The organism is Limibacter armeniacum (assembly GCF_036880985.1).
In the GTDB taxonomy this organism is placed as follows: domain Bacteria; phylum Bacteroidota; class Bacteroidia; order Cytophagales; family Flammeovirgaceae; genus Limibacter; species Limibacter armeniacum.
On the sequence record NZ_JBAJNO010000008.1, the window covers coordinates 1 to 115,343 of the forward strand.

112 protein-coding genes (1 of these 112 running past the window's edge) are annotated in these 115,343 nt (G+C 42.7%); 37 read left to right on the top strand and 75 right to left on the bottom strand.

Translation table 11 applies throughout. The features are described from left to right. Positions 1–414: 414 nt before the first annotated feature. Together V6R21_RS05880 and V6R21_RS05885 are read left to right on the top strand one after the other, a co-directional pair. Positions 415–1,575 carry a site-specific integrase gene (locus V6R21_RS05880; protein WP_334241681.1) on the top strand — a complete coding sequence of 387 codons (1,161 nt, stop codon included), beginning with the start codon at positions 415–417 and terminating at the stop codon, positions 1,573–1,575. A 132-nt stretch (positions 1,576–1,707) separates the two neighbouring features. Beyond that, positions 1,708–2,289, top strand: coding sequence for a hypothetical protein (locus tag V6R21_RS05885; RefSeq protein ID WP_334241683.1), 582 nt, complete (start codon positions 1,708–1,710; stop codon positions 2,287–2,289). Positions 2,290–2,345: 56 nt separating this feature from the next. Here the strand turns inward: V6R21_RS05885 and V6R21_RS05890 are convergent, their stop codons facing one another. The 36 genes from V6R21_RS05890 to V6R21_RS06065 all read right to left on the bottom strand — a co-directional run bounded on the left by V6R21_RS05890 (position 2,346) and on the right by V6R21_RS06065 (position 32,660). Further along, positions 2,346–4,259 carry a hypothetical protein gene (locus V6R21_RS05890; RefSeq protein WP_334241686.1) on the bottom strand — a complete coding sequence of 638 codons (1,914 nt, stop codon included), beginning with the start codon at positions 4,257–4,259 and terminating at the stop codon, positions 2,346–2,348. Then, positions 4,256–5,329, bottom strand: a complete 1,074-nt coding sequence (locus V6R21_RS05895) for a hypothetical protein (RefSeq protein ID WP_334241688.1) — start codon at positions 5,327–5,329, stop codon at positions 4,256–4,258. The genes V6R21_RS05890 and V6R21_RS05895 overlap by 4 nt, the downstream gene beginning before the upstream one ends. Further along, entirely contained in the window at positions 5,326–7,830 is a 2,505-nt protein-coding gene (locus V6R21_RS05900; protein WP_334241690.1) for a phage tail tape measure protein, read from the bottom strand. Before V6R21_RS05900 ends, V6R21_RS05895 begins: the two co-directional genes overlap by 4 nt. Beyond that, the gene (locus tag V6R21_RS05905; protein WP_334241692.1) at positions 7,820–8,032 is read right to left on the bottom strand and encodes a hypothetical protein; all 213 of its coding nucleotides are present in this window, start codon (positions 8,030–8,032) and stop codon (positions 7,820–7,822) included. Before V6R21_RS05905 ends, V6R21_RS05900 begins: the two co-directional genes overlap by 11 nt. Then, a complete protein-coding gene (locus V6R21_RS05910) occupies positions 8,032–8,514 on the bottom strand; it encodes a hypothetical protein (protein ID WP_334241694.1) in 483 nt (160 codons plus the stop codon). The genes V6R21_RS05905 and V6R21_RS05910 overlap by 1 nt, the downstream gene beginning before the upstream one ends. Further along, positions 8,507–9,022, bottom strand: a complete 516-nt coding sequence (locus tag V6R21_RS05915) for a hypothetical protein (RefSeq protein ID WP_334241696.1) — start codon at positions 9,020–9,022, stop codon at positions 8,507–8,509. Before V6R21_RS05915 ends, V6R21_RS05910 begins: the two co-directional genes overlap by 8 nt. Then, on the bottom strand, positions 9,019–9,792 hold the full coding sequence (locus V6R21_RS05920; protein ID WP_334241698.1) for a hypothetical protein: 774 nt from the start codon (positions 9,790–9,792) through the stop codon (positions 9,019–9,021). The genes V6R21_RS05915 and V6R21_RS05920 overlap by 4 nt, the downstream gene beginning before the upstream one ends. Positions 9,793–9,838: 46 nt before the next feature. Beyond that, on the bottom strand, positions 9,839–10,282 hold the full coding sequence (locus V6R21_RS05925; protein WP_334241700.1) for a DUF5675 family protein: 444 nt from the start codon (positions 10,280–10,282) through the stop codon (positions 9,839–9,841). A gap of 230 nt (positions 10,283–10,512) precedes the next feature. Further along, the gene (locus V6R21_RS05930; RefSeq protein WP_334241701.1) at positions 10,513–10,818 is read right to left on the bottom strand and encodes a hypothetical protein; all 306 of its coding nucleotides are present in this window, start codon (positions 10,816–10,818) and stop codon (positions 10,513–10,515) included. A 1-nt stretch (position 10,819) separates the two neighbouring features. Continuing rightward, on the bottom strand, positions 10,820–11,797 hold the full coding sequence (locus V6R21_RS05935; protein ID WP_334241703.1) for a DUF6712 family protein: 978 nt from the start codon (positions 11,795–11,797) through the stop codon (positions 10,820–10,822). A gap of 1 nt (position 11,798) precedes the next feature. Then, on the bottom strand, positions 11,799–13,103 hold the full coding sequence (locus tag V6R21_RS05940) for a hypothetical protein (RefSeq protein WP_334241705.1): 1,305 nt from the start codon (positions 13,101–13,103) through the stop codon (positions 11,799–11,801). After that, positions 13,103–13,357 carry a hypothetical protein gene (locus V6R21_RS05945; RefSeq protein WP_334241707.1) on the bottom strand — a complete coding sequence of 85 codons (255 nt, stop codon included), beginning with the start codon at positions 13,355–13,357 and terminating at the stop codon, positions 13,103–13,105. Before V6R21_RS05945 ends, V6R21_RS05940 begins: the two co-directional genes overlap by 1 nt. A gap of 173 nt (positions 13,358–13,530) precedes the next feature. After that, positions 13,531–15,186, bottom strand: a complete 1,656-nt coding sequence (locus V6R21_RS05950; protein ID WP_334241710.1) for a hypothetical protein — start codon at positions 15,184–15,186, stop codon at positions 13,531–13,533. Further along, entirely contained in the window at positions 15,161–15,778 is a 618-nt protein-coding gene (locus V6R21_RS05955; protein WP_334241712.1) for a hypothetical protein, read from the bottom strand. The genes V6R21_RS05950 and V6R21_RS05955 overlap by 26 nt, the downstream gene beginning before the upstream one ends. Then, the gene (locus tag V6R21_RS05960; RefSeq protein WP_334241714.1) at positions 15,775–16,515 is read right to left on the bottom strand and encodes a hypothetical protein; all 741 of its coding nucleotides are present in this window, start codon (positions 16,513–16,515) and stop codon (positions 15,775–15,777) included. The genes V6R21_RS05955 and V6R21_RS05960 overlap by 4 nt, the downstream gene beginning before the upstream one ends. After that, positions 16,515–17,087 carry a hypothetical protein gene (locus V6R21_RS05965; RefSeq protein WP_334241717.1) on the bottom strand — a complete coding sequence of 191 codons (573 nt, stop codon included), beginning with the start codon at positions 17,085–17,087 and terminating at the stop codon, positions 16,515–16,517. Before V6R21_RS05965 ends, V6R21_RS05960 begins: the two co-directional genes overlap by 1 nt. A gap of 84 nt (positions 17,088–17,171) precedes the next feature. Continuing rightward, positions 17,172–18,158: a hypothetical protein gene (locus tag V6R21_RS05970; RefSeq protein ID WP_334241718.1), complete on the bottom strand. Its 987-nt coding sequence runs from the start codon at positions 18,156–18,158 to the stop codon at positions 17,172–17,174. Between the two features lie 27 nt (positions 18,159–18,185). Next, positions 18,186–19,466 carry a S49 family peptidase gene (locus V6R21_RS05975; RefSeq protein WP_334241721.1) on the bottom strand — a complete coding sequence of 427 codons (1,281 nt, stop codon included), beginning with the start codon at positions 19,464–19,466 and terminating at the stop codon, positions 18,186–18,188. A 121-nt stretch (positions 19,467–19,587) separates the two neighbouring features. Continuing rightward, positions 19,588–22,422: a hypothetical protein gene (locus V6R21_RS05980; protein WP_334241723.1), complete on the bottom strand. Its 2,835-nt coding sequence runs from the start codon at positions 22,420–22,422 to the stop codon at positions 19,588–19,590. A gap of 11 nt (positions 22,423–22,433) precedes the next feature. After that, the gene (locus V6R21_RS05985) at positions 22,434–22,895 is read right to left on the bottom strand and encodes a hypothetical protein (protein ID WP_334241724.1); all 462 of its coding nucleotides are present in this window, start codon (positions 22,893–22,895) and stop codon (positions 22,434–22,436) included. Positions 22,896–23,561: 666 nt separating this feature from the next. Next, complete coding sequence (locus tag V6R21_RS05990) at positions 23,562–23,759, bottom strand: hypothetical protein (protein WP_334241726.1); 198 nt, start codon at positions 23,757–23,759, stop codon at positions 23,562–23,564. Beyond that, on the bottom strand, positions 23,744–24,421 hold the full coding sequence (locus V6R21_RS05995) for a hypothetical protein (RefSeq protein ID WP_334241729.1): 678 nt from the start codon (positions 24,419–24,421) through the stop codon (positions 23,744–23,746). Before V6R21_RS05995 ends, V6R21_RS05990 begins: the two co-directional genes overlap by 16 nt. A 64-nt stretch (positions 24,422–24,485) precedes the next feature. Then, positions 24,486–24,647 (bottom strand): hypothetical protein, encoded by a 162-nt coding sequence (locus V6R21_RS06000; RefSeq protein WP_334241731.1) that lies wholly within the window; start codon positions 24,645–24,647, stop codon positions 24,486–24,488. A gap of 18 nt (positions 24,648–24,665) precedes the next feature. Next, positions 24,666–25,004 (bottom strand): hypothetical protein, encoded by a 339-nt coding sequence (locus V6R21_RS06005; RefSeq protein ID WP_334241733.1) that lies wholly within the window; start codon positions 25,002–25,004, stop codon positions 24,666–24,668. Beyond that, the gene (locus tag V6R21_RS06010; protein WP_334241735.1) at positions 24,997–25,491 is read right to left on the bottom strand and encodes a hypothetical protein; all 495 of its coding nucleotides are present in this window, start codon (positions 25,489–25,491) and stop codon (positions 24,997–24,999) included. The genes V6R21_RS06005 and V6R21_RS06010 overlap by 8 nt, the downstream gene beginning before the upstream one ends. A 2-nt stretch (positions 25,492–25,493) precedes the next feature. Beyond that, a complete protein-coding gene (locus V6R21_RS06015) occupies positions 25,494–26,090 on the bottom strand; it encodes a hypothetical protein (RefSeq protein ID WP_334241737.1) in 597 nt (198 codons plus the stop codon). Continuing rightward, on the bottom strand, positions 26,090–26,467 hold the full coding sequence (locus V6R21_RS06020) for a hypothetical protein (protein WP_334241738.1): 378 nt from the start codon (positions 26,465–26,467) through the stop codon (positions 26,090–26,092). Before V6R21_RS06020 ends, V6R21_RS06015 begins: the two co-directional genes overlap by 1 nt. Continuing rightward, positions 26,458–26,793 carry a hypothetical protein gene (locus V6R21_RS06025; protein ID WP_334241741.1) on the bottom strand — a complete coding sequence of 112 codons (336 nt, stop codon included), beginning with the start codon at positions 26,791–26,793 and terminating at the stop codon, positions 26,458–26,460. The genes V6R21_RS06020 and V6R21_RS06025 overlap by 10 nt, the downstream gene beginning before the upstream one ends. 1 nt (position 26,794) lies before the next feature. After that, a complete protein-coding gene (locus tag V6R21_RS06030) occupies positions 26,795–29,194 on the bottom strand; it encodes a primase-helicase family protein (protein ID WP_334241743.1) in 2,400 nt (799 codons plus the stop codon). After that, on the bottom strand, positions 29,191–29,700 hold the full coding sequence (locus V6R21_RS06035) for a hypothetical protein (RefSeq protein ID WP_334241745.1): 510 nt from the start codon (positions 29,698–29,700) through the stop codon (positions 29,191–29,193). The genes V6R21_RS06030 and V6R21_RS06035 overlap by 4 nt, the downstream gene beginning before the upstream one ends. 57 nt (positions 29,701–29,757) lie before the next feature. After that, positions 29,758–30,453 (bottom strand): hypothetical protein, encoded by a 696-nt coding sequence (locus V6R21_RS06040; RefSeq protein WP_334241747.1) that lies wholly within the window; start codon positions 30,451–30,453, stop codon positions 29,758–29,760. Then, the gene (locus V6R21_RS06045; protein ID WP_334241748.1) at positions 30,450–31,067 is read right to left on the bottom strand and encodes a hypothetical protein; all 618 of its coding nucleotides are present in this window, start codon (positions 31,065–31,067) and stop codon (positions 30,450–30,452) included. Before V6R21_RS06045 ends, V6R21_RS06040 begins: the two co-directional genes overlap by 4 nt. Continuing rightward, entirely contained in the window at positions 31,057–31,554 is a 498-nt protein-coding gene (locus V6R21_RS06050) for a hypothetical protein (protein ID WP_334241750.1), read from the bottom strand. Before V6R21_RS06050 ends, V6R21_RS06045 begins: the two co-directional genes overlap by 11 nt. 69 nt (positions 31,555–31,623) lie before the next feature. Beyond that, entirely contained in the window at positions 31,624–31,977 is a 354-nt protein-coding gene (locus V6R21_RS06055) for a DUF2528 family protein (protein WP_334241752.1), read from the bottom strand. 4 nt (positions 31,978–31,981) lie between these two features. After that, entirely contained in the window at positions 31,982–32,422 is a 441-nt protein-coding gene (locus V6R21_RS06060; RefSeq protein ID WP_334241754.1) for a hypothetical protein, read from the bottom strand. Between the two features lie 4 nt (positions 32,423–32,426). Next, positions 32,427–32,660 (bottom strand): hypothetical protein, encoded by a 234-nt coding sequence (locus V6R21_RS06065; RefSeq protein WP_334241756.1) that lies wholly within the window; start codon positions 32,658–32,660, stop codon positions 32,427–32,429. Positions 32,661–32,999: 339 nt separating this feature from the next. On the opposite strand from V6R21_RS06065, the gene V6R21_RS06070 reads away from it, so the two are divergent. Then, positions 33,000–33,365 (top strand): hypothetical protein, encoded by a 366-nt coding sequence (locus tag V6R21_RS06070; protein WP_334241758.1) that lies wholly within the window; start codon positions 33,000–33,002, stop codon positions 33,363–33,365. Here the strand turns inward: V6R21_RS06070 and V6R21_RS06075 are convergent. Both V6R21_RS06075 and V6R21_RS06080 read right to left on the bottom strand, forming a co-directional pair. Further along, entirely contained in the window at positions 33,312–33,806 is a 495-nt protein-coding gene (locus V6R21_RS06075) for a hypothetical protein (RefSeq protein WP_334241759.1), read from the bottom strand. The two genes, V6R21_RS06070 and V6R21_RS06075, sit on opposite strands and share 54 nt — an antisense overlap. A gap of 40 nt (positions 33,807–33,846) precedes the next feature. Next, positions 33,847–34,161, bottom strand: a complete 315-nt coding sequence (locus V6R21_RS06080; RefSeq protein WP_334241761.1) for a hypothetical protein — start codon at positions 34,159–34,161, stop codon at positions 33,847–33,849. Between the two features lie 169 nt (positions 34,162–34,330). Between V6R21_RS06080 and V6R21_RS06085 the strand changes: the two genes are divergently transcribed. Next, complete coding sequence (locus V6R21_RS06085; protein ID WP_334241764.1) at positions 34,331–34,858, top strand: helix-turn-helix domain-containing protein; 528 nt, start codon at positions 34,331–34,333, stop codon at positions 34,856–34,858. A gap of 466 nt (positions 34,859–35,324) precedes the next feature. On the opposite strand, the gene V6R21_RS06090 is transcribed toward V6R21_RS06085, so the two are convergent. Further along, the gene (locus V6R21_RS06090; RefSeq protein WP_334241766.1) at positions 35,325–36,464 is read right to left on the bottom strand and encodes an aspartate aminotransferase family protein; all 1,140 of its coding nucleotides are present in this window, start codon (positions 36,462–36,464) and stop codon (positions 35,325–35,327) included. Between the two features lie 219 nt (positions 36,465–36,683). Between V6R21_RS06090 and V6R21_RS06095 the strand changes: the two genes are divergently transcribed. From V6R21_RS06095 to V6R21_RS06110, 4 genes are all read left to right on the top strand, one after another. Then, entirely contained in the window at positions 36,684–38,852 is a 2,169-nt protein-coding gene (locus V6R21_RS06095; RefSeq protein WP_334241768.1) for a prolyl oligopeptidase family serine peptidase, read from the top strand. Between the two features lie 299 nt (positions 38,853–39,151). Then, positions 39,152–39,934, top strand: a complete 783-nt coding sequence (locus tag V6R21_RS06100; protein ID WP_334241770.1) for a response regulator — start codon at positions 39,152–39,154, stop codon at positions 39,932–39,934. A 51-nt stretch (positions 39,935–39,985) separates the two neighbouring features. Then, the gene (locus tag V6R21_RS06105) at positions 39,986–42,391 is read left to right on the top strand and encodes a PAS domain-containing sensor histidine kinase (RefSeq protein WP_334241773.1); all 2,406 of its coding nucleotides are present in this window, start codon (positions 39,986–39,988) and stop codon (positions 42,389–42,391) included. A gap of 39 nt (positions 42,392–42,430) precedes the next feature. After that, a complete protein-coding gene (locus tag V6R21_RS06110) occupies positions 42,431–45,358 on the top strand; it encodes a CheR family methyltransferase (RefSeq protein ID WP_334241774.1) in 2,928 nt (975 codons plus the stop codon). A 35-nt stretch (positions 45,359–45,393) separates the two neighbouring features. Here V6R21_RS06110 and V6R21_RS06115 read toward each other — a convergent pair whose 3' ends face one another. Together V6R21_RS06115 and V6R21_RS06120 are read right to left on the bottom strand one after the other, a co-directional pair. Further along, the gene (locus V6R21_RS06115) at positions 45,394–45,969 is read right to left on the bottom strand and encodes a hypothetical protein (RefSeq protein WP_334241776.1); all 576 of its coding nucleotides are present in this window, start codon (positions 45,967–45,969) and stop codon (positions 45,394–45,396) included. Between the two features lie 174 nt (positions 45,970–46,143). Further along, complete coding sequence (locus V6R21_RS06120) at positions 46,144–47,103, bottom strand: PAS domain S-box protein (protein WP_334241778.1); 960 nt, start codon at positions 47,101–47,103, stop codon at positions 46,144–46,146. A gap of 293 nt (positions 47,104–47,396) precedes the next feature. On the opposite strand from V6R21_RS06120, the gene V6R21_RS06125 reads away from it, so the two are divergent. Then, positions 47,397–51,419 (top strand): CheR family methyltransferase, encoded by a 4,023-nt coding sequence (locus V6R21_RS06125; RefSeq protein WP_334241780.1) that lies wholly within the window; start codon positions 47,397–47,399, stop codon positions 51,417–51,419. 307 nt (positions 51,420–51,726) lie between these two features. After that, positions 51,727–52,131: a response regulator gene (locus V6R21_RS06130; RefSeq protein ID WP_334241782.1), complete on the top strand. Its 405-nt coding sequence runs from the start codon at positions 51,727–51,729 to the stop codon at positions 52,129–52,131. 60 nt (positions 52,132–52,191) lie between these two features. Here V6R21_RS06130 and V6R21_RS06135 read toward each other — a convergent pair whose 3' ends face one another. From V6R21_RS06135 to V6R21_RS06145, 3 genes are read right to left on the bottom strand one after another with little or no spacing between them, the layout of a single operon-like run. Further along, complete coding sequence (locus tag V6R21_RS06135) at positions 52,192–53,559, bottom strand: aldehyde dehydrogenase family protein (RefSeq protein WP_334241784.1); 1,368 nt, start codon at positions 53,557–53,559, stop codon at positions 52,192–52,194. A gap of 13 nt (positions 53,560–53,572) precedes the next feature. Beyond that, positions 53,573–54,724, bottom strand: a complete 1,152-nt coding sequence (locus tag V6R21_RS06140) for an iron-containing alcohol dehydrogenase (RefSeq protein WP_334241786.1) — start codon at positions 54,722–54,724, stop codon at positions 53,573–53,575. Positions 54,725–54,751: 27 nt separating this feature from the next. After that, a complete protein-coding gene (locus tag V6R21_RS06145; RefSeq protein ID WP_334241788.1) occupies positions 54,752–56,125 on the bottom strand; it encodes a glutamine synthetase family protein in 1,374 nt (457 codons plus the stop codon). A 157-nt stretch (positions 56,126–56,282) separates the two neighbouring features. Here V6R21_RS06145 and V6R21_RS06150 point away from each other — a divergent pair, with 157 nt between their 5' ends. From V6R21_RS06150 to arsB, 9 genes are all read left to right on the top strand, one after another. Beyond that, positions 56,283–57,362 carry an ADP-ribosylglycohydrolase family protein gene (locus V6R21_RS06150; RefSeq protein ID WP_334241789.1) on the top strand — a complete coding sequence of 360 codons (1,080 nt, stop codon included), beginning with the start codon at positions 56,283–56,285 and terminating at the stop codon, positions 57,360–57,362. A 212-nt stretch (positions 57,363–57,574) separates the two neighbouring features. After that, complete coding sequence (locus tag V6R21_RS06155; protein WP_334241791.1) at positions 57,575–57,979, top strand: hypothetical protein; 405 nt, start codon at positions 57,575–57,577, stop codon at positions 57,977–57,979. A gap of 434 nt (positions 57,980–58,413) precedes the next feature. Next, positions 58,414–59,475, top strand: coding sequence for a PorP/SprF family type IX secretion system membrane protein (locus V6R21_RS06160; protein WP_334241793.1), 1,062 nt, complete (start codon positions 58,414–58,416; stop codon positions 59,473–59,475). Between the two features lie 67 nt (positions 59,476–59,542). After that, positions 59,543–70,057: a PKD domain-containing protein gene (locus V6R21_RS06165; RefSeq protein ID WP_334241795.1), complete on the top strand. Its 10,515-nt coding sequence runs from the start codon at positions 59,543–59,545 to the stop codon at positions 70,055–70,057. A 190-nt stretch (positions 70,058–70,247) separates the two neighbouring features. After that, a complete protein-coding gene (locus V6R21_RS06170; RefSeq protein ID WP_334241796.1) occupies positions 70,248–71,039 on the top strand; it encodes a DUF4382 domain-containing protein in 792 nt (263 codons plus the stop codon). 135 nt (positions 71,040–71,174) lie between these two features. Continuing rightward, positions 71,175–71,501: an ArsR/SmtB family transcription factor gene (locus V6R21_RS06175; protein WP_334241798.1), complete on the top strand. Its 327-nt coding sequence runs from the start codon at positions 71,175–71,177 to the stop codon at positions 71,499–71,501. 50 nt (positions 71,502–71,551) lie between these two features. Beyond that, a complete protein-coding gene (locus V6R21_RS06180; protein WP_334241800.1) occupies positions 71,552–72,442 on the top strand; it encodes an arsenite methyltransferase in 891 nt (296 codons plus the stop codon). A gap of 69 nt (positions 72,443–72,511) precedes the next feature. Then, entirely contained in the window at positions 72,512–73,129 is a 618-nt protein-coding gene (locus tag V6R21_RS06185) for a low molecular weight phosphatase family protein (RefSeq protein WP_334241802.1), read from the top strand. Between the two features lie 24 nt (positions 73,130–73,153). After that, positions 73,154–74,236 (top strand): ACR3 family arsenite efflux transporter, encoded by a 1,083-nt coding sequence (arsB, locus tag V6R21_RS06190; protein ID WP_334241804.1) that lies wholly within the window; start codon positions 73,154–73,156, stop codon positions 74,234–74,236. A 65-nt stretch (positions 74,237–74,301) separates the two neighbouring features. On the opposite strand, the gene V6R21_RS06195 is transcribed toward arsB, so the two are convergent. Next, positions 74,302–75,345, bottom strand: coding sequence for a metal-dependent hydrolase (locus tag V6R21_RS06195; RefSeq protein WP_334241806.1), 1,044 nt, complete (start codon positions 75,343–75,345; stop codon positions 74,302–74,304). 187 nt (positions 75,346–75,532) lie between these two features. Between V6R21_RS06195 and V6R21_RS06200 the strand changes: the two genes are divergently transcribed. Then, a complete protein-coding gene (locus V6R21_RS06200; protein WP_334241809.1) occupies positions 75,533–76,540 on the top strand; it encodes a sugar phosphate nucleotidyltransferase in 1,008 nt (335 codons plus the stop codon). A gap of 87 nt (positions 76,541–76,627) precedes the next feature. Here the strand turns inward: V6R21_RS06200 and V6R21_RS06205 are convergent, their stop codons facing one another. Beyond that, the gene (locus V6R21_RS06205; RefSeq protein ID WP_334241811.1) at positions 76,628–77,467 is read right to left on the bottom strand and encodes a M57 family metalloprotease; all 840 of its coding nucleotides are present in this window, start codon (positions 77,465–77,467) and stop codon (positions 76,628–76,630) included. Between the two features lie 88 nt (positions 77,468–77,555). Here V6R21_RS06205 and V6R21_RS06210 point away from each other — a divergent pair, with 88 nt between their 5' ends. The 5 genes from V6R21_RS06210 to V6R21_RS06230 all read left to right on the top strand — a co-directional run bounded on the left by V6R21_RS06210 (position 77,556) and on the right by V6R21_RS06230 (position 86,155). Beyond that, entirely contained in the window at positions 77,556–78,476 is a 921-nt protein-coding gene (locus V6R21_RS06210; protein ID WP_334239830.1) for a transposase family protein, read from the top strand. Positions 78,477–79,396: 920 nt separating this feature from the next. Then, the gene (locus V6R21_RS06215; RefSeq protein ID WP_334241813.1) at positions 79,397–80,473 is read left to right on the top strand and encodes a tyrosine-type recombinase/integrase; all 1,077 of its coding nucleotides are present in this window, start codon (positions 79,397–79,399) and stop codon (positions 80,471–80,473) included. A gap of 1,114 nt (positions 80,474–81,587) precedes the next feature. Next, on the top strand, positions 81,588–82,070 hold the full coding sequence (locus V6R21_RS06220; RefSeq protein ID WP_334241815.1) for a hypothetical protein: 483 nt from the start codon (positions 81,588–81,590) through the stop codon (positions 82,068–82,070). A 630-nt stretch (positions 82,071–82,700) separates the two neighbouring features. Beyond that, a complete protein-coding gene (locus tag V6R21_RS06225) occupies positions 82,701–83,174 on the top strand; it encodes a hypothetical protein (RefSeq protein ID WP_334241817.1) in 474 nt (157 codons plus the stop codon). Beyond that, complete coding sequence (locus V6R21_RS06230) at positions 83,171–86,155, top strand: hypothetical protein (RefSeq protein ID WP_334241820.1); 2,985 nt, start codon at positions 83,171–83,173, stop codon at positions 86,153–86,155. Before V6R21_RS06225 ends, V6R21_RS06230 begins: the two co-directional genes overlap by 4 nt. Before the next feature lie 34 nt (positions 86,156–86,189). Here the strand turns inward: V6R21_RS06230 and V6R21_RS06235 are convergent, their stop codons facing one another. From V6R21_RS06235 to V6R21_RS06275, 9 genes are all read right to left on the bottom strand, one after another. Continuing rightward, positions 86,190–87,845 (bottom strand): hypothetical protein, encoded by a 1,656-nt coding sequence (locus V6R21_RS06235; RefSeq protein WP_334241821.1) that lies wholly within the window; start codon positions 87,843–87,845, stop codon positions 86,190–86,192. Beyond that, positions 87,727–88,350, bottom strand: coding sequence for an AAA family ATPase (locus V6R21_RS06240; RefSeq protein WP_334241824.1), 624 nt, complete (start codon positions 88,348–88,350; stop codon positions 87,727–87,729). The genes V6R21_RS06235 and V6R21_RS06240 overlap by 119 nt, the downstream gene beginning before the upstream one ends. Next, on the bottom strand, positions 88,325–88,930 hold the full coding sequence (locus tag V6R21_RS06245) for a hypothetical protein (protein WP_334241826.1): 606 nt from the start codon (positions 88,928–88,930) through the stop codon (positions 88,325–88,327). Before V6R21_RS06245 ends, V6R21_RS06240 begins: the two co-directional genes overlap by 26 nt. Beyond that, positions 88,911–89,567, bottom strand: a complete 657-nt coding sequence (locus V6R21_RS06250) for a hypothetical protein (RefSeq protein ID WP_334241828.1) — start codon at positions 89,565–89,567, stop codon at positions 88,911–88,913. The genes V6R21_RS06245 and V6R21_RS06250 overlap by 20 nt, the downstream gene beginning before the upstream one ends. Before the next feature lie 77 nt (positions 89,568–89,644). Next, positions 89,645–90,199: a hypothetical protein gene (locus V6R21_RS06255; protein ID WP_334241830.1), complete on the bottom strand. Its 555-nt coding sequence runs from the start codon at positions 90,197–90,199 to the stop codon at positions 89,645–89,647. Between the two features lie 21 nt (positions 90,200–90,220). Next, on the bottom strand, positions 90,221–90,619 hold the full coding sequence (locus tag V6R21_RS06260) for a hypothetical protein (RefSeq protein WP_334241831.1): 399 nt from the start codon (positions 90,617–90,619) through the stop codon (positions 90,221–90,223). A gap of 50 nt (positions 90,620–90,669) precedes the next feature. Continuing rightward, positions 90,670–91,638, bottom strand: coding sequence for a hypothetical protein (locus V6R21_RS06265; protein ID WP_334241832.1), 969 nt, complete (start codon positions 91,636–91,638; stop codon positions 90,670–90,672). A gap of 23 nt (positions 91,639–91,661) precedes the next feature. Beyond that, positions 91,662–92,975 carry a S49 family peptidase gene (locus tag V6R21_RS06270; protein WP_334241834.1) on the bottom strand — a complete coding sequence of 438 codons (1,314 nt, stop codon included), beginning with the start codon at positions 92,973–92,975 and terminating at the stop codon, positions 91,662–91,664. Positions 92,976–93,133: 158 nt separating this feature from the next. Next, complete coding sequence (locus tag V6R21_RS06275; RefSeq protein ID WP_334241836.1) at positions 93,134–93,529, bottom strand: hypothetical protein; 396 nt, start codon at positions 93,527–93,529, stop codon at positions 93,134–93,136. Between the two features lie 341 nt (positions 93,530–93,870). Between V6R21_RS06275 and V6R21_RS06280 the strand changes: the two genes are divergently transcribed. The 3 genes from V6R21_RS06280 to V6R21_RS06290 are packed head-to-tail and all read left to right on the top strand — an operon-like array spanning position 93,871 to position 96,466. Beyond that, a complete protein-coding gene (locus V6R21_RS06280; protein WP_334241837.1) occupies positions 93,871–94,188 on the top strand; it encodes a hypothetical protein in 318 nt (105 codons plus the stop codon). Next, a complete protein-coding gene (locus V6R21_RS06285) occupies positions 94,188–95,528 on the top strand; it encodes a hypothetical protein (RefSeq protein WP_334241839.1) in 1,341 nt (446 codons plus the stop codon). Before V6R21_RS06280 ends, V6R21_RS06285 begins: the two co-directional genes overlap by 1 nt. After that, on the top strand, positions 95,525–96,466 hold the full coding sequence (locus tag V6R21_RS06290; protein ID WP_334241841.1) for a DUF6712 family protein: 942 nt from the start codon (positions 95,525–95,527) through the stop codon (positions 96,464–96,466). Before V6R21_RS06285 ends, V6R21_RS06290 begins: the two co-directional genes overlap by 4 nt. Positions 96,467–96,560: 94 nt before the next feature. Here V6R21_RS06290 and V6R21_RS06295 read toward each other — a convergent pair whose 3' ends face one another. Then, positions 96,561–96,764, bottom strand: a complete 204-nt coding sequence (locus V6R21_RS06295; protein ID WP_334241843.1) for a hypothetical protein — start codon at positions 96,762–96,764, stop codon at positions 96,561–96,563. Between the two features lie 144 nt (positions 96,765–96,908). Between V6R21_RS06295 and V6R21_RS06300 the strand changes: the two genes are divergently transcribed. From V6R21_RS06300 to V6R21_RS06340, 9 genes are all read left to right on the top strand, one after another. Next, complete coding sequence (locus V6R21_RS06300; protein ID WP_334241845.1) at positions 96,909–97,754, top strand: hypothetical protein; 846 nt, start codon at positions 96,909–96,911, stop codon at positions 97,752–97,754. Further along, a complete protein-coding gene (locus V6R21_RS06305; protein WP_334241847.1) occupies positions 97,751–98,248 on the top strand; it encodes a hypothetical protein in 498 nt (165 codons plus the stop codon). Before V6R21_RS06300 ends, V6R21_RS06305 begins: the two co-directional genes overlap by 4 nt. 11 nt (positions 98,249–98,259) lie before the next feature. Next, complete coding sequence (locus tag V6R21_RS06310) at positions 98,260–98,562, top strand: hypothetical protein (RefSeq protein WP_334241849.1); 303 nt, start codon at positions 98,260–98,262, stop codon at positions 98,560–98,562. Beyond that, the gene (locus V6R21_RS06315) at positions 98,559–99,212 is read left to right on the top strand and encodes a DUF6549 family protein (protein ID WP_334241851.1); all 654 of its coding nucleotides are present in this window, start codon (positions 98,559–98,561) and stop codon (positions 99,210–99,212) included. Before V6R21_RS06310 ends, V6R21_RS06315 begins: the two co-directional genes overlap by 4 nt. Positions 99,213–99,226: 14 nt before the next feature. Further along, a complete protein-coding gene (locus tag V6R21_RS06320) occupies positions 99,227–99,700 on the top strand; it encodes a peptidoglycan recognition protein family protein (RefSeq protein ID WP_334241852.1) in 474 nt (157 codons plus the stop codon). A gap of 96 nt (positions 99,701–99,796) precedes the next feature. Beyond that, positions 99,797–100,225, top strand: a complete 429-nt coding sequence (locus V6R21_RS06325; protein ID WP_334241854.1) for a hypothetical protein — start codon at positions 99,797–99,799, stop codon at positions 100,223–100,225. Continuing rightward, positions 100,209–103,202, top strand: coding sequence for a phage tail tape measure protein (locus V6R21_RS06330; protein WP_334241856.1), 2,994 nt, complete (start codon positions 100,209–100,211; stop codon positions 103,200–103,202). The genes V6R21_RS06325 and V6R21_RS06330 overlap by 17 nt, the downstream gene beginning before the upstream one ends. Beyond that, the gene (locus V6R21_RS06335; RefSeq protein WP_334241857.1) at positions 103,199–104,275 is read left to right on the top strand and encodes a hypothetical protein; all 1,077 of its coding nucleotides are present in this window, start codon (positions 103,199–103,201) and stop codon (positions 104,273–104,275) included. Before V6R21_RS06330 ends, V6R21_RS06335 begins: the two co-directional genes overlap by 4 nt. Then, positions 104,272–106,149 carry a hypothetical protein gene (locus tag V6R21_RS06340; protein WP_334241858.1) on the top strand — a complete coding sequence of 626 codons (1,878 nt, stop codon included), beginning with the start codon at positions 104,272–104,274 and terminating at the stop codon, positions 106,147–106,149. The genes V6R21_RS06335 and V6R21_RS06340 overlap by 4 nt, the downstream gene beginning before the upstream one ends. Here V6R21_RS06340 and V6R21_RS06345 read toward each other — a convergent pair. The 19 genes from V6R21_RS06345 to V6R21_RS06435 form a co-directional block, all read right to left on the bottom strand. After that, positions 106,146–106,514, bottom strand: coding sequence for a DUF3307 domain-containing protein (locus tag V6R21_RS06345; protein WP_334241860.1), 369 nt, complete (start codon positions 106,512–106,514; stop codon positions 106,146–106,148). The genes V6R21_RS06340 and V6R21_RS06345 overlap by 4 nt on opposite strands. Positions 106,515–106,518: 4 nt before the next feature. Continuing rightward, positions 106,519–106,755, bottom strand: a complete 237-nt coding sequence (locus V6R21_RS06350) for a hypothetical protein (protein WP_334241862.1) — start codon at positions 106,753–106,755, stop codon at positions 106,519–106,521. Between the two features lie 488 nt (positions 106,756–107,243). Then, entirely contained in the window at positions 107,244–107,471 is a 228-nt protein-coding gene (locus tag V6R21_RS06355) for a hypothetical protein (protein ID WP_334241864.1), read from the bottom strand. A 45-nt stretch (positions 107,472–107,516) separates the two neighbouring features. Next, positions 107,517–107,807, bottom strand: coding sequence for a hypothetical protein (locus tag V6R21_RS06360; protein ID WP_334241866.1), 291 nt, complete (start codon positions 107,805–107,807; stop codon positions 107,517–107,519). Positions 107,808–107,820: 13 nt separating this feature from the next. Continuing rightward, a complete protein-coding gene (locus tag V6R21_RS06365; RefSeq protein ID WP_334241868.1) occupies positions 107,821–108,267 on the bottom strand; it encodes an ASCH/PUA domain-containing protein in 447 nt (148 codons plus the stop codon). Then, positions 108,264–108,791, bottom strand: coding sequence for a hypothetical protein (locus tag V6R21_RS06370; protein ID WP_334241870.1), 528 nt, complete (start codon positions 108,789–108,791; stop codon positions 108,264–108,266). Before V6R21_RS06370 ends, V6R21_RS06365 begins: the two co-directional genes overlap by 4 nt. A 120-nt stretch (positions 108,792–108,911) precedes the next feature. Then, positions 108,912–109,226 (bottom strand): hypothetical protein, encoded by a 315-nt coding sequence (locus tag V6R21_RS06375; protein WP_334241871.1) that lies wholly within the window; start codon positions 109,224–109,226, stop codon positions 108,912–108,914. A gap of 15 nt (positions 109,227–109,241) precedes the next feature. Then, positions 109,242–109,496, bottom strand: coding sequence for a hypothetical protein (locus V6R21_RS06380; RefSeq protein WP_334241873.1), 255 nt, complete (start codon positions 109,494–109,496; stop codon positions 109,242–109,244). 11 nt (positions 109,497–109,507) lie between these two features. Further along, positions 109,508–110,005 carry a hypothetical protein gene (locus tag V6R21_RS06385; RefSeq protein ID WP_334241875.1) on the bottom strand — a complete coding sequence of 166 codons (498 nt, stop codon included), beginning with the start codon at positions 110,003–110,005 and terminating at the stop codon, positions 109,508–109,510. Between the two features lie 25 nt (positions 110,006–110,030). Beyond that, the gene (locus V6R21_RS06390) at positions 110,031–110,324 is read right to left on the bottom strand and encodes a hypothetical protein (RefSeq protein WP_334241876.1); all 294 of its coding nucleotides are present in this window, start codon (positions 110,322–110,324) and stop codon (positions 110,031–110,033) included. A gap of 3 nt (positions 110,325–110,327) precedes the next feature. Further along, positions 110,328–110,624, bottom strand: a complete 297-nt coding sequence (locus tag V6R21_RS06395) for a hypothetical protein (RefSeq protein WP_334241879.1) — start codon at positions 110,622–110,624, stop codon at positions 110,328–110,330. Next, positions 110,621–111,013, bottom strand: coding sequence for a hypothetical protein (locus tag V6R21_RS06400; protein WP_334241881.1), 393 nt, complete (start codon positions 111,011–111,013; stop codon positions 110,621–110,623). Before V6R21_RS06400 ends, V6R21_RS06395 begins: the two co-directional genes overlap by 4 nt. A gap of 25 nt (positions 111,014–111,038) precedes the next feature. Beyond that, the gene (locus V6R21_RS06405; protein WP_334241883.1) at positions 111,039–111,539 is read right to left on the bottom strand and encodes a hypothetical protein; all 501 of its coding nucleotides are present in this window, start codon (positions 111,537–111,539) and stop codon (positions 111,039–111,041) included. Between the two features lie 115 nt (positions 111,540–111,654). Then, positions 111,655–111,834, bottom strand: a complete 180-nt coding sequence (locus V6R21_RS06410; protein ID WP_334241885.1) for a hypothetical protein — start codon at positions 111,832–111,834, stop codon at positions 111,655–111,657. A gap of 207 nt (positions 111,835–112,041) precedes the next feature. Continuing rightward, the gene (locus V6R21_RS06415) at positions 112,042–112,710 is read right to left on the bottom strand and encodes a winged helix-turn-helix domain-containing protein (protein ID WP_334241887.1); all 669 of its coding nucleotides are present in this window, start codon (positions 112,708–112,710) and stop codon (positions 112,042–112,044) included. Positions 112,711–112,772: 62 nt separating this feature from the next. Further along, positions 112,773–113,045, bottom strand: a complete 273-nt coding sequence (locus tag V6R21_RS06420; protein WP_334241889.1) for a hypothetical protein — start codon at positions 113,043–113,045, stop codon at positions 112,773–112,775. 18 nt (positions 113,046–113,063) lie between these two features. Next, a complete protein-coding gene (locus V6R21_RS06425; RefSeq protein WP_334241891.1) occupies positions 113,064–113,936 on the bottom strand; it encodes a hypothetical protein in 873 nt (290 codons plus the stop codon). A gap of 584 nt (positions 113,937–114,520) precedes the next feature. Next, the gene (locus V6R21_RS06430) at positions 114,521–114,769 is read right to left on the bottom strand and encodes a hypothetical protein (protein WP_334241893.1); all 249 of its coding nucleotides are present in this window, start codon (positions 114,767–114,769) and stop codon (positions 114,521–114,523) included. Positions 114,770–115,035: 266 nt separating this feature from the next. After that, a protein-coding gene (locus tag V6R21_RS06435; RefSeq protein WP_334241894.1) for a nucleoid-associated protein crosses the window boundary here: on the bottom strand, positions 115,036–115,343 show its 3' portion. Its footprint extends 739 nt past the window's final position; only the last 308 of its 1,047 coding nucleotides appear in the window; its start codon lies beyond the right edge, outside the window; the stop codon is at positions 115,036–115,038.

Consider the following 115,343-nt stretch of genomic DNA (forward strand, 5'->3'; position numbering starts at 1 on the left):
TTTTGAAAGGAAAGATTTAAGTAGCGGTATAATTGAAATCGGAAGTTTTAAACGCTTGAATGATTTAAAGGTTCAACTCCTTTGGAGTTGGATAAATGTGATTTACTTATACCGCAGGCTTTTGCCTACGGCTACTATTGTTCAATCCCTTCGGGATTAATTAAAAAACGCAATATTACTGATGATCAGGGAGTTACCGTAAAACGCAAGTACAGTGTTTTACGGTTTTTTTATTCCCATGTTTTTGATATTCAATGCCTTACAATTTTGGTAACACTAGTGGTAACAGGGATTTATTGCATGTTTTGGTAACACTCCCGGTAACACTTGAGGTAGTCTTGGTAACACTTGCGATTTCATTTTAGGATAGATTGAGATTTATTTTTTTAATAACTCAATTTTTTTGTTTCAATCATGATTAAAAACAATTCAAGATCCATGAGTGTGCAGTACCTGGCACGCAAAGCATCAAATGGTTATGTTACGATCTATGCCCGTATCGAAGTGAATGGTGATCGGGGTACACCGTTCAGTACAGGTATCCGCTGTTTGGAAAAGCATTGGAATGGGGATATGATCAACCACAAACACGCCAGTGCAGACAACGAGGAACTTGCTATTATCCGAAATGAGGTCAAGATGGTGTATCTGGAGATGCGCAAATTTAGAATGTCTATCACGCCTGTAACATTGCGTGAACGTTGGGAGAAGTTTGTAGAGATAAAGTCCATAAGTCTGCTAGGTGTCTGGAAAGAATGGATCAAGATGAAGGGCAAGGTGCTTAAGGCGAACACCCTCTACAATATTGAACGGAGGTGCTTGCGGTTTCAGGAGTTTTTGAAGGAAACTGGCGCATCTGATATGGATGTGAACAAGGTAACAAGGCCTTGGGCTGATACCTTTATCAACTGGATGCGAAAGCATAAGTATAGTGTCAACTATATAGCAAAGTTGGTGGAGGAGCTGAAAGCGGTAGTTGCCTTTTCGGTGGATAAGGGGTACTTGTATGTTAATCCACTTCTGGGGCTTAAGTATTCCAGAACTACAGACGCTGAACGGGTGTACATAAGCAGCGATGAGCTGGAGGCGATTACGAAGATGAAGTTTTTCAGGAAGCGATTGCAGCGAACTGCCGACCTGCTGGTATTTTCTTGCCGTACGGGGCTGAGCTATGCGGACCTGATGGACTTTGACTATGAGAAGCATCTGCACTATATCGGCAATCAGGCTTGCATCAAGAAGAAGCGTGTCAAGTCAAAGGTTGAGTTTATCGTCCCGATTGATTCGGTTGCGATGAAAATCCTGAACAGCTACGATTACAAGCTCCCTAAGATTGGTAATAGTGGCTATAATATGAACCTTAAGATTCTGGCTGAGGTAATGGGTATTCGAAAGAATTTGACTACCCATGTGGGAAGGCGTACTTTCTCCATGGTACAATACCAGCAAGGGGTAAGAAGGCAGACCATTGCCCGCATGCTTGGCCACAAGTCTGAACGAACAACTGATACCTATTACCTAGACATGCTACAGATCAGTATCGAGGCTGAACTTGATTTGATCTTGAGTGCCTAAACTATAATCCTACCTGCAAGAATATCAACAAGACCAACGTAATAATTGAACACAAAAAAGTTCGGTTGCTAGCCGAACTTTTTATATTTTCCCTCCTGTTTAATTTCGTTTAACATATAGCCCAATTTTTTTATGAGAACTATATTGATTCTAACCATCACCCTAATCTTTTCAACCTGTCTTTATGCTCAAAAAGGAACCACTTTGATTGGGGACTTTAAGGCTGGTATGAGTAAAAAAGAGTATAGGAGTGCAATAAAGGAAGTGCCTGTATCTGCTTTTTTCCATAGAATGAAATTCAATGGGATTGAGTTTATTGTTAATGGAACTAACAAAGCCTATGGTGCGGGAGAAAAAGAGCTTAAAACATTTACTATGTATTCAGCATTAGATCACGATGCAACAGAGGCGGCCTTATTCAAACTAATGTCCTTATTTAAAAATGAGCTTAAATATGAGGTAGTCTACGAAAAAGAATATGCCAAGTCACCAGCACTTAGTAAAGGGGATTTGATGGCATGCTATAATGATATTAATGGAAATCGTGTTTTTACCATTACTATGGGAGGTACTTCTTATACATCAGGTGTTCTATTTTACTATATGTATTTAGACATTGAGTCAAAGAAAGACTTTGATTTGAAGCTAAAAGACTCAAAAGTGGATCATAACAAGGATGTTAATGATGCAAAGAAGATGCTTAGTGGTAATTGATATACCCTACTGTTTGAAAAGCCCTGGTCAATCTAGCTTTGACCAGGGCTTTTTTATTACTCCAGAACTGCTCCCTCTTTTGGCACCCTTGCTTCCATCTTGACATCCTTAATCCCGTCATGGGTTAACTTATATGTTAACTTTTTTGGGAGGTAATGGAAGTTGTTTGTTTGGTACCAGCTAAATGGCTGGTAGCTGATAATGTCTGCAATGGTCATTTTGGGCTTGATCTTGATCAGTTTGCAGTTGGCTAGAAACAGCATGGCCCTTTTGTGGAAAGTCTCGTATAGTCCTTCCTCATCGTCCCAAATCAGGGAGTACTGTATTTGGTTGTCTTGCCTGTTGGATAGCCTGATTTGTGGGTTACTGGTTTGGTAGTTGGTAGCCGTAACATAGTTGTAGTTGTTCCCTTCGTAATCATCTATTGGCTGATAGTCGGGAAAGTTGCTATGGTTAAGGTGTCCAATCCTGCCAGACTTATCGCCTGTTATTTCGGGAAAGTAGCGGAACCCATAGGTGAACTCAAATTCAAACTCCCCGTCCAATTCTTCCTGTATAGGAAATGTCAATGGAATATTGGTGCCTATATTCAGGAAATGCTCTTCACCTTGTGAGTGTGTACGTGCATGGGATGTGATAAGCCCTCTTCTGCGTACTTCTACATTATTGTCTTTGTAATAGATCTCCACTTCCATTAGGTCTTCGATATCAGGCAACGGCTCGTTGTTTGGGTCGGTATCATCGTATCGAATTTGTACACCTAAATACCCAGGGGTGTTAGTGGGTTCTATTGGCCTGACCAAATCAAAGCTGCTTTGTTTGATTATCTTTCCTCTATTGACCATATAAACAGGGTCAACGCCTGTGTTGATCTCCATCTTCTGGTCTCCTTCCCGAAAGACTACTTCTTTTGGATATCGGTTAAATCCTAATATTGGTTGCCAAAGCAGGTCGATTGACTTGTACCAGCTGGTGTTGGCTCTTACATAGTAGGTCTCGCCACTGGCAAAGTTTACAGGTGGCAAATCCTGATAGGTGTCCACCGTTCCGTTCAGGGTTGGTTTTGGGTCTCCCTGTTTGGTATTGTGTGAAAATGAGACCTTGTCTATATGCCCTTTTTCGGAACTCTCGATGGATAGGACATCCAAGTACTTGAACCCGTAGTTATTCTCATAGTATAGGTAGCCCGGCAATGAGTGGATATCCATCAGGGTTACTTTGTTTTGGACGGTATCAAAGTATGTGAAGATGCCGAAATTTCTAGCCAGGGCATTCAGGAATGTAGAAACTGTTAGGCTTGGTGGTGCGATATCGTAGGCGGTATCCCAATACAGCCCATTGTTAGGGTGGTCTGTAAACCACATTACGGATTTGTACTGCTCTGCCGGAAACCTGAGAATCATTTCCATCTCATAGCCAAGTGCTGCAAATAGCTGCTCCAATAGGTAGGTAGTTGAGATGCAGAATACGGAATCGTCAAACACGACCGAATCCTCATTTGTTCGGGTGAGGATCTGCTGAAAGTCATCTGAAGCAAACAGGTCTGCTACGGGTGTGTAGCCTTCCTGTACCAGTTGGGTGTTGCGGTCTAAGTAACCGATTATCTTGATGCTGAATAGCTCAGGCAAAGTAACCTCTTTGATTTCTGCGAGTATGGAGGTGTTGGAGGTGACAAATACCTCATAGCCTTTGCTGGTACAGCGTTGCAGGATGAGCTTACCGGATATAAGGGTAAATCCTTTGAAGCTGATTTGGCAGTCGTAGGTGTTGATAAAGTTGTTCTTGTACACTTCGGGCATATGCTCAAAGCCGAACACTTTTTTTGAGGCACCGGTATAGGGGATCACAAACGAGTAGGTATGTGTTCCGGAAAGGTATTCGAGGTTGAAATAGTCTGAGTCCACCACAAAGTTGATGCTGGTGTCTTTGTCTACTGGCAGTACTTCACCGCTGACGGTTATGCTGATCATCTGTTTGGGATATCGATTGAAAACTCAAAACTGTAAAGGGTGTCTCCATCTTGTGGGCCTTTGATTTTCTTGTCGGTGATGGCTACCTCTACATACTTGTCTGACAGTTTGGCCAGTACCCTTTCGGCCGACATGATATTGAGTGCTGACTGGAACTCGCTTTTGGATTTGAAATAGCCTGTACGAAGTTTCATCATCATCTTTTCTTCCACTTTCTGCACCATGCCATTGTCTACCAGTGTGGTGCTGTAGCTTGGCCCATAGATGGAATAGTCGTTTCGCTGGAACTCGCTTTCGCTGCTGCTTTGCCCTTTGGCGATCAGGGTTTCGAAGTTGCCGGAATAGCGGTCCCAATACAGGAGTTCCACTTCGTAGATACTCTTTTTGCTGGATGGGTAAAGTGTCAAGGTCTCGTTGTTGAAGGTGATGACCACCCGGCTGATCACTTTCCCTGGTTGCTTGTCTGCATAACCTTGCTGAGGAAAACCCACGGGTACCAGATAGGCTCTTTGCTTGATGGCCGAAAACACGACATCGTTGTAAGTGGGCGATGGCAATAGCTGTGTTTCGGTATGGGTAGTGCCGTCATCGTAGATGATCTTGAACTCTACCGGATCATTGGGATAGCCTGCCACTGTTACAAAGTAGTTGGCGGTTTCGCTTACGGTTCGGCTTGTCAGTGCGGCAAATAGGCTACTGCTGTATTGCTGGTTGATGTTGGCGAACTGGATCTTTGATTTGATGGCTGACCATTCCACTACATCCGTATAGGTGACACCGTCGGTGCTTTCCTGTAGCTTGAAGTACTTTAGGTGAAATGGCAGAAACTGGATGCTGACACTTTCCGGATTGGGGGAAATAAATTCGAGCTGTGAATCTGTCAGTTCGGATAAGTCAAAGAGAAATTCTTCCTGGTTGTTTCTGACCAGCTTTTGAATGATGGACATTTCGCCATATTCGAGGTCTTCCACCTTGACAAAAAGGAAGTCGTCTTCCGTATCAGAAAAGTGCATCAGTATGCGGTTGAGGCTTGGCAAAAGCCCTACTGGTTGCTGGATATAAGTCCTCATATTTTTACGAAGTTTTCAATTGTTTCTTGCTTCTCAACTTCTTCCCGGCTATTGGTGGTGTCATCATTTGTCCAGATGATCTTTGCATATTTCGGTTGCTCCCTTTGGGTTTGTAGCTCTTGAACTACCGCTCCTAATAGCATGGTCTGTTTTTCGAACATGCTTGTATCCAATGGTGGTGGGGTTGCGGCTTGTGTGCTGCCTCCTGCTGCAAACTTGTTGGCTCGGATCATCTCCAGCATGCCAATGATTGGTCCATAACTTGGAGAGTCTACCATCCAGTTAGGTGCTACCCATTCGGCTCCACGTTCGCCAATGATGCCATAGTGTGCACTTCCTACATGGCCACCACCTGCAAAGGTTCCGGCACTTCGGATAGGGGACCATCTGCCTTGGTCATAGAAGGTGGCTCCACCTGCTGCATATGTGGTACCGCCTGATACGGTTGCACCTCCTCCCGAATTGTATTTAGGTGCTTCCGGTGGCTTGGATTTGTTGACAGCTTTTAGGGCTTGTCCTATACCTGTGATTGCTGCTGAAATACCTGTAGCGATATAGGCCCCAACTACATATGGGAATGCGGGTCCTTTATCTTTTGCGGCCTTGATAGCACCTGCTGTCGCATTGGCAATGGCAGAACCTTGTTGGGCAAAGATTTCAGCAACCGCAACCGCTTTGCCAAACTTGGAGTACTCATCAATGTATTCGGCCACACTTGAAAGTGAGTTGGCTATCAGGTTGGTGCCTGTCATGATATTGTCAAACATCATCTGATCATACGCCTTTTGAGCGGCCATCCTCTTTTTATGTTTGTCGAGTGTTTGGTCCCGTAAGATATTGATCAGGTTTTGTTTTTGAACTTCAAGATCAATGCTCTTGGCTGCCAGTTGTTCTTCAATGCCAATCAGCTCAAGGTTTTGGTCATAAACCTCTTCTGTATTTACTTCCTTGGCTTCCTCTGCTGCGATACGTTCATCAGCAGCGGCTTCCTGCTTTGCTTTTTCTTCTGCCAGTCTTTGTGCTTCGAGTTGCTTGTCTCTGTCAGCAGCCCATTCAGCGTCATTGGCTTGCTTGGCTCTGAGTGCTTCTTCTGCTCTAAGGTCTACCAGCTTTTGTTTGAGCGTATCTACCTGCAAGGTGGTTTCCCTTAATTTTCTGAGCAGACTTTCATAGGATGCGTCGGACATGGCACCGGGACCACCGTCAATCAATGAATTAAGGTCTTCCTGTTTTTTGACCAGCTTTGTGAGTTCTTTTTCACTGTCTGAAATCATCTGAGGTAAGTCCTCAGTGGTGGCATCCTTGATGTTTTTCAGGTTCTTGGCGATCCTTTCATCGAGTGTATCATAACTCTCAATGATGCGGTTTAGCAGTGAAAGCGATTCAGCCAGTACGACATTGAAAAAGTTCTTTGTCCCTTCTACCAGGTCTTTGGTGTTGGCTGACAGTCGAGCGTATTCGGTGTTGATCTTTTCGGCATAATCGACCTGTTCCTTTTGCTTTTCTCCTAGGTCATCCAATGTGTCGAGGTTGGATTTCATGGCCGCATCAATGTTGTTGAATGCGTTCTCCAATCCTCCCAAGTCTTCCAGCGGGCCACCTCCCAAATCTGCAATCAGGGTTTGGGTTTGTTGGGCATTGAGTCCCATCTCACGAGCCTTCCGGATAATGTCCTGGAATATGTCGATCATGGATTCTTTGCCGCTGTTGATCCTTTGGATTACATCCTCATTGAATGCGTCGCCCAATGGTGCCAATGCTGCTTTTGCTGCTGGTGTTAATTCTCTTATCTGTTCAGCAAATGTTTTGACCGCATCAATTAGCTTGTCGTCGAATATGGTACCTTTTTCTTCCTGTACCATCAGCTTTACAAAGTCCTCCGCTTGAATATTCGCCTGTTTCATTACAGGAGTATATTCGTTGATTTTGCTGAGGAAATCCCCGCTTGCGTCTGCTCCTTGGAGGTAGCCTTTCTTGATCATCTCCAAAGAGTCCTGAAAGGTCATGCCATAGGTTTTTGCAAGGGTGTTGGATGCCCTTAGTACCTCGTTTACATCAGCGTCAAAGGTATCAGCCAAGGCTTTCGCCTGACCTGTAGCCTGATGTAGGGCATCACCTTGCAGCTCGGAATAACGTTGGGTTACTCGGTTGAGCTTTGCGTATTCGGCTATGATTCTCTGAAGCTCGGAGGCTGCCAAACCGATACCTGCCGCCACTGCCGCCCATCCAGCTTTTGCCATGCTGAAAATCTGCGGTTGGGCTTTGGCCATCATGGACATGTTTTGGTTGTTGGAGCGTGCTTCCTTGCTTACTTCACCGAGCCGGGTCCTTACCTTTTTGAGTTCCTTTGATTTATCAGCGAACTCTTTGGTATTGGTCGGCATCTTTTCGAGTTGCTTATTCAGAACAGCAGCAGCGGCTTTCATCTCTTTCATGCTAGCCTCGGCTTTTTTGCCGTTCATGATAATCTCGACGGTCCGTTTATCTGTATTAGATGCCATTGTCTTTGATATGCTTTAGAAGTAATGAAGCTGCTTTAATCCTTTCTTTTTTATGGTGGAACTCGCTTGAACCTATAGGTAGTTTTGCTAAATCATGCTTAGCTACAACTAGGCTCTTTTCAGCTCTAAGTATTTTAGATGCCAAGGTTCCAAGCATTGGCGGTGCTCCAACAATTAGCACTTTCCTTATTTTCTTTTCCATTACAGTTCGATCATTCGTGGAATTGCTTCCAGCAGTTCTTCAATAGCTCTGTCGCTTGAGTTTTCGAGTGTGCGTTCCATCAGCCTTCTATAGAACCAAGCTGTATGTGTTGTGAACCATGGTTTTGGTTTCCTTAGCTGCGTCTGTTTGTTTGCAGCTTGCATCATTCTTCTGCGTTTGTAATAAGACTTTCCGGTATTGATCTTCTTTTTGCCAAACCGCTTTCTTTTCCAGTTTGCGGCTGCTCCTTCGCTGAACTTCAGTCCCCGTCCTGTTCCCTGATCGACATACATACCCCGTCTGAGGTATGATATCTTGATGCTTTTGACCATCTGAGGGTTGGCCAGAATGTGGCGGTTAATGGATCGGGCTAACTCTCCAGTGTCGCCAATGTTGAGGTTCCGGAACTCAAGACGGTACTTGTCAAAAAGCTCATCGAGTAGGAGTGCGACCAGCTTGACGTTGGATAGTGCTTTAGCCATTGGCTGTGAATTTTTCTGGTTTGTACTTCAGGTCAGTGGTGCTGTTGGTTCGGAACAGGAAGCTGACGTATACGCCATAGTATTGGCTGGCGAGGTTGCCTATCTTTTCGATCCGCAAATCCTGAATGCTCATAAAGTACTTTGCTCGGTTGTCGAGCAGGTGTTTTTTGATATATCCGATACAATCCTCTGCAATGACTTCTGCTATTGAAATGGCCTCATCTTTTTCGTCGTCAGTGGTGGCTTTATCCAGGATAAAAAAACCTGCTGCACTGTCCCGTAGGTGGTTGTCTGCTCCGTTGTCGAGGTATCCCGTTTCGGTGGTTTCGACCATCAGCAGTGGGAGCTGTTGACTTTGCCGCTTTTTGCCTTTGGCTACCAAGAAACTTTCAATGTCCATGGCGGATTGGATGGGGTCGGCTCCTGTGATGATGCGGGCATAACCTTTTAAGTCAATATGGGCTTCCTGCATTTGCTTCATCATGGTGATATAGTCTCCGTGTCTCATTTCTTCAGGTTCTTTTGGTTTCGCATATCAATATCCAAGCTGATAAAAGCGGTATGCAATAGGGTGTTGCAGGTGGCTTGCCAGTCTCCAAACTTATCGCCAGCCATGCCGTTGATCAGTTCCAGCCATCCGTATGACTTTCCTTTGATTTTTTCACCGCCTTCAAATACATTCTTGTACCTGCCATTGAGCATCTTTCGGCAACCGTAGTAAAATATCCTGATAGCGGTCAGCTGGTCGGGCTTGATGTGTTTGCGGATCAGGTCGGCTCTCTGCTGGACACTTGGTTCTGAAAAGGGTATCCGCTTGTCTGTTTCGGTTGGCGTTGCGGTTGCGGGTCGCCAAAGGACGGCTACCATCTTGTATAAGAAGCTGATGTACTTGTCGGGGTTTTCGCAAAACTTGATATAGTAGCTGTCTGCTGCTGCAAATTCGAGCAGGTTGATATTGTTCAGCTTGTCATTTGGTCCGATCAGTTTGGTGCCTCTTAGGGTACCGAGTGAAAGTTCAGGATAGGGGTTTTGTGTTAGCCGGGTTTCATTGAATATGAAATCTGTACAGTCCCAAATGTTGATGATTTGGACATTGGTCAGCAGCTTGAAGGTGCTGAAAGGAACGTCCAAAAGTATTCTGAGCATCTTGACTTTTGCCTCCTTATGGCTTTTGGCTGAATGGAATACGTTGGCGATTTGGCGTACCTGCTTTGGGGTAAGCTCGTTCCAGTTTTCAGCTATGTTCCTTTTGTACTTTCCTATTGTTGCCTCGATCATAAGCGAAAGAAAGCCGCACGCCCAATGGCGAGCGGCTTTTTGGTTATTAGTTGACTGTCAAATCAAAAGATTCCATGCCATAGGTGATGGCCAGTTTTACCAGTAGCTCAATGGCTGCGGCTGAGTAGGTAACATCGAGTTGCCCGTCAGCATTGAGGTCTGAGGATAGATCCAGTCCCAGCAAGACGCAACCCTTTGTATGGCTGTTGTAGGTGCCGGAATGGATCAGTATTCCTGATCTCCCTTTCACTTCCTGACCGTTTTTCTCTGTGACATGAAAGGCTCTGTTCTTGTATTTGCCCGTAGTCCTGAGTGTACAGTGGTAAGTCCCAGTCGGGATGCAGGATATGTTCTGCTGATTGTTGAGCCATGGTAATTCTAAACTGCGGCATTCGAACAGTTTCTGCCTGTTGTTGTAGAGCGAAAAGATGCCCTCGGTCTGTTTGGAATTGCCCTTGATCCTTGTCAGGGTGGCTTTGTAGTTGCTCATAGATCATTGCGATTGTGTCGATTTCGACGGGTTCCTGATAATTAGCTGGCGTGTCTGGAATGTTCTTGATGATCTCCTGACCAGCGCCTACGATAGGGCCTGTGTATTTGGTGATCCCAAAGAAGGTTCCTGCCAAGGTCAATAATGATAAGATGGTGATAGCGATACTTTTGCGCTTTTTCCGTTTTTGGATGATGTCTGACATTAGTCAATGGTTTTTAGGTGAAGAATTATTTTTGACCTATAAGCAGGTCGAGCTTTTTATTGATTACTTGAAACTCCCGATTCATTCCATCCTCCATATCCTGTTGATCTTCCTTGCTTGAGTCGGTAATTGTTTTCATAGCGGCTGTGTTCTGCTCGATCGCAATGACGCTACGAATGGCGATTTCCTTGAAGTCATTGAACTGAATCCAGTTGACGAAATAGGAGATAAAAAGTATTGCTATGAGCAGCACTACAATGAATGGCTGCTGCTTGGCTTTTTGAATAAAAGTGCTTCCTGCTTCGGTTGCGAGTTTGGCTTCTTCAATCATATCAGTAGTACATTTTGGTGTGTGGGTCCCGACATTCTTTTTCATTGCTGTATTTATCTGAATTAAAGAAGGTGGCATACAGGGTGTCTGATGCTTTCTCCTTTAAATAATCGATAGCCTTTTTGAGGTATGCTCCCCCGTCGTTTTCAAGGTTCTGGCTGGTCATGTCAATGTCGCTCATGCTTGCCATTTTCTCTTTTTCGGCTGCTCCCTCGTAGCTGTCAAATGATCGGATGCCATTGTCTGTGATGATGACCACAAACTCACGGATGGCTGTTGCTGATGACAGCAGTACTACTGCCGGAACCAGCATGTCAATCAGCGTCTGGTTGTCGGCTGAGACGTTGCCTGTTTTGATTTCGGCTTTTAGCTCATCGTAGAAGTCCTTGCCTAATTCGGCTTGGATGTTGAAGTCTTCCACCTTGCGGATAACGGAAGACATACTACGGAATGTAGTCCGTGAACCGTGTAGGTTATAGTATAGCTGGAACTGGTCGATAGTATTGACAAAGTGCTCCTTGTTGATGGTGTAGGCATTTGAGGCTACCCATTCCGGAAAGTCTGCCTTGTTTGTTTCGAGAAACTCCAGTAACATATCGATCCCTTCAAAACCTGTTTGCAACAACTGTTTCTTGAGGTTGGCAATCTGCCAAGGCCATGCAGTTTTTTGCGTCTCGCTTTGGTTGATATGGAAACCAGACTCTGAGATATCCAATTGGCCACTTGTCATGTAACTGGCAAATGCCAGGTTAGCGAGTGCTGACTGGATCTCGTCCAATAGCTCCTGCTCAATATCTGTCAGTGTAGCAGGGTCGGCTTCGTACTTGTCATTGATGCGGTCATACAATGCCTTGCTGATCACTGGAATGATATGCTTGCGCTCTGTCCTGCGGATGGCAGGTTTTATCAGGTCGATATCAAAGTCATCCTTGACGTTGTCAAGATTGTTGGCCAGTTCTTCAGGTGTAGAGATTAACATATTAGCTATTGGTTTTCTCGGTTACTTCAGCGCCTGAGTCAAGCTTGTTAATCAGGCTGTTTTTGAATTTCACTTCATACTCCCACCCATTGTAGTCGAATATGAACTGCACCGGCTCCAAGATGATATCCTGGTCAGGCTGAGAAGTGAGGATGTAGTTGTTGAAAGCTACTCGTTGCTCCGAGCCGCCAGCGTTACCCATCTGCTTTCCTGGTGTACTACCAATAAGCGTTGGGTGAACTCCTGCTGCGAATAGGGTGTGTGAGCTGGCTTCCTGCGAATCCTCGATATAGGCACCGTCTTTCAGCTTATTGTCAATTGGGGTAATGGTCCAACCCTTTCGGATGTTACCCATTCCGTCATCATCTGTAGCAGTCATGATGGCTTTCATGGCATTATCAGTACCAGTCATGGTTTCAGTAAACCATTCCATTTCTTTCTTTACTGTAGCTACCTTTTCACTGGTTGACATGGTGCCCCATTCTTCGTACTTGTCCTCCCACCACCATTTAGCTATTTCTATATGGAATGCGGGTGTTAGCTGATTCTTGAGTGCAGCTTTCTTGAACTCAGGAATACCCATGGCTACTTCGTACCAACCGGACTTACGGACGGTATCCCATGCAGGGAGCGGATAGTATTCCTCATCGATTGCCGGGAATGATAGGGGATAGATCAGCTTATCTGCTTTACTATCTTTTACCGATTGTATAGGGTCATACTCTACATTGATGACATCAACAATGGTCTGGTCTTCTTCCTTGGCTGCTTTCCAGTCCGGATTGATATAGCATTTCTTGAGTGGGCCACTCTTTATCAGGCCCCATCTGCACCATGCTGCTTTGATGCGGTTGATGTTGGCTATCTTATTACGGCCATTACCCATGATCAATTCAGGGAACACTGTATGGTAATAGAAGTAGTCCAGGCAAGCAGGGAACAGGTACATACGCTTGAAGTTGGTTCTCTTGAGCCATTCCTCCACTTCCTTGTCCTGCTTGCGGATAAACGTCTCGTTGCCCTTATCATCTATCTCAGTGACACCGTACACCATACCGCCAGCATATAGGGCCTTGGCTTTCCACTCCAATGTCCGTTTGAGTATTGTTGAGCGGCTTACATCCTCGTACATCTCTTGTGGTCTGAGGTTGTTCTTTCCCCAGTGTGCTATCTCTGTATTACCTGATGAACTGCTGCTGGAAGTCTTGGAGGTTGGACCAATGTTGGTCTTGACCAATGCATTGACACCACCACCGATGTAAGCAGCAGCTCCGTTCTCACTGATATATATGCTCTGTGCGCTCATTAGCTAGGGATTACTCGGTGATCATTAAAATGTGTCATCAGGAAAATGCAGAACTCTCGGATCTTCCCGGCTTTGGTCTTCACCCTGCGATTCCCATGTACATGGCTGATACCCTGCAACTGGCAATCCGAAAGGTGAACTATTTCACCCCCACGGTTACGGTTGCTGTCAGCAGTGACAAATGTGATGGAAAAGACTGCTCCTTCTTTCCTCATCATCTCTATTGCGTGCGTTCTAGTGATTGTATTTTCCATAGGGTGAACTGTCATATACCATATTTTTCACCTTTAGGGTGAAGTTTTTGCAACAGTGCGCGGCGGGGTCAACTTTGTCTTTAAATAGAATTTTAAAGGTTTTAGAAATTGAAAAACCGCCTTATTGATATTGTTAGAGTAGATATTTCGAAAATCCCAGTACAGAATTTTTTTTAGCCATTCGGCACGAAAGAACTACCTGGTGTGATCTTTCCTTTATTGACGGCCACTGCCTGCAAATCCCATGAGTCTGAAAAGTGGGTAGTGGTTCGTTGGTCAACACTTGCGTTCCGCTCCCTGCTCTTGTCCTTCTGTATTTCGCCTTTGCGTCCTTCCTTGACTTTGGCCTGCATCATAGATAGCAATAGCCATTTACAGTTTTCACGGTTGAAGGTCCAGCGGTCAATACGCTCATGGTTGCCTGCAAAAATCTTGTGAGCAATCTGATACTTCTCTGATTGTAGTGCAGGTCTGCCAAGATTGATTCGTTTTATTCGCCAGCCTCTTTTTCTCAGTTGCGCTACAAAGTCATCATTCATAGTCGTCTTTGATCCTGGCGATTTTGTATTGCCCCAATGATCTTCAATGAATGTCACTTCCTTTTTGAGGTGCGCGAGGTAATAGTCTCCAAAATCATTAGCCAGGTCATAGGTCAGTTTCGGATGCTTCACATACAAAGCATTGACTGTTCGCATCTCCCGTCCATGCTGCTGTGACACTGGTAGTGTTGATACTATAGAACCCCAGTCCACTGAAATGATCAGCGGTTTGTTTGGGTCTACATCCGTATCAAATCGGCTATCTCGTTTGCTGAGTGCTTCAAGGTTGTAGCCCAGTTTTTCCAGATAACTGAAGTTGGACTCTGCTACATAGGTGTGTAACCTGTCACTCAGCATAGGATAGAAGCCACCCTCAACTTTCCCTGGTCTTTTATTCAGCATTTCAATCATGAAAATGAATAGCGGTAAATCCCTGAATTGCTGCTCTATATATTTAAAGCCAAGGTTCTGGATATTGTCAAACGCTGAAGCTTCAGAATAGAACATCCCTTTTTTGGAAGGGAAGTACTTTAGTAGCTTGTTAAGCTTCTTGATATCCTCCCAAATCAGCAGCCTTTGTTCCTGCTCTTTTGATTGCAGGAAGTCTATCTGTAGATCAACAATTTCATTTCTGATGTCGATGATATCCGTCTGATAATCATCCTTGTAATAACTTCCATATTCCAGCAACCAATCCGCTTGGTTCATATAAGGCATGGAGCTAAAAATGAAAACACCATGGTGTAAAGGGATATGCTTAAAATAGTCAAGGTTACCACGGTTGGTGGCTGAGACTTCCTTATCAAACTTATCCTTGTCAAGCTCCAACCCTTCATCGGCTATAATTCCATCAGAGTTGACACCCCTTGCAGAACTACTATTGCCATCTTGAGATACAAATTGAAAGATTGTCCCGGTATAGAAATAAATACAGTTGTCATACTTGGCTGGCGGTTCGTAAGGCTCATCCCAGTCCCAAAGCTTTGGAGCCTTCCGGCCAATGAAAAAATGATAGTCCTTGATATAGCCAATCCGTTCCAGTGAAGCTACCGTAGAGGGAAGTGTCTTACTTAAAATGGCACTGTAGGTCCTGCCAACAAGCATCCACTTTGAGCGAGGCATAAGCTGTACAATCAAGTGCATCAGCCATGCAATCAATGAAGACTTACCTGTTCCCCTTCCCCAAATAGATATTGAAGAAGCAAACTTGTGAATCATGTATCGAAGCTGAGGTTTATTGAATTTCAGCTGCTTTATTACAAGATCATTCTTCTTCTTTTTCTTTGCCATCGAGTATCATTTTCATTTCTTCCCTACTTACTTCCATTTCCTCCATTGCATCAACCACCATTTGATGTTTTTGCTTAGGAAGGCTGGAAAGGTCCTCAAAGTCAATATCGATTACCTCACCATTTGAAATTAGCTGGATCAAGTATTGATGTGTTGGCAAATCAGGTACAGCACCGTCAGCCTGTTCAAGCCTTGAGAGCTTAATCATCTGCTCATTGGCTCGGAGCATAAACTCTACATCCTTTGCTTTAGCCGCTATCCTGAAAGCATCCATGGCCAATTCATAATGAATAGCCCTTAGACCTTCCTTCTCAGCTATATTCAAATTTCCATAAAGCCTATATGCTGCCTTGCAGTCCTTGTATGCCTGACTTTCACAGATACCGAACTCATCCATTAAGGAGATTACTACATTGGATTTTTTCTGTCCAGACAATAACATCGACCATGCAGCACGTATCCGGATTGAAGCAGCCTGTTCTTTGGCGCTCAATTCTACAGACTCATCAATGCTGTTGGCTTTGATCCTGTCCAACAGGTTGCCTTTATCATTCAGCAGTTTTTTGTAGTAACCTCCTAATTTTCTTTTCACGCGATGGATGCTTTCAGTTCAGCAAGGGTATCTTCCCACTTCTCAACTAAATGGGCCTTGCTATCATCTTTTCTGTATTTGCTAATCATCTTCTGAGCATGCACGATTTTCTTTTTAACCTCTTCCTGCTCTTCCTCAGATAGAGTTGTAGGCTCAGGCGTTGGCACTACCTTTTCCCCGTTCTTGGCTGCATCAAGTTTGTTATGCACTTCAGGAAGTATCTTGATAGCAATCTCCTTGCACCTGAGAGCGGCTTCCTTTCGTTCCTCGATATGAGTCTGAGCGTTTAGCTTGTTATGGAACAGGAAATTGAACTCATCATACAAAGCCCTTCTTTCCTTGTACAGCGGTTCCAAGCTTGCCTCATCCACCCGGTCATCAGGTTCGGTCAGCTCGGTTAAGCCTTCCTTGAAATCAACTTCCTCAGCTTCCTGCTCAGCTGGAGCTTCAGTATCTTCAGCTTCCTGCTCTGCTGTAGTTTCTTCAGCAGCTTCAAGTTTAATAGGCTGGTTTTCCTGCTTTACCTTTTCTTCCTGAGCCTTTTTACTGTTTGTGTCCTGCTCATACTTCAGGTACATGTACTTCAGTACAGAGTTAAGCTTCCGGACATTGTAGTCTGTCTTTCCTCTTTGGAATAGGGCTACAAGGTTACGGTTCTTGCCGTACTTCAGGTATAGTCTGACACCCGCCTCATAGGAGGGTGTCTTTTGTTCCAAATACTTTTTGATGTCTTTCATTATACGCCAGGAGTGATTACGCCCGTGAATGGATCTTGCACGCTGTCATCAGACAACTTTACAGTACCCATAAAAATAGGTGCAGGACCTTTTCGAGCTGATTGGAAATTGAATGTATTACCTCTTCGATCTGCTGAAGCAGCACCAGTTGTAGCAACTCCACCAGATACACGCTTGGCCGGATAGCCACGATGTCCAAGCATACGTGTTTGGCCATCCATTTCACGCACAAGGATAATGAAGTTGCCATTCTGCGTGTACTGGTCAAAACCAAGCATTTCCCCTTTGGAACCCGGATGCAAAAACTCTATGGAGTTCAATTTTGACATGCCGTCAAACTCACCCTGAGATTCCCCATCAAGCTTCAATGTCTCAATGGTTCCATAGACACGCGTGAACCCTACAGTATTGGCGAATACAATATCTCCCGTGATCGTCACCAAATCTGACAGCAGGTTATCTACATAAGCAGGTTCGTCAGATACAGGAACAGGAAGCGTTACAATATCTTCAAGTTTGGCAATGGCAAGGATCTGTTCCAGTCCCCAGGGTTTGGCTCGCCATCGTTCCATAAAACATCTTCTAACATGATTGATATGATTTGTAAGAAGTGAGAGAATAGGTCTGATTGGCGTTATCAATCAGACCTTTATTGGTTAGGCTTGGTCGTTGATCCAAACCGCATCTAGGGTGGCAAACTGAACACCAAAGGCAAGCGCAAGGAAGATGGCCAACGTTTTAGGGTTGGTCTTCATTACCTCGATTTTCTCCTGGTCAGATTCACCGTCAATACCCACACACATATTCCATTCAGGAGAAATGATCACACGTTGAGAGGTACCCATTCCAGCCAAAGGAACAATCTCACACATACCCGCTGAGCCTTCCAAGTAGGTTTGCTCATACTTGGTATTGTATGGATTTGCACCAGTCTCGGCTTTGTAATCGTCACAATATTTATCGTAAACATTGTAACTCATGTACATCTTAACAGGTCTGCTTCTGAAGGCATCGTCAATTTGACGGTACATGTCTTTAAGCTTCGTTAGTGCATCCGCTGAAGTGATTGCACCTGTAGCAATGACGTTACCTCTTGTAAGGTCAAAACCTTCTGTTGCATCACCAGCATTGTCTATCGCTGATTGCGCGCCAATGGCAAGCTCATCCGTGATGATCTTAAAGAAGCCATTATTCACATCCACCGCATCGGTACCAGCACTGTTATAGATGCCATTAAACAGGACATCCATATTCAGTTCATGACCTACAGTAGCGAGAATCTGCTCAAAAAATTCTTTCTCAAAAGGATGGTCACTTGCATCGACACCCTTTTTCATAAGCATGGCTAACCATGACTTACGGTATTCCAATGGGTTTTCTTCCAAGTTGACCTCACCAATCTGTACCTGCAAGGTCCTTGGCTTGATGGCACCCACATTGGCTTTTTTAGACCAATCCTTACCGTAAGGTTTTAGGAGCTTTTCAAGTTGCAGCGTGGAAAGAACATAACGGTCCTTGATTCCTGGCAAGACATTAAAGTGATTGAAAATGTCATCCATGGAAGTGGTGGGGATGGTAATCAGCTCTCGCTGAAATTCCTCACAGTATTGCTGTAATGCTTCAATATTAATAGCGTCAGGCATTTCTATGAAATGTTAGAAGGTGAAGGATTATTTTCTCATTCTGGCGATACGCTCCTGTCTTTGTTTTCCGACAGTAGAAAAGTGAGCGGCTTCAGCGTCAGTAGATGGGCTGCTGTCGTTGTCGCTATTGCCAGTAGCTGGTTGCGTACTGCTTGCGGACGGACTCTTTTCCAGCTCCTGGATACGAGCCTCAAGCGTAGCTATATTTTCGTTAGCTGCTGAAAGATCAGAGTTGGCTGTTTCCAAATTGGCATTGGCAGTTTCAAGCTGCGTTTGTACCGCTTCTGATGCAGCCAAAGACTGCTCGATGGTATCCATCTGTTCGTTGTTAAGCACAACGCCCTCTTCTGTAGCGTCAAGCTCAGTAGCGTTTAAAGCTGCAAAAGTGCGTGCCCATTTGTTGGTGGTGATATTTGACATTTTGGTATTGGTCTTTTTTGAAGAATTTGATTTATCTGTAAGTGCGGATAACCTTTTGAGTGCAAAGTTTTCATCTCCAATGGCATCGATCAGACCAACTTCCAATGCTTCGCTGCTGGTGAAAATGGCTCCTTTGAACAAGGTCTTATGATTTAGCTTCAACTTTCCACGTCGGTTTTTCTTGATACCGTTCACAAAGGCATTGTTAAGTGGGTTCAGGATTTTTTGCTTATATGGTTCAGTGTTACCTTCCATCAATGCCCTGTACTCACTGTTTTTTTCTGAGGCATCATCAGCGTAAATACTATTGAACTTTACGCCCAAACTTTCCCAATACTCACGGTCATCTACATAATTCATCATTGCACCAATAGAGCCGATCAGGTTGGTATCATGTGAGCTAATAATCTCATCTGCTGCACTGGCAATCCACATAGCAGCAGAAGCGGCCATTCCATCACTGACAAAAGCAGCAACAGGTTTACGGGTATTTCGGATTGTATCTACCAATGTTTGTGTACCATCAGCCTGACCACCTGGAGAGTCAATATCCAACAGGATAGCGTCAATATCCGGATCATTATCAAAGGCAATAATTTGTTTTGATTTGGTAATGGTCCCCTCAGGGCCACACTGTTGGTCATTCTTCATGACAACACCATGGATCTTGACAACCCCGAATCTTCTCTGCTTACTTACTCCACTGGAGGCAACAGTATAATTCATCGTGTTGGAGCGGTGCGCTTCCCGAAGCTGAGCAAGGTCTTTTCCTTCCCAGAAACTACGTCCGGACAATATGGAGTTGATCAGTGGTACAAATCCTTTGACAGAGTCTTGATTAATAGCCCAGACGCTATTAAGTATGGTAGAAATAAGTGCTGTATTCATTGCGCTTCAGTTCGGTGATTCGATTTTGAAGCAATAACAGGATAGGAGATGTTTTCCCGTAGGACAAAAAGTTGTTCAATAGAAAGGTGAAAAAGCCTCCCGGTGATGGGAGGCTTTCTTGTTATATAGTGGCCAGTGTTGTTCCACTTACATTCTTGACAGTAAAGGTACCGCCACTGTTTTTGATTACGGTAAAGTCATCGGCAACAACATCGCTGGTATCTGCTACCGTTATTTCCAAATCCCCTTCCGTAATGATATAGTTTGCATTGGAGTTCCCATCATCGTTATAGCGGGACACCCACTGACAACCCGACCAATCCAAGACACCACTCATACCATTTCCCCTGTAGTTGAGTCTTCTCAGTTCTCCATTCACATTAAGCATGTTCCTTATTTTACCCTCTATATTGAAAAAGAAATTGTAACTCCTGAAGCCGAACTCGACATTGGCAAAATCATAATCAAAGTTATCAGGCATGGAGTCCATATTCCTGAACAGGATCTGAGACCTTACTGAGTAACTACCTGCCTTGAATGGTGTTACGCCAGTCACCAATGGCAATTCAAAAAGATAGAGGTACCCATTACCAAACTCGTTATGTATCCTGACGTTTGACAGGTCCAGTACCCCTGTAAGGTTAGGCAAATAAGAAATCACAAAGTCACCTTTACCCAAGTTGGTAGTGTTAGAGAATAGCAAAGTATCACAAGCCATTTGCGACAGGCTAAACTGAGGGTATCCAGTATCCGAAGGATCACTGATATCCACATCAAAATCAAGCCCACTAAAGTCAGCCGTACCAACTGTATTACCAATGGTTGCCAGTAATGGATTGTTGGATACAATACATACACCATTGTTGTTTTGGTACCCACCTGCATAGGTAGTTTGTATTGATTTCACCTTCTCCAGTAATGGGTGGTTGTTGATTCTCAGCTCTATAGTACGATCATCTGTGTAATTGATAGGCATATCAATCTCCTGCAATATATCATTGTCCCTTGCATAGAACCTTACCAGTGCTGTATCTGCAAATGAGATCCTTTCCAGTTTAGGATTGTACCATAACCTGAAATAGGCATTGCCCTGAAGTACAGATAACTTTGAGTCACTACCGTCTATCAGGCGTAAATTCGCATTATTGTTGGCTATAAACTGTCTTCCGCCATTTACCTCATCTCCAATAATTGACTCCTTGAAGATGATTTCCTCCAGATTTGTTTGATCATTGATAGTGAAAAAGTCTCCAAACCTTGCATACAATGCTTTAAATGTCCCCTTGATGGCATCATTGCCAAATTCTGAATTGTTGATGCTTATATCCTGATAGTTATTAGGATCATCATTTACACTGGCTACCGCCAATACCATCATATCACCATCATCATTAATAGCATATCGGGTAATACTGCTTGATGCCCCTTGGTCGCTTTGATATCCGCTATCCTTTTCAAAAAAGACATTGGCACATTGCAGCCTTTCCCGCAGTGGGTTTTTCAGTACCTGCTCTATATAGTTGTCATCCCCAAAGAAGCTCAGGTAAAACCAGTGGCTCCATAGCTTGATGGTCATCTGACTGCCAGCTTCCTGCAACAGCTCATTGAACACGTCCAGATAGACAGCTGCAATACGGTTAAGTGAAAGGTCATAGGTGGCTGTAGAAGCATTTGCCGCATCAGTAAAATCTACATTATAGATGCTTAGCTTTTTCATATCAAGCTCTATCAGGCTATCAGGTTCCGTATGGTAAAATTCCACAATCGATCCCTCCAAACCATAGTACGATTCCATACCAGTGGCATTGATAAACACATTGTTGTATGGTCCCCGGACAATGATCAGCCCTTCTCCTGAATTCTGAGAAAAACGGTTACGCAGATCAAAATACCCTTTCTTCATCTTCACTTTCACAAGGCCAAAAGTAGCGGTCGTAAATGTCCAGCCTTCCCCGTTGCCGTCAAAGTTCTCTCCGCCCAGCTTTTCCATCAGGTCAATACATGATTGGTCTGGTTCCTCTCCAGGAATAAGCGGAAACCCTTGTGCTGAAGACTCAAACCCAAACTCATCTACCAGTACGCCAATCTTAAAGGTACGTCCTGTAAAGGTCTGATTACTGCCAATGTTATCGACCTGTTCCAGTATTGACAAAAGCTTATCCTTTTGGAGTATGGCATTGGTAACATCTACCGTAACATCTTGCTGCTTAATCCAATCACCCAAAGTCAGGTTCAGGTTATTGGCATTCTTCAAACATAAGTAAACAAGGTTGGTCCATCCGGCATCGCTCAGGTCTACATCACCCGAAATCAGTGCATCACAAAACTGAAATCCTGATACGGAGCTTTTACCATCTTCCAAATACAGATAGGAAAGTCCTGCATCCGGATCATGTACCCATTCATAATTGTTGGTGCCCTGTACCAGTAGTGCTTCAGGGTTGCCACTCTCTACAATAAGGTCTGGTATCTTGACTTCTGTTTCGGTGGCTCCCTCATAGAATGGAATATCACAAGCTGACTGATAACGGCAAGATAGGCGGTACCCGTTTTTGTCAGCAGTTTGAGCGCCTGATCCGTCATCATAGGTGATCCGGGCTGGAAGCTCCTTGGTGCCAACGGCTCTTACGTCTCCGTTCTGATACTCACAAAGCAGGATCAACTCTTTCCCTATTATCTCGCTTAGCTCGGTGGTTACAATCTCCCGCACCTTTGGGAGCTGGAAAGAAAGTGCCGTATCAAAGTATTCTCCCTGGCTACTTTGGTTTTCCTTAACTGTCAGTGAGCCGCTTTCCTGCGTGAAGTAGATTTCCTTCCACACCTTGGTAGGATACAGCTCTATATCACCATCCAGCTTGGCACCTATTTGTTCGGGAAAGGAGGCTATTTCCTCTTCCAGTACGTACTGGATCTTGGCCAGTCCGCCAATATTGGTTTGTCCTGAGTAGGTTGTCATGTTGTTATCAATTAGAAAAGTATATCATCATTTGTATTGGTGGCGAGAAAATGATCCAGCTCTTTTTTGTGGTTTGAGCGTTGCCAAGTCTTGTAGGCTGTTTCACGCTGGAGGTCATCTTCAGAGATTTGGTGAAGCTCCAAAAACTCACTGATGATCAAAAGCACATTATGGCCATGGTTACGCTTGGCATTGTAGAGCACAAAGTCCAGCATTTCTTTGCAAAACCATTCCTTGATCAGTCGTTGGAGGCGGTACCGTCTGGATAGTGTAGGGTTGTGCATCAGTACATGCACACGGTTGTACTTCTCTGCTTGCTCCAGCATATGGAGCATACGTTTACGGTCAGGTCCTTTCTGACCGATACATAAATTAGGATTGATGCGAAGCCGTTTCTGCTTGTTGCGCTTCTTCAAAAACTTGTACAGGTAATTATCCAGCAAAAGTACTGTAGGGCTTAACCTCATTGACATAGGTCATGGATTTGATTTCCACAAAAAAATAAGCTGGATAATGGGTAGTGTAAGAGGGGTTGATTGGGATATACATTTGTCCGTTATAGACCTTTCTAATAGGACAAATGTACATAAAATAGGACAAATGTACATGGTCAAAATCTTGGATATGTCAGATTTTGTACTATTCCCATAATTCTGACCAAATACGAAATTTCAGTGATTTAGTGGCTCCGTGGAGAGTTGGGAAAAAGTGTTGATTTTGTTGATTTGTTGATAGTCTATGTTAAGTGTTAGTTTATCAATGAGTTATAAGATCAACATTTTTGGTAAATCTGATCAACAGCATGTTGTTTGTTGATCGGTTTTTGACCCTTTTTGGTGTGTTTTGTTAAAATACTTTAAAAAACCTGACTAATTCTCTCCTTAGCTGATCAACACTTTTGTTGATTATCAACATTTTTAAAAATTTTGTTGATTGTGTAAGTTATTGATAGTTAGTTTTTTATATACCATTATCAACAAATCAACAAAATCAACACTATTTTCAACTTCGCTGAGTTTTACTGAGAACTAAATCTTTAGTTATTGTATTATCCCTATTTTTTTTTCGATTCGTTTTTTTTCAGGCATAAAAAAGCCTTTGGGAATCCAAAGGCTGTTGATCTGTTGTTTTGTTGATAATCAATCCAGACTATCCAATGCATATTCTTCCTGCCATTTATAAGATTTTCCTGCAACCGTATCTTTTATGTCTTTATTGAAGTCGATAATAGCCGGGAGTAGGAGCAGCACCATCACACATATCAGACAGATAAAACCAATAATGGCGGTGTAATTAATATTTCTTTCCATCATAAACAGGTTTAGTTGTCCATACATTTAGGGCACGTCTTACCATCCACGTATAGTTTGTCTTCACAATACCAACATTGCATGGTTTTTTTTGGTCTATCAACTGGTCTAGTTCGATTAAATGCCAATCTCCATCCTGCATGAAGAAACAAGTCCACGCCTTTGTAGTTGGCCACTTGCATAATTGCGGCTAACGCTGCACCTGCCTGATATTCTCGTGTTGTTCCTGGTCCTTCCGGATCAAGTGCTAGTACCTTTTTTTCGGCATATACCAGGGCATGTTCTATACTTTTGAATGTAGGTTGTTTTCCTGCCAGGTTCTTTTCATACACATAGCCAATGGTACTGATCATTAGCTTCCCTTCATTGTTGCTAATCCAATCACAAATCCAAAGAAAAGAACTTGCTAATTTATCCTCAAAAGTGTCTTTGATAAAGATTGGGTAAAATGTCTGAATATGGAAGTTGAACGTTTCTGGATTTACAAAATTCACAAGAGTTAAACTGTTAATGTAATGTTTGATATATGCTTTTTTGTTGAGGTTTGCAGCTTCAGCTGCTTTTCCCAGGTCAGAGCTTGCCCTTAGTATATTGTGATATTGACAATGTTCTTCTTCTTTAAAGTCTTTTGATTTTACTCTGATATAGGCATTGTGTATAAACTGAGTAAGCCGAGTTGATTTTGCCATTGATTTTTGTAGTTAAAATGGGAGGGGTGAGAAGTCCCTCCCGTTAGGTGAAAAATGCACGAGTTTATTCAGAATCATCATCATCACTGTCATAGTAATAATCGTCATCATCATCATCGTATGACCATATATTTTGACTTCCTTTCTTCTTGTCTAATAAGCTTCCCAGTAGTGAGACGAAAGCCAAGACAATAAAGTAGAGTAGCATTACTTTTATAAGGGCCATGGTTTTAGGGGTTATTGATTAATAATAAGATGTGGGAGTCCCTGATCCATCTCTTTGATCACGTTTAAACTCAGCATTGACTTTTGCTTCTATAGCTTCATCCATATCATAAAAAACACCAACCTCTTTATAGTAATGAGTATGACCTTTTGGCTTTTTCATAAGCTTTATGATATTATTTTCGAAGATTTCAAGTTTGAATTTTTCTTGATCGATATGGTTTCTTATTTCTCGATGATGTTTTTTAGACTCTTTTAGTTTTTTAGCATCATCTATATTTAGAAAAATGACCAAGGCTATCAACATGAAAAGAAAGCCTAACTCAATGCTTAGAATTATTCCATTAGAACTACTCATTATTATTAATGAAAAGGTGTTTGTACTCAGTGAATGTGATTTCTTTACAGTCTTTTGGAGGGTCAAACTTAAATGTATCGCTGACCATAAAACCATAGTATTTTTTATTTCTAAATGAGTATCCTATATGATTAGGAAAGCCTTTATAACCGACGCATTGATTCAGCTCTTTTCTACCTATTAGAAGACATTCATCCATTTCTTTTTGTATCGTCTTACCTAATTTGGTGTTCAGTTTTGGCATCCATTCATGACTAGAATTATAGACGTTCTTCCAAACCTTGGTATCCACCTCAACATCCTTATCAAAGGTTACAGAGGAAAAACCTCCTTGAGCTGCAAAGTCATCAGGACGGTAATGTTTAATGTTGTACTTAAAACAGAAATCAATTTGATCATCATAAGCTTGTTCCATTCTTCTTTCCAGTTCCTGAAACTTCTTACCTGTCTCGGTTTTCTTTTCTGTGATATAATAAATCGTTGCCATGGTTATACTTCGGGTTCAAGTTCTACAATGATGTTATTGTCCATATAGCGTCTGACGCTTTTGATCTGCTCAGGAAGGTCTAAGCTGATTTTTTGCATCATGCGAGAGAAAGTGGAAAGTCCCAGACCTGCATTTGAAATGTCCTGCTTCATCTGCTTTTCCATCTTGCGTTTAGCTTGTCTATTGATTGCTCGTTTGATTCGTTTTTCCCATTCTTCTTTGGTTATGGCTCGGGCATTTTGAAACATCACGTTTTTGTATTCCTCAAAATAGCTGCTGGCCACTGATACCATAAGTCTGAAGTGATACTCATCGCTGCCGGAAAGCGATTCGACGTATGGGAATATCTCATCGGTCTTTTTGTCCAGCAGGTCAAACTCAGGGCTGTTAGGCATTTCATACAGCGTGATAAAGCTTTCGGCTTTCCTCTCGAAGTTTTTGTACTTGAGCTTCATTGCTTGGTTGCCACTGGCAAAGCTGCGGTAATAAGCCAGCGCGATATATAAGGCTGTCTCGAAGCGGTGAACCTTGTTGATTATTGCTTCGGTTACACCTTCAGGTTTTTTGAACTTAGGTTCGTAATAGTCTAGGATATGCATCAGAATAAGTTTAGTTGGTTAGGATCTTTTTTCTCATGTTTCGTCAATGGCTCAAATGCTTTGCATGTATCGTTTAGGTTTTGAGCAATGCCCATCATTTCAGCCACTTCAATGGGGATAGTATCCTGGTAAAAGATGATTTCAAGTGCCAGTTTCCCGATACACTCCTGACCTGTTTTCACCAGTTGGATACTCTCTTTCAGCAATGGCAGCTCATATTTCGGGTGGTGAGCTGATAGGCATTTTCGGCATTTCAGACAGTTCTGATCTTTCCATTCCGTTACCTGCCAAGCATGGTCAAATGGGTTGATGGTATCTGTCCGTTTATGCCCTTCAGCCAGTTGCTGTATATGGTTGAGGTTTTTGTTTAGGTCCATGCTACTCCTTCTTTGTTTAGATAGCTGATAATGTTTCTTATCCTCATATATTCCTGGTGCATCAGCTGGTATTCCAGTTGCTTATCCTCATATACTTTTGGATCGGTTTCTCCCATCATCTGAGCAAGTCTGATTTGTTCAGATTTCTTTGACTTTTGATCCTGTAACATATCATGGTACCAGTTCAAGCAATCACTGAAGCAGTCGAAGTCTGGCTTTAATTCATCCGGATAATTATTGAGTTTACCTAGGTTGGCTCTGTACTCCAGTGCTGCTTTTGTAGCCTTGAATATTAGTTCGAGGTCTTCACTTTGAATCGTTATCATATTAGAAAGGAGGTTTAAATTGAATCTTGTCGTAATTGTCTGAGATCACTACTGTTCTGTCTTTCTCGCTCCAGTCGTGAAAGCTCTGTATATGCTTGCGCCATTGATCCTGTTTGATTGGGTTATCTACCTTTCGGTTAAACCTTTCCATCAAGTCTTCCATTTCTATCCACCTGCTGTTAATTGGCTGAGCTTTGAGGTATTCAAATACCAGGTCTTCAGCGTTGCCGTTCAGGTGAATTTTGGCGGTTTCAACCAAGTAGTTTTCCTCATCAATGTTCAGGTCGTCGATTGTCTTACCCTTGATTCTTTCAAATTCTTCAGGTGTTAACCAATCTTCAGCTTGAAGCTCGTAATAGCGGTTTTTGGGAATCCTGTACTCGCTGGTGTTCTTGATTTTCTCTCTGTAATAGATGTACTGAAGGTTGCCTTTATGGTCTTTTTCCACATCCAAAGGGATGTAGATAAATGACACACTTGTACTTAGGGTTTTGTATCCTTTTTCTGCAAACACTCGCTTGATGTCATCAGGGCTGTACTTAAACTTGGCGGTGTCTTTCATCAGGTCACAAAGTACCTTTGGGTGTATCCTGACCGTTTGCACATTGAAGTTGAGGAAAAGGTCTCTCATAAAGGTTTCGACCTCTTTCATGGCCATTGGCTTTGAATGCTTGATCACATTGAAAAACTCTTCCGTTTGAATGTGCTTTACATTGAACCAAAGACGGCCCATCTTCATTTCGGCAATGCTGTTGTTTCGGGCATTGGGGTTTACATGGTGGATAGGAGTCTGGACTAACATGCTCAGGAATGCAGGGACTTCTTCCTTCATCATCTGCAGCATGTTTGGTTTTGTCTCTTGTAGTACTGGCGGTTTCAGCATAAAGAAACGGTCCTCATCATCAGAGTCAATCTTCATGATATTATCCTCATGGTTTGAGGTGGCTATGAAGTGAGCAAAGTTGGATACTTCAGACTTGATCACACCTTTTGGTTCCATCAATCTTGTGTGTCCTGTGATCAAATCCTTTAGCATGTTCATCGCCTGGTCTCTTTCACTTTCTACCTTAATTTCTTCCAGACCTATATATGTCTTGTAAGCGTTGTGTGAGTTGAACCTGCCTAACAGGTCGTTGATATCAGTAACCATGGCATTGGCTCCAAAGATGTATCGCATCAGGTTGAGTAAGGTTGACTTACCTGTTCCACGCTCGCGGCTCATCAGGATGACCATAGGGAGTCTGGCTTTTGGATAGCGATAGGCAATCCGGAACCAGTCAAGCAATACCGTTAATCTGTCTCCCAATATTGGTGCATCCCATTCCGCATTCCCTTGTGAGATATGGTGGAAATAGCTTAGGATATTGGGACATGCTTCTGCTGCTTCTTCAGCAGTTTTGAAATTGCCAGGATAAACATTCAGCGGTTCGTAGACATTGTAATAGTCAAACTCCAACCTGCCTTTGCTGGTGGTAAACCTCCGTTGGTAGTTCTTGGTGTTGTCCGGCTCAAGCGCCAGCCCATCATAAGCGGGGATGTCTTTGATAAAATCCGCTCCATATTTCCTTTTTACCGATTCGTAGGAAGTTGGCTGCATGCCTCGTACAAACAGGTCAGCATTTTCGCCCAAATACTGGACTGACATCAGTACAATCTTATCCAAGATTTGAATATACTTGTCTGCATCTACGTGCTTGATCTTTTTGATCTCACCCCTGATCAGTTGGTAAATGCAAGACTTATAGATAAACTCAGACTTGTCAATATCTCCAAACCTGTTATAGATATTATAGAAGTCTTGTACCGTGTGATCCTGAAAGTCGATACCAAAGTAGCGGTACAGGTGTTCCATTTCTCCATCAGCCAGCTTGACATGATCAAACCATTTGTTTTCATGTTCGCTGCTTAGGGATTTAATGATTTCTTCTTCGTGATCCGGAAATTCGAACAGCATCCTATCCAGTGTTCGGGCTTGCTGCCAGTAGTCCGCCTTGATTACTTTCAGTACGATTCTTTTGGTTGCAATACCTTTCCGTTTGGTTAGGTAGTTAAAAGCCTTGTGGAATGACTTGATCTGTTTTGTCAAACCTGCGGGCTTTTTATAGAGGTCTTTGTTTGGGTGGTATTTGTTGACTCTTGTATCAGATGGGTAGAGTATTGTCAGTACTTCAGGAGTTAGTTTGTCCAGGATATCGGTCAGCTCTTTTACTGGCTCCATTGAATCGTAATTGAACAAGTCGTAAAACTTTTGAACCAATACGATGTCATCCCCTTGTAAACTTCCTTCAATTCCTTCGGTTTCTGACCCTAGCACAATGATTACATTTTTGGAAAGGTTCTTTCCATCCATGGTCATCTTAGCTTCAATTGCCTGTGAAAAAAGTATCGTTGAGGTATTCATAATATTTTACTGATTGCGTCTTCTGCGGTTAATGTCTTTTCTGTTTCCTCGTAGGGAATTTCTTCTTCCATAAATCTGATCAGGGCATAGAGCCTTACAATGCTTCGGCTCTTTGCTTGGATCGTGTCTTGGTCTGTCTCCTGCTGGATGGCAAACCAAAACTTGAACATCATCACCTTAAACTCTGCTATGCGGTGCTTATCGATCAGGTCGGATGACTCTAGCATATGCGCTGATTCCATGCGTCCTTTTTCCAATTGCACTTTCATTGAATTGCGGCTAACGAAAGCGTTGTGCCGCTGTACCAAGTCCTGTTTTACACCATTATAAATGGAGGTGGTGGTTTGCATGATCTTCTTATAGAAGGTCAGCTCTTCGGTGATATACTTGCGGCTCTTCTCGTTGCACCAACTTTGCTGTAGTGTCCATTCCTTTTTTTGGATGGCCTTTTGCAGGTCGTTGGTCAGGAACTGGAAGTGCTTCTGATGTGTGGGTGTTGCGCTCATCTGTTATCCTCCTTTTTTATCCCAAATTGGTGTCCAGCTATTCAATCAGGTAGGACATTATTCTGCTTCCTGTTCCCTTCTTTTTTGCTGACCTTTCAGCGCATTTAAGCGATTTTGAGCGGATCGGTATTTGGTGTTAAGCTCTTCCTTTTGCTCGTTCAGTTCGCTGATCTGCTCCCGCTGGATGGCCAGTGTTCGGTCTGCATCTTCCAAGTTTTCTTCCAGTTCGGCTACCTTGTTTTTGAAGTCATTCAAGCGACTGTTGAGCGAAGTATTAGCGGATTGTAGCGACTGTTCTGACTCGCCCATATTGTTGAGCTGTCGTCTCATTTCGGAGTTGGCTTTTTCCTGCTCGATACATGACTGGTGTATTTCGTTGTAGCGAGACTTGAGCGACGTGTGAGCGGATTTCTCCAACTTCAAATCCTGTTCGAGCGAGTCTTTTTCAGCCTTCAGGTTTCGCTCTGAGTTCGCTACCGAAACAGCGATTTGTTGTGCCTCTTCGAGAGCGGTTTTGAGCGAATCCACTTGTTTTTGATAGTCTGAGACTATTTCAAGCTTGTTTTTAAGGGTGTTGTAAGTGGCCTTCAGAAGGGTAGTGGCGATATACGCCACTGCCGAAAATGTGAAAGCTATTGTGTTGTCCAGCTCAAAGGCTTGCTTTACTACCTGACCAGCCAAAATGACCACTGCCATGGTGAATAGAAAGCGGAACATCGTACTGGTGCGAAGGATATATTCTAGTGTTTTCATGCCTGTCTATTGATTTTGGATTTCAAGATTTCAAACTGTGAATTGGTGGATGCTTCCGGTACCTTTTTGGGTGTTGGTTCGGTCGCTTCCGGTTCGCTCTCTTGTCGCTTGTACTTGCTCATCATTTGCTCAAAGTTTTCTTTCTCCACTCGCTTGGCTAGCTCGTGGCTGGCGATCATAATAAAGAGTGAAGGGAAGAAACCGAGCACCCCAATTCCGAAGATTAGCAGCTCATTGATTTGCTCGCTGTACAAAATGGCGTGGTAACTGGCGATGGATAAGCAGCCGCTGACAAACGCTGAAAAGTAGCTGCTCTTTTGCATGCCGTTGATGGCGAAAAAGAAGGAACCCGCCTCGATAACCAGACCTGCACAAAGTCCCAAAAGGATGGAAAGTGTGTGCATCAGCATAGAGCTGTTATCCATTCCCATGGCTTCCAGTTGTGAACTGATTTTGCTCTCGAAAATGGAGGCAAAAAAGATGGCGATGCTTATAGCCTGGACAAATGCCATTAGGCCGATCATCAGCGCAAAGCCACTTGTTTGACGGAGCATAAAGAGTAGTAGGTCCGTTCTGTTCTTTAGTTCGAATACCCAGTGTGTTTTATGCTTCATTGTATATCTGAATAGGTTCTTTGAATAAGTATAATGCGTAAGAGATCATCCGTTCTCTCTCCAACTGGTTAGCGTTGTGGAATAAGTGGCAGATTGATTTTGCCGAAAACGGATCATGTGTAGGAAGTCTGTATTTCACCAGTTGGGCATGTCTGCCAAACACTAGATCAAACATCTCTACAGGCTTGAGGTTGTAGGTAAAAAAACACCAGTCCTTTATATGTTTCTTGACTGAGTCAATTGGCAGTAGGCTGTTTATTTCCTTGCTGATATACTCAGCGAAAAGCTGCTCAGCCTCTGAGTCCACCATCAGGATAAACTCAGGAAGGCTGAAACGTGTAGATTCGTATTTCTTGTGAAGGTGCTCAGGGTTGGTGTGATCCCCGAAAATCTTTCTAAAATCAGGATAGTATAAGTGCCTCTCTGAGTACTTGCAAACCATTCTGATGATGTTGTGAATCTGTTCGTAATTCGGTATCTTTATCATTCGAAATTTTAGTTTAAAAGGCTGCATCAGGCGTTAAGTGATGTGGCCTTTTTTTGTTTATGGATTTAATTAATGTTGTGGGTTTATGTCTACCGTTAGCCAATCCTCTCGTAACTCAAATGGACTGAAGTTGACAACTTTTACACCTATTGATCCGTCCAGTTTGGGCCATTCCGGTTTTGAGTCAAATACATCAATAAGCTGATCAGCATTATCAATCCTTCTGGACATCGCTTCACGAAAACATTCAAGTGACCACTTTCTAATTGCCTCTTCGATTTCGTCAGCTTCTTCGTCATAGTCCCAGTCCCAATATTCAAGCAGTACATTTGCTGATTCAGTAGTAAAAACATCAGTATCGACTTCGAATGTGACCTCGGCATAGGATGAGTCGTATTGACATCTATATTCTTTTATTGGCATGGCTTTAAGGTTTTGGAGCGATGGTTAATGACATTTCCTGATCTGGAGTGTAAGTTTTCCCATCATCAATCCAACCGATTTTACCAACCTTCACCATCTCATTCATCATCTCATCAGTTACGTTTTGGCCTGAAGCTTTGAGTAATATACTGGCGTTATTTTTCACCTGAATAATCATGTTTAGTGACTCCTTAAAGTCAGCTATGAAATCATCTAGGTTTTCGGCAGTGACCACATTACAGATATCCTGAATGGTTTCGAGGTCGTACTCCTTATTGGTTGGTGTTCTTGTCGGTTGACTTGGAGTAGGTTCAAGTTCTTTCGACTGGACCCATTCACTGTAGGTTTTTGACTTGTTGGTTCCGTCTCCATGATGTATTTCATTTAGATATGCTTCTGCTGCATTACACCTTTTCTTCCAGTAATCTTGTTCTGCTTTTGTCATCGTTTTACTTGTTTTGTGATTCTTGTGCTTCGCATTCAGCTTTCCTTACTTCGAGGTTTGCCATTTGAATAGTATAAAGTGTGTTCTCCCATTCTTCGGCTTCATCATCTTGATAGTTCTCTTCTGCAAGGTCTTTCATATCACCTGCATAAGTTTCCATCTCATCAAGGATGTTGCTTGATAGGGCTGTAAGTGGTGTCTCTCCATCGTACAGTTCATTAAATTCTTGTGTAGTCATCAGTGATAGCTTTTACGGTTATACATAATTTTCAAAACCCAAAAGGGCATAGTTTACCTGTTGCACCGTCAGCATATGTTTTTTGCTTATGGCGTACAGGAGGGGTAAGAACCCGATATATATAATGTTATGAGTATGCAATTGGATGTGGGAAGAAATCCCAATCAGGTAAAAGGCAATGCCTTTTACTTGACCCCTCTGTTTAACCCATTATCAATCAAAAATTTTATGCCTTAAATGGAGCAGGACATTCGCCCCGCTCCGTGTTTCCGATTACCTTGAAATTGTGTAATTTAATAGCGCTTAAACCTTATTTTTCACCACAAAAACAGATAACCTATGAATGAAAATGAACAAGTACTTTATAATGATGGAATGACTTATCAGGTATATATGACCAGGGCATTCCGAAAACACTACGATGGCTCTAATCTAAAACTTCACTCTTCTGCTATGAGTAACCTTGTCTTGTCTGAGAGCGGAAGTAGCAACGTCAAGCATCTTGGTAAGACTGAGAAACTCTTTGCTAAAGTCAAGAAAGATGTCTTGCAAGCCGCTGACAAATTTCTCAAGTTCAAACTGACAGATGTTGAGCGAGCCATTATTGAACAGGAGCGGTCGAATCTGTCCAATGCCTTTAACTCTTATAGCCTAAGAACTTCTATTAGGCGTATAGTGGAAGTTACTGACCGCTTCAAATTCTAAGGTTTCTTTAGCCAATCCAATCAGGAACTCTTGGTGTTGATTTGGCAAATCCTTCTTTTGGTAACATGAAAGCATGTTAGATACCCTTTCATTGTTTGCCAATATGAAGTCTGCCAGTTCCTGGTTTGACATACTACTGAAATCAAGGTTTGTGATAAAGCTGGATAGCTCATTGCTGAAATGCTCCATCACGAAATAGTTATTCTTCAGTAGTGAGATAACCTCTTTGGCATGACTGATCTTTTGCGACCTGAACAGCGTTATGGTAGCGCCTATTGGCGTTTCAATGTTAGCTTGCATCAGGTTGTCTCCCGTAAAACCACAAGTGATATTGAGCTTGTAGTTTTCTTTATTATATACCTGACATACTATGACTTCGCTATAGGTAATTGTAGTGTCAGGTGCTAATGCGTAAAGAATTTGTTCTAGTGCTGCTTTCATTTCAATTTTTTTTAAAACCTCTCTCCAATAGCGGGAATAATTAAGAACAATCAGGTACAGTGCAAGGCTCTGTACTTGAAGCATCCACTTCATTGATGTGAGGATATGAACTACTTTCGGCAGTAGCGGGGTCTAAAACATCGTAACCAAGTAAACCGCTTTCCAGTGCTTCCTTAAAATTCTTTTGAGCAAAAGGCTGATCCTTATTTTTTACTAGGTCCTGTTTGAGGAGATACTTTAAAACATCACCCATATTTGATTTCCCGTAAACTTTTTTGAGAGTTACAAGGTGTTTCCTTAATGGAATTTCAAGTTTCACCCCAGTATATATCGTTTGTATTTGTGGTTCAGTCATGATAAAACGGTTCTAGGTATTTAATTCTTAGCCTTTTTTGCTACTTTTGTTAAACGCTGTTTAATACGGTTAAACCATATTTACTATCATTTAACATTACAATTATATACGGATTAAGTTTAAAACACAAGGAATAATCCCAATCCATTAAAGATAAAGTTACAATATTATGAGTATTTCAAATCGCATAACACAGTTTATGATTGAAAAAGAATTAACTGTTGATCAATTAGCGCGTGAGTTAAATTGCTCACTAACAACAATATACGATTGGAGGAAAGGAAGAAGCGCTCCAAAGCTGAATAACATAATTCAACTTTTTGAGATTTATCCCGATTTGAATGTTGATTGGTTAGTTACTGGACGTGGGGAAATGCTTATTACTGAAGAAGGAATCAGATCTTCGGAAAGTAAACCTAAAGTTGAAGAAATAGATTCAAGGTTTGAGAAAATTGAAAAACAACTGGAAAGCCTTAAATCAAATACAGACCCTTTTTTGGCCATGTTCCAGATGTTAAATCAGATGGCGAAGAATAATGGAATGAAATTGACCATGAATGCGGATGACCAGCCTGCTAATAGGCAGTCGGGAAAGTTGGCGGGTGATACTGAAATGTCAGAGGCTGAAAAAGAGATAGAATCCTTGAACTATTGGGTAGAAGAATACCCAAAGCGTAACCACAATGTTGCTGCTTAACCCCAGGTTCAGGATACTAAAACTTGGTCCAAAAAGTTCGGGATGTGTTACACAATCCGGCGGGATTGTGTAATTCTAGGGTTATTTAATCACTTTTTGGTAACAGTCCTGGTATCACCCCAGTTAAGCGCTCGCTTAACTTTCTGACATCTAGTAATTTAAAATTTGGAAAATAATCCCTTCGGGATTATTTTCTCTTACAACAAACACCGTTTCCGAAGGAAACAAACCATATTAGCTCCGGATGGTAATCCGGATTTGACAGCATTTATTATCTTATAACCCTGAAAGGGTTGAACAGGATAACGTCATCATTTAGTACTTCATAATAGGTGAAAGGATTAGCGTAGAAAATCTTTATTCCAATTTAGTTCTTGCTTAAATAACCAAAGGGAGCTAAGGAGGGGCATATAAAAAGGCAGCTTTTTAGGGCTGCCTTTCAGGTTTATATAGATAATGTAACGGTTTACAATTGTACAGAAGCCTTGTTCACCACTTTTGAGAAAGCTTCAATAAACTGGTCAGCTTCTTCTTTTGTTAGGTTCAGTGGAGGCAATAACCTGATGGTTTGTACTCCTCCTGATACACCCGTGAAGATATGGTGGTCGAACAGTAACTTTTTACGAATCTCGTTGAATTCAGGTAACTCTATACCGATCATCAGACCATAACCTCTCAGGTCTTTGATTTGTGGAAATTGCTTGAGCTGTTCCAACAAGTAGTCACCAACTTCTTGAGCGTTCTTCAGGAGGTTTTCCTGCTCCATTACTTCCAGTACAGCAATACCTGCCGCACATGCCAAGTGATTACCACCGAAAGTAGTACCAAGCATGCCATGTTTGGCCTCAAACTTAGGGCTGATAAGCACACCTCCAATCGGGAAACCATTGCCCATGCCTTTGGCTACGGTAATAAGGTCTGGCTTTATGCTGGTATGTTGGTGTGCAAAGAATTTTCCGGTACGACCGTATCCTGACTGTATCTCATCAGCAATCATCACAGCTCCATGCTGGTCACATAGTTGACGGATCTGTTGCATAAAGCTGTCAGTAGGCATTTGTACACCGCCAACGCCTTGTAGTCCTTCAACGATGACTGCTGCAATCTCATCACTGAATGCTTTTGCAAGTGCCTGTTCGTCATTGAATGGCAAAAACACAACATTGTCAGTTTCATTGATAGGCGCAATGATGGACGGGTTGTCAGTTGCTGAAACCGCAGCAGAGGTACGCCCATGAAAAGCTTTGCTAAAAGCAATTACTTTTTTGCGCCCTGTATGGAAGGAGGCTAGCTTGAAGGCATTCTCATTGGCCTCTGCCCCTGAATTACAAAGGAAAAGACTGTAGTCAGTATAACCTGACAGCTCTCCCAGCTTTTGGGCAAGTGTCTCCTGTAAAGGAATTTTTACGGAGTTGGAATAGAAGCCAATTTTCTCCAGTTGTTGGGTAATCGTTTGTACGTAATGTGGGTGTGAATGACCAATTGAAATTACAGCATGCCCGCCATACAGGTCAAGGTACTGATTGCCATCACTGTCCCATACATTTGTCCCTTGGGCTTTTACTGGCTCAATATTAAAAATCGGATATACGTCAAACAGGTTCATCGATACTTTCTAATTAAATGATTAAGCAATTTAACACCTTTTGCTGTCACTTTGCTATGCTTGAAAGGGTGAAAAATTGCAGGGGCAAAAGTGTTTCAATTCTTTTTTCAAATCAAAGTTTGCGTGTTTTTAAACATCATTGGGGGCTTTTGTTCAAAATTTAATTCTTTTTCTATTTTTGTTTATATCCAAATTCTATTCTAACCAATTCAATTACTTATGCTGTTTAAATCAAAATGGACTGCTGGAGTTACTGCGGCACTTATGTGTGCTTGTACAGCTCCTCAAAATGATGAAGTCAAACTAGGCAAGATCGACGTGAATTATCCTGAAACAAACAAGACAGAAGTAGTAGACAACTACTTTGGTAAAGAGGTGAATGATCCATACAGGTGGCTGGAGGATGACCGCTCTGAAGAAACCGGAAAATGGGTGGAAGAACAGAATAAGGTGACGTTTGATTACCTGTCCAAGATTCCTTTCCGAGATAAGGTAAGGGAACGCCTTGAGCAGGTATGGAACTACCCAAAGCACTCAGCGCCATTCAAGCGAGGAGGACGCTATTATTTCTATAAAAACGATGGTTTGCAAAACCAAAGCGTGTTGTATGTCAAAGAGACATTGGACGGAGAGGCTCAAGCATTTTTTGACCCTAACAAGCTTTCAGAGGATGGTACAGTGGCTTTGTCTAGCTCAGCATTCTCAAAAGACGGGAAATATTTTGCCTATGCGATTTCTCGTTCAGGATCTGACTGGAAAGAAATCTATGTAAAGAATGTAGAGACTGGAGAGCAATTGAAGGATGAGGTAAAATGGGTAAAGTTTTCAGGCATTTCTTGGCAGGGCGATGGCTTCTATTACAGCGCCTATGATGCACCGGAAGAAGGGACTGAATACTCTGGAAAGAACGAGTTCCATAAGGTGTATTTCCATAAGTTAGGGACAGAGCAGTCAGCAGATGAATTAGTATGGGAAGATAAAGCGCATGCATTGCGTAACTTCTATGCCTACACAACAGATGATGAGCAATTGTTGGTAGTTTCGGGTTCTGAGGGAACAAGTGGAAATATGTTGATGGTTAAGCCGGCAGGGGCGTCATCATTTATCACTGTAGTAGATGGTTTTGACAGTGACCATCATGTGGTAGACAATGTAGAAGGTGGCTTCCTATTGCAAACCAACTATGAAGCACCAAACAACAGGCTGGTTAAAGTTAGTTTCGAAAATCCTGCACCGGATCAGTGGGTAGATGTAATTGCAGAAAGTGACAGGCTACTGCAAGGTACAAGTGTGATAGGTGCGTACTTGTTTGCTAACTACCTGGAAGATGCCTACTCAAAAGTATATCGCTACGCTTTGGAAGGTACAGAGGAGACTCCAGTTGAGTTGCCTGGCATCGGGTCAGTAGGTGGCTTTGGTGGTGACAAGGAAGATACAGAGTTGTTCTATACCTATACTTCTTTTATAAATCCATCCACGATTTACCGTTATGATGTGACTGCCAACAAGTCGGAAGTTTATAAAGCTTCAGAAATTGATTTTGATGTCACTCAGTTTGAGACCAAACAGGTATTCTACGAAAGCAAGGACGGAACAAAGGTGCCTATGTTTATCACCTTTAAAAAAGGTACAGAGCTAGATGGTACAAACCCTACTTACCTGTACAGCTATGGCGGGTTTGATATCAGCATGACGCCAAGGTTCAGTACTGCCATGTTGGTATGGCTGGAGCAAGGAGGTATCTATGCACAACCAAGTATTCGTGGAGGTGGAGAGTATGGTCAGAAATGGCACGAGGGCGGTATGCTGCACAATAAGCAAAATGTATTTGATGACTTTATTGCTGCTGCTGAGTACCTGATCGATGAAGGTTATACGAGCAAGGGAAAGCTGGCGATTGCCGGTGGTTCCAATGGAGGATTGCTGGTTGGCGCTTGTATGACACAGCGACCTGACCTGTATCAGGTATGTTTCCCTGCGGTAGGCGTAATGGACATGCTACGTTACCACAAGTTCACTATCGGATGGGCTTGGGCAGTGGAGTATGGTTCTAGTGAGGACTCTACGCATTTTGATAACCTTTACAGTTACTCACCATTGCATAACCTGAAGAAAGACACGTGTTATCCTGCTACGATGGTAACTACGGCAGACCATGATGACCGTGTGGTACCAGCCCATTCATTTAAGTTTGCAGCTACTTTGCAAGACGCTCAAGGTTGTGAAAAACCAACACTGATTCGTATTGAAACCAAAGCTGGACATGGAGCAGGGAAGCCAACAAGTAAAGTGATTCAGGAGTACGCTGATAAGTTTGCGTTTGCATGGTACAATATGGGAGTTGAACCAGTTTATCAAGCAGAAGAGGCTGTGTCAGCTGTAAAATAATTATCCCAATGCCGGTGCTGGAAATAGCACCGGCATTTTTTTTTGTAGATGAAAATATAATTTAAAGCCTTTTTGAGGTGGCATGATATCTATGGAATAATACCTCTTATTCACTGCTTAATAAGCATTAAGTATTATATTTAGTGGTGGTATTAAGATTCATTTGCATATTGAGGATTAAAAGTGATTTTTATAAATATGTATAGAAGAGAACCGGTTAAGCTTTTTGATAGCGTGTATTTTTAGGTTGCTCTATAGCTTGATTTACCTTGATATATTTGATTTAAACTCAAGAACTAGTGAATAGAATCATTTTATATTATTTAGAGAATGAGAATATATTGGAAGCCTTGGAAAAAACAGTTTCTGAGGTTTTGGGAGGGCAGTGTAGTTTGGTACAATTAGGTTCATTGGATGAGGTACAGAATTATACCAAGTCTTCAATTATACTGCTGGTAGTTGATGGTACGAAGAAGAACCTTATAAATGATTCAACGGTTGCGTTTTTTGAAAACTATAAGCAGTCAAGGCTAAAAAATGTACCAATAGCAGCCTGTATTACCCCTGAAGCTTCCAATTCTGCGAGCTTGCTTATCAATATAGGATTTACCGATTACCTGTTCTGGAGTATAGATAGGGAAGACATTTTTGTGGAAGAACTAGGGAACCTGATTAAGAGTAAAGAGGATTTGAGTGCCTCATTTGGGAAGGTGTCTATTTCTGTGATTGATGACAATCCTGTAGAAACTGATTTGTTGAAGCAGGTTCTGAATATTTATGGTTGTAAAGATGTCAGTGTACATTATAGTGTAGAGGAATTCAAAACAGCTCCTACACATGCAGATATTTACTTGATCGACTTGGTGTTTTACCAAGGTGTTTCAGGCTTCTCGTTGCTCTCCTATATACAGAAGATAGCCCCTAAGAGTACAATTATTATGATCTCTTCCACAAACAACAATGAAGCTGCGAAACAAGCTATTTTAAGGGGCGCTGATGATTTCTGGTTTAAGCCACTCAACTTTTCTGTCCTGATTCCGAAACTTCAACGCATAGCTGCCAATATCACAAGAGAAGACTGATTAGCTACCAAAGTAAGATATTATAACTGTTGACCTAATCCATAACTAACTATGAGTGACCATAAAAACAGCCTACAGTACTACTGGACATGTAACCTGGAACAGCAGACTTTCAGAGTTAGTAATGGGTTTGAGGTGTTACTTGCTGCTCCTTCAAAAAATTTTACAGCTACTGAGCTGAAAAGCCTGCTACCTCAAAATGATGCCTTCTTTACAAAATTGGAATATTTTATGAATACCCAACAGAAGGATATTGTTTTTGAAGAGTACCTGACATTACAGTTAAAAGGAGATAAGCGCAAAATGAGCGTTTCCGGTTGTATTGAAACGGAAAGAGGAACATCACAATTGAGGTTGGACTTTGAGGCATTCGATGAATATAAAAGTAAAAGCATGGACAAATACTTTAAGCTGGTTATCCAAGGAGCAGAATCGGGTGTATGGGTATGGGATGTAGTGAGTGGAAAAGAGTTCTGGTCTGATAAGTTCTATGCTTTATTAGGGTATGCACCAAATGAGATCATGCCATCCTTTGACAACTTTCTGAATATGCTGCATGAGGAAGATCGAGAAGCTGTAATGGCATCTATTCAAGGGCATCTCAAAAATCATCAACGGTATTTAATTGAGTTCCGGATGCAGTTGAAGTCAGGGGAGTACCGTTGGTTTGAGAGCAGTGGGCAGGCAGAGTGGAATCAGGAAGGTGAGCCGCAGGTAATGGCGGGAATGATTGTAGATGTCCATGATAAGAAGATTGCTCAGGTGAAATTAAAGGAAAGTGAGCAGCGCTATAATAAAGCACTTCAGAACAGTAAAGCAGGTTTTTACGATTGCGATTTACTTACTGGTAAGGTGATTTGGTCTGACCGTATTTACCAGATACTAGGCTATTCAAAGAAAGACTTCGAACATGGTTTGGACTGGTCGCTAATCAAGTCGATGATACACAGTAATGACCAAGAAAGCCTGACAGATATATTAAATGCACATTTGAGTAATGATACGCCTTTGTTTGCCGAGTTTCAGGTAAGTATCAAGGGTGGAGGGTATAAATGGATACAGCTTACAGGCAAAGCAATTAGAAAGGCAGATGGGACTCCAATCCGTTTGGTAGGGACATTGATTGATATTCATGAAATCAAAGTGTCATTGTTGACCATGCAGGAGCTTGCCAGTGAATTGGAGGCTGCAAATGAAGAGCTATCTACCTCTAATGATCAACTTACCATTCACAATAGGAAACTGATGGATTTGAGTGAGGCATTGGAGCGTGAAAAAACAAAAGTACAAGAAGCAGATAGGCTGAAGTCAAGGTTTTTAACCAATGTATCCCATGAAATCCGTAGCCCAATGAATGTAATTCTAGGGTATACACAGCTGATGTTGGAGCAGGATCATACGGATATGCAGCTGAAACAGCTGCAAACAATTCAACGGAATGGGTTAAGTCTTATCAACCTGATTGATGATATCCTTGATTTGTCACGTATTGAGTCCGGCAATTTTGAGCTGAACCTTGCCTTTATGAACCTTGACCATTACCTGCATGAGTTGAGGGAAAGTTTCATCTTAGAGATTCTCAAAAAGAAGTTAACCATTGATTTGGCGTATGATGTGTATATCCCTTTTTACTTGCAGCTGGATACAAAGCGCATTTTGCAAGTCGTAAGGAACCTGCTTCATAATGCTTTGAAATTTACAGAGTCTGGTTTGATTGTATTATCGGCTGATTTGTTGGAGAAAAGGGATGATGAAACCTGTGATATAGCTATTTCTGTAAAGGATACAGGTATTGGTATCAACGATGATGGACTGGAGATGATTTTTGAGCCTTTTAAACATACTGATGACCCTGAGGCAATCCAAAGTCAAGGAGTCGGATTGGGGTTGTCTATTTGTAAACAGCTAGTACACTCTATGAAAGGAGAATTGTCTGTTGAGAGTGAAAAAGGCAAAGGGAGTGCTTTTACCGTAACGCTGAAAAATATCCCTTTCAGTGAACGGAATGCAGAAGGTAGGAAGGTGGAAAGGCCAAGGGTATTGCCAATAGGAGTGTCGGGTTTTGAGGGGGATAAACAAGAAGTGCAAAAGCCACAACCGAAGATTGTATATGTGGATGATATTTCTGATAACCTTGAGTTGACTAAGGACTTTCTCATAGGTACAGGTTGGGAGCTATTTACCTTTAGTTCAGCGACTGAGAGTCTGGTATTTATGCAGCAGCAGCATCCCGACGTGGTCATCCTTGATCTGAAGATGCCAGAAGTGGATGGGTTTCAACTGTTGGAGATGATTAGAAATGATGCGCAGCTAAATGGCTTGCCAGTAATTGCCTTGACGGCTTCAGCCATGCCATCGGATATCGAAAAAATAAAGGAAGCGGGTTTTGATGGTTACCTAAGTAAACCTGTTATGAAAAAGGATTTGATTGATAGCATCAGTTCTTTTTTAAAGTAAGAAACAAAGTTTAGCATCATACATTAAAGAGGGAGACGTATGGATAAAGAAAATGTGGAATCAGTCAATGCTGAGATAACACCCAAATATGTAGTCGGAATTGGCGCTTCAGCCGGAGGATTGGAAGTGTTGAGAGAATTCTTTGATGAGTTGCCTGAACAGAGTGATTTGTCATATATCGTATTGCAGCATCTCTCTCCAGACTTTAAAAGTATGATGGATGAACTGCTGGGAAGGTACTCAACAATGCCAGTAAGGGTGGTACAAAAGGATACAAAGCTTGAGGCTAATAATGTTTACCTGATCCCTTCAGATAAGAATTTGATTATTGAAGGTGAAACCTTGAAGCCGGTCAAGCGTGACTCAGGTGTGAAGCTCAATTTGCCTATTGACATTTTCTTTCATTCGTTGGGAAAGGAGTTTAAGTCCAAAGCGATTGGTATTATTCTATCCGGAACAGGAACAGATGGTTCAAGAGGAGCGAGGACAATTAAGGAAAACGGCGGAATTGTATTGGTACAAAGTCCGGAGTTGGCAAAGTTTGATGGAATGCCTAAAGCAGCTATCAGTTTAGGAGTGGCAGATTTTGTGCTTCCAACTAGACAACTGACCGAGAAGCTGATGAAGCTTTCCAAAGAAGATCCCAATAATGCGCTGTTACATCTTGAGGATGAAGAGGTGGAAGGGAGTATAACAACAGATGTGGAGATCTTTCAGGAAATACTGCAAATGGTAGAAAAAGCATCCAATATTGATTTCCGGACTTATAGAAAGAAAACACTGTTGAGAAGGCTTGAAAAGCGGATGCAGTTGAATCATTTTCATGCACTGAAGGAGTACCGTGATTTCCTGAATAATAATCAGGAAGAGGTGCTGATTTTACAGCAGGATTTTTTGATTGGTGTGACCCAGTTTTTCAGAGATGACGAAGCATGGAAGTCAATGCAGGAAATTGTAGTCAAAAAATTAGTGGAAAATGGTGAGGAAAATACCCCATTGAGAATATGGGTAGCGGGCTGTTCTACTGGTGAAGAGGCTTTTACGCTGAGTATCCTGATTCAGGAAGAATTACGTGAGCAAAAGAAGTCACTGGATTATAAGATTTTTGCGACTGATATAGACAAGCGGGCTATCTCAATAGCAGGGCAAGGTTTTTATAATGCTAATCTGGTTGCAGATTTACCGAATGAGTATCTCTATCGTTATTTTACGAAGGATAATGATGGTTTTCAGGTCAAACCAACGATAAGAGACCATATCGTTTTTGCTCAGCAAGATTTAATGAAAGACCCACCATTTATTAAAATGGATCTTGTGATCTGCCGAAACCTGCTTATTTATCTCGAGAATAAGGCACAACAAAGGGTCCTGACAAATTTCCAATTTGCATTAAACCATAAAGGTTATATGTTTTTAGGAACGAGTGAAAGTGTGGGTGGGCTTTCCATGGCATTCAAACCTTTACATCAGAAGTGGAATATTTTTCAGAGTGTCCTTACATATAAGCTGCAACCAGCACCACCATCTCATTCTATGTATGAGAAACAATATGATCGAGTTTATAATAGGCCAAGTGCGCCAATAACAGACAGAAAAGTGAGAATGGACAAGGACTTGTCAGAACGTATTTTTCATGAGATTCTAGCCAATGAATATGCTCCTGCACTCTTTGTAAATAAGGAGTATGAATTACTTTTTGCTACGGGAGATATTGAAAAGTATTTGACTATATCCAAAGGCTGGAGAAGCCGTATGGTGTTGGATATGGTAAACCGAAATGAGAGCATGATTCTTCGTAACGGTATTCGCAAGAGTATAACAGGGAAAGCACTGACGATTTTTAAAGGTGTTCAGTATACTCACAATAATGAGAATCAAGTATTGAATATCAAATTCAAGTACATTAATCCGGTAGGTGTAAAGTCAGCAGATTTGGTGCTTATCGAGTTTGAAAGTGCTAAAGAAGGTGACTTATCTTTAGTGGAGCCAAGCAATATTGTCACGCAGGATAAACTGACACAAGAGAGGGTATTTACGTTGGAGTCGGAGTTGAATGAAACAAAGATGGAGCTCCAAAATACAGTGGAGGAACTAGAAACCACCAATGAGGAAATGCAGGCCTCCAATGAGGAGTTGTTGGCATCCAATGAAGAATTGCAAAGCAGTAATGAAGAGTTGCAGTCAGTAAATGAAGAATTATATACAGTTAATAATGAATTGCAGGTCAAAATCAGTGAACTGAAGGAACTGAATAATGACATGTCCAATTTGCTGACAAGTACCCATATTGGTACTATCTTCTTGGATAGGGAGTTGCGTATCCGAAAAATCACACCTGTTGTACAAGGACTTTTCAATATCTCGGATGAGGATACCGGAAGGCCAATTGTTCACTTTACCAATTCATTGAACTACGATACTTTAGAGCAAGATGCCCGTAAGGTGTTGGAATACTTACAAGTAGTATCCCATGAGGTAACTAATACTAATGGAGAGGTATTTATGTTGCGTATCCTGCCTTACCGAACCAGTGAGGATCGTATTGATGGCGTAGTGATTACGCTGGTCAATATTACAGAAATCAAGCAGTTGAACGACAAGCTTGAAGAGAGCGAAGAAAGGTTCAGAACGGCTATCGAAGCGCTTAATACAGGTATTTGGGAGTGGAATATACTAGATAGTAGTAAAGATTGGTGGGCTCCTTACTTATACGAACTACTGATGTTGGATGAGAATGAGGTAAAACCAAATCAGCAATACTTATGGGGAAATCTTGTTCATGAGGATGACAGAGCTAAGAATCAAGAGGCTATTGAAAAACTCTTGAGTGAGAAAGAACCTTATAAACAAAGACTGAGAATAAAATGTGGAGATGGTGAATACAAAGAGTTTGAGGTTGCAGGTAAAGCCATCACGGATAGTAAAGGTGAATTGCTAAAAGTGGTAGGGTCTTTATCAAATATCTAAAAGGTACCTTTATTATTCAGTTTAAGATCCCTTGTTCATAGAACGAGGGATTTTTTTGTGTCTTGAATGAGGTTTTTAGTTGTGGGCTTAGGTGATTTAATGTCTTTGAATTTTATTTTTTTTTGAGAAGAATAGGGATTAGCTACTTGGTAGATGAGGAAGGAATAATCTTCAGGGGTTAATGCATCTTTCTTGAAGTCAAGCCTGTCGATTTCGTGCCATTGAGAGAGGTATGGGGTAAGGGTTTTGCTGAAATTCCTAAAAGGGCCGGAATTGTATTCTGTAAACCGAACCTGATCAATATAGGGTAGGAAGGTATCCAAGTGTGAAAAAGTAGAAATGATGTAAAGGAAGTCCTTTTGTTTTTCAAGCAGTAATGAAAAAGCATTACGGATATCGGAGAAAACGATATTTGGATCAGATAGTTTGGTAGTGCTAAGGACATGGGAGTTACACAAGACTTTCTGGAGGGCTTTTTTCAGGTTGCCTGAAATCAAGGTGTATTCATCATCAGTGATATAGGAAAGTGTCATCAACTCTTTTTTAAGATGAGCGGTGAAATTCACACTAGTTGTGTCAATAGGAGGAAGTAAAATCAGTTGACATTTCATGAGGAAATGGGTTTGTTGGGTCAATAAGTAGCAGAGCAGTAGTAATAAAGAAAGTGTGCTGATATTGAAAGCAATAAAATAAATTAGGTATAGGGTAATGCTTAAAAGCAGCATCCATCTACTTGGCTCAAAGAAATTGAACAGGAATAAATGGATGCCCTTTTAAAATGGAGGTTAATCTTGAATACTGATATTAACGATAACACCTTGAGAAAGTGAATTGTCAAAAGCTGAAACTTGAACAATGAAATTGGTTTGGCAGAACGAATCATAGAAGTGCATCCAACGGTTACGTTTTTCTCTTATGGCAGCTTCAATTAAACTGATTAATTCAGTATGAGCTTTCTTGGCAATTGAGGTTGGAACAGAAGTGAGTTTTTTCTCAATATCCTTCTCAGTTAGGTTCCAAAAATAATGCACTCGATGGTTAAACTTCTCAATGTGCATGTTGTTATCTAACACCAAAACAGCTTTGTCTTGTGTATCCAGCATGCACTCGAGTTGAGATTCCCAATAGTCTGCTTCTCTTCTGTACTCTTCAAGAAGTGACTCGTTGATCTTCTTTTCTATTTGAAGGCGCTCATTTCTTTTGTTGATGAACTTGATCTCATCCTCCAACGACATGACTTCCTGACGTAGTTGTTCCTCTTCTGTGATGTCAATAATGGTACCACCTACATACTTTTGATCATTATGATGAATAGGGAAACGAATGATCAGTAAATCCTGAAAAGAGCCAGAATCAGAGTAAATCCTTTCAACATTACGGAAAATCTTACCTGTTTTCAGGACATAGGTGTCATTATTATGATGCTCTGTGAACTTTTCGGCAATAAAAAAGCTTCCGTCATCTTTTCCGAGAACATCTTCTTCTTTGAACTTGATAAAGTTACAGTAGTCATTGTTGGTATAAATGTAATTCAGCTGGTCATCTTTAACCCAAGCAGCTGCACGGAACACTTGTAGGAATGAACCCAAATAGGTTTTGTAAAGGCTTAAATCGTCAGTTTCTGGTAGACCTTCAGTAGTAGAAGTAAAATCTGTGCTCAAAACGGAAGATAGGTTGTCATTTGGCGAAATGCTAAATGGCTGACTCTTCCCAAACAAAAAAGACAGTAATTTATTAGGATACATATCAGAAAAGTTAGGGTTTCCAGTAGCTTAAGTATTAGGTCGTAAGAGGTTTTGAGTTTTCCGATCTAATTTGATTAATTTTAATAAAAAAAGAGGATTATAAAAACATTGGAGTACTTTTATTTACTTTTGTTTAGAAATAAAAAATGTGTTCTAAATAAGAGAGTTACGTGAAAAAAGGAGGTGTTCAACGTTTATTTGAACAAGGCTCATTTTAATATAAAAATAAGGTACACATGTAATGTAATCGAAGCTAACCCAAATTGAAAAGAAAAACTTAACCAATCAAGCTTATGCTACCAAAATACTATGTAGGAATAGGATGTTCTGCTGGAGGATTAGAAGTTTTAAGACATTTTTTCTCTATGCTTCCAAGCAATACAGGTATGGCCTTTATTGTCATTCAACATCTAGCTCCTAACTATCATAGTATACTTCACGAATTGCTTAGCAAGGAAACAGATATGCCTGTTAGGGTGGTTAAGAAGAAAATGGTAGCAAGGCGAAACCATGTCTATATTATTTCTCCAGGTAGCACACTTTTGATAGAAGAGGGGAATTTGCAATTGATGTTTCAGGAGGAACACCTTCGGGTTAACTTCCCAATTGATATCTTTTTTAGCTCCTTAGGAAAAGACAAGAAGGAGAAATCAATAGGTCTTATTCTCTCAGGAACAGGGACAGATGGCTGTAGGGGGGTAAAGGAGATTAAAGAGCATGGAGGATATGTGATAACACAAGACCCATATGAAGCGAAATTTGATGGGATGCCTAGAAGTGCTCAAGGCGACTCAGACTTTATAGGTACAGTTGAACAGTGTGTCGGTAAGCTGGTGAAAATCAGTAAAGACAAGAGTAAGCTGAACCAACCTACTCTTATAGAACCTAAGGAGGTTAAACAGCAGAATGAAGTAGAGGAACAGACGGTAATGGACCATGCCTTTATCAGGCAAATTCTGGAAGCGGTGTATGATAAGACAGGTATTGACTTTTCAGAGTTTCAGATTGATATGGTCAAGAGAAGAATTCGGCGTAGAATGCAAATGACAGACCACAGTACTTATGGTAGTTATTATAAGTACTTGATGGAAGCAGGTCAGGAAGCCGAGGACTTGATGGACAGCATGTTGATAAATTACACCTCTTTTTTTCGAGATCCGGAAGCATGGGAAAGGTGTCGTGAAAAAGTGCTGGTGCCTTTGGTCAAAGAGGTCAAGAGTGGAGGGAAGTTACGGATTTGGGTAGCAGGCTGTTCTACAGGAGAAGAAGCTTACACCTTGGCTATACTACTGGAAGAAGTTTTTGAGGAGTACAATGTAAAGATGGATGTCAAGCTTTTTGCGACAGACCTGGATCAAAAAGCCTTGAATGTAGCCTTGGAGGGAGTTTATAGCAAGGAATCAATTTTTGGCATACCTGATAGCTATATCTATAAATACTTTGACCCTGCTATCAATGGATTTAAGGTAAAAACAGCTTTGAGGGAAAAGGTGGTTTTTGCCAACCAAAACTTACTGAAAGACCCAGCCTTTATTCAGTTAGACCTGATAGTTTGTCGTAATGTCCTGATTTATTTTAGAAGTGATGTCCAAAAAAGGCTGTTGGCTTCATTCAGTTACGCACTTCGAAAAGACCGTTATCTATTTTTAGGCAATGGAGAACCTTTAACAGGTCTGACGGATATTTATGGCACATTGGATCAATACCACCATATCTATAGTAACAGGCGTCCTGCCAAGCTGCCAGGAATAACGGCATCCTATTCGACGATCAGCAATCGAACTACAAGTGAACCAAAGTCTTTGGTAAAGTACAATTCCAGAAAGCAGCATGTTCACCGAAAGGAGAATACAGCTTTAAATTATTATGCTGCGATCAACCATGTATTGCCCGCTGCCATTCTGATTGACAAGGACTTCAGACTTTACCATACAACCGGTAAAATTGAAAACTACTTTCGACTGTCGAAAGGTTGGAAGAGCCGTAACCTGTCAGATATGCTAGATGACTTTGAGTTGTCGGTTTTCAAGGATGGAATTGTCATGGTGGATAAGAACCCGATGGGTGGGGAGCCAATTAGAATTTCCTGCACATTTAACGGTAAAGAGGTTGATTTGAAATTTATCAAAATAGGAATTGATGAATCAACCTTGGGTACAGAAGTAGTGTACGTAGAATTTCTGGAGTCCAAAAGGGTGGATAAAGAGTTCTATAAGGTTTCTGAAAATGCTTTTATAGAGGCAAAGTCGAAAGCATTGGAAGCAGAACTGTCTGAGAGTAACAAGCTTCTGAAAATAACAAAAGAGCAACTGGAAATTACTTCCGAAGAGCTAAGAGCTTCCAATGAGGAGTTACAGGTTTCTAATGAAGAATTACAGATCAGTAATGAGGAGTTACAGTCTGTGAATGAGGAAGTGTTTGCGATCAATGACGAGTTGATGGTAAAGGTGAAAGATTTGACTACACTTTTCAACGACTTCAAAAACCTTTTGGCGAGTATTAATATCAATACCCTTTTTCTGGATAAGGAGCTTCGTATGCGTCACGCCAATTTAGGAATGCATGAGTTGCTTGATATATCAGATAGTGATATCGGAAAAGAGGTATTAGGGTATAAGAACTCTTTAAACTATCACAATTGGGAAGAGGATGCATTGAAGGTGCTGAAGTCTCTTCAAATTGTAACTAAGGAAGTATATGATGGTAAAAATGGGAAAAGTTATATTGCCCGAATTTTACCATACCGAACTGAAGAGGAGGAGGTTAAAGGTGTTGTGATAACCTTGGAAGATGTGACCACTATCAGGATGTTATATAACCAGTTGCAGAAAAGTGAAGAACGGATGAGGTTGGCTATAGAGGGAATTAGTGCTGGTATATGGGATTATAATGTAATGGAGGATTCCTTTTGGCCATCAAGCCGTTATTATGAGATAATGGGATACAGCAAGTTTGAGGTCCCCAAAAATCGCCTTTCTATAGAGAAAGTAGTTAAGGAACATGTGCACCCTGAAGAGCAGGGGTTGGTAAAAAAGGCATTTACCAAACACCTGAAGAGTAAAGGAGATTTCAAGCTTGAGTATCGAATAAAAAGTAAGTCTGGACAGTATGTTTGGGTCGAATCTTCAGGGAAAGCAACTTTTGATCATGATGGAAAACCTATCCGGATGATCGGGGCAATAGTTGATATTGACAGGCGCAAAAAACTGGAATCCGAGCAGTTTGCTTATAAAAACATGATGTTTAGGCAAACGGGACGTATTGCCAAAATTGGAGGTTGGGAATATAATGTGCAGCTAGGGGAACTGATTTGGAGTGATGAGCTGTATGAGCTGACGGGGAACAGTAAGTCGGAGAAGATGATTGTAATGTCCGATTGGATAGGTCAATATGTCAGAGAAAGTCAAGAAGAGGTTACCAAGGAACTAGATAGGTGTGTTAAGGAAGGGAAACAGTTAGATATCATTGCTAAGTTTTGTCCTCCGAGAGGAAAGCCATTTTGGACAAGAAATATTGCTGAGGCAGTTATAGACGAGGAAGGGAAAACCAAGAAAATAAGAGGCGTATTCCAACTGATAGAAGGACTGAATGACGAAAACCTGAGAAGGACTTTGATCAGTATTGAAAAGAAAAATAAACACTTAGAAGATTTCTCACGGATAGTATCTCATAACTTGCGTAAGCATACCAGTAATATTGATATGATGCTGGAGTTGTATGGGCTTACGGCAGATTCAAAAGTAAGGGAAACTTATATTGCCAAAATCAGGGATGTGGCGGAGATGTTGAATAGAACCATCTTGGGACTTTATGAGGTGACCAAAGTGCATAGTAACAATAGTAACTTTAAAGAGAAGGTCGCCCTGAAGGAAGTTTACTATGAGACCGTTACGTTATTTGAAAATGAGATAAATGATAAACAGATCAAACTATACCCTGATTTCTCAAGTTGTGAAACGTTGGAAATGCCACGAAGCTATTTGAATAGTATTCTGCATAACCTAATAGGCAATGCTGTGAAATATACTTCCAGTGAAAGATTCCCCAAAATTGAGGTAAAAGCAGAAGAGCATGAACATGAATTCTTACTTTCTGTAGCAGACAATGGTATAGGTATTGACTTGGAAAAGTATGGAGATGATATCTTTCAGATACAGTCTACATTTCATGGAGAACTGAGTGGTACAGGGCATGGGCTTTATTTGACAAAAGCACATGTAGATAATATGGGAGGGAATATTGAAGTGGAGAGCAAGGTGAATATTGGAACAACATTTACAATTAGGCTCAAAAAAGACCTTGTTCATCTGAATTAGTTAAACTATATAATATAAGGTTATAAAGAATAAAAAATAAGTGGATTTTCATTTTTCTAATGTTTTTTTATACTTTAGTTTAGTAGACGAAAGAATAATATGCACTTCTAGTCAACATGTTCAAGGGAAACTTTTGAAGGAAGGATGTTTTTAACTGGTTTACTGACATGTAAAGAGAAGTATTGTGGTGTATTATGATCATACACTTTTAGTCCAGTAACAGTCGCTAGTACTTTTTAATATCAATTGGAATTAATAGCTACACTATCTACCTAATTCATCTTTTTTCTAATAATATTAACCTGACATGCCACAAGTAAAAAGAGTTTTTGTAATTGATGACGATGATATCTTCAACTTTGGTATAAGCCGAATGTTGATAGACAGCAGGTTTGCCGAAAAAGTTTCTATTTTTTCCAATGGAGAAGATGCAAGGGATTTTTTGCAGCAGATTTTACCCAATGATGAGCAATGGCCAGATGTGATTTTTCTGGACTTGAGAATGCCTGTTATGAATGGCTGGAAGTTTATCTATTCGATGCAACAAGAATTGGAAACCCTTTCCAAAAAGACAGGAATATATGTAGTAAGCTCCTCTTGTGATTTGCAGGATAAAGCTTATTGTTTACAATATCCTTTTATCTCTGCATATATCGAAAAGCCCATTACGCTCAGTAAGTTGAGACATCTTTTTGAAACAGACCTGATATAAAAAAAACAGTCTGCAGTTGATTGTTGGTGCAGACTGTATGATGAAAGTAAAGGGTAACTTTTATAGGGGAGACTTTAGGTGGTAGGCTTTAGGCTGAACAAAAGCTCTGATACCAAGATGAGAGAGTGTGTAACCCAACCCTGAATGTCCTCTACCAGACCATGGAAGTCTTGCATTTACCCTATCGCAACAGTTCAAGTAAACACTTCCACAGTTTATGTGCTTTAAGACATCTTCTGCTTCTTGTTGGTCATTGGTATAAACACCAGCCGTTAGTCCATATACTGTATCTTGCATCAATTTTAGGGCTTCATCTTTACTTTCTACACTTTGAACGCCTATCATGGGACCAAATGTCTCCTCTTTCATCAGTAGCATCTCATGATTGACATTGGTCAGTACAGTAGGTTCAAAGAAGTATCCTTTCCCTTTTACACGTTGGCCTCCACATTGTATTTTAGCTCCTTTTCTGATGGCATCTGCTAATTGCGATTCCATAACATCCAATTGTGCTTCTCTGGTCAATGGACCTATGTAAGTATCTTCAAGCATAGGGTTACCCACACGAAAATTACGCACAGTTTCTACAAAACTCTCCAAAAACTCATCATAGACGTCTTTGTGAACATAAATACGCTCTACTGCACAGCAACTTTGTCCATTATTGTAAAAGGCGCCATCTGCTACAGCTTCAGCGACTTTTTGGATATCATTATTGTATTGACTGACATAGATAGGATCTTTGCCTCCAAGCTCTAATTGGGTTGGGACCAAGTACTGGGCTGTTTGTTCGTGTATGAACTTACCCGTTTGATAAGATCCTGTAAAATAAAAGCCATCCAATGGAAGATTGAGTATTTTCTTTCCGATTTCCTTATCTCCTACAAACACTTCAAATATTCCTTCAGGCAAGCCGGCTTTGTCCCATAATTCCTTAATTTTTAATCCAGTCATTAAGGCAAACTCAGAGGGTTTATAAGCCACTGCGTTACCTGCAATCAGGGCAGGGACGAATACATTAAGCCCTACAAGGTACGGGTAGTTCCAAGCAGAGATATTGCCTATAACTCCCAAAGGTTCATAAACGATTTTTTCGGTCCATTCACCATCAAAAACAGTTTCTTCAGCTAAGTATGCTGCACTTTTCTCAAGGAAAAACTCAATACGTTCCCGAGCTCCTTTTAGTTCATTGAACGCTTGCCAAAGGGGTTTACCTGTCTCATGGGTAAGTGTTAGCGCCAGCGCTTCTTTCTCACTGTCTAAGAGGTGGTAGAATTTTTCCACTATGGCTAACCTTTCAGGTAATGGAGTTAAAGCCCAGTCGGGTTGCCTAGTCCGGAGTTTATGGTATAGAGCGCTTGGATCTTGCGTTGAAGGAAGTTCAGCAACAACCATTTCAGTTGCAGGGTTGATAACATTGATAAGCATGAAGCAGTTTGTTTTAGTGAATGATAGTTGTAGAAATACTTTTGAGGTAAAGCTGCTTTATCTCTTCCTGTGAAATAGGTTTAGGGTTGGACGGTAAGCAGAAGTCCTTGATGGCTAAAGCCGACAGAGCCTCAATGTGCTTAGGTTCTACCCCTAAGTTTCCCAGTTCAGGGATTCTCAGTTTGCGGTTAAGGGCTATCACTGCCGATATAAATTCTTCGGCAGATGGATTGACAAAACCAATCGTAGCTGCCATTCTTTCATATCTGTCTTCAAACCCTTGCAGGTTGAATTGTAAACCAATAGGCAACATAATGGCATTGGCAAGCCCGTGGTGCATATCAAGCAATGTGGATAGTGGGTGGGCGAGAGAATGAACCAATCCTAGCCCTTTTTGAAATGCTACAGCTCCCATCAGTGAAGCAATCATCATATTGGTTCTGGATTCAGGGTCAGGTTTATAGACAGCCTTTTCTAATGATTGAAATATGAGTCGAATCCCTTCAAGTGCAATACCATCTGCCATAGGGTGAAACCCTTTAGCAAGAAATGCCTCGACATGATGGGTTAGTGCATCCATTCCTGTTGCCGCAGTGATCTCTGGAGGTAGTTCGTAAGTAAGTTCCGGATCAGCAAAGACCTGTTTAGCTAATAGCGTAGGGTGGAACAATATTCTTTTACGTTTAGAATCATCTTCCGAGATGATAGCAGACCGTCCTACTTCACTGCCTGTACCAGATGTAGTTGGAATGGTAACAAAGTGAGGAATGTCGTTAATGATATATTTTGTACCACCTTCAAGGTCATCATAGTAAAAAAGGTCTTCTCTATGATGGATGCTCAGGGCAATTGCACGAGCGACATCCATAGCGGCACCACCACCAATACCTATGATACAATCGCACTCTTCATATTCATAAGCATCTCGCCCTTTCATAACATCCGACTTTACAGGATTTTTATGTATGTCGTCAAATACATATACAGTGAGCCCTTCAGTAGTTAGTAATGAAATGAATTTTTCAAAAAATGGAAGTCTACTTACGGTTGCATCTGTGACTACAAGTGGTCGGATAAGGCGTAGGCTTTTTAGGTAGTCAGGGACTTCATTGGTTACTCCGGCACCAAACCGGATATTGGTTGGAAAACTGTAAGATACCGCCATGGGTTTGTGGGTTATGATTAATTTAACTTAAATGATTTCAAAATAGCGTCGAAGTTCCCAGCGAGGGTCATCAGCATTGTACTGTTGGGCTTCCCATTCTCGGCTCATGGCAAAATGGTGTACAAATGTTTCCCCCAATAGTTCATGAGCCACTTCTGAATTTCGGAAAATAGTAGTAGCCTCTTCCAGTGAGCTTGCCAGCTTTCTGCCTTCCTTATCCTCATATCCATTTCCCTTAATTAGTTCCTGTTCAAGAGAGAGGTCATTTCTGATACCATACAATCCGGCAGCAAGGCAGGCGGACATTGCTAGGTATGGGTTGGTGTCAGAACCAACAATGCGGGTTTCAATACGGGAAGCACTCTCACCCTGAGGTAATACCCTGAAACTGGTAGTGCGGTTGTCAATACCCCAATTGATGGTAGTTGGAGCCCAATATCCCTCAACGAGTCTTTTGTAACTATTAGTTGTAGGTGCGCAAAGAGGAAGTAGTTCTGGTAAGTAGCGCATTTGTCCAGCCAAATAACTGTTCATTAGCTTACTCATCTTATGTCGGCCATTTGGATCATAAAATAGGTTGCGTTTGCATTCGGTATCCCATAGACTTTGGTGAACATGACCGCTACATCCTGGTAGGTTCTTGTTCCATCGAGCCATAAAAGAGGCAATGATTTCATGCTGAAATGCTATTTCTTTTACACTTGTCTTAAAAAGCACAGCTCTGTCAGCAGCCTCAAGTATATCAGTTGCTTGTATGGCTGCTTCGTATACTCCAGGCCCTGTTTCAGTATGCAGACCTTCCAATGGGACCCGAATGTTGGACAGGTCTTCAAATAATTGGTTGAAATAAGCAGATTTATAAGAGCTTCTAAGAATAGAATACCCAAACATACCAGGCGTAATAGGAATCAAGTCTTGAAAGTCTTTTTCTATTAATGAAGAAGGTGTTTCAGAGAAATTGAACCACTCAAACTCCTGAGAGAAAATAGGTTGAAAGCCATCAGAAAGGGTTTCTTCTCTTAACTTTTTGAGCAATGTTCGAGGGCAGACTTCCGAAAAAGTATCGGACTTACTAAAATCTGCCAGAAAAAAGGGAGTATGGCTGTCCCAAGGGATTTCTCTGAAAGTATTGACATCAACATTGGCTGGGGCATCCGGAAAGCCGGTATGCCAACCAGTCACTTTCGTCTTCTCATAAAGTTCATCTGAAGCATCCCATCCAAAAATCACATCACAGAAGCCAAACCCCTTTTCAAGTATTGATAGAAATTTTTCTTTACTGACAACCTTACCCCGTAAGATACCATCCATGTCTGCAACGGCAATCTTTACCTTTGGGGAAGTGTGTCTGATCATCAATTCTCGAATTTCCTGTGTAGTATATTTGACGGGTTGAATCATTAGTAGAAGGATTAAAAGGTGATGTGTTAAAATCTTGATTAGTAAGTAGATCTATTGGGAGAATATAATGAAAAACTTATGATTTTTTATAGCTTTATTAATGCCTTTTTTCTTTTAACCCTCTCATAACGAGCGAATATAAAAACCAAGTAACTCCATGATGAACCACCCTAAACTCTCACATTTTACAGGCTGTCTGCTAGGCGGAGCTGTAGGTGATGCCCTTGGCGCTCCAATAGAACGTTTAAATATTGATATGATAAGAGACCTTTTTGGTCTATATGGTATACAAGGTTATGTATTTCATAAAAAGCATGGTCGTTTTACAGATGATACACAAATGACCTTGTTTACAGCAGAAGGGCTCCTGCGAGCAATCACTAAGTATGAGTCAAAGAATCTATCTGAAGAACAGTTGGTGCCTATTGTGCATCAAGCGTATTTGAGATGGTTGGAAACACAGGATGAAAATGTGAATGAAGCGAAAACCATTCGACAGTCAGCACCCACAGGTTGGTTGATAAGGGAGCAACCATTACATGTTCGTAGAGGACCTGGCAGTACATGTCTGAGTGCATTGCGTTCAGGGAAAGTAGGGAGGGTAGCTCAGCCAATTAATAAGAGTATGGGATGTGGGGGTGTTATGCGTGTGGCCCCAGTGGGGTTAATCTATCATTTTGATGCTGAAAAGGCATTTGATGTAGGGTGCTGGACAGCGGCAATTACGCATGGTCATCCTGATGGATTTTTGCCTGCGGGGCTTCAAGCCTCAATAATATCGCTAACCTTACAAGGCTACGGTTTATCAGAAAGTATTGAAAAAGCAGTGAGTATTCTGATTCAAAGAAAAGGACATGAAAGTACTCTAAAAGGAGTGGAGATCGCTGTGGATATGTTTGAACGTAATTGTGCACCAATACCGGAGAACGTGGAAATATTGGGAGGAGGTTTTGTCGGGACAGAAGCATTGTCTATCTCAATTTTTTGTGCCCTCACCGCATTCGGAAGCTATCGGCAGGGAGTGTTGGCAGCAGTTAATCATAGTGGAGATTGTGACAGTACAGCCTCTATCACGGGGAGTATCTTGGGTGCTGCATTGGGACTAGATGCGATACCTCCAGAGTGGAGAAACCGCTTGTACTTGGATAATATTGTACTGAGAATAGCAGAAGATTTATCTAAAGTTGAAGAAAGGCATGTGCTGTCTGATTGGGATCTATTGTATCCTCCTTGTTAAAAAGAAACCTTGCTAGGTTTATTACACAGCTAATAAATATGCTGTTTTTTGCTAAACTTGATTCTGTATAAGTTTGAATTAACTCAAAAATCCAATTTCAATAAGTCTGAAAAGACTTTTATAGCTATTAACGGTTATTTAAATACAAAAAAATCCAGTTCAGCTTTTTGCTTCGTATTTAAAGGAAACCCCAATTAACATCCAATTCAGCTATGGAAAAGATTATCAATACTACAGATTATTTGATCAACAGGTTTAGATATAAAAGTTCAGCTTTTTTAGTTCAATGGAAAAGTGTCCAAATGGAGGATGAACAGTTTAAAGAAGTGATGAACCAGCAGTTTAGACTAATGCGCCAAATGAAGCCTGTACTTTGGTTAGAAGATGCCAGTAAGTTAGATTATACAATGTTGCCAGAGCAACAAGAATGGTGGTTCTCTAATGTTGTGGGGCTGTTTAATTCACTGAAAGTCCAAAAATATGCAATACTAAAGCCGACAGAATTTTACCCTGCACTTGCATTGGAACAGGCAGTCGTAGAACTGGAAATGGCATTTGGCGATAGGGTTCAAGTTTTCTCCAATACAGAAGATGCCTTAATATGGTTGGGAGTCTAACGGACCATACTTTGCTGAAAAATTTAAATGACAAGAACTGCCCTTAAATGTAGGGGCAGTTTTTTTTGTCTAATTGGTTAAAAAGTCATCTGGTAGTTGGAGTTCACCATGAAGATATCAGAGACTGTTGGCAACGTAGGTTTTATCTTTCCGTTTACTTCTACAGATCCTGAAAATAGGAGCAAAGAAAATATTACAAATCCAACATAAGAACTTTTGTCATTATTTACTTTTTAGTGAATAATGTACCATTCATTATCTATTGATATTCTGCGATTTATGATAGTATTGAAATGTGTGTAGAAAAAAACACATTAATCAATACAATATTTTATAACCTCTCTAAGGAGTTGTTGTATATATTGTAGGTATAGATTGGCATGAATTTTTTGTTCTTATCAAGTGATTTGACTCATATATAGAACTTTTATAAGATGCCAATTAGCTTACGAACTAGCCAGTGGTGGAAAGTACTCTTTTTGTTATTACTGTCATTTTGTGATTTACATGCTCAAGATCCGCAGTTTTCGCAGTTTTATGCTGCTCCATTATACCTGAATCCGGCGTTGACTGGTAGTAAGTATGATGCGAGGGCAAATGTGAATTACCGTAACCAGTGGGTAGATTTACCAGCCAATTTTCAGACTACGATGGCATCATTTGATCACTATCTGAAAGGGGTAGGTATATCCGTTGGAGCATTAGTGAAAAGGGATCAGGCAGGAGAACCAGGTAATGCGCATTTAATTCAGACATCAATAGACTTTTCGGGAGCGTATTTGCTTAAGGTTAGCAAGAACTTAAATATAAATTTTGGATTGCAACTGGGGGTGTTACAGACCTCTTTAGGATTTCAGAACTTTATTTTTAGTGACCAGATTTCATCAGATGGTACCATATCAGGCTCTTCACAGGAGCACTTTGTAGGCGAGAATGTTTATGTCCCTGAGATTGCATCAGGCATGTTGGTGATTGGTAAAGGGTATTGGGCAGGAGTTGCGATGCACCATATGAACCAACCTTCTATTTCATTTCTAGGACAGAAACAACATTATCCTTATAAGTTATCTGTAATGGGTGGATATGTTATTCCATTGGAATACAACAAAAGATACTTTGTAGGCAACTATGGAGACAAGACAATCTCTCCTGTTTTTCTTTATACTCAACAAGGTAAAGCTGATCAGTTGAGTCTTGGAGCCTACCTGAATTGGAACCCATTTATACTGGGTATGTGGTATCGTGGTATACCAGGAATCAAGAAGAATGAATCCAGTACTATGAACCAGGATGCTATTATCCTGATGACAGGTTTTAAAATGCAACGCTTAAGTATTGGGTATAGCATAGACCTGACACTTTCAGACTTACCACAGGATAGGGCATTGTCACATGAGATTTCGATCGCTTATGATTTCAAGTTTTACAAAGACTATAGAAAGAAGAAGAGACGAAAAAGCGATCCGCTGCCATGTCCAGTGCCTTGGGTGATGTAGCCAGCTGAAGCCAAAAACCAAGTTGAGATAAAAATATTAGAGATATTCAGAATAGCTCGATGACTATATGAAAAATACATTTACGCTGTTGCTTCGTACTTTTTTTGGATTGTTATGCTTAATGGTAATGACGGGTGCTTTTGCAAAAGAGGACCCATTTGCTGTTTATAAGCCTCTAGCTACACCGCCAATTAACCTCTCTGATACCGTATTGGTATGTTTTCCTGAAGGGAATCAAAGGAATCATGATCTTATTTTATTGGATGATGACGGAAACGCATTAGGTTCTCAATATAGTTTTGAATGGGAAATCATTAGTCACGTAGAAGGAAACCTAGGGTTTAATAATGGTAAAGATATAGAAACCAAGAATAATGTTAAGCTAAAACCTGATAGTAAGGATGAGGATTATGCTGAAACCCTTATAAGGGTAAAAGTGTGGGAAAACGGCTGTGCTGATACATCTACTCCATCAACGTGTTATAATGAGAAAGATATTACGGTGATCTTTTTCCGTATGCCGAAAGTAACGTTGACAGTGGATCCTGTTGGACCTTCTTTCTGTATTCCAATCAATGGGGAAGCAACAGTAACAATCTCTGCTGAATATGATAATGATAGGGCTAAAATTACACCTGAATGGGTGATAACCACTACAGGAGCAACAGCGGAAGCAGATAATGATTATCAGGATCAAATCAATCAAGATCTATCTTCAGACTTTACTTTGTCACTAACGGTTGACAATACGCATTTTGCTCCTGGAGAAAGTATGATTGAGATGACTATCAGTGACAATGGAGTGTGTGCAGCTGAAGATAGTGAACCACTGGTACTGTATTTCTTTAAGTCTTTTGATTTGGATCTTACAGTTTTTGATCCTCAATGTATTGAACAAGGGGGCTCAATTGGGGAGGTGTATGCGGGTGATGCAATTGCAACAGCAGGCCTTTCTTACAATTGGGTAATTGATAACTCAGCTATTAGTTTCTCACAGGATAATACGACAGGTCAACTTTCAGTTGATCAGGTTACTTTCCCTGACAGTGAGTCTCAGGTTACGGCAAATGCTATCCTGACTGTAACCAGTGATAGTTGCGGCGCTGTATCAGATACAATCCCGATGGTTTACAATAGAATACCTGAGGAGTTGACATTGGCTATACCTACTGCATGTGTGGATAATGGAGCCAGCTATACTGTTCCAGATACAGACTTTAAGATTGACCCTATCAACGGTTTTACCTACAGTGTTGCTTCGTCTACACCGGACGTTACGGCGAGTCTAGATGCCAATGGCATATTAACGCTTTCCAACATTAATTTCACTGGTAGTAATAGTGTTATAAGTGGAGATATAACCCTGACGATTAGTTCGGCTACTTGTGGAGATGTTTCACAGGATATAAGTTTTACAGTCAGCCGAGGTCCTGAATTACCCAGTCTTCCTACTTCAATTGAGCTTTGTGCTTTGAATGGGGATGATTTTGCCAATGTAATCTCATCATGGACAGGCATTGATAACTTTACTTATACCTGGACAAATAGTTTTACTGGAGGTACAGTAGCTGTTGATACACTCAATAACGGTGTTAGCCTAAATGATGTCACCTTTACAGGAGCAAATCAAGAAATAACAGGTACTCTAAGTCTGGCTGTTGATGGTGTAGGAGATTGTGACACTAGTGTAGATATACCAGTAACAATCAGTCGTATACCAGATCAGTTTACTTTTGATAGCATTTCTGTCTGTGTATCTGAAAACTTGTCTTCACCAGTTGTATTGCTGCCTTCAAATACGAGTGATTCAGGGTTTACCTATACATTGGATATTGTCAATATTCAAAATGGTACAATAGGTTTCAGTATTGTTGGTGATGACAACTCAGGTATTGAGTTGAATAGTGTTGATTTCTATACTAACCAAACCCAAATAGACGCAGTGGTTGCTATTAGGGTAACAGGTGTGGGAACTAACTGTCCAATCTTGGAAGACTCAATTCCGTTAACGATTCATCGTTTGCCAGAGCAGCTGGAAATTACAAGTCTGAACTTATGTGCTTTCAACAATACAGCGCTGCTGGAAGCGATTGAAGCCAATGCAGATGCGATTCCAAATTATGAGTATATCTACAACCTTACTGGAATAACAGGAGCTGATAATATTGAGCTTGATACCGTTGGGTTCAATAGCTCAGGTGTAAACTTTACAAACATTGAATTTACAGCGGGAGCATCCAAGATAGAAGCTACTTTGGAACTGACTGTCAATAACCTGAATGGAGGTTGTTCCAACTCGGTAACGATTCCTGTTACGATTAGTAGAATCCCTGATCAGGTAAATCTGACAGATATAGAATTATGTGTTACAAATGGAGAAAGCGGTATAGTAGCAGTAACGGCTGACCCTGTTGAAATTGCCGATTTCTATTATAAGTGGTCGCTTCAAGGCGGTACTAACATAGACTTGTCCTTTACTTCGGATAGTTCTGGGGTGTTTTTTGATAATATCACGTTCCCATCTGGAGCAAGTGTGATCAATGATGTCTTGGAATTGGAGGTACAAGGCTTGGATGCTGCTTGTCAAACAACTGCTTCTATACCTGTGACACTATATCGGGTACCGGATCAATTGGGGCTGACAGAAATTAGGCTTTGTGCTGTAGATGGACAAACAGATGCTTTGGAGGCTGTAGTGGCTAATACAGATATTATTACTGGATATTCTTACAGCTACTCATTGGTAGATGGAAGCAGATTTAAATATAGAACAACAGGGAGTGATAACTCAGGTGTTGAGTTTTATGATATAGATTTTGACGGTACTTCCAATCAGATTACAGATAGCCTAAAACTTGTAGTCAGTGGTATGATGGGACTTTGTGAAAATGAGGTAACCATACCAGTAACTATTGATAGAATTCCAGTAGCAAGTACATTAGGTCCAATAGAGTTTTGTGCGCTGAACAATGAGTCAGGATTTGATGTAGTGACGCCTGATGGGGATGCGATTGACGGGTTTGTCTATAACTGGACCTATGTAGCTACATCAGGAGGTACGGTAAAGGTGACTCCTTATGGAAATAGTGATTCAGGAGTTCAATTGGATGATGTTACTTTTGGAACGAATGAGAGTGTTATTAAGGGAACATTAAAACTTGAAATTACAGGTGTTGAAGCATCTTGTGGTCTGTCAGAGATCAATATTCCAGTTACGATTAACAGAACGCCAGATGCCTTGGCACTGAACGATACAAGTTTCTGTGCAGTGGATGGCGCAACGGATATTGTGGTAGTTCAGCCAAGTGTTGAAACAATTACTGGCTTTGACTATGACTGGACGGTTGGAACACCAACTGGAGGAACGGTGTCAAAAGATGCGACATTTGATGAATCAGGTGTAAGCTTTAGCACAGTGACATTTACAGGGGCTAGTAACAAGATTACAGTTCCGCTTTACTTGAAAGTAAATGGCACAGCAGGCTGTAATGATTCCACCAGCATTGACGTGACGATTCACCGTTTGCCAGACTTAAGCAGTTACGCAGCTGTAGAAATCTGTGAATTTGACAGTACTTATAACCTGAACATTTTCGGAGAGCAACCATATGTAACAGGCTTCAACTACGATTGGAGTTTTACGACAGGACCTGATAATGGAACAATTCAGCTATCAGCTTCAGGAAACAACAATTCCCAGCTTGATTTTGCTTCAATCATTTTTGATGGAGGTAAATCAACCATTACAGGTGAACTGACCCTAAAGGTTGAAAATGTAGATGCTACTTGTGAGGCACAGGAAACGAAAATACCGGTTACGATCTATAGAAGACCTAACCAGTTGAAGGTAAATGCCCTCAATATTGTACTGTGTTCTGAGACGGAGAATGATGTGGATAACGTGGTGCCTGCCAATCTTCCTACCATAGATGATTATGAATATGAGTGGGAGATCGTAACAGCAGATTTGAATGGAGGTACTTTTGATATTTTGGAATTTGGAAACGACAGCTCAGGCGTTCATTTCAGGGATATCGTTTTTGATACCGACAAGGATCAAATTACAGGTAGTCTTCGTCTGACTGTAAATGGCTTAAGCCCTATTTGTGGAGATACTACTTCTATCTTGATTCCAGTAAATATCCAACTGGAGGCAAGTCCTTTCAATATGCCAACTGGACCTTATTGTGTGGTGGACGGACATCCACTATTGGAAGTGAACCCAGACACTGTTGTTCAGGCGGGTATTACTTATACATGGACAATAACAGATCCATCAGGCGCACCTCTTTCGGATGCACTTTCAGGAGGTACCTTGACAGCCGAACAGTTTGGAGCAACAGGTTTTGGACTAAGATTTAAGGATATCAACTTTGCTGACAACTCAGAGCAAATTAGTGTGAAGTTGAATCTTGAGCAGGTTACAGATTGTGACGTTTTAAATCAGGATATAGTATTAGTTATTAACAGAAAGCCAGATTTGTCTGACTTGCTGGCTGATCCACTTTGTTTGGCAACAGGCGGTTCAGCTCAAGCCGTTACAGCAAATACGGAGACCATAGGAGATTTTGATTATAGCTGGGAGGTGATCACTGCGGCTGATTCATTGACAGGTGGTTCATTTGAAGTAGAACCAACAGGTAATATGAACTCAGGGCTGATTGTGAAGAATGTAACATTCGATACAGGAAGCAGTAAGGTCAACGGTTATGTAAGAGTAACGGTCAATAACGGGTGTGAAGTAGTATCGAAAGATGTAGCCATACATATAGAACGTATAGCGGACGAGCCAAATGACCCATTGGAAGTCTGTGTGATAGAAGGAACAAGTGGGGAGTTGCTGATTGAGGAATTGGCAGAAGAGGTGACCGACTTCGATTACCAGTGGACGATAGACAGTATTGAACCTGCCGGAAGCTCGTTTACATTGGTTCTTGGCGGAAATAATAACTCAGAGGTATCACTTGATAATATCCACTTTGATGGGGACAGCAGCCAGATCAGGGCAAGACTACAAGTAGTGGTGGATGGCAGTTGCGATGCTACACCATTCTATAAGGATGTCGTGATTAACCGTATTCCAGACTTGACATCAATTGCTGACGTGGAGCTTTGTCAGATGCATGGAGATGGTACATCAAGCGCTATATCAGCTATTGTGAATAATGATGTAATCGATGGCTATACTTATACATGGGTATTGGATTCGCTACAGGGTGGCTCATTTGATATAGAGCAGGTGGCGACGAATGTATATGGCTTGAATGTAAGAAATATAACCTTTGACCATGAAAGTAATCAGATCAGAGGTTGGGCGACAGTAACCTTGAATGGTGCTTGTGAACCATTGAGTGCTTCAGTGATGATTACTGTAAACCGTAAACCGGACCTGAGTTACTTATCTGTTGATCCTCTTTGTGCTGTTGATGAGGCAGGTGAAGAAATTGTAGCAGTAACGGAGCATACAGAGATTATCAAGGATGTGGCTTACACATGGAATTTCATTAGTGCAACGGATGGCTCATTTAAGGTAAAAGGATTTGGAGCTGGTAATACAGGTATGATCGTCTATGATGTGAACTTTGCAGACAGTAAATCCCAGATTCTGGGTAAAGTGGAGGTGACTGCAGCTGGAACTGGTGCTTGTGATCCGACTACTACTACCTTGGATATTATCATCAACCGTCAGGCTGATGTGTCGATAATTGAAGTACTGGAATTCTGTGTAGTGGATGGCGAGGCAAGCATTGAAGCAATCGCAGAGTCAAGTGAATTGATTGAGAATTTCAACTACAATTGGAATCTGGTTAATATAAATGGAGGTACACTGGGACTTGATACATTGGGTAACAACAACTCTAATGTCAATTTTACCAATATAGATTTTGGTACAAATGAAAGTCAGATCACAGCAGACCTTGTATTTACTGGAACAGGTGCATGTAATGTAGATACCGACACGATTGCAATTACGATAAACAGAGCTCCTGATATCAGTTACATTGCGAGCAAAACTTTCTGTGCCTTGGATAGTGCTACCAATATTGAAGTTTACAGTGCTTATCCTGAAACGATTCCGGGTTGGACTTATAAATGGACATTGGATGCAGGCTCTGTAAATGGGGGTGATTTTACCGTTTCAGCATCAGGAGCAGATAGCTCTGCCCTGAATATTGATATGGTAGATTTTGAGACAGGTAGCAATCAGGTAAGTGGTTGGGTAAAAGTAGTATTGGAAGGTGCCTGTGAAAAAGACAGTACCAACTTCTTGATTACAATCAACCGTCAGGCTGAAGCTCCAAATGATGCCTTGACACTTTGTGTGATAGAGGGGGCTGATAACCAGTTGTTGGTTGAAGGACTGTCGGAAAACGTAGCAGGTTTTGATTACCAATGGACAATTGACAGTATTGAGCCTTCAGGAAGTTCTTTCTCAATGGTATTGGGAGGGAACAACAATTCTGAAGTAACGGTTAATGATATCCATTTTGATGGAGATAGCAGTCAGATTAGGGCAAGACTTAAAGCAGTTATATCTGGCAGTTGTGATGCTACACCATTCTATAAAGATGTAGTGATTAATCGCCTACCTGATTTAAGTGATATTGCAGATGTGGTCCTTTGTGAGAAGGATGGAACAACCAGCATTGTTCCTGCGATTGTCAACAATACAAAAATTAATGGTTATACCTATTCATGGGCATTGGATGGAACTTCCCTTGCCGGAGGTAGTTTTGACATTGAGCAAGTAAGTGCTGATGTATATGGTTTAAATGTTAAGAATATCACCTTTACAGGTACCAGTAATCAGGTTACAGGACAGGCTATACTGACTGTAAATGGAGCCTGTGATACAGTGGACCCGATAGCTGTGACAATTACAATTGACCGTGCAGCTGATTTGGATGGGTTGACGATTGATCCGCTTTGTGCCTTGGATGAAGGAGGAGAAGAGCTTGAAGTAGTAGCAACTGGTGTAATTGATGAGATTGATGGTGTTACTTACACTTGGACTTTTGTAAGTGCGACGGATGGTACTTTTGAAGTAAGGGGCTCCAATGGTGATAATACAGGTACAGGTTTGACTGTCCATAATATCAATTTTGCAGATGGGAAATCCCAAATCAATGGACAGGTAAGGGTAACTACTTCAGGTTCGTGTGCAGATGTTGACTTACTTTTGGATGTCACAATCAATAGAAAACCTGAGGCTGCAGAAATCGAAACATTGAACTTCTGTGTGGTAAATGGTACTGCTCTGATCAATGCAATCGAGGAAGCTACAGAGACAGTCGATGGCTTTAGTTATAGCTGGTCACTGAATGTTTTGAATGGTGGAAGTATGGGGCTGAAAACCTCAGGAAATAATAACTCTCAAGTCGATTTCGAAAACATCACATTTGATACAGATAGCAAATTGATTGAGGCAGAATTGACCCTGACTGTTATAGGTGGTTGTGATGCTGATAACCATGTGATTAATGTTACTATTGACAGAGCACCTGACCTAGACTTTATTGCCAATCAGGAATTCTGTGCTGTAGATAGTGCACAAACGGTAATGGTCTATCCAGAAAATACTGAAACCTTAGACGGTTGGAATTATAATTGGGTGTTGGATGGGTCTTCTGTAACAGGAGGAAACCTGACCATTTCTGCATCAGGAAATAACAATTCAGGACTAAGAGTAGACTTGGTTGATTTTGCTGAAGGTAGCAACAGAGTAAGTGGTAAAATAACGGTTACCTTGGAAGGTGCCTGTTCTCCTGCCAGCAGGGACTTCTTTATTATAATCAACCGTGAGGCTGATTTGAGTTACCTGACTGATCAAGCACTTTGTCAGACAGATGGTGATAACAATATCATGTTGGTAGATGTATATGATGAAACCATCACATCTTTCAATTATGACTGGACAGTAAAAGGAACTATATCTGGAGGTGACTTTACCTTAGTTCCTCAAGGGACGGATGGCTCTGGACTAATGCTGGATAGTTTGAGTTTTACATCAGGCAGTAGTGTGATCAATGCAACCTTGACTGCAACAGTAAGTACTCCTTATTGTACTGTGACCAAAGACATTCAAGTAACCATACAAAGACAACCTACTTTTGCAGAGGCTTCAGAACTGGTATTGTGTGCAGAACAGGTTGGAAGCCTGTCTGCTGTAGCAGTAGATGCCGCTTTGTTCAGTTATCAATGGGAAATTGTGAGTATTGAAGGTGCTCAACCAGCTGTAGAAACAGCTCTGACTACCTTAATTGAAGGGACTACAACTCCTGTGATTAGTAATTTGGTTGTTGCCAATGATGCATTTGCAGATGGCTTCGGTCTGATTACAGTTCAGGCTCGAATTACTGCTGTAAATACAGCTGTTGGTGGATGTGAAACGCCTCAGGAATACACAATCGTATTTACCAGAATTCCAGAAATCATTCAGGAGTCAACAGATGTGGAAGGTTGTTCAGAGACACTGACTACATTGCTACCTTTTGGTGATGAGAATGTGGAAGAGGATTTTGGCTTTACATGGAAACTAGTTGAAGGTAGTGTAGTAGGCGCCAATACAACGGGTATCGATCAAATTAGAAATACTGTAAATGCCTTTACAGGACAAAACCTAGGCGTAACAGTCTATGAAGAAGACTTTATAGATATCAACACAGAAGAGATCACCTTTGAGGTTGAGCTAACTGTAGCTAATAAAAAGAAAGAAGACTGCCAGCGAGATAGCAGTACAGGAACCTATACCATGACATTCCACCGTTCACCACATGTGGAATTGCCGGAATTTGTAGGGGTTTGTGAAGCTGACGTTATTACCCTAAGCTCTTCAGTACCGAAAGTGGGTTACTTGGATTATAGCTGGGAAATTACAGATATAGAGGGAGGAACAATTGAAAGTATTTCGGACCTCAGTCAATTTGAAATTCAGTTAGGCACACCGATGTTTGATGCTGGTAGCTTCGAGATCAGAGCAAAAGCTACATTGACTGCCGTGAACCCTAAGACGCCAGATAGCTGCCCAGGTATCAAGACGACAGAAATTCTGTTCCATAGAACTCCGGAAGCAGTATTTACAATGTCTTCTGAGGTGGGTTGTGCTATGCAGGAAACACTGTTTGATGCTTCCGAATCAGGTGTGCCATCTGGAGAGAATATCTACGAGTGGGACTTTGATTACGACGGAACATTTGTGGCAGATTTGTCAACCAATTCTACAGATGCATCGCATTTGTATACAGGATCAGGTAGTTATACTGTAGCGTTAAGAGTAATTACAGAGTTAGGTTGTACGTCAGAGCTATTTATAGAGTCATTTACGATTCATCCTTCACCAGTGGCAATATTCACGATGCCAAGTAGCTTGTGTATTGATGAAGCGTTTACGACAACCAATAGTTCAACACCGGGTATTCCAAATGGAACAATTGCTTATCGCTGGATTTTGGATTATGACAATGCACCGGATCAGGTAGCTTCAACAGATGAGATAATAACACATGCTTATACTCAAGGAGGTGTTTATACAGTAGCATTGGAAGTGACAAATGAGTTGGGTTGTAAGGATACAGCATTCCATCAGGTTGAAGTACTGGACTTGGCAGATGTAACAGTGACAGATACACAGTTTATTTGTGGAGGTTCATCAACAGTACTAGCAGTGAACGGTGGAGTGACATACGAGTGGAGCACAGGAGCAGTAACAGCTTCTATTACGGTTTCGCCAGCAGAAACAACTACTTACTATGTGACTACTTACAATGCCAATGGATGTCCTAGACAGGATTCGGTATTGGTAAATGTAATTCCTGAAGTAACGGGTGAGTCATATATGGAAGCCTGTGAGGGAGACATGGTGGAGCTAGATGCAAATATGGATATTGAAGGTATAACTCAGACATACTTGTGGGAAGATGGACAGACATCTGACAAGATCTATGTATCAGAGCCTGGAGTTTATAGTTATACAACAGAAGTTACGGATATTGAGTCTGGAACTACTTGTACATATGACCATGAAATTACCTTGGTGATGAATCCTCTTCCAGCAGAGGCTTTAGATGATCAAAAGACTTTCTGTTTTGAGGATGGTGCTCAAATCCCGCTTGAAGCAGCAGAAGGGGAGAATTATATATATTACTGGGAAGATACAGGGGAAACAACGAGAACAGTAGTTAGGGGAGAAGAAGGTAGTTATACTGTATTGGTTACAGACTTGTCTCATGAAACAAGCTGTACCACTGAAGAAACTATCGTAGTGCGTGAAGCATGTCCTCCGAAGATATTCGCACCAAATGCATTTACTCCAAACGGAGATGGTATGAATGACACATTCTTTATCGAATCGAAATTCCTACTGAATATTGAGATGAAGATTTATAACAGGTGGGGAGAGATTATTTTCTATAGGGAATATGCAGATGGAGAAGAACTTCGAAACCCTGACAATGGCTGGGATGGTACCTATAGAGGAAAACCAGTAGAACTGGGTACTTATCTCGTTACGCTCAAATATGAGAATGAGTTGTTCCAAGGGAAAACATTTAAGGATGAGAGAAGTGTCACAGTGATTAGATAGTATTAGCATTTAGATAAGGGTTGGTTACAGATTAGTAGCCAACCCTATTTTTTTGTATAAAACTATTTAGTGGGTAATTGTAAGAGTGTATAAAATGTTACCCGAATTAATTTCAGGTTGGTATAAAAATTGAATAATAACATTCTTTAAATATTAATACTCTTCACACACACATTGCAGGGAATTGTTTATGAAAAAAACACTACTAAGGTTAGGTGTCACTTTAATGGCTGCACTAAGCTTGATGGCTTGTAGCGAAAGTGAAACCGGTACAGCAAAATTTGCAGTTCGATTAACAGATGCACCTGGTGACTTCAAAGCATTAAATATCAATGTACAGGACGTTAAAATCCATGTAAATAATGCAGAATATAGTGGCTGGATGAGCATGGAAGGTGTTGAGAAAGGCATGTATAACCTAATGGAGCTGACAGGTGGTGTGGATGTATTGTTGGCAGAAAATGAATTGCCTGCTGGTAAAATCTCTCAGATCAGATTGGTATTGGGAGAAGGCAATACACTGACTGTTGGTGAAAAAGAAGTTGCGCTTAAAACACCATCAGCTGAAACATCAGGTTTGAAATTGAACTTGCATGCAGAATTGACTGAAGGTATTACATATATCGTGTTGCTGGATTTTGATGTAGCCAAATCAATTGTGGTATCAGGAGAGGACAAGTACAGTCTGAAACCTGTAATCAGGGCAATTGCAGAAGCGACTTCAGGTGCTGTCACAGGACAGTTGGTACCAGCTACTGATGCTGTTGCTTATGCGCTACATGAAGGCGACACTTTAGCAAGTGCATACACGGATGAGAATGGTGTATTCTTATTGAGAGGTGTAGAGCCTGGTACTTGCGAAGTAAGCATTGAGCCTTCAGCAGAAAGCCATATGGCTCCTGTAATGATTGAGGGAGTTGAAGTGGTATTGGAGAAAGTAACAGACTTAGAGACAATCGAACTGGAAGAAGAAGTGCAATAATCCAGTACTTGTTCATGAAGGGTACCCTCGGGTATCCTTTTTTCCAGTTGATATACAGAGGAAAGCAGTGGCAGTTGCTTTCCTTTTTTTATGAAAGATATTTGATGGTAAATTTATTCATCGTAATATTGCGATATGGGAACAACGAAAACAGAAGGATTTTCTCAGCAGACCATGAAAATGGCAGATGCCTTGAAAGCATTGGGACATCCGGCAAGACTTGCCATTATGGACTTCTTGGCGACAAGGGACGCATGCTTTTGCGGTGATATTGTTGAAGAGTTGCCTTTGGCACAATCAACGGTATCTCGTCATTTGGCAGAGCTTAAGAATGCTGGGCTAATCCAAGGAACGATATCAGGTAAAAATACCTGCTATTGTGTCAATCAGGAAAACTGGAAAGCTTTACAGGAGGCTTTTGCCGCTATGGCCGCAAGAGTATGTAGCCCAAAATGCTGCTAAAAAAAATTTGATTTAATTCATCGAAATATTACGATTAAACTCATTGAATTATGAATCAGGAAGAACAAAGACTGAAAGATATTGTCAAAGAAAAATATAGCGAGATTGCTAAGCAGGATAAGGCAATCAATGCAGCTTCTTGCTGTGGTTCTGGAGAGATCTCACAGGAAGTTTACAACATCATGACTGACAGTTATGAGGAACTGGAAGGTTATAATCAGGATGCGGACTTAGGTTTGGGTTGTGGTTTGCCTACGCAGTTTGCTCGTATCAGTAAAGGAGACACCGTATTGGACTTGGGTTCAGGAGCGGGAAATGATTGCTTTGTCGCACGCCATGAAACAGGCGAAACAGGTAAAGTACTCGGTGTGGACTTTACGCCTGCCATGATCAAAAAAGCAAGAGAAAATGCTGATAAGTTGGGCTTCAATAATGTAGAGTTCCGTGAAGGAGATATTGAGGATATGCCTGTTACTTCTGATACTATCGATGTTGTGGTTAGTAACTGTGTATTGAACCTTGTTCCTAACAAGAATGCTGTAATCAAGGAAATCTTCCGAGTATTGAAACCAGGAGGACATTTCAGTATTTCTGATATCGTATTGGTGGGAGAACTTCCTGAGCAAATCCAGACAGCAGCTGAAATGTATGCAGGTTGTGTGTCAGGGGCCATTCAGAAGTCTGAGTATCTGAACCTGATTCATGAAAATGGTTTCCAGTCGGTGACAATACAAAAGGAGAAGCCGATCATTGTACCTGATGATATTCTGAAGAAGTACCTGTCAGGTGAGGAAGTTGAGAAGTTTAAGACAGAAGGAGCTGGTATTTACAGCGTAACAGTGTATGCTGAAAAGGCGGGTGCTAAAAAGGACAAACCAAAAATCCGACTTTCGGATTTGCAAAGTGGTAATGCCTGTACACCAGGTTCAGGTTGCTGCTAATAAATCAATGGGCAGTAGATACAGTCTGCTGCCTGTTTTTAGGATAAAACTACTTTAAGACAAACAGACATGATCAACCAAACACTTTCTGATTATATCGAATCGGTTGTAGCGGAATTTGACCAGATTCCTGAGGAAAGAAAACCACTATTGAAGCAGGTAGCTGATTTTGTAGAAAACAGCCTTGAAAAGGAAGGGATTGCGAACCTTACCCTGATTTGTACACACAATTCACGCAGAAGCCACCTTTCTCAGGTTTGGACGCAGGTAGCAGCTTACTATTATGGTATCAGCGGTGTGTTTGCTTATTCGGGAGGAACAGAAGCGACCGCTATGTTTCCTTCAGCTGGGAAGGCACTTTCAAAGGCAGGGTTAGAGATCAATAAGTTATCGGAAGAAAGCAATCCTGTTTATAGCATCAAGTATGCAGAAAACCAGCCGGCAATTATTGGCTTTTCCAAAACATACGATCACGCATTCAACCCTCAGTCGGGCTTTGCAGCAGTGATGACTTGTACACATGCCGATGAGAATTGTCCGGTGATCCCATCTGCTGGTCAGCGTATCTCATTGCCTTTTGAGGATCCGAAAGCATTTGACGGGACACCTCAGCAGGAAGAGAAATATGATGAGCGTTGCCGCCAGATAGCCCGTGAGCTATTCTATGCTTTTTCACTGATTCGCTAAACTGATTTTAAACAAAAAATTAAAATGGAAATGACTTCACAGGAGTCTGTTTGCGTCAACAAGCAGCCCAAGAAACTCTCTTTTTTGGACAGCTACCTGACACTTTGGATATTCTTGGCAATGGCTATTGGTGTAGGGATTGGTTACCTGTTCCCATCAGTGGCAGATGGTATCAACAGTATGTCTGTGGGTACAACCAATATTCCTTTGGCAATTGGGTTGATCTTGATGATGTATCCTCCTTTTGCGAAAGTGCGCTATGAGGAAATGGGTAAGGTGTTCAGCAATGTAAAAGTACTCTCACTGTCATTGGTGTTGAACTGGATCATCGGTCCGGTACTGATGTTTGCCTTGGCATTGATTTTCCTTCAGGATTACCCTGAATATATGGTCGGCGTGATCTTGATTGGATTGGCAAGATGTATTGCTATGGTGATCGTATGGAATGAGCTGGCAGAAGGCAGCCGTGAGTATGCGGCAGGACTTGTGGCACTGAACAGTATCTTTCAGGTGCTGCTTTACAGTGTATATGCTTACCTGTTTATCACCGTATTGCCTCCAATGTTTGGATTTGAAGGACTGGAGGTCAATATCACCATGGGAGAGATTGCTGAAAGCGTAGCGATTTACTTGGGTGTTCCTTTTCTGGCAGGTATGCTGACAAGAATGGCACTGGTAAAAGCGAAAGGCAAAACTTGGTATGAGGAACAGTTCGTACCTAGAGTTTCACCTATTACACTGGTGGCTTTACTGTTTACTATTGTGGTGATGTTTAGCTTGAAAGGGGAGATGATCGTGCAGATTCCAATGGATGTGTTGCGCATTGCGATTCCACTTGTTATCTACTTCACTTTGATGTTTGTGATCAGTTTTGTGATGGGAAAATGGTTGGGAGCTGATTATTCTAGAAACGCTTCCATTGCCTTTACAGCAGCAGGAAATAACTTTGAATTGGCCATCGCTGTTGCAATTGGTGTCTTCGGTATCAACTCAGGACAGGCTTTTGCAGGTGTGATTGGACCATTGGTAGAAGTGCCCGCCTTGATTGCTTTGGTAAACCTAGCTTTCTGGCTGAAGAAAAAGTTATACGACAAGCAAGCTGCATAAGCTTGATGATTAGGTAGAGATACATAATAAAACAGCCTCTTCAGAGATGAAGGGGCTGTTTTGTATTATTTCATTTGATAGCTCAAAGCCTCTGTTGGGTTTCCCATTACCCGACTGAAAAATGCTTTCATATAAGCCATGTCAGGCTTGAACCGGTACTGTCGCTGCTCAAATGTCTGTTGTCCATCCTGCTCTGATACGGCATAGGTAAAAACAAATTTTCCTTCTGCCTTACCTTTCCATCCATCAAACTGACCAAATCTTAGGTCATTGATCAGGTACGTATCACTTCCTTCTTTTTCAACCGTATAGTATCCTTTTGTGACCTCCAGTAATCTTTGAAGTTTTGGTGTCATCTCCAATGTAGAAAGTAGAGTGTGATTTTTAGGAGCATATAGAAAATCAACAGCTTGACTTTTATCAAAGATAGAATAGAATCCTGTATAATATCCATCTGGAGTTTCGGCTGTAGCTGTCCATAGAAATGCATTGAGTGGAGTCGCTTTGGTGATATGACGCTCAGACTGGATTCCTTGTGCTTGGAGTGCCCGCTCAAAAACCTTGTCGGCTATTTGTTGGTTGAAAAAACCTAATCCCAAATAGGCTGTGCTGACAAATAACCCAAGCGTATTTAACCATCGACGTTTGTTACTGATTTTAGGGTAACACATTGCCGCAATTAACAATGCCATAAACGGAATGGTATAAAATGGGTCAACGACAAAAACAGAGTAGGTTGCAAACCCATAATGGCTAAACGGATAAAGCAGCTGTGTCCCCCAAGTAGTACAGGTATCCAGCAGTGTATGTGTAAAGAACCCAAGAAAAAAGAGCCAAACCCAATCCTTGAATTTCGTTGTCCGGCTATACCATTTGTGTAATAGCCAAGCAAAAAATGGCGAAGCCAATACACAGAAGAGGATTGAGTGGGTAACACTTCTGTGGAACGTCAACTCTCCAACAGTATCCAAAAATGGACTAGCCAACACATCCAAGTCCGGAATAGTACCGGCTACAGCACCCCAAAGCGCTGCCTTATTACCAATTTTTTTCCCTAAAACAGCTTCTCCTACCGAAGCGCCCAATACAATTTGTGTTACAGAATCCATAATCAGTTATAGTGAGAGCTGTTTGTTCAGCCTGTTTTTCTTTGTGATTGTAAGCACGGAAATGGTTATTCCGCCTTTAAATATCAGCAGCTTTCCTTAATTTGTACAAAATAAAAACTGTTTCTGTTGATTTTTCTACTTAGTCTTTGCCAGAAGAGCTGATTATCAACCGCTACACTGTAAGATTATGAAAGTTGTAATACCTGTAGCAGGACGAGGTTCTAACCTGCGTCCTTTAACCAACACACAACCAAAAGCCTTGCTGCCAGTTGCCGGCAAACCGATTATCGGTCATATCATAGACTTCTTCAAAGAAAAGGGGTTTAAGGAATTTGTCCTGATTATCGGTTATATGGGGACACGGATTGAGGAATTTGTGAGAACGCATTATAAGGATAATGAAGACCTGACCTTCGAGTTTGTCGTGCAGGTACCCAGAGAAGGGTCGGCACATGCTATTTGGGCTGCTAAGGAATCCCTAAAAGAGGAGACAGAGTTGTTGATTTGTTTGGGAGACTCTATTGTGGAGTTGGATTTTGAGCGGTTTATGAAAATAGACGGATGTGCCGTAGGGGTCAGGAAAATTGACAAGCCGACTGATTTTGGTATTGCTGAGCTGAGCAAAGATGGTTATGTCAAAAGGTTGGTAGAAAAGCCTCGTATTCCTATGTCCAACCTTGGTTTGGTAGGCATCTACAAGATTGATGACGCCAAGGCATTGATTGAAGCAATCGCTTACATTATCAAGAATGAGATAACGACTAATAATGAATTCCACCTGACGGATGCCTTGCAACAGATGTTGGTAAAAGGTAGCAAGTTCACGGCAATGGAAGTAAACAGTTGGTTTGATTGTGGGCATAAGGATACTTTGCTGGCAGCCAATGCCACATTATTGGCAAGACCCAACTTCCCGCTTTCCACAGAGGAAGAGTGTGAAAATTGCGTGCTGATACAGCCTGTTAAAATTGGGAAGAACTGCAAGATCTCGAATTCTATTATTGGACCTAACGTAGTGATAGGAGATGATTCGATTATCGATGGTTGCGTGGTAAGGAATTCAATTATTGGGACTTTCAGTAAGTTGGAGCAATTGATACTGGAAAGTTCACTAGTGGGGCACGATTCCACATTGAAAGGAGCATTCCAAAGTCTGAACCTTGGCGATCACACAGATATCCGTTTTGGAAGTTGATAAGTTAGTTGACGAGTACAGTCAAAATAAAAGCGGTATGGAATAACTCCATACCGCTTTGTGCTATATAAACTGACTGATCAGACCTTAGTAAAGGTAGTCAAGAGCAGTTTTGTCATTGTTGTTGAACGGACGGTCACCACCATCAGTACAAGCAAGCATCCAAGATTTTTTAGAAGCCTGAACTTCACCGATAGCAGGTGTACCAGGGATATATTCAGCACCTACAGTACTTGCACCCTCATTGCTTGGAGAACCACCACAGCTAATGCTTCTGTCATAGAAGTCTGTGTGACGGAAGCCAATACAGTGACCAATCTCATGAGCCATAATTGTAGCGATACCATTTACGCTCAATCCATATGAAGACTCAAGGATACCACTCATTTTGATTTCACCATAAGGGGCACCATTGTTTGATGGGAAGCCAGCAGAACCTAGTACGCCTCTTCTTTCATCGCCTTTACGCAATCTTGTAAATACGATATCTGCTTGGCTGCTGCTAGATACTCTTGACATTGTGATGCTAAGGTTCTCAGCATTGTAGCGAGAGATAGCCTCGTCAAGTGCTGCTACATAAGTAGCACTATAGCCATTTTTTCCACCTTGTGGTACATAGAATGTGATATTACGGCTACCGCTTACAGCAACAAGGTTGGTAGTGTGATAGTGCTCGTCGTGAGGTAGTGCATTACCTTCTTGTAGAGAAGCAAGGTCAGCAGCAGAAATATAAATATCCCCTTCTACTAGGTAACCATCTTCGAATGTAATAGGTGCTTGGTTTTTAACATCAAAACCAGCGTTTGTCAGAATAGCTAGTACATTATCAGATACTTCTTGTGGTGAATCTACATCCTGTTGCTCACAAGAAGAAAACATCATTGCTGCAATGAGCATGAAGGCGCTAATTACGCTCCACTTTTTCATAAAATTTGGGTGTTTAAAAGACATTATCACGATTAACAAAAAGTTGTGAATTAGGAACAAAAGAAGGCGACAAAGCACTCATTTAGTTGTGAAACCTAAATCCATAAGTGCCCGTCGCCTACAGAGTTTAACGTCCTTGACCAAGGAAGAGTTGAGAGAATTGGAAGGAATTTTCTCATATGTTTATGTTGAAGCCTTACAGCAGTATACCATGAAAGGGAGGCCTCGCAGGAAGCCTTTGAAGAAGCTGGATGATTACCGTAACAGCAGTCTCCAAGGGATAGAGACTAAACTCTTTTTTATTCTATATAGCTTGAAGGAGAATCCCACGCAAGAATCACTAGGATTGTATTTCAATATCAGTCAAAGTAAGGTAAGTGAATGGCTATATTTCCTGGGAAACTGCTTACTACAAACATTAAATTATGTAGGAGAGCTACCTGCCAATGTAATGGAAGAGTTTCGAAAAAAACTTAAGCCTTACTGGAGTGAAGTATTCTTAGTGGATGGAGTAGAACGCCTCATACAGCGTCCAAAGGACTCGGAAAAGCAAAAGATGAACTACAGTGGAAAGAAGAAGAGACATACTACCAAGAACCTTGTCATCACCGACAAAGAGGGTAAGCAAGTGCTCTATCTTTCTGAGACTGTAGCAGGTAGTATTCATGATAAAAAGCTTTTTGATCAACAACAGTTTGCCTTTCCTAAAAAAGGTATCAAGCTACTGGGGGACTTAGCCTTCAAGGGCATTGATCTTGATAATGTTACATTCATTGTGCCTATCAAAAAACACAAAGGGATTGAGCTACCTGATTTTATGAAAGAGGCGAATAGAAAGCTGGCAAGTATAAGGGTTCGTGTTGAGCATGCTATCTGCGGGATTAAAAGGCTCAGAATCCTCAAGGATATTTTCAGGCTAAGAAGAGAAGGGGCATTAGATAGAGTGATGAAAATTGGAGCGGGTTTACATAACTTCAGATCTCGAAGGAGAAGACTTGTTAATACATAGATTGTTAATCGTGATAAATACTAAAGTAAATAATAAAATAATTGAATGTTGGTTGTGTACACATTGGGATATTACAAATATTATTTCAATTCTCAATAAGAATAACACAAAAAAGTAATCATAAGTAATTGATATGTAAGTATTTGTATATTTCTATTTGTTGGGTTTTGTGCAAAAATCTAAAATGGAAGAATTATTACTAAAGTTATATTTTTGATACGTTTAGGTTGCGTTATTGTGAATTTATCTCCCAAATGTTTAATAAATGTAAATAGAGTTATTGTTCTGATTTGTTAGAAATATCATATTCATTCTTTTTATTTAAAGTTGTTAACTTTTTTGAGGTGATATTTTAAGAATACAATGTTTTGAGCGCATTTTTTCCCTAAAAAAGTATGCAATTTTCGGTGTTATTGACATTGATAAAATGTGATGATTCATTTGTAAGTGTTTGGTATACAAATAATTAATTTAACTGTGTTAAGAGGCTGATTTTTATATTTTGGTTACATATAACACTTATGAGTAAACTTTAGTGAAGTGATCTTTAGATTGAAATTCAAAAAATGAAGTGTGTAGCCTTCTCAGTAGATAAAGGCATGCAATAACTGAAGGATAGTCGTTAACTTTGAGCTATAAGTTAATCTGATTTGTTTTTACTTCTTTATATAATTCTAATAACATGACTAACCGTGTCATGTTCAAAATGTTATTTATTCTGATTTTTAGGTGGTTAAGCCACAGATGTAACTATGTACATTTGTGGTTTTTTTGTTTGTAACATTTAGTAAAGCTGTTGATTTACAATGGCTTTAGTTAGTTGGAAATAGGCTCGATGCCGTTTTGCTACATATATGCTACATTGATAGGACTTTTTTCACTGGCATTCAATTTTTTAATAACCTATAGATTTTTTTGCCATGACATCTAAGTCAGTCATTGTAGCTGTTCATCAAAACTTTAGAAAGGTGAATGCAAACGTACAGTACTACCAAAGAGGTAGAAAGAATTCAGACTCCGTAACAATCTATGCACGTATCCATTGTGAGGGCGAAAAGGGTACAGGGTTTTCAACCGGAATTACATGCAAACTAATTGATTGGGGTGGTACTAGAGACTTGATCAAGTCATCTTACCATAGCGCAGACAACCAGCTACTTCAGAACTTTAGAAATGAAATCAAGATGCTTTACGCTCGAATGAAACCAGAGTTTAAGCAGATCACACCAAAAATGCTTCAGAATGAATACAACAAACAACACAGAGGAAAACATATCAAACTGGTAGAATGCGCTCAGCTATTTCTTGAAAAGAAAAAGGAGGAAGTGACTACTTCTTCCTATGATGCTTATAGGTACAGAATGAATAAGATACTGGATCACTTCAAGGAAATAGGAAAAGACACCATCTTGATAGCAGAAATTACGAAATCTTTGGGCAAGGATTTTATGACATGGATGCTTAAAAAAAAAGGCTATTCGGAACATTACACTGCTAGAGCACTCAATCTGCTTAATATGATGCTTAACTGGGCGGTAGAAGAGGACTACCTACAGTATAACCACTTGAAAGATCTAAAACTGAATCCTAAAAGTAAGTCAAAGATGATTTACCTAGATCGTGATGAACTGAAGCAACTGGAAGCTTATCAGCCTAGGAGCAAGTCAAGACAAAAAGCGGCTGATGTCTTCCGGTTTCTTTGCTATACGGGTATGAGTTATATAGACTATACTTTATTTCGATATGATAAGCACGTGGAGTATATCAGAAGGGCGCCACATATCAGACAAAATCGACAAAAAAACGATCAAGAGTTTCTGGTTCCTTTGAGCGAAAAGGCACTCGAATTGCTGCAAAAATATGATTATGTATTGCCATTCGTGAGTCATCCAATGATCAATAAGCACTTGAAAAGGATTGTTCAAGAGGTTGGGTCATTCCAATATTGCCACTACGGAGAAGTTTTATGCGAAGATTACCGAGATCAGTATTATTGAGGAGCTGGAGTTGATATTGAGAGATTGATAATTGTATACAACCTTTTTGCCTGTTTTGGGCAGTTTAGGGTATCTATTTTTCGCTTTTTGTATAAAAGTGGGCAGCTTTTGGGCATTATTTTTTGGCTGAAAGTGTTCTTGGTTTAGATACAGCCAATAACTAGCCTTTTGGACCTGGGAGGAGGTCTGGAAGAGTCTATGCACAAACGGAAAGCTTGCCTTAGCCCTAGGCAAGCTTTTTTTATGTTTTAGGCATTTTTCAGGTATTATAAATGTTATGTAGTTGAGAGTTATTCCACAGGCAGCGGACGTAACTTTCTTAGCCAATTAGCAACAGCATGACATATGCGAAAAAGGCTTGTCTCCGCATCATAGGCAAGCTTTTTTTTATTGGTTTGGGAATTATTATAGGCTGCAATTGTTATTGAATTGAGAGTTTTATCCAAGAAGAGAGGGGTAATACTTTCTGACTAAAATTAACAGCAGTAGTAATCTTTAGGCTAATGAAGGGAGCTTAAAGATTGTAAACACGAATAAAAGCTTGCCTAAGCAGAAGGCAAGCTTTTTTTATAGAATTGCTATTGAGTATAAAAAAGGTGAAATTTGCACCTTCATAAATAATTAAGATTAAAAAAAGCACAAGAAAGAATGGGCAGCCTCTGTCCATTTTTTTGTTAGTGCTGAATTAGGAATACCGATCCTAAAAAACGTAATGATTGAGTAGTGAAAGGCCTGTCACAATGTGATGGGCTTTTTGCGTAAATTATTTTTGAGATTGGTTTGTTATAAAAGTATACGTACTAGAAGTATCTTGACTCATGTTTATTCATTCACTGTAAAACCCGTCACCTTAGTGGCGGGTTTTGTGGTATTTGCATTTTGGTGTAAAAAAGATCAGCTTTGTACTTTCACATATAAATAGGCCTCAAAAGAGCGGACAGTATCTGTCCGTTTTTTTGTTATGGTGCCATATTTAGGAGTACCAATCCTAAAAATCTAGTTTAGAAATGAGATACGAAAAGCCTGTCACAATGTGATGGGCTTTTTGTGTAAATTATTTTTGCATTAGAGTTGTTACAATACAGTTGCTTCTTATATACTTAACTCTACAATAATGAAAAAACTACTTTTCTTCATGCTATTTGCTATGTTAACAAGTATGGCTATGGGACAATCAGATATTGAGCCAATAGAGACTTTTGAAAAAGGGTTATTTAAGAAAAAGTATTACAAGAAATGTGGTGTAGAAATGAACCAGCAGCAGTTGGTTATGCATTTTAAGGATAATCCAGAAATGAAAGCTTACTACAAGCCTATGGCATTGAATTTTCTGGCGAGCCAACTTCTAGGAATTACTGCTGGGGCTTTAATTGCCATACCAGTGGCTCAAGGGTTGGACAGTGATGGGGATCCTAATTGGAACCTTGCTTATATTGGAGCGGGCTGTGCTTTATTAGCCATACCGTTTAATAAATGGTTTGACAAAAATGCGCAAAAAGCAATTCAGTATTACAACACAGGTTATGGAAAAGATTCAGGTTATATTTTCAAACTCAATATCGGAACAAATGGAATAGGAGTAGCTTTGAAATTTTAGGATAGTACAATGTTTATCTTCTTTTAATAAATAAATATTAGAGTTAATGTACTATTAGCTCTTAATTATATAAAGCCTGTCGCTATGCGATGGGCTTTTTGCTTTATTAACGGAATTGGTAAGTAAAGAAATGGTGGGGTTGTGTAAATTATATATGATTGAAACGTAGTTTTTCGATCGCATGGATACCAATATACTTGACTCCTAGAGAGAGATTTAAAGCCTGCCATTTTGTGGCAGGCTTTATTGTATCAAAAAAAAATTGTAATTATAGTAGACGCTTAGGCATCAGGCTTTTTTGACCCTAAAGTCTGATCCTGATCTATTTCGTATAAAGCCAGATGGTTGTACTATCTGGCTTTTGTGTTGTTAACATGTTGCCTTTCTGTGTAATGTGTAGAATCATTAAATTAATAGGTACTTCTAATGTAAAATTGGGCGTATGTCGATAATATCATAATATGCTGAGAAACCTGCTGCCTTGTAACAGGAATTCTAAAAGTGATATGATAATTTTAGAATGTTTGTGCACCCCCACTCAACGCCATGTTTGAGTGGGGCTTTTTTGTGCCCACTATGACCTCATAAATACTTCCTATAATTTTATGGGAAACATAGAGCGTTATGGTAATGAACGGCAAACAACTATCAATTTTCAGCAATCAGGAGGCGCAAAGCAGGCAGGTCCGCAAGGAGCGGCTAATGTTGCAGTGTGAGCGCTGGCTGGCCAAGTATATCGAGATGGAGTACGGATGCCAGTTTGAGAACAGGTACCAGGATCTGGTTTTGCTTGATGGGGATCTGGAGGAAGGGGAGGAAGAATGCCAGGTGGTGGAGGTGGAAGTGGTAAGCTCGTGCAGTGTGCGGGCTGTCCATATCATTCCGGCACTAAAACACGAATTTGAGTTCAAGCTGCTGACCTATGTGCAGGCGCAAAAACTGGCGGGAAAGTCTGCCCGTTCGGCAGTGGTGGAGTTCCTGGAACTTTACGATATCTGCTGCCTGAACGAGTACAAGACTGCCCGGGGCTATAAGCTCTGGCAGCGGAGCGAGCAGCGCAAAATGACTAAGGAAATTCAAATCAGACGTGAACTGGCAAGATGAATCTAGGTAGAGCAAAATCGGATAACTGGGGCAGCTTCAAGGATATTGTGGTCGTAAAGGCAGACAATGTCAGCTCCATTGACTATGAGGGTGCGCATAAGGCCACCGCTATCAGCATTGTTTCGGAAGAGGGGATCTATTACCTCTATGATGTTTTGGGGGGTAGGTACCGTGAGCCGATGAAGACGGATAAGCAAGGTGACTACTTTGAGCTGGAGTTGCAGTTTGGTATTGCCAAGGATCGGGAGGAGGTGCGGGAGCTGGCACTGCAGCTAAAGGATGAGCGGGTGGTGTGTGTGGTCACGAACCAGCTGGGGGAAAAGAAACTGATCGGAACGAAGGAGACACCGCTGCGGATGTCTTTTGGTTTTGATCTGGGTAGCCAGGTAACGCAAGGCAACTCGCATGCTTTTACGGCTGGAGAGCGGAGCCTGGACAGGAGCCGGATCTTTGAGGGAAGCATTGCAGAGCCGGCAACGCCTACACTGGTGGTGTACCGGGACAACCCGGAGCAATTGCTGGTTCAGAAAACCGGTGAGCCTGCGGAGTGGATCCACTTTGAGGAGTATTCTCATCTGATTGTGGATGATCCGGCCACCGTGACGGCCATTAACTTTTGTGATGCGGGGGTGTATGGTACTTTGGACTTGACGAAGCAGAACTGGAGTACCCTTTCGTATGTCTGTCTGAAAAATGGACGGGACTTGGATTTGCAATTGCCGGACTATGTGGTGCAACAGGCTGGCTTTACCCTTGATATGACCAATGCCATCCTGACAAAGGATAAGCTGCTTTCGGTTTTGCAGCAGCTGGATCTGCGGGGAGAGGATCTGACCTTTACGGGGCGTACATTTAAGATTGGGGTTATTATTCCGGACTCTACAGACAGCAGCGATACACAGGAAGGTTTTCCATTGGTACCGGGTCAGGAGCCTGACCAGGCATGTATTGACCTGATGACCAAATTGGGTGGGCCAAACTTTGATGGCAACGGTGAGGGCTGGACCATCACGACGGCCACTTACCTGTTGGGTATAGTCTATATGAAGGGTGGCATGTATGATATGCGGAACTGCTTTTCCCAGAATTCAGGGGAAGGGCTGATCATCACCAAAGGGCAGTACAATTCCTACCAGTTCAATATTACGAACAGGAGCAATTGGGTAGGTCTGGACGGTACAAGGCTGGAGTTTTACCATACGGAGCCTGCTGCCATTGTCAGGCTTAATATGCGCAAGCTTAGGATGACAGTTGCGCCACAGTTTACGCAGGTGGTTTTCGACAGTGCCATGCGGGTAATACTCAGGGACACTGACCTTAGCATACTGGACATGATTACACAGATTGAGCAGGGTGACGTGACAACAGGGACTGTGGTGCTGGACTTTATGGCGCTTTCACAGGGGATTGACGACAATGTCACGGAAGCAACGGAGCAGTTCTATGATGATACCGGCATTGAGATCATGCACCCCAAGTTTGAGGAGGTTTTCACGGACAATGGAGGGAATGACTGGGTGAATGGGGGTTCGATCTGGCAGAGCATCCATGAGGCCATCACGGATATCGTTTCCTGCTTTATTCCAAACGGGAATGCAAACCAAGGCTCAAACAGTTGGCAGGAAGCCGCCGACAAGTACAAGGGGCAAGACACTTGCACCCTGGACATGAGGGATGAGATCAACAACCTGGTAGAGCCTTTCAGGTGGGCACGCTATGTTTATTGTGATGCCAGCCCGACCAACAAGATGTACCATTATACCCGCAAGCTCACGGATATAACTGTGTTCAGGGGAAATGATGCGATAACGCAGGGCATCACCCCAGAGCCGCTGGTGGTGCCAAAATTTGGCACGCTGGACTTTATGAGGGCATCGATCAGGGGATACAAGCCACCCAACAACCAAATGACCATTGACTTTGGGAATGTGGACCATGTGGAGGCGCTGTGGCTGATGCCTTTCTCCATGATCAGTGATGCTGCTGCCAGGGTGAACATCATCAACCTGAAGTCCCTGAAATACTTTGAGCCTTGGGCACAGATGTACTTCAGCCCGTTCTGGAATGATGCAGGCTTTGACAAGTCCTCGCTGGTGGAGTTCAGGCGTGGCGCATATGGAAACTCGATTATCGACTCAGGGTATCAGGGGTTGGTGTTTGATAATTTCCCGAACCTTGAAGTGCTGCACCTCAACAGGTATCAGGAATACTATTTCAGGGCCTCCAACCTGCCAAGCCTCAGGGAGCTGGTCACCCCTAAGAGAATGGACCAGAACGGTTTTAACGGGTTGCAGGGAAATACGGACTTCATTGTGGATATGGCCTCGATCAACAAGGATAACCTGGAGGTGTTCAATGCTTCCGGAAACATGCCCACCAGTATTGACCTGTCAGGCAATACCTCACTGAAAGAGTTGGGACTGGATTTGTGTGACACCGAAACGGTGCTCTACAATACCGATTCACTGGAGCGGCTTATCCTGAACCAGGACGATAGGCGGATGTTTGGCAGCCTGCCGGTGCAGCTGAACAGTGTTGTGCCGAACCTGATCAACTTCCCGTCCCCTTCAATGAATTACATCGCTTTGACTTCCTATGAGCAGGATAATTCAACGACGGTATATGCTGACTCTGTTGGTTACTGGGAGGACCTGCTGAACATGGCCTTTTCAGCCAATGCAGACAAGAACACGGTAAAGGATGTTGTCTTGAGTGTTGGGTCTGGGGGGTACTTTATTAGCGATGGGGCCGCTTTTGTCAACAATGTGAAGGTTGCCAGTGAAAGGGATTGGATTTCTGCAACTGTGCATGGGGTTGACATGACATCAGTAAGCCCTAACCAGTATTCAAATACGCTCTACATAAGAGGGGATGTGTTCTATGTGGATAACTACCCGCAGTCTCCAAGGTACAAGAAGTACAGCATGAGCGATCTGAGTTTTATCTCCAATGCTTCCAATACGAATATGTCCAACAGGTAACAAGAAAGCCTCCCATCCCGGAAGGCTTTTTTGTTTAGTTCAAATCGTAGTGTTCGTATTCTTTCTCTCCAGATATCTTCTTGAGGTACTTGCCGACCAGGTAGGTGTCGAGTGCCTCGGTGTAGTGCGGCTCGTGTACCTGCGGGCGTGTCTTCCAGTTCTTTTCCCCAGACTTATCCTTGTTGAATCCTTTCTTTCCCAGTTTTGCCCCGCAGCTTTCCATACTGATATTCAGGTCCTCGCAGTTGACCCGGTTGGAACGATAGGCGGGCAGCCTTTCATCGCGTTCACTGAACATATGGGCATAAAGGTAATAGACCGCATCGTGATGGGGTGCCTTGCCGATATAGTGCATACGGACTTTCCAGCCCAGTTTCTCCAGCTCTGACTGGTACTCATCGGCAAAGCTGATCTCCCGGCTGGCGTCTTCGGCTACAAAGGTGTGGTCATACCAGAAGTCGATCTGGTTGTTACTTATCTGATGGGGCTTGTAGTAGGCATGGAATTTCTTGACCAGGTCCGAGATCTTTTTAGGATACTCCACGTGCATGGCGTTGATGGGGCCATCGCATTCCACTCCATCCACCTTTCTTGGCTGGCAGATGGACATGGTACTGATGGCGATGTTGGCATCGCAACTTATCTGGAGGGGCTTTCCTTTCTGCAGGTCAGAGTCCCAGCGGCAATCCTTCTTGACATCGAAAATGGTTTTGCCTTGCAGGTCCAGGTTCATGATAAAGCTATCCTTTTCCGCTACGTAATAATGGCGTTCCTCATCGAGCAAACCGTAAAAGCCACCGGCCTTTTTGTGGATAATCTCATTGAGCACCGAGATCATATAGTCTAATGGGGATAGTAGCTTCTTGAGGTTTTGGATGGCATCAATGCCCAATACATGCACGTTGTCCAGTGTGCTGGCTGTGGAGAAATAGACGGTCTTTCTTCGCAGCTCATTGAGTTCTGCAGAGTACTGCTTGATCAGTGCCTTGACCTGCTGCTCCTTTCGGTTGGAAAGGTGCTCTGTCTCCAGCTGGTACTCGAGCTGGGAAACCCTGATGGCAATTTGCAGGATCAGTTCGCAGCGCTGCTCGTCGTATTGTTCCTCATAGTTCTCGAGCCATTTCTGTTCTGCTCCCCGTGGGCGGTCGGAGGTGAACAGTACGGAATGGTGTTGGCTCAGGTGTCCGAAGTGCATGTCATTGCCTCGGTTGGCGGGTAGGATCTCCCGGACCAGCTGGTGCTTGAAGAAACGGGCCTCGTCAAACCAGAAGTAATCCGAGTCCATACCGTTGTTGAGTGTCTTGGTGGAGAGGATCTGGGTGTTGGCGCCGTTCCACCAGAAGATGGTATTCTTGCTGGACTTGATGGGGCGGATGGACTTGGGAATCCGGAATTTCTTGTCCGGAAACCGGTTAACCCAGAAGTGTATCCCTTCTATCAGGCCAAAACTCTCCAGTTCCCGGATAATGTTGGGCAGCAGCTTGGTGAGCAGGTTGGTATAGGTATAACCTACAATGGCACCACCGGAGCGTGGCATCAAATCTGCCCGGCTCTTGAGCCAGTTGGTGCCTCTAGTCGTCTTGCCCGTACCTCTTCCCCAGATATCCACCTCGATCTGTGCGTCGATAAGCGTGGCTTTCAGCTGGGGGACATTGTGATGGATTGGCTTGCAGCCTTGCGGATAATTCATACTCCAGTATTCCGTTTTGAATCAAAAAGTGCAATTGCTCATGGATGGCCATATCATGGCTTACCTTGACGTTGGGCTTGATGGTCCCGAGTTCCTCTTCCATCAGGTTGAGAGAGGTGGTAAGGTCAAACTTGCAGGGCAGTGGGGTGACCTTGCGGCGCTGTTTTACCCGTTGCCTGCAAACTGATATGGGGCAGCTGATCCTGACGATAAACCTGTCGTGTGTCTGCATGGCCCACTTGGCGTACTTCCATGCCTTTCCGCTGCCGGTTGTCTCCAGGATAATCCGGTCGTGCTGCTGGATCAGGTTGCTGAACGTCTCCTGTGCCTTTTGTTCCCGTGAGATGGGGGTGGCATGCATAAAGCGCCACCGGCACTCATCAATGGAGATAAAGGTGTAGTTGGGCAGGATCTTGGTCAGGGTCTCGGCAAGGGTGGTCTTGCCGCTGCCCATATTGCCGGCAATCACGATAAAGTGTTTACTCCTCTGGCTTGATTTCTTCATAGTCGGTGTCTTCAATGTCTGCATCGAGTTTAGGTACCCTTTTCAGTTCCTTGAGCTGTCGCATCAGTTCCTGGTCATCGGGCAACTTCTTGCCCAGCAGTGCAGGGTCAAATACCAGCAGCGGTTTAGGGGGCTGCAATTGCTCCGGGTCCACGGTTTCCTTGTCGCCCATAAACTTCTCGATCAGTTTGGTGAGGTTGGCATCACAGGTGGCCATGGTTTTCAGGTCCTCATCCACGACCGCCATGTCACGGGTCTGCTTGATGTTTTCCATCAGGATGGATACATGGTAGTTGCGGTCCATCTTGACCATGGAACCGAAGATTTCCTGTGCGTCCTGGTAATCCCTGAAGGCGGAGGTACGGCTGTAACTCTTGGCCAGCTTCTTCAGCTTTACAACCCTCTGCAGTATTGGCAGAACCTTACTCATGCTGAAATGCTTGCGGATCAGGTCATCGGCAAATATGATCCTTTCCAGTTTTAGCTTGGCTGCGTCTGGGAGCTGTTCCTCTGGAATCTTGCCAGTCAGGAAGGCAAGAATGGCATCCTTGTCGGTTCCTTTATAGACTATCTTCGGCATCGGCTAATGCTTTTTCTAGTGCATCTCTTTCAGTGATATGTTGCTGGAGTTTTTCCTCCAGTTCCTTTTGGCGGTCGCTGTCGGTTTCGGCTTTCTCCAGCTTCTTGTTGGTGCGTGAGATATAGGTGCGCACATTGGAGAGCCGCTTCTGCAGCTGTGCCCGGTCAATCTTTTCGGTGTCGATTTCGATCCTTTCCGGTTGCCTTGCTGGGTCTGGTAGTTTTTCATGTTCCCGGTAGTGGTCGAGCTGATCCCAGCAGGCGTATATCTTTTCCCAAAGGCCCATCAGTTCTGTGATTGCTTCATTGAGCTGCTCACCTTTGGGGACTAGGTCCAACCTCATTTTGTTGGCTGAAACAATGGCAAACAGTTCGTTTTTCTGCTGCTCGAGCTGTCGGACCTCTTCCGGGGCATTCGGGAACTTGCTCTTTGAAAATTCCTTGGTGGACTTTTCGACCTGCTTGGCTACCTCTGCTTTTTCGGACAGCTTTTGCAGTTCCTGCTGCAGCTTCTTGGTGTTGAAGCTGGTTTCGTTTTGGAGCAGGTCCTTGAGGAAGTGGGAGGTGGAGTGCTCCCTGAAGATTTGGTATGCTCTTTCATAGTTCCAGTGCTTGAGTACTTCGTGTATTGCGTTCATGTGCTTGTTGGTTTGATGAAAAAAGGCCCCACCATGGTGGAGCCGATTTCCAAAAAGTTGGCTTCAGAAAAAATTTCTTAGGCTGCTCCACCGTCGGATTGCAGCGGTGTTGGCTGACCAGCACCATAGAATCGGATAAAGTTATCGTAGCTTGTTGCCTCGAAAGTCCATCCGTTGCCACCGTTACCGACAGTTCCCATATCATAAGTGCCTACTACCTTAGCCCCATTATTTTTGGCGCCAATTTGGATAAACTTGCCGTTTTGTGTTTCGAAAATCACAATAAAGCGGTCGTTCTTTACCCTTCTGGCCATAGCAGCCGCAGCCTCATCATCACCTGGGTGGAAGAAAGTGAGCTTTGGCTGGACCATCTCTGCATCCACATCACCGGCTGCTTCTGCTGTAAAGTTGGACTTTTCGACTGTGGTGTACATCTGGATCCATCCTTTAGCGGCCTTGAATACATGGGGATCGGCGATTGTTACGGCATCCCCATCAAAGCTGGCTGGATCGACCACATCACTGATGGTATCGAAGTAATCCATTGGCGCAAGCCATACGGTTTGCTTGATGCCGGGTGCGTTGTCACGGCCACGGGGCGAGTTCAAGTCTACATAGTCAGTGCTTGCCATCGTTTAGCTTAGATTAAAGTGTTAGAGTTTCGTTACGAAGGCGATCTTGGCGGCAACCAGACTGGCTACCAGCTTTGGTTGTTCCTTCAGGTCCTGTTCTGTCAGGAGCTTGCCTGCTTCCTTCAGGTCTTTGACCTTCTTGTCGTCTTTTTTCTTTGCGAGCATTTCGGTCGTCATCAGCCAAGTGCCTTTATCCAGCAGCTTGTTGCCAGACTCGTCCATGATGTCACGGGAAAGTACCGTGATCGGGATTGGGCACTTGTACTTTTGGCCAGTTACCAGAATGACGGGGGCTTTGACTTCCCTGGACTGCTTAACCTCCTCGTTTTCGGCCTGCAGCTCAGCGATTGTTTCATTCTGTTGCTTTAAGTATTCCGCCACCTCTTCGGGTGACAAGTCTTTTAGTTCTTCTGGGGTCATTGGAATTGATATTTTAGGGGAACACCCTTAATCAGGGTGTTCCGGGTTGATTACAAAGTATCTTGATCGTTGGTGAAGACGATTTCAGGAATTAGGAAACCGATACTCATCCACCAGTCGGAGTAGATCTGCACGCCACGAGGGTTTTCACCCTTGGTGACTTGAGGGGAATTGAAGTTACCCTTGTTACGCATGATCTTTTTGAGGTTCCATTTCAGGGTACAGAACCATTTCTCTGAACCTATCATGGAAGGAACTCCTACGATAGTAATGTTCGTGTCTACTACTTCCAATCTGGATTCACCTCCTACTACGACACCTGTCATGTATTTGGCACGGTAGCCACGGGCGTAGCGTTTAGCCAGATCCTTGGACATTACCAACTCCATTGGCTTGTCACGGTACTCTTGTGGAATGGCATCTACGAATGCCTCGATCTGGTCCACAAAAGCAACCGGATCGGTGGCAGCAGCACCCGTGGCAATTGGGGTGATATCACCTGCTGTAATGCCGTCGTTGATCTGCTTTCTGAGGCCATCGATATTTGCACCAGCCGCTGATGGCGTACCTGCGTTAATTGCTGTTTTGACGCCACCAAATACTTCCTTGAGTTCCCAATCCTCTTGGATCTTAGGCATAATATGCTTTTCAAGCATCCAGCGTACGAGTGGCCACTGTGTACGTTCAGCCGGCTCCAGTCCTGTCAGGAATTCCGCCCAAGTGTTTTTCAGGTCGTCCGGGAATACCTCTACGTCAATCTTGAAGTTGCCCAGCTTGATTGGGCGAGGCTTGAAGGTCAGCGCTCCTTTTGGCGTCCATCCCTTCTGAAATCCCTGCAAAATTTCGGTGAACTCAGACTCTGCAGCCTGGTACTCGTTTTCTTCGATGGTGATGGAGCTTGCCACCATATCGGTTTCAGACTTCACCCTTACCAGTTCGTAAAGGCGGTCTCTTTTGTCCTTGCCGTCGTAGTAGGTCCCGTATTGGGCTACCAGATCGGTCGTAGTGATATCTGCCATATCTGTTTGTCAGTTAGAAGTGATTACCCGTTGAATTTTTTGAACCATTGAAAGTCGGAGCCTTGCTGCTCTTCCTGTTGGCCTGCAGGTTCTTTGTCCTGGTCGGCGATTGGTTCGGTCTGCTGGTTGAGTGCCAACTGAGCGGAGTACTTTTCTGCCAATGCCTGCTGCTGTGTCGCTTTCGCTTCTGCGTCAGCTGCTTTTTGGTTGGCTTGCTCAAGTTGCTGCTCAAGGTTGGTTACCTTGGCCTGCAGGTCTGTGACCTGCTTGGTTTGATCAGCGGTTTGTTGCTCTTCAGAAGCCATGGATAGCCTGAAGGTTTCGACGCCTTGCTGCGTCAGTTCCTCGTTTACTTCCTGCAATGCCTCTGCAGTGATTTCGCTTTGGTCGAGCTTCGGCAGCTCTGAATATTTTGGAAACTTGTTTTTTCCGAAGATGCTCATGGTTTGTTGCGTTTGTTGTGATTCCTGGCGTTTGGCCGCAAGTGCAGCAGCTCTCTCGAGTGCGTAGTTGAGATCGCCAATGCCGTCCACAAGTCCGACCGCCATTCCTGATTTATCTCCAAAATCGGCATAGTACACTTTACCGGTTAGGACATCCTCAAAATCGAGGTTGAGCCTGTTGCCCCGGAAGGTCTTGATATCGTTGTGGAAGTTGGTATTCAATGGATCAAGGGATTGCTCGATCATTGGTTTGTAGTCTCCCTCGAGGGCAGCCCTGAAGGTGCCGTTCTTATCGGTGGACTTGGTGGCGTAGATTTCATGCCACTTGCCGCCTTGTTTCTCGAGTACACCTCGGAAGTCGGCAAAGGCTGCCATGGTGCCGATGCTGCCCACCATATCCATCTTGCTGGAGGTGATAATCTCATCCGTAGCAGCTGCGATATAGTAGGCGGCTGATGCTGCGATATTGTCTACCCATGCAATGACTGGTTTCTGGGTATTTCGAATGGTTTGGATTAGCTCCAGTGTGCCGATGGCTGTACCGCCTCCGCTGTCTAGCTCTATGACAATTGCATCCACTTTGGGGTTTTCGTCAGCGTCTCGGATCCATTGGGACATCTGCTTGGTGCCTGCAGGACCGCACCACTGCCCGTATTTGGTAACCGGTCCCCTCAAGTCCATGCTGGCAATATTGAAGGTGCGACTGCCGGTTGACGCATTGTCAATGGTTGCCATTTGGGGGGTAGCTTCCTGCTGGTTCTTAAGTGCTTCTTCTGCTGAGATTAGTTGCTTACCGTTGAGCAATGCCATAAGCTGCGGGATTTGGGCCTGCGCATAACTTGGCGTGATCCATAACGGTGAGCTGATGATTTCATTTATAAGGTTGTGACTCATAATCCTTCAATTTTGGAATGAAGGAGGTTAAAAGGATTGGATTTGGTTAGGACGGATTTTGTGGAAAAAGCAAAACCCAACACACAAGATTTAATATTGCATGTTGGGTTTTAAAGTATAAAGCATTAAATGAAGTCTCCTATCAAGACAAAACCAACTCAGGGTTTGTACATCATTTCATATTTGAAGCCATCATCTTCCACAAGGGTGAATCCACATTTGATAGCCAAGTTGTATGAAGCTTCAGGATTGTCAAGCCCTTGACTTATGGTTATTCGTTGGTGGTCTTTCTTAAATACTTTCATTATGTCAGGAAGAATAATGTCTTTGATGGGATCCGATAGCAACCCTTTTCCTCTTAGCTCTGGCACTGTCAGCCAATGGAGGTTGTAATTATAGTATTGAATAATGCCTATGAATTCCCTGGATGATTTTACCAAGTAGAAGAATTGTTCTGGTAATTTTAATTGGTACACATCTTTAGTAACTCTTTTAAGTTGGTGTCTTCCCTGGTTACACTCTTCAATTAATTCGATTAGTTCTTCGTCGCTCATGGTGTAAAATTTTAGCTCAATCAGATATCATAAATCTAAAATGGGGTGCAATTGCACACTGATGATAGGGCAGGCCGCTCCTCTTTCCCCGAAAAAAACGCTTTCATTTTTTTCTCACCGCCTAAAATCGGGGTTCTTGATAGTGTTAGGACAGATTCGGGGTTGTACTGCTTGAAATATGGTACGTTAAAAACGGTCTTTTTCAAAAAAAGGAACCCGAAAGTGTAGAATAAGAGTTAGATTAGAGTTGAAATCATCCCAATTTTAGCTATTTGGAGGGATAAACACTTACCCCCAAGCCTGTCCTCACCAGACAGGCTTTTTTTGTGCACTTTCCACTCATGGAACAATTCATCAAACTATCGGAGGTGCTGACGGAAATGGAAAAGAAGGACCATAATGGCATCCCTGTTACATTCAATATTGAGGTATTTACCTACAACCGTACACACAAGAAAGATTGTAGGCGCATGCAATTGCAGGGGTACATCTGGGCAAAGGTGGCCAAAGTGGATCCAGCTGTCAAAACACAGGCAGGTACAACAAAGCGCAAACGGCTACCCCGCACCCTGACATTGGTACACCCCGAAACTGGTGATTTGCGAACTATCCACGCTGTGCTGATCCACAGGTTCAACGGCAAAATGATGCGATACTAATGAGCAGGCAAGAGCAAACATTTTTACATATCTCCAAAAAGACCAATGCGGCCTATGTTGGAGAGATCAAGCAGGGAGTCACCGGGGAGCAGCCCGCAACACCACTGGCCAAAGACGAAGGAGGTGGCAAGGTGGCCAAGTGGTTTGATCCTGGTAACGACTACCCCGACAAGATTATCAAGGATATCAATGCGGTACCAACACTGTCAGCTACGCTTTATTGGAAAGCCAATGCCCTGATCAGTGGAGGTCTGGTATATGGGGAGGTCAACTATGATGATGACGGCAACGAAACCCTGAAGCCTCAAAGGATACCTGAAATTGAAGCATTCCTTCAAACTTCCAACTACCGCCGTTTCCTCCGGAAGATGTCCACCGAGTTTTATAAGTTCTGGAACGTCTTCCCGACACTGATCTTTGATGAAAACCTTTCGAAAGTGGCAGGTTTCAAGTGCAATGAGTCAGCTTGGTGCCGTTGGGGGTTGCAGGACAAAAACGATGGCGTTATCAAGGATTGCTATATCAATACCAATTGGCAGGAAAACAACGAGGATTCCCCATCCACCATCCATATGCCGGTCATCAATCCGTATTTTGGCTCCATCGACAGCGTCAAGAATCGAAACGACGGCAACCAGTTTATCTATCCCGTCAGTGGCGAGTCTTCCGGACAGGCATACTACGAACTGGCACCATGGGACTCCATTCGCCAGTCCAAATGGCTGGACGTGGTCAAGATGATCCCGGAGTTCAAGTACCAGCTGATGAAAAACCAGATGACGATCCGCTATGTGATCAAGATGCCCGACTGGTGGATGGAATGGAAGTACAAAGGCGAATGGGAGAACTTCGAGCCAGAGAAAAGACGTACGCTGGTGGAGGCTGAATACGACAAGTTTGACACCTTCCTCTCTGGAGTGGAAAACAGTGGTAAGTCGATTGCCTTTATGATGAAAACCACAAGTGATGGTAAACTCTACGAAGGCTGGACCATTGAGGAGGTGCCCAATTCCATGAAGTTTGACGCAGCCTACAATGAGGATTCGGAGATTGGTACCAGCTATATCTTCAATGCCTTGGGGGTTCATGCCTCACTGGTCGCAACAAGCCCAGGTAAGTCCAGCATGAACAGCAAAGGCTCGGAGATCCGTAACCTTTTCAACATGCACATTGCCAACTGCAAGCCCGAACAGGATATCCTGCTTGAGCCATTCCACTTTATCCGGGATTTCAACGGGTGGAATCCCAATATCCAGTTCTGGTTCAGAAACTATTTCCTTACCACACTGGACCAGACAAGTACCAAAGACCGAAACTTTAACGCTGGAGAACAGGCATGAAAACTTTTATCAAGACAAAGGAAGAACTCTGGGAAAAGATTGATGTGGATAAGGCAATCGCTATTATCAAGATCACGCCGGATTTGCATTATGTGGAGCATCAACATATCAAGCCTTATCTCTCCAGTAGCTTTTACAACAACCTGCTGACTAAGTACCAGGATGACACTGCCTCTACAGATGAGTTGGAGTTGATCGAGCTGCTACAGACAGCGTCAGCCAACTTGGGTATGTGGAAATTTATCAGCAAGTCTACAGCCAGCAAGGGCAATACGGGTATTAGGGTAACCCATACTGATTCTGAGAAAAGTGCCTATCAGTGGCAGCTCAAAGAGATGAAAAACGGTTACCGGGATACAGGCTTTTACTATGTAGACCTGCTGCTAAAGCATCTGGAAGATAACAAGCTGTTATTTCCGGATTGGACAGCTTCAGAAGCTTATGCGGCTTTCCATTCCCATTTTATCAGCAGCACTACCGATTTTGATAAGATTGTCTATATCAATGAATCCCGCAGGCTTTTCACCCGCATGAAGCCCACCATGGAGGAGATCGAGCTGTTCAAGGTCAAGCCACTGCTGGGTGACGCACTCTTTGATGAGATACTGGAGCAGAAAAAAGAGAATACACTAACCGACCAGAACAAAAGCCTGCTCGATAAGATCCAACGTGCAGTGGCTTACCTGACAGTAGCGAACAGCATATTCAAACTCTCTCTCCAGCTCAGTGAGGAAGGTGTATTAGCTTTATCGTTCGATGCTTTAGAGAAAGCCAAATTAGCTGATTTCAATATGCTTGAAAAGCTCCAGAATGAGTACGAGGAAAAAGGGGAAGGTTATATACAAAAGATTGTGGATGAGGTAAAGGAAATCAATGGGGAAACGGATTCTGGGACGTATGAGTTTAATAATAGTGGGAAAAGAGTGGTGAAGTTTTAAAAAAAAGCCCTTCAGTAATGAGGGGCTTTGTTGTTATAATTCTCCAATATCCAATTTCCATTCAATGAAAATAGGCTCTGGATTAGTCATTCTTTCAGTTTTTATTGTCAACACTTGATTTAAACAGCACTCCAGCTAACAAACCCATTTCTAAAGCTTGCCAGAAGTTGATTTCTTTAAATCCAAAGAGTTCAGGCATTAGGTCATTCCATAAGAATAAAATTGGAAGAGATACGATTAAAGCTGCTACTACAATTGAAGTGATAAGCGCAAAAGCTGATAGTACAGTGTCTTTCATCTTGATTTAATTAAGGTAGTGTAGTGTTTAATTTCCTAAACCAAAGTACTATTCATGCTCAGAAGTAGATAGGACATATTCAGTTGATAATTATGTCCTAAGTTGGGATAGACTACTCGTGTATTTTCAATCAAAAAAAGAACTATGCACGGTTTTAAGCATGACAACGGCACCTTCTACAGCCTACCAAAAAACTATAACGAACTCACCCGCAAGCAGCTGCTTAACATTATCCGGATCCGCTTTACCAGCTATCCCGATGACTGGAAAAAATACCTGATTATCCGCCAGCTGATCCCAATCTTTCACCTCTACTGTTTCCGCTGGCCATTCTTCAAGTTTACCAATGTCGATCTGGTAGACTGGCAACGCTTTTTTAGCTATCCATTCCTTTACGAAAAGCCCATTCTTACCAGGGCAATTCTTGACAAGTTTCGCATTGGAGGCAAAACCTACTACGGACCATCCGACAACTGCGCCAACCTCACCTTTGTGGAGTTTATCAAGTGCGAAACATTCCTGGAGCATTACCGCCAAACCTCAGAGGAGCATTGGCTCCATAGCATTATAGCTGTCCTATACCGGCACAAGAAAAATATCCTTATTCGTGTAATGGAAAAGGCCATGGTATTCGGCTTTGAGCCAAGCGATGATATCCGACAGAAGTACAATGATGCACTGCTGGCTAAAAGGGCAAAGCAGTTTACCAAGTTGGCTCCTGAAGTCAAGGAAGCCGTCCTGATCTTCTATGAGAGTTGCCGCCATAATATCATCACCCATCCGGGTTTCAACTTGGTATTCAAAAAGAATACTGGAGGCGAAGGCAAGTCCAACAAGGATTACGGTTGGGCGCATGTGCTCAAGTCAAGAGCCGAAAAGGCAGACAACTTTGAGCGTTGGGAACAGCTCCGTCTCACAACGGTACTCTTTGATTTGAATGAGGATATCCGCCAGCAAAACGAAAGGGAAGCAAAGCTTAACAACAAATGATTACAAAGAAGGATTTCAGCGACTACATGCTTGATGTAGCCACAAGGCTCAAGGATATCGGACATACACCAAAGACGCCACGTTTTGCCCGGAATACAGATGAACTGAAAAATCTGGCGAATGGGGATATGGATGCCTCAAACCTGATTTTGTTTTTGGATGCCTACAATGTCCAGTTCAATCACAACAATGACGATTACAATGTCTCCAACAAGACACTGACTTTTTACCTGCTAAAAGGGTGTGAAAAGAATGACTTTGACCAGGAAGAGCAAATCTATGCTGATTGTGAAATTGTGCTGATGAAAATCTTTTCCAAGATGCAGCAGGAGAAATGGGAAGGCGGTAATCTGATGCGCTTTTTTGACCTCAATAATACCACTTACAGTCCTGTTGGACCAGAGGTACACAATGCTTTCGGGTTAGAAGTCCAGATGCGTTTCACCAATGGGGTCAACGCTGATTTAGTATATGATGAAGCCGACTGGCTATAACTTTTTTAGATATGGAAGTAATCAATGAAGTGCCTCATCTTTTTGAGGAAGCTCGCAACATGGGATTTGTCGTCTATCTGCTAACTGTGATGGTGGCGGTGCTTGGCTATGGTCTTTGGACCGTGATCAACAAGTACTCCAATGCCACTATCTCCATGACCAAGGTGATGCAGGAGCAAATAGAAACAAGCAAGATGCTTCGGGAAACAATCAAGGAAAGCTCACAGGATGCCCGTGCAAGGGAAGAAAAGATCATGACAGGTCTCAACGAAATCAAGACTAATCAAGCAATCATTATTAATCAATTATCATGAATCCATTACTCTGGGTAATAGATTTTGTTCGGCGCAATCCGGCAAAAGTAATATTTGCACTACTGCTGCTAATGAGCTGGCTCTGGTGGAAACAATTGCAGCGAAACAGCAACCTAAAAGAAGGTTACGAGCAAATGACCGTACTGGCCAACGATGCCCGTGGCGACTTGCAACACTACAAAAACAAGCTGGACTATCAGGTATCACTGGCAGAAACACTGGAGCTGGACTACAAGACGCTCAGGAATGCCAAGGAAAACCAGCGCCTCCAGTTTTTGCACAAGTTCAATGAACTAAAAAAAAAGCTCCGCCGGATGGAAAGCGCTGCGGAGTTGGATGCCCAGCTGGACCAGTTCTTTGCGGCACCCATTACCGACACGGTCAAGATCCTGCTTATGGATACAGTCTTTATGCCGGTACAGAAAAAAATCGCCCTCTATCATGACGATTATACACGGTTTGCCGCCATAATCAACGACTCTACAGGAATGGTCGAGGTAGACTACACCGCCCAGGTACCCATCGATCTGGTGATCTACTGGGACCGCAAATGGTTCCTGGGCAAAAAGCACTTTCAGACAGAGGTGATTTCCGAGAATCCCAACATCGTATTCAAGGATATCAACACCATCATCAAAAAACGTAGATAAATCAAAATACCATTATGGCTAACAAGCGAAGACTCTTAGTAATCCACTGTTCAGATACCCCAATGGGCAGAGAGGTAACCAAGGAAGATATTATCGAGTGGCATATCAAGGGCAATGGCTGGAGCAAGCCCGGCTACTCAGACCTGATCAAGTTGGACGGTTCAATCGACAACCTGCAGCCATTCGACCAGGACGACAAGTGGGAACCATGGGAAATGACCAACGGAGCCAAGGGTTTCAACGGCGTGGCCCAACACGTCTGCTATGCAGGCGGAGCCGACAGAGGAATGAAACCACGTGATACCCGAACAGAAGCTCAGAAAAAGACATTGGCAGCGTATGTCAGGATTGCCATTGCCAGACAACCTGATATCCAGATTGCAGGACATAACCAGCTATCCACCAAGGCTTGTCCAAGCTTCGATGTACCGCAATGGTTGCGATCTATCGGTATCGAGGATAAGAATATTTACAGCGACAAGAGCTAATCAGTAGCATAGTGTAGTTCATAATTGAAAGAGTCCGCTTTTTGGCGGGCTTTTTTTGTCCATAGCTGTCCCAATTCATCCCATTACCTTAATGACATGAAAGAGGAACTATCCCGAATTGTAGCCAGCTGGCTGCGAGACAATGAGAAACTTTTCAAGGCAAAGCTCAAGCGGCTAAAAGTCGGTAAGTCTGGAGAGCTGGAGCGATCCATCCGCAGTGATGTACAGCAGAAAGGCGATGTGATAGAAGGTGCACACCACTTCAAGCTGCACGGCCGCTTCCGTGATATGGGTGTCGGTCGTGGTAGTACTATTGCTGGACGCAGGCAATCCAAGATTGCAGGCAGCCGGGGCGGTAGTATCTCCAGCAGATCATCCGGAGGGAGCAGAAAACCCGCCAAATGGTACAGTACCGTCTTCTATGGTCGCCTAAATACGCTCAAGTCTTGGGTGTCCCTCAACGTATGTGAAAACGCCAACAAGGCAATCATTTCAGCTTTCAAGAAATATGGCAGTACAAAGTAATGATATAGCCAAAACCACCATTCAGGTGGATGGCAAGCAAGGTATCAACCAGTTAGGGCTGTTTGAGGCAGAAGCGGCCAAGGCTGCCAAGCAGATGCAGGTATTGGAAAGGGCTACCAAGGAGTACACCAAGACTTCTGACAAAATGAAGTCGCTGGAGGCAGCCGGGAAAAAGCAGTCAAAGGCATATGAAAATGCCGCCAAGAAACTCAAGGAACTGGAAGGTGCACAGCAAGATTACCTCAAGGCAACCGACAAGTACAAGGATGCAGAGCGGAAGGTAAAAGGCTTGCGTGAACAGCTGGGACTTGCCGGACTTACCATGCGCCAGCTCAAGAACAGGCAAAGGGAACTCAATCGGGAAATGGAGAATACCACCCGAGGTACCAAACGCTACAAGGAACTGAATACAGAAATGGACAAGGTGAAGGCTGAAATGGCCAGTACCAACAACACCACCAAGAAATCCACCAATATCTTCAGCTCCTTTGGAGGTGAGCTAATGCAACTTGGCGGTAAGGGAGGTGCAATTGCTGCAGTTGCTGCAGGCCTTTTGTATTTGGGGAATCAAATCCTTTCAGTTGAGAAAAAGTTCACTGGCCTGATGCGAACCACCAAGCGGGTAACGGGCGAGACTGGAGAAGTGTTGCAAGATACAACTGCCCGTATCCAATCGCTTTCTGATGTCTATGGCGAGGAGTATAACGAAATCCTGAAAGCCACTCAGTCGGTCGCAACTGCCTACAAGATCGATTTTAGGGAAGCACTTGATCTGGTGGAAAAAGGTTTCCTGAATGGCGCCAATGCCAGTGGGGACTATGTCTCGCAGCTGAAGGAGTACGCTGTGCAGGCCAAGAATGCCCGTATCTCTGCAGAGGATTTTGTAAAGGTATTGGTACAGCAGGAAGGAGCAGCGCTATTTGATGACAAGCTGATTGACACCATCAAGGAGCTTGGCCTAAGACTGAACGAGTTTACACCTACAGTAGAAAAAGCGCTAAAACCACTTGGGAAAGAATTTTCCAATGAGGTTAAGCAGTCCATTGAGTCAGGAGAAGACGTAGTGGATATCTTCCAGAAGATTTTCGTGCAGTCCAAGCGTTCCGGACTATCCGTGCAAGAATTGCAGACAATTATTGCAGACTTGGGTGGTGGTGCACTGGAAGATGTCGGTGGTTTGGAAGTGGCTTACGAGAATTTGAATGAAGCTATTGGCCGTAACCTGGATAAGTTGGATGAACTGGGTGAAAAACAGAAAGAGGAACTGGAGATACAGCAGGACCTTAATAAGGAGTTAGCCAGGCTGTCAACAAACTTTAGTGGTTTTGGGGATTTCCTGAAGAATACTTTCTCAGTAATTCTTAGTACAACGGTTGGGCTTTTCAATGACTGGTTGGAGAGTATGCAGTCTGTAGATACAGTGATGGCTAGGAATAAGGACACAATCAAAAGTTTGAATTATGATGAAGTCATAGATGGGATTAGTACAACAACTGATGAGTTAGTTAAGCTAAGGAAAGAACAAGAGAGGATGCAGGAAATATATGATAATACAAGCACCTCTTCCAACTATTATAATACAGCCAGTGCAAACCTGTTAGAGGCTCTAAATCAGGTCGAGATCTATGAGCAGAAGTTAAAGGATCTGGAAGAAAGAAAAGCCGAATTGAAAAAGCAAAGTGATCAGGAATGGTCAGATGCACGGGACCGTCAAATTGAGGAGGAAAAAAGGAAGAAAGGAAAGGGAAAAGGCAATGACGACGACAAAAAGAAAGAAAAGCCGGTAGATGAGTTCGGTCCAATACTCGATGCCTGGAGAGCACTCCGCCGTGAAGTGGGTGAAATAGAACAGGAGCTGGAGGCTAGTCAGTTGACAACCGATGAACAGGCCATTGCAGGAGTGCAAGCACGTTTTGATGCACTCAAGGCCAAGACTCTGGAGTTTTATAATTCACAGTTGATTGACCAAAAGGAATTCAATGCAGAACGTGAACGGATTGATCTAGCAGCAGAGGAGGCCATCAAACAAAAGAAGGAAGAGGTAGGTGCTGACTTTGTTTCCCGTGGTGAGGCGCTGGCTACGGAACAGGATATGGAGTTGGAGCAAATCGCTTCCCATTACGATAAACTGATTGCAGAAGCCCAGCGGTTGGAACTTGCTGAAACGACCATCGCAGATTTAAGAAGGCAAAAGTTGCAAGCGATCAATGCTGCAGAGACTAGGGACTATCAGAAAAAGGCAGAAGCGGTACAGGCAACCATGGAAGGACTTGCCGGCTTTTCTGGTGCATTGATCCAAGTGCTTGCAGTCAACGAAGAGAAAAATGCAGAATTTATCAAGGCACTCACCTTATTCCAGATTGGTGCGGATACCGCTGCAGCCATTTCATCATTGATGGCTGCTTCAGAAGGGAACCCACTTAACCTGCTGACTGGTGGAAGTGCCGGTATTGCTCAGTTTGCAGCAGGGATTATTCGGATTACCACCAACGTAGCCAAAGCCAGGCAGGTACTTTCCAAGGAAAAGAAACCTAAAGCCCCCACTTTTTCTGGTGAATCAAAGACTGGCGTAACGGAAGGCACCAGCTACTTTTTTGGTGGTGCAACAGGCAAGGGCAATATCGGGACAGGTGATAGGTATGGCGCTTTTGCCGGTTATGTCCATCAGGATGAGTACGTGATACCAGCCTCCGTTCGCCGTGATCCGGTGGTGGCAGACTTTGAAAGCATCATCGAAAGCAAGCGTACCGGTCAGAGCACTAGCTCACAGCTCGACCAGCTGGCCAGCAAGCTCAACAGTCCGCAGGTGATCACACAGGAAAACGCTGCCACACTGGAGGTGCTGACTGCCATTGCGGCCACCCTGAAGGACAATGCCGAACGCCCAACCATGATCCAGTGGGGTTACCGGGATACTACCTATGTGAGGGAAGAAATTGACGACCAAATAGCCATTGAAGACCTAGCCAAAATATGACACCGATCAACGTACCTGCGGGACTGGTACCCGCCAAAAACAGGATTGTGGTAGACTGGCTCGATGATGCCATCGGGCTGACCAACAAGGTGCACTTCTACGAGGTGGACAATAACGATGTGGATGTAAACTTCTTGCTCTACAAGGAGATCGAGAACTTTCTGGCTTATGGCCGCTTCGATGCCCGTGAGTTTGTCGAGTCAGTACTGCGCTGCAGCGATGTAAACCTGACCGATACGGAGCCGCAGTTCTTGCCCGAACACCTGAAGTACTTTAAGGTGATTGCCGAAAACCCTGACCAGATCAGCGGACCGGAGGATATCTGCGAGTTTTCAGCCTTTTACGCCAAGCGGTATCTCTCTCCAGTTAACCAGGCTTTTGGCAATACGCTGTTTGTGGCGGCAGATACCAAGTACATCCGCAAAAGTGCCCACTACTTTGTAACCGTAGTGGCTACCGAGGGGCAAACTGTAGGGTATGAGGTGTTCTTTGATGATGGTACCAGCCAAACCTTTACCAAGGCGATGCCGGCACCGGGTACAAAAGACAATACCAAAAGCTGGGCATATCTGCTGCCGGTTGGTTTTCCGCAAGTAAGCTATGACAACCTGCAGCCGGGCAAGACCATCACCCAGATAGAGGTACTGTCCGGAGGTACCAAAGCCACCCTGATCGTGGATAGCTCCAGCAAACGCTACGAACATGAGCTGCTGTACTGGGCAGACAGCGGCAACCTTGAGACGCTGGTGGCCACAGGTGTCAAGCGCCGGCAAATCAAAACCAAAAGGACGGAATACAACCGACCGGCTTACAAGTATTCCAGTAATTACCTGGACAGTACGCTTATTTCTGGACGGGTTCAACTGGATTACGAGTACCGTGTCCGGACGGGATATTTCCGCAGCCGTGAGGAGTACGAGGCTGCCCTCCAGATTTTATCTGCAGAGAAGGTATTTGCCAAGCTGGAAGACCAGTATGTGGAGGTGATGGTCACCGACAAGAGCCTTGCAGAAGTGGAGGAAGACGAAACACTCTACAGTTTTGAGTTCAACTACAAATTCACGGAAAGATGATTAGCCTGCTTGTCAACAATATTGAGCTGCCGCTGGACAGTAGTGCCCAGATCCCGTTCAATATCGATTCGGATTATTTTAACCTGGAGTACATTCCCGGCTCGCACACCTACACCTTCAATGTGCCATTCAGCAAGGAGGCTCGCAAGGCATTTGGCTATGAGGACCAGTTTGTCCAGGATGACAACATCTTCACCCAAAGCTTTGATGCCGAGATCCGCTACCATGGCATCTCGCTGATGTCCGGAAAACTGAAGGTGCAGCGGATCAGCAGCAGCGGGTTCAGTGTATTTGTGCTGGCCAACACCTCCATTCTGGCCGACATCAAGGATACCCCTATGCCGGAGCTGTTCAAGATCAAGGTAATCGGTTACCTGACGGCTGGAGGTCCGCTGACGCAGGCGGGTTATACGCCGGTGTGGGACTTGTTTACCTCGGATGATTTCCAGCAGATCAACACCCGGACAGAGGAGAAATCAGACGTAAACAGCGTTCAGTATTTCTACGCTTCAGCCACCTACATACTGGAGCAACTCTTTGAGAGTATCGGCTATACGGTCAGTTACGATTTGCGCTATGACAAGGAGCAATACCAGAACGTGATGTTTGTCTGCGACGAGGACCATATCCCGCTGTATGAGGATACGGCCTACGATATCGCTCCGCCGGGCATGACAGCTGGCCAGTTCCTCAATATCTGGAGCCGCTCGTGGGGTGCATTCCCTTATATCGACACCCTCAACAAGGAAGTGGTGATGCTGGATTTGTACACCATGATCGGCAGGAGTTACGGAGCAGTGGGCTACGGGGAACAGGAGCTGGCAGCAGATGCCGAATACGTTCCGGAGCCGGCACACCTGGACAACATCACCTTCAACCACGAGACAGTGCAGGAAGGTGAGCAGCCCAGCATGGACAATGCCGTATCCACCATCAATGATCTGCCAGGAGCTAACTTTGCCAATGAAGCCATCTACTATGTGGAGGCCAACGCAGCATGGTATGTATCCAATGGCCAGTTCTGGGAGCCGTTTGAGGGATTTAACCTTTACCCTAAAGTGGTGAAGTTCCGGGATGGTGATCAGGTCAAGGAAGTCAAGACTGGAGTTGAGCCTATCTACATGACCAAGCGGGCCATCTTCCAGACTTATGACGAGTGGAACTATATAGCAGCCAACGAAAGCGGTTATCTCACAATCAAGTTTTACCTGTTGGATGAGGATCCGCTCACCCAGTATGCAGTTGGTCGGGAGATTGAGTATTTCTATGATGATGGCGAAACGAAGGTGAGAAAGCGTGGCCTGATCTTGGAGCTGGAGCGTTCCGTTGTCGGTGATGTTCACCTGCTGCATATCGAGACCAATATCGTTTTCAACTGGGCAGAGAAAGGACGTGTTGCCGGTGGTTATGAATCTTACTTTGCCAGCAACTTCCGGGCTTTCCCGGAGGTGACTGGAGACAAGAAAAAATACTACGGGCACTACAACCACTCCACATGGGCGGAATACGAACCGATTGACGACTATCAGGGCTACAGTTACAACTATGTGACGGCAACCAACTACCAGCTGTCCAACCCGCAGAAACGGATCTACAACCGCAACGGTAATGCGATCCAGTTTTCCCTGGTATGGCATGGCCCTGAAGGTTTGTACGAACGGTTTCACAAGCGGCCAACGGAGTTCCATAGCAACGCAAGGGTACACAAGCGAAAGCCAATCATGAGCCTTGCGGATATTATGAATTACAAGCCTTACAAGCTGCAGCGGATCAACAATATGGGCTACTACCCAAAGCGGCTGCGGTTTACGCTAAAGCATACAGGTATTGAAAATGTGGAGATGGAGGCGAGAGTGGCTACAAGGCAGGACTAAGTACAGACCATATAGGCAATACCGATAATGACAAGCTGATGCAGTAGCTGGTCAGTACCAAATATCCACCAATGATAGGTGTTCTCTGGGCTCTTAACTGTAGGACACCAAACATTCATTCTACCTTTCAGCACATCAATCAGAAAATGGGTTGAGAGTTCGATAATAGCAGCCAACAACGCTTTCTCTATGTTGTGTAGGATGAAAATGACATTGAAAAATAGGGCAGCATGAATCGTAGCATGAATAAATATAGGGAATAAGGGCTTTCCTGTTTGTTTCGCTTTAAGCATCCATGGGGTACTTAAATGAGTGAAGTCTGCAGCCCAGTGACATATATTGAGCATTACAAGGGTAGCTATCATAGTGTTACAGGTTAAATTCTGTCACATTGTTTGGGTTTATGCTTTTATAGGTAGCTATAAACTTTGCTAATGTTTTTTGGTCGTCAAACGCACTAATCCAGACGTAGAGGTCCTTTTCGTAATCATACATATAGAGGTGGTATTTCCCTTCTTTGCGAATTGTTCTAAACTCCTTTTTTCGGGAGTGAAGGCATTTGGCGAAAAACATCACCAGCTGGACAAGTAGGATTCTTAGTTTCATAACTGAATTTAAGCCGGAAATCATTCCGGCTTAAGGACAGTTTCAGTTGATTGATGGTCGCTATCAGTATTATTACTTGAGTTCTAATAAATCATTTACAAACTCACTATAAATTTGATACTGTTCCATCAACATCTCATGATAAATTTTTAACTCAACTATAGAACTATATCCTTTGGGAAGTTCTCGATACTTCTCATATCGTTGAATTTGGACATCAATGGAACCCAATCGATCGATCACCTCAAGTTTCTTGGTATTGTACTTTTTGATAAGTGGTATCATTGTAGTTTAGCTATTATTTGATGGGTATACTTTTACTTAGGTATTTAGAGTGTCAGAGCTATTAGAGCTAAACTGAGCAATTAATAAGCCGAGATCAATTATTACAAGTATTTCAAGGAAAAGCCAAGCACTACAAAACCACTACATTAATGGGTAAGTAGTTGGTTTCTAGTTAAGGGCGGCTTATCACCGCCCAATAGTGATTATTTTTTATGTAGATCCTTCCTACTTTCATCTATCACCTCATTATCATCATAAGACCAGCAATCTGGACAATAATGCTTATCCCCTTCTGATAGCCAATCATCATTTGATAGCTCATGTTTCATAGATACCTCGTCAGACATAGATCCCCATCCCATGCAATCATTCACCCAATCTTTTTTACAATTGTCGCATTCAGCTCCGTATCCAATTACTTCTTTGATCATTTGAGTTAAGTTTAATTGTAAAGTATTACACCGCCCGGTTAGTGTTTATTCATTATCAAGTCTATTTAACCTATCAATTTCAGCAGCTATCAGAGCACCTGCTTTTTGAAGCTCTTTTATTCTCTCTGTAGGCTTCCAATGTTTTATATCCCATTTCATTGTCTTGAACCAACTAATAGGGCTAATATATGGCCTATGCTTAGGCGGGAGACAGTAGCAAAAAGCAGCAATAGAAAGTTCTCCTTTCCTATGCTGATCATCGTGTTCAGCAGAATATCCTTCTTTCCCAATCTGTCTATTCCTTTCTTCAGCGATTAACTCAATTCCAGTTTTCATTTTAGTTCTAGGTTTAAAGATTATTTATTAAAGAAATAGACATGACTACATACCCATCTTGCAGTCCAAAGTCTTTGAATATATAATTGATACGGGTGTCAATGCGGCGACCAGTAAAGTCAGATATATCACTATTCCATTCCATCAGGCGTAATAAGTCTCCTACCTTAAATCCATTTCTATCATCCTTCCTAATTTCAAAGGTTTTCTTTCCGGATTCTACTTCATCAAAGTATTGAGGTAAAATCTTTAGTGTGTGGACCTGTACTTGCTCATAGTGCTTACATGAAAAGTCAGCTGGGAACATTAGGGAAGCTTGAATTTCTTTAGCTTTTTCGGGGGATCTTACAAGTCGCTCCAGTAAAGGAAGCGACATCATTTTTACCTTGTTTTTTGGGTTTTCGCACAAACCATAATCATCTGTTTTTATGCGGAAATGAGAGCAACTTTCACAGTTCATTTTGATTGAGGGGTTAGTGTTTCAATATTTTTTACTGTTTCGAGGTATTGGATATTGTTGCCATACCTTAGCCCTTTAAGCCCTTGATAGAATTCTATAATGCTTTCATGATTAGTGAAAACCACTTTTGGCAAATGGAATGTGTATTCCTGATCGTAGTTGAACTCAATCTTTTTACCTGTCTTATAGAAATTATAAATCGCACGCAGGATCATTCTGGATTTGTCAACTGAACAGGCGAGCCCTTCAATTTTTTCGATATAGAATTCAAAGTTTTGCTCAAGGAACTGGAAATTCTTTAAGATGAATTTCACATCTTCATTATCCCCAATTTGAGTGGTTATAAGAGCTGAAATAAATTTGTTCCAAGGATGCAGAACTGCCAAAGAAAAATCGTCTGGAGACTCTATTGCAGACGGTATTTCAATACCCTCACTGATAATTTTTTGATAGAGTTCAAGGTTTTTCTGTTCAATACGATGTGAGAGAATATCTATGGCATTTTTGAGGTCTTTTCTATTCATTTTGATTGATCTTTGTTTTGTGAAATGATTAATTATCTGAGTGATACGTTATTGGCTGCTATACTTGCGTATTAACACCGCACCTTATGATTGGTGCGGTGTGGGGGAGCATAGCGCCATTTAGTTGATTGTGAGAATGTCACCGGTGCCGTCTCGAAGGTCACGTTGCATTTCTGCTTGTACTTTAGCCTCCAGTGCAGTGTTCAAGTCGCTGAAAGTTTCCACTTCCTGAAAGTTTGTTTGGTATGGGGCGGCACGCATCAGTTTGATCACTCCATTTTCAAATAGCATCAGTTTAAACCGTTCCCTTTTAAGCTTTTCAAGTACCTCCCGTTTATGTTGCCTGGTATATTGTTGGTTCTTGTAGGTCAATACCAAGGTGTTTACTGAAAACGCAATCACGATTATGGAAAGAATGATGTCAATGGCTGTCATTTTGATTGGTGGTTTTTAAGGTTTGATCCATTCAAGATTTAGTTTTTCGCATTGAGCAATGAATAGCTCTTTTTCCGTTCCTCTCTTACGGTGGAAGGTTCTAACATTGCCGTAGCCTATACCTCTGCAGCAAATGCTGATATCATAATCCCTGTATTTGATGATCTGGCAGATATCTCTGAACCCGTCATAGTCTACAAAACATGCTGCGACTTTTCCGTCGCAGACATGTTGGTATAGGGTGTTATAGTCTTTTGATAAATTGTACATGAGGTGTTTGGTTAAGCTTTCTCTAATTCAGCCACTTCTTTTTTTGCGTGCATATCAGTTAGGGCTTTTTCGTAGGTTTGCGTATTGAACGAATACCCTCTTCCATAGTACATTCCATCATTTTCACAGAATAGAGAGATTAACTCTAACCCTAAATGCTCATATTGCTTCCTAAGCTCTTTAATGTAGCTTCCGTTCCAGCCTGTTATTTGCTCAATATCTTTTCGTCTTACTCCTAAATCCCCCATACTATATCCTGCTACAATTAGAATCAGGCGATTGATGTCATTTAAGCCGCTAAAGTCAGCTGTTAGGGTGTAGTCGTTACAAGAGTCAGGTGTTTCTTTTATTCGTCCAGATATTTCTGACAGTGTGAGAAACTTATCTTGATGTTCCCATTCTTTAGCTTCATTAGCTAATAAGTCTAATGCAGTAAGTAACCTGACATTTGTATCTCCAGTGATCAGCCTAATTTGTAGATCGTAGATTTTTTGTTGTAGCGTATTCATTTTCTAAAGGGTTTATTCGTTTAGTTTAAGATTTCACAAGGCCATGTTTGGTCATTTTTACATTGAGGGATTTCCAAACCTCTCTTGTATTTGGAATCATGTATTTCATTACATTATCGTATGGTAAGTGTTGGAATAGCTTATCGGCTTCTTCAACCTTAATTGGCATGTTGCTATCAGAATCGTGATAGCCTTTTTCGGGTGATTCATACACTCCAGCTTGTTCTTTGGAGTAGCAATAACCTGCATTATTTGGTCTCCAAAGTGTGAGGTATTGCTCGTGTTTGGAGGTATGGCAAAGGGATATGATGTAGTACATTTTCTAAAGGGTTTTGTCAATTCGATTAATAATATCGTTTCGTACCTGGTTAAGTGGACCAGATGTCATTCGGTAAGAGCGCATATGTTCATAGAGTCCTATGGCTTCGCTGTACCGGATGGTCACCTGCTTTTGTTCTGCAGGAACTCGAAGCAATTGCTGGTAAAGCTCCAGCAGTACGGCATCGTCCAGACTTTCCGGCTTGTTCCACATATAGATGGTGGCTAACGGGGAAAGCATCTGGCGTATCAGTATGATGTCGCCAGACTTTAGCTTGAGTTGGAATCTTAACTTGCTCATCCGAAAAGCGTCATTTGGTTAGGGTTATCCGTCTGCTCCTTGGCTTCCTCCAGTTGTTTGAAGGCGGCGCACTTCGAGGGTATGTGCTTTTCGTAACCGATCATTTTCCCAATTTCCTCCGGAATGGTTGGCTGATTGATCATCATATCCATGGCCAGTTTTCCAATACACTCCTGTCCTTTGCGGACCAGCTCCTTACTTTCCTCAAATTGCGGCAGCTCATGATCTGGGTGGTGTGCCGTAAAGCATTTCTGGCACTTGAGGCAATTTTCTTCCATCCACATGGACATATGGAAGGCACTGTCAAAGGGTTTTACACTGTCGAAGCGTTTCACTCCGTCAGACAATTGCTTGATGTAATTCAGGTTTTTTTCGATGTTGATAATCATGGTCGGCGATTATTTTGGGTGAGTATTAAGCTGTTATATCATCTATTTGGAGGTTGATCTTCTCATATTCCTCCATCAAAGCGTCGAGCTTCTCGTCTGGGGCTCCGTGCTCGAGTAGCTGCTGGTAGTCTGTCCAGAGTTTGGCTTTCTGCTTCTCCAGCTGTTCGAGCAGGTCTTTCTTTTGGTTCCCGTTTAGCTTCGGTTGGAAGAAATCCTTGCGGATATCGGCGAGCATCGGGCGTGATGGGTGTTGGTTGTGGTAGATGATGGCAACCTCTACGCCGTCTTTGTTGTGGATCTTTTCAGCAAGCTTGATCAGTTGGTTGAAACCATTGAATTCATTGGGTCTATGGGCTGAATGGAGGGCCTTGCGGCGCTCGGTGTTGAAGTCGTAGGAGTAGAAAACCTGTTTTTCTCCATTTCTTTTCAATACCCACATGCGGAAAAGGCTGTCCCTTTTACTTCTCTTCATCAGGATTCTCTGAACCTCCTGTTGTCTAACTGCTTGAGTTTTGGCGATATTCATTGTTTTTTTGTATTTTTGGTTTGTTGATCCTTTGGCGGGATCATTGTTTTGAAATTAGAGGGATGCTTGGCGGCTTGACCCTCTTTTTTTTTGCTTTATCAACTAAGTTTTTAGTTCACGGGCTATTCCCTCTCGTTTCCATTCTCAGATACCCACGGCAGTGCATATAGCTGGACGACCACTGCTGTGTCAGATCACCCTTGTCCTTGCCGTTGTAGCCACGTGTAGGAACTTTTTGACCTTGCTGACCTCTGGGCGTTGGCTTCTTCCCTTTGGGGGACTCACTACGCCACATTTAAAGCCTTTTTTCGAGCGGAGCGAGTGGGCCACTGCGTTATTGCAACATTTCAATTTGATCGTTGCCTGCCCTGCTGGGGTTTGAGTTATCCACATATTCACATTTGCCCTTTAGAGACCTCTTCTGTCTTTTCTGTCTTTTCTGTTTCTTAAGAGACTAAATAGATTTTATAGGTCATTTTGTCCTAGTGTTGTAAAAAAATCATCATTCTCGGCGGTTTATCAACATTCGACTGGCCAACTTATTCACAACATTTTCGATGCTTCTTTCATCCTTTTCGGTGTGTTCGTTTAGCTCAGGGAAATGCGTTTTGGCCTTGGTTTCGGTCTTGTCCAGGATGCGTTCTTCCTGCTCCTTGTTAAGAGGTCCGTCCAGTTCCAGTTCACGTCTTACCTCCAGCTCGGCTTCGGCAAACTGGATCACGTCACGGATCAGGTCGTCACAAAGCTTTATGGAGTAATTGTGGTATTGTTCACAGCCAATCCTTTTCTTTTCGATCACACCCATCTCTACCAGCCTTTGGATATGGCGGGCAACTGTTCGGGGAGATTGGTGGGTGGCATTGCCCAGCAAGGCATTCGAGGTTTCGAACCAGCCATGATCAATTTCAGGCTCTTTATAGCGCATTTTGCCATGCGTGGTACTGGCCTCGTAGATGGTCAGGAAACGCTGGTTCAAGGCTCTGAGTGTAGCCAGCAGACCGCCCCGTATCTTCAGCTTGCGGGTCTCGTAATCAAACTTCTCGTTGTGCTTGTTGACATACCCATAGAAGATATGGTAACTGTTTTGGTGAAAATTTCTTGGCTTTTGATACTTCCCTTTCTTATTTTGCGGGACGTCCCCGGGCGTAAAAATTCTTACTACTAAGCTCATATGAGTTTATTTATGACCTCCGTTTGCTTTGGTCGGCGAGAACGGAGGTCTTTTTTATGCAATTAGTTTTTACTGAATCCATACTTTGAGACAAACTTGTGACAAGCCTCTTCGCTTTGTTGCATCAGCTCCAGGGCCTTCTCCAGCTCCTGTACAGACATGTATTCAAGTTTTGACTCAAACTGGTTGCGGACCACCTTCTTGTCCAGGTAGGCTGACATGCCACGCAGCAGCTTTGCTGTCAGGATGTAAACCTTACAGGTTGGGCGATCCACCTTGGCTGTGGTGAAGTTGCCTTCCCTTAGTATTTGCGGTGCTCTGTATTGTGATGCCATTTTTCAAACCTTTCTTGCTTACCGAGTATCGGGCCTGATGGACCGTGTACTCGTTGCTGATTCAAAGTTGATTCTTCCGTTTTCTGTCGTGTCACCGTATCGCTTGCTAGGTCGGTGCTCGTTGTTGTACTTGAAGCGACAACTGTCTGTACAGAACTCTGCCCGTGGGCTGCGCTTCCAAGCTTCCTTGCCGCAGCACTTGCAGTGTATTTTGTACTTTCCGTCGGCGTCTTCCTCTTCCGAGTTACCGTTTAAACCTACCGTGTCACCGTGTAAACTACCGTGTAACTTTACCGTGTCACCGTGTACTTGCTGATTATCAGACCGTGTCACCGTGTTATTTACCGTGTCATCGTGTTGATGCTGCGGGTACGGGTTTGATTCTACACTTTTGTACTTTTCAAGCATTTCTTCCAGTCGCTGCTTTTCTGAAATGATCCGCTCTAGGTTCGCATGAAACCCGATTTGCCTTTTTTCCTCCTGTTCCTGTGGAGGTGGCAACTTGGAGGGTTCCGGTCCGGGAGCCTGTGTCCGCTTCTCAGCGGTCAACTGGTGTGGCTGCCTGAAAACCGGATACTGATCCCAAGTATAAGTGTCAAATGGTCGGCTATCGTAAAACCCTGTTTGCAATACCTGTTCTGCCTTTGCTTCCTGTGCTCTGCTGGTCTGGTAGCGGTACCGGGCATAAAAGCAGATCAGGAAAACGATGTCGCAGATAATGGCTACCGCTCCAGCTTTATTTGAATTGCTGCGAACGGAAGAACTATTCGTTGCTAATGTGGTGGCTTCTTCTGAATTGAGGGAGGACAAATCTTTATCCTGCTTTTTGCGCAGGCGGGTGATTTCGTTCTCGTGATTGCGGATGGTCTGGGCGATCGTCTTGTTATACATATTGATCTTACCCTTGTAGGACACTGACTGCTTGAAGTCCTCGAGAGCTTTGCGCTCTGCATCGATCAGCTGCTCATACATGCGGTTAACATCAGTGCGCTGGCGGCGGAAATCTGACTCGATTTGCTCGGCTTGGTTTTGGATCTTTTCTCCCCAGTAATCTCCGCCCAGGAAAGAGGCGGAGATACTTAGGACAATAAACCCACATAACAAAACTGAGAAAAAAACTGGAGCAAAGCCTTCGTTGAAAAGCTTTTCCTGAATGATCTGGGCACTTTCACGTTTGATGTATTCGATAAAGAATACCAGTAGCGCTGCGGCTGCATACCCGATTGCTTGCGTTAAGTACTCACTATCCAAATGCTGGCCCACGACTTCCGAGACTTGGTAGTAGACAAATATGGCAGCCAGCAGCGCACTGATACCTTGCACGAGGTATGAGAAGCCTCCTGCGAGGTTGTATAATGGCTTGTAGACCAGGGCATCTGGTCGGGCTCTTAGCGCCTCCAGTGAACGCTCCCTGATCAGGTTCACTTTATCGTTTTCGCTTACATGCGTAATGAAATGTCTTGACTGATTTGGTTTCATAGTTTCTCTAGTCGGTTTTGGGTATCTGATTCAATCTGTCCAAGGAAGTGGTAGATGCTGTTGGCCAGCAGGCTAGGCATTATGTATTGCCCTGTTTGCCTTCCGGTGAGGATGTCCAGCCCCTGACTCTCCTTGATGCTGGCCCCGAGGTCTTGCCGGAGCTTTTGTACGGCACCTAACCGGGATTGCTCCCTGATCAGTGTAAGGTTTTTGGCATTTTCTTGGTTTTGTTCTAAATTGCGCATAGTTCAAAATTCTTTTAAGGCGACAGCACTCCCAAATTGGCTGTCGCCTTTTTTTGTGGGAAAAGAAAACTATTATCTTTTGTTTAGTTAATGGATAGACCGACTGATAACCTGTTTTATTAACTCTCTAGAGTCGCCCTTGGCATGTGGGGCGACTTTTTTATTGCCTTTTGGTTATCAGTTTCTTATCTTGAAATTCTTCTTTTTAGTTAGTAACCTAGACGATGATCTATAAGCCACCTTCCTACCATGGGGTGGCTTTTTTTCTAGTCTTCTTCGTGGAAATACACCGTGTAATAGTTCATGTTCCGCTCATTGTCAAAGCCCTTCTCGATGTACTCCTCGTTGCCTTTCACTGCAATCTGCACCTTGCCGCCGTCCAGCTTGATCAGGCACTTGAAGTCTTTCCTTGCCTTTCGGACTGCATCGGCTGATATCTGGAACTCGGGATATACCTCGATATCGTATTTTTCGCTGATGTCCTTTCTAAACTCTATGAAAGAATCGATCACATCCGGCTCCTCCAGTACCTCATTTTCGAACTCCACTACATTGAACTCATCTCGAGTACCGA

What these genes read in the sequence shown, in the direction of transcription:
- V6R21_RS06180 (WP_334241800.1), top strand. Translation starts at nt 71,552, where the DNA reads ATGAATCAGGAAGAACAAAGACTGAAAGATATTGTCAAAGAAAAATAT.
- V6R21_RS06390 (WP_334241876.1), bottom strand. Translation starts at nt 110,324, where the DNA reads ATGTACTACATCATATCCCTTTGCCATACCTCCAAACACGAGCAATAC.
- V6R21_RS06215 (WP_334241813.1), top strand. Translation starts at nt 79,397, where the DNA reads ATGACATCTAAGTCAGTCATTGTAGCTGTTCATCAAAACTTTAGAAAG.
- V6R21_RS06020 (WP_334241738.1), bottom strand. Translation starts at nt 26,467, where the DNA reads ATGGACCTAAACAAAAACCTCAACCATATACAGCAACTGGCTGAAGGG.
- V6R21_RS05940 (WP_334241705.1), bottom strand. Translation starts at nt 13,103, where the DNA reads ATGAGCGCACAGAGCATATATATCAGTGAGAACGGAGCTGCTGCTTAC.
- V6R21_RS05915 (WP_334241696.1), bottom strand. Translation starts at nt 9,022, where the DNA reads ATGAGACACGGAGACTATATCACCATGATGAAGCAAATGCAGGAAGCC.
- V6R21_RS06085 (WP_334241764.1), top strand. Translation starts at nt 34,331, where the DNA reads ATGAGTATTTCAAATCGCATAACACAGTTTATGATTGAAAAAGAATTA.
- V6R21_RS06275 (WP_334241836.1), bottom strand. Translation starts at nt 93,529, where the DNA reads ATGAGCGACGAAGAACTAATCGAATTAATTGAAGAGTGTAACCAGGGA.
- V6R21_RS06095 (WP_334241768.1), top strand. Translation starts at nt 36,684, where the DNA reads ATGCTGTTTAAATCAAAATGGACTGCTGGAGTTACTGCGGCACTTATG.
- V6R21_RS05920 (WP_334241698.1), bottom strand. Translation starts at nt 9,792, where the DNA reads ATGATCGAGGCAACAATAGGAAAGTACAAAAGGAACATAGCTGAAAAC.
- V6R21_RS06360 (WP_334241866.1), bottom strand. Translation starts at nt 107,807, where the DNA reads ATGAAAACTGGAATTGAGTTAATCGCTGAAGAAAGGAATAGACAGATT.
- V6R21_RS06375 (WP_334241871.1), bottom strand. Translation starts at nt 109,226, where the DNA reads ATGACAGCCATTGACATCATTCTTTCCATAATCGTGATTGCGTTTTCA.
- V6R21_RS06400 (WP_334241881.1), bottom strand. Translation starts at nt 111,013, where the DNA reads ATGATTATCAACATCGAAAAAAACCTGAATTACATCAAGCAATTGTCT.
- V6R21_RS06245 (WP_334241826.1), bottom strand. Translation starts at nt 88,930, where the DNA reads ATGCCGAAGATAGTCTATAAAGGAACCGACAAGGATGCCATTCTTGCC.
- V6R21_RS06385 (WP_334241875.1), bottom strand. Translation starts at nt 110,005, where the DNA reads ATGAATACGCTACAACAAAAAATCTACGATCTACAAATTAGGCTGATC.
- V6R21_RS05990 (WP_334241726.1), bottom strand. Translation starts at nt 23,759, where the DNA reads ATGTATGGACAACTAAACCTGTTTATGATGGAAAGAAATATTAATTAC.
- V6R21_RS05950 (WP_334241710.1), bottom strand. Translation starts at nt 15,186, where the DNA reads ATGGCAAAGAAAAAGAAGAAGAATGATCTTGTAATAAAGCAGCTGAAA.
- V6R21_RS06395 (WP_334241879.1), bottom strand. Translation starts at nt 110,624, where the DNA reads ATGAGCAAGTTAAGATTCCAACTCAAGCTAAAGTCTGGCGACATCATA.
- V6R21_RS05930 (WP_334241701.1), bottom strand. Translation starts at nt 10,818, where the DNA reads ATGATTGAAGAAGCCAAACTCGCAACCGAAGCAGGAAGCACTTTTATT.
- V6R21_RS06000 (WP_334241731.1), bottom strand. Translation starts at nt 24,647, where the DNA reads ATGGCCCTTATAAAAGTAATGCTACTCTACTTTATTGTCTTGGCTTTC.
- V6R21_RS05925 (WP_334241700.1), bottom strand. Translation starts at nt 10,282, where the DNA reads ATGAGCAACTACAAAGCCACCCTGACAAGGATCAAGGGCAATTCCAAA.
- V6R21_RS05880 (WP_334241681.1), top strand. Translation starts at nt 415, where the DNA reads ATGATTAAAAACAATTCAAGATCCATGAGTGTGCAGTACCTGGCACGC.
- V6R21_RS06140 (WP_334241786.1), bottom strand. Translation starts at nt 54,724, where the DNA reads ATGGCGGTATCTTACAGTTTTCCAACCAATATCCGGTTTGGTGCCGGA.
- V6R21_RS06150 (WP_334241789.1), top strand. Translation starts at nt 56,283, where the DNA reads ATGATGAACCACCCTAAACTCTCACATTTTACAGGCTGTCTGCTAGGC.
- V6R21_RS06235 (WP_334241821.1), bottom strand. Translation starts at nt 87,845, where the DNA reads ATGAATTATCCGCAAGGCTGCAAGCCAATCCATCACAATGTCCCCCAG.
- V6R21_RS06250 (WP_334241828.1), bottom strand. Translation starts at nt 89,567, where the DNA reads ATGAACGCAATACACGAAGTACTCAAGCACTGGAACTATGAAAGAGCA.
- V6R21_RS06040 (WP_334241747.1), bottom strand. Translation starts at nt 30,453, where the DNA reads ATGAAAACACTAGAATATATCCTTCGCACCAGTACGATGTTCCGCTTT.
- V6R21_RS06055 (WP_334241752.1), bottom strand. Translation starts at nt 31,977, where the DNA reads ATGCCAATAAAAGAATATAGATGTCAATACGACTCATCCTATGCCGAG.
- V6R21_RS05980 (WP_334241723.1), bottom strand. Translation starts at nt 22,422, where the DNA reads ATGACAACCTACTCAGGACAAACCAATATTGGCGGACTGGCCAAGATC.
- V6R21_RS06305 (WP_334241847.1), top strand. Translation starts at nt 97,751, where the DNA reads ATGATTACAAAGAAGGATTTCAGCGACTACATGCTTGATGTAGCCACA.
- V6R21_RS06295 (WP_334241843.1), bottom strand. Translation starts at nt 96,764, where the DNA reads ATGAAAGACACTGTACTATCAGCTTTTGCGCTTATCACTTCAATTGTA.
- V6R21_RS05935 (WP_334241703.1), bottom strand. Translation starts at nt 11,797, where the DNA reads ATGTTAATCTCTACACCTGAAGAACTGGCCAACAATCTTGACAACGTC.
- V6R21_RS06175 (WP_334241798.1), top strand. Translation starts at nt 71,175, where the DNA reads ATGGGAACAACGAAAACAGAAGGATTTTCTCAGCAGACCATGAAAATG.
- V6R21_RS06355 (WP_334241864.1), bottom strand. Translation starts at nt 107,471, where the DNA reads ATGATCAAAGAAGTAATTGGATACGGAGCTGAATGCGACAATTGTAAA.
- V6R21_RS06070 (WP_334241758.1), top strand. Translation starts at nt 33,000, where the DNA reads ATGAATGAAAATGAACAAGTACTTTATAATGATGGAATGACTTATCAG.
- V6R21_RS05910 (WP_334241694.1), bottom strand. Translation starts at nt 8,514, where the DNA reads ATGGCTAAAGCACTATCCAACGTCAAGCTGGTCGCACTCCTACTCGAT.
- V6R21_RS06420 (WP_334241889.1), bottom strand. Translation starts at nt 113,045, where the DNA reads ATGGCATCACAATACAGAGCACCGCAAATACTAAGGGAAGGCAACTTC.
- V6R21_RS06110 (WP_334241774.1), top strand. Translation starts at nt 42,431, where the DNA reads ATGGATAAAGAAAATGTGGAATCAGTCAATGCTGAGATAACACCCAAA.
- V6R21_RS06425 (WP_334241891.1), bottom strand. Translation starts at nt 113,936, where the DNA reads ATGTATAACAAGACGATCGCCCAGACCATCCGCAATCACGAGAACGAA.
- V6R21_RS06255 (WP_334241830.1), bottom strand. Translation starts at nt 90,199, where the DNA reads ATGGCAAGCACTGACTATGTAGACTTGAACTCGCCCCGTGGCCGTGAC.
- V6R21_RS06405 (WP_334241883.1), bottom strand. Translation starts at nt 111,539, where the DNA reads ATGAATATCGCCAAAACTCAAGCAGTTAGACAACAGGAGGTTCAGAGA.
- V6R21_RS06325 (WP_334241854.1), top strand. Translation starts at nt 99,797, where the DNA reads ATGAAAGAGGAACTATCCCGAATTGTAGCCAGCTGGCTGCGAGACAAT.
- V6R21_RS05890 (WP_334241686.1), bottom strand. Translation starts at nt 4,259, where the DNA reads ATGATCAGCATAACCGTCAGCGGTGAAGTACTGCCAGTAGACAAAGAC.
- V6R21_RS05960 (WP_334241714.1), bottom strand. Translation starts at nt 16,515, where the DNA reads ATGAAAGACATCAAAAAGTATTTGGAACAAAAGACACCCTCCTATGAG.
- V6R21_RS06170 (WP_334241796.1), top strand. Translation starts at nt 70,248, where the DNA reads ATGAAAAAAACACTACTAAGGTTAGGTGTCACTTTAATGGCTGCACTA.
- V6R21_RS06135 (WP_334241784.1), bottom strand. Translation starts at nt 53,559, where the DNA reads ATGCTTATCAATGTTATCAACCCTGCAACTGAAATGGTTGTTGCTGAA.
- V6R21_RS06200 (WP_334241809.1), top strand. Translation starts at nt 75,533, where the DNA reads ATGAAAGTTGTAATACCTGTAGCAGGACGAGGTTCTAACCTGCGTCCT.
- V6R21_RS06410 (WP_334241885.1), bottom strand. Translation starts at nt 111,834, where the DNA reads ATGTGGCGTAGTGAGTCCCCCAAAGGGAAGAAGCCAACGCCCAGAGGT.
- V6R21_RS06320 (WP_334241852.1), top strand. Translation starts at nt 99,227, where the DNA reads ATGGCTAACAAGCGAAGACTCTTAGTAATCCACTGTTCAGATACCCCA.
- V6R21_RS06380 (WP_334241873.1), bottom strand. Translation starts at nt 109,496, where the DNA reads ATGTACAATTTATCAAAAGACTATAACACCCTATACCAACATGTCTGC.
- V6R21_RS06345 (WP_334241860.1), bottom strand. Translation starts at nt 106,514, where the DNA reads ATGATAGCTACCCTTGTAATGCTCAATATATGTCACTGGGCTGCAGAC.
- V6R21_RS06290 (WP_334241841.1), top strand. Translation starts at nt 95,525, where the DNA reads ATGAAAACTTTTATCAAGACAAAGGAAGAACTCTGGGAAAAGATTGAT.
- V6R21_RS06335 (WP_334241857.1), top strand. Translation starts at nt 103,199, where the DNA reads ATGACACCGATCAACGTACCTGCGGGACTGGTACCCGCCAAAAACAGG.
- V6R21_RS06080 (WP_334241761.1), bottom strand. Translation starts at nt 34,161, where the DNA reads ATGACTGAACCACAAATACAAACGATATATACTGGGGTGAAACTTGAA.
- V6R21_RS06260 (WP_334241831.1), bottom strand. Translation starts at nt 90,619, where the DNA reads ATGACCCCAGAAGAACTAAAAGACTTGTCACCCGAAGAGGTGGCGGAA.
- V6R21_RS06050 (WP_334241750.1), bottom strand. Translation starts at nt 31,554, where the DNA reads ATGATAAAGATACCGAATTACGAACAGATTCACAACATCATCAGAATG.
- V6R21_RS06220 (WP_334241815.1), top strand. Translation starts at nt 81,588, where the DNA reads ATGAAAAAACTACTTTTCTTCATGCTATTTGCTATGTTAACAAGTATG.
- V6R21_RS06185 (WP_334241802.1), top strand. Translation starts at nt 72,512, where the DNA reads ATGATCAACCAAACACTTTCTGATTATATCGAATCGGTTGTAGCGGAA.
- V6R21_RS06030 (WP_334241743.1), bottom strand. Translation starts at nt 29,194, where the DNA reads ATGAATACCTCAACGATACTTTTTTCACAGGCAATTGAAGCTAAGATG.
- V6R21_RS06130 (WP_334241782.1), top strand. Translation starts at nt 51,727, where the DNA reads ATGCCACAAGTAAAAAGAGTTTTTGTAATTGATGACGATGATATCTTC.
- V6R21_RS06365 (WP_334241868.1), bottom strand. Translation starts at nt 108,267, where the DNA reads ATGAACTGTGAAAGTTGCTCTCATTTCCGCATAAAAACAGATGATTAT.
- V6R21_RS05970 (WP_334241718.1), bottom strand. Translation starts at nt 18,158, where the DNA reads ATGCCTGACGCTATTAATATTGAAGCATTACAGCAATACTGTGAGGAA.
- V6R21_RS06155 (WP_334241791.1), top strand. Translation starts at nt 57,575, where the DNA reads ATGGAAAAGATTATCAATACTACAGATTATTTGATCAACAGGTTTAGA.
- V6R21_RS06270 (WP_334241834.1), bottom strand. Translation starts at nt 92,975, where the DNA reads ATGAGTCACAACCTTATAAATGAAATCATCAGCTCACCGTTATGGATC.
- V6R21_RS06230 (WP_334241820.1), top strand. Translation starts at nt 83,171, where the DNA reads ATGAATCTAGGTAGAGCAAAATCGGATAACTGGGGCAGCTTCAAGGAT.
- V6R21_RS05975 (WP_334241721.1), bottom strand. Translation starts at nt 19,466, where the DNA reads ATGAATACAGCACTTATTTCTACCATACTTAATAGCGTCTGGGCTATT.
- V6R21_RS06060 (WP_334241754.1), bottom strand. Translation starts at nt 32,422, where the DNA reads ATGACAAAAGCAGAACAAGATTACTGGAAGAAAAGGTGTAATGCAGCA.
- V6R21_RS06075 (WP_334241759.1), bottom strand. Translation starts at nt 33,806, where the DNA reads ATGAAAGCAGCACTAGAACAAATTCTTTACGCATTAGCACCTGACACT.
- V6R21_RS06120 (WP_334241778.1), bottom strand. Translation starts at nt 47,103, where the DNA reads ATGTATCCTAATAAATTACTGTCTTTTTTGTTTGGGAAGAGTCAGCCA.
- V6R21_RS06265 (WP_334241832.1), bottom strand. Translation starts at nt 91,638, where the DNA reads ATGGCAGATATCACTACGACCGATCTGGTAGCCCAATACGGGACCTAC.
- V6R21_RS06300 (WP_334241845.1), top strand. Translation starts at nt 96,909, where the DNA reads ATGCACGGTTTTAAGCATGACAACGGCACCTTCTACAGCCTACCAAAA.
- V6R21_RS06225 (WP_334241817.1), top strand. Translation starts at nt 82,701, where the DNA reads ATGAACGGCAAACAACTATCAATTTTCAGCAATCAGGAGGCGCAAAGC.
- V6R21_RS06005 (WP_334241733.1), bottom strand. Translation starts at nt 25,004, where the DNA reads ATGAGTAGTTCTAATGGAATAATTCTAAGCATTGAGTTAGGCTTTCTT.
- V6R21_RS06035 (WP_334241745.1), bottom strand. Translation starts at nt 29,700, where the DNA reads ATGAGCGCAACACCCACACATCAGAAGCACTTCCAGTTCCTGACCAAC.
- V6R21_RS06090 (WP_334241766.1), bottom strand. Translation starts at nt 36,464, where the DNA reads ATGAACCTGTTTGACGTATATCCGATTTTTAATATTGAGCCAGTAAAA.
- V6R21_RS06105 (WP_334241773.1), top strand. Translation starts at nt 39,986, where the DNA reads ATGAGTGACCATAAAAACAGCCTACAGTACTACTGGACATGTAACCTG.
- V6R21_RS06025 (WP_334241741.1), bottom strand. Translation starts at nt 26,793, where the DNA reads ATGATAACGATTCAAAGTGAAGACCTCGAACTAATATTCAAGGCTACA.
- V6R21_RS05885 (WP_334241683.1), top strand. Translation starts at nt 1,708, where the DNA reads ATGAGAACTATATTGATTCTAACCATCACCCTAATCTTTTCAACCTGT.
- V6R21_RS06165 (WP_334241795.1), top strand. Translation starts at nt 59,543, where the DNA reads ATGAAAAATACATTTACGCTGTTGCTTCGTACTTTTTTTGGATTGTTA.
- V6R21_RS06370 (WP_334241870.1), bottom strand. Translation starts at nt 108,791, where the DNA reads ATGAATAGAAAAGACCTCAAAAATGCCATAGATATTCTCTCACATCGT.
- V6R21_RS06285 (WP_334241839.1), top strand. Translation starts at nt 94,188, where the DNA reads ATGAGCAGGCAAGAGCAAACATTTTTACATATCTCCAAAAAGACCAAT.
- V6R21_RS06045 (WP_334241748.1), bottom strand. Translation starts at nt 31,067, where the DNA reads ATGAAGCATAAAACACACTGGGTATTCGAACTAAAGAACAGAACGGAC.
- V6R21_RS05965 (WP_334241717.1), bottom strand. Translation starts at nt 17,087, where the DNA reads ATGGAACGATGGCGAGCCAAACCCTGGGGACTGGAACAGATCCTTGCC.
- V6R21_RS06205 (WP_334241811.1), bottom strand. Translation starts at nt 77,467, where the DNA reads ATGAAAAAGTGGAGCGTAATTAGCGCCTTCATGCTCATTGCAGCAATG.
- V6R21_RS06280 (WP_334241837.1), top strand. Translation starts at nt 93,871, where the DNA reads ATGGAACAATTCATCAAACTATCGGAGGTGCTGACGGAAATGGAAAAG.
- V6R21_RS06415 (WP_334241887.1), bottom strand. Translation starts at nt 112,710, where the DNA reads ATGAGCTTAGTAGTAAGAATTTTTACGCCCGGGGACGTCCCGCAAAAT.
- V6R21_RS06430 (WP_334241893.1), bottom strand. Translation starts at nt 114,769, where the DNA reads ATGCGCAATTTAGAACAAAACCAAGAAAATGCCAAAAACCTTACACTG.
- V6R21_RS06330 (WP_334241856.1), top strand. Translation starts at nt 100,209, where the DNA reads ATGGCAGTACAAAGTAATGATATAGCCAAAACCACCATTCAGGTGGAT.
- V6R21_RS06310 (WP_334241849.1), top strand. Translation starts at nt 98,260, where the DNA reads ATGGAAGTAATCAATGAAGTGCCTCATCTTTTTGAGGAAGCTCGCAAC.
- arsB (WP_334241804.1), top strand. Translation starts at nt 73,154, where the DNA reads ATGGAAATGACTTCACAGGAGTCTGTTTGCGTCAACAAGCAGCCCAAG.
- V6R21_RS06195 (WP_334241806.1), bottom strand. Translation starts at nt 75,345, where the DNA reads ATGGATTCTGTAACACAAATTGTATTGGGCGCTTCGGTAGGAGAAGCT.
- V6R21_RS06350 (WP_334241862.1), bottom strand. Translation starts at nt 106,755, where the DNA reads ATGAAACTAAGAATCCTACTTGTCCAGCTGGTGATGTTTTTCGCCAAA.
- V6R21_RS05900 (WP_334241690.1), bottom strand. Translation starts at nt 7,830, where the DNA reads ATGGCATCTAATACAGATAAACGGACCGTCGAGATTATCATGAACGGC.
- V6R21_RS06340 (WP_334241858.1), top strand. Translation starts at nt 104,272, where the DNA reads ATGATTAGCCTGCTTGTCAACAATATTGAGCTGCCGCTGGACAGTAGT.
- V6R21_RS06315 (WP_334241851.1), top strand. Translation starts at nt 98,559, where the DNA reads ATGAATCCATTACTCTGGGTAATAGATTTTGTTCGGCGCAATCCGGCA.
- V6R21_RS05945 (WP_334241707.1), bottom strand. Translation starts at nt 13,357, where the DNA reads ATGGAAAATACAATCACTAGAACGCACGCAATAGAGATGATGAGGAAA.
- V6R21_RS06240 (WP_334241824.1), bottom strand. Translation starts at nt 88,350, where the DNA reads ATGAAGAAATCAAGCCAGAGGAGTAAACACTTTATCGTGATTGCCGGC.
- V6R21_RS05905 (WP_334241692.1), bottom strand. Translation starts at nt 8,032, where the DNA reads ATGGAAAAGAAAATAAGGAAAGTGCTAATTGTTGGAGCACCGCCAATG.
- V6R21_RS06015 (WP_334241737.1), bottom strand. Translation starts at nt 26,090, where the DNA reads ATGCATATCCTAGACTATTACGAACCTAAGTTCAAAAAACCTGAAGGT.
- V6R21_RS06115 (WP_334241776.1), bottom strand. Translation starts at nt 45,969, where the DNA reads ATGAAATGTCAACTGATTTTACTTCCTCCTATTGACACAACTAGTGTG.
- V6R21_RS05985 (WP_334241724.1), bottom strand. Translation starts at nt 22,895, where the DNA reads ATGTCAATGAGGTTAAGCCCTACAGTACTTTTGCTGGATAATTACCTG.
- V6R21_RS06160 (WP_334241793.1), top strand. Translation starts at nt 58,414, where the DNA reads ATGCCAATTAGCTTACGAACTAGCCAGTGGTGGAAAGTACTCTTTTTG.
- V6R21_RS05995 (WP_334241729.1), bottom strand. Translation starts at nt 24,421, where the DNA reads ATGGCAAAATCAACTCGGCTTACTCAGTTTATACACAATGCCTATATC.
- V6R21_RS06010 (WP_334241735.1), bottom strand. Translation starts at nt 25,491, where the DNA reads ATGGCAACGATTTATTATATCACAGAAAAGAAAACCGAGACAGGTAAG.
- V6R21_RS05895 (WP_334241688.1), bottom strand. Translation starts at nt 5,329, where the DNA reads ATGAGGACTTATATCCAGCAACCAGTAGGGCTTTTGCCAAGCCTCAAC.
- V6R21_RS06065 (WP_334241756.1), bottom strand. Translation starts at nt 32,660, where the DNA reads ATGACTACACAAGAATTTAATGAACTGTACGATGGAGAGACACCACTT.
- V6R21_RS06125 (WP_334241780.1), top strand. Translation starts at nt 47,397, where the DNA reads ATGCTACCAAAATACTATGTAGGAATAGGATGTTCTGCTGGAGGATTA.
- V6R21_RS06145 (WP_334241788.1), bottom strand. Translation starts at nt 56,125, where the DNA reads ATGATTCAACCCGTCAAATATACTACACAGGAAATTCGAGAATTGATG.